The organism is Amycolatopsis speibonae, from assembly GCF_042647925.1.
GTDB classification, from domain to species: Bacteria; Actinomycetota; Actinomycetes; order Mycobacteriales; family Pseudonocardiaceae; genus Amycolatopsis; species Amycolatopsis speibonae.
Genome location: NZ_JBHRWK010000092.1, coordinates 1 through 103,304 on the forward strand (window position 1 = coordinate 1; position 103,304 = coordinate 103,304).

The 103,304-nt window shown below is 70.5% G+C and carries 40 protein-coding genes and 2 pseudogenes; 24 read left to right on the plus strand and 18 right to left on the minus strand.

Features of this window, described 5'->3' with window-relative positions:
• Positions 1 to 628: 628 nt before the first annotated feature.
• Entirely contained in the window at positions 629 to 784 is a 156-nt protein-coding gene (locus tag ACFOSH_RS38865) for a hypothetical protein (RefSeq protein ID WP_378245871.1), read from the minus strand.
• Positions 785 to 1,011: 227 nt separating this feature from the next.
• On the opposite strand from ACFOSH_RS38865, the gene ACFOSH_RS38870 reads away from it, so the two are divergent.
• From ACFOSH_RS38870 to ACFOSH_RS38880, 3 genes are all read left to right on the plus strand, one after another.
• Complete coding sequence (locus ACFOSH_RS38870) at positions 1,012 to 1,137, plus strand: hypothetical protein (protein ID WP_378245873.1); 126 nt, start codon at positions 1,012 to 1,014, stop codon at positions 1,135 to 1,137.
• Between the two features lie 243 nt (positions 1,138 to 1,380).
• Entirely contained in the window at positions 1,381 to 2,340 is a 960-nt protein-coding gene (locus ACFOSH_RS38875) for a JmjC domain-containing protein (protein ID WP_378245970.1), read from the plus strand.
• Positions 2,341 to 2,656: 316 nt separating this feature from the next.
• On the plus strand, positions 2,657 to 3,373 hold the full coding sequence (locus ACFOSH_RS38880) for an ANTAR domain-containing protein (protein WP_378245874.1): 717 nt from the start codon (positions 2,657 to 2,659) through the stop codon (positions 3,371 to 3,373).
• 115 nt (positions 3,374 to 3,488) lie between these two features.
• Here ACFOSH_RS38880 and ACFOSH_RS38885 read toward each other — a convergent pair whose 3' ends face one another.
• A complete protein-coding gene (locus ACFOSH_RS38885; protein ID WP_378245876.1) occupies positions 3,489 to 3,827 on the minus strand; it encodes a MerR family transcriptional regulator in 339 nt (112 codons plus the stop codon).
• Between the two features lie 810 nt (positions 3,828 to 4,637).
• Here ACFOSH_RS38885 and ACFOSH_RS38890 point away from each other — a divergent pair.
• The 3 genes from ACFOSH_RS38890 to ACFOSH_RS38900 all read left to right on the plus strand — a co-directional run bounded on the left by ACFOSH_RS38890 (position 4,638) and on the right by ACFOSH_RS38900 (position 7,479).
• The gene (locus tag ACFOSH_RS38890; RefSeq protein WP_378245878.1) at positions 4,638 to 4,889 is read left to right on the plus strand and encodes a hypothetical protein; all 252 of its coding nucleotides are present in this window, start codon (positions 4,638 to 4,640) and stop codon (positions 4,887 to 4,889) included.
• A gap of 78 nt (positions 4,890 to 4,967) precedes the next feature.
• Positions 4,968 to 5,870, plus strand: coding sequence for an NAD-dependent epimerase/dehydratase family protein (locus tag ACFOSH_RS38895; protein WP_378245880.1), 903 nt, complete (start codon positions 4,968 to 4,970; stop codon positions 5,868 to 5,870).
• Positions 5,871 to 5,886: 16 nt separating this feature from the next.
• The gene (locus tag ACFOSH_RS38900) at positions 5,887 to 7,479 is read left to right on the plus strand and encodes a phytoene desaturase family protein (protein ID WP_378245881.1); all 1,593 of its coding nucleotides are present in this window, start codon (positions 5,887 to 5,889) and stop codon (positions 7,477 to 7,479) included.
• On the opposite strand, the gene ACFOSH_RS38905 is transcribed toward ACFOSH_RS38900, so the two are convergent.
• Together ACFOSH_RS38905 and ACFOSH_RS38910 are read right to left on the minus strand one after the other, a co-directional pair.
• Positions 7,470 to 7,931, minus strand: a complete 462-nt coding sequence (locus ACFOSH_RS38905; RefSeq protein ID WP_378245883.1) for an SRPBCC family protein — start codon at positions 7,929 to 7,931, stop codon at positions 7,470 to 7,472. The genes ACFOSH_RS38900 and ACFOSH_RS38905 overlap by 10 nt on opposite strands.
• A gap of 130 nt (positions 7,932 to 8,061) precedes the next feature.
• Entirely contained in the window at positions 8,062 to 8,397 is a 336-nt protein-coding gene (locus tag ACFOSH_RS38910) for an ANTAR domain-containing protein (RefSeq protein ID WP_378245885.1), read from the minus strand.
• A gap of 819 nt (positions 8,398 to 9,216) precedes the next feature.
• Between ACFOSH_RS38910 and ACFOSH_RS38915 the strand changes: the two genes are divergently transcribed.
• Positions 9,217 to 9,369: a hypothetical protein gene (locus ACFOSH_RS38915; RefSeq protein ID WP_378245887.1), complete on the plus strand. Its 153-nt coding sequence runs from the start codon at positions 9,217 to 9,219 to the stop codon at positions 9,367 to 9,369.
• Here ACFOSH_RS38915 and ACFOSH_RS38920 read toward each other — a convergent pair.
• Positions 9,366 to 9,779 (minus strand): DUF6292 family protein, encoded by a 414-nt coding sequence (locus ACFOSH_RS38920; protein ID WP_378245889.1) that lies wholly within the window; start codon positions 9,777 to 9,779, stop codon positions 9,366 to 9,368. The genes ACFOSH_RS38915 and ACFOSH_RS38920 overlap by 4 nt on opposite strands.
• Positions 9,780 to 9,936: 157 nt before the next feature.
• Between ACFOSH_RS38920 and ACFOSH_RS38925 the strand changes: the two genes are divergently transcribed.
• A complete protein-coding gene (locus ACFOSH_RS38925; protein ID WP_378245891.1) occupies positions 9,937 to 10,158 on the plus strand; it encodes a DUF6480 family protein in 222 nt (73 codons plus the stop codon).
• A gap of 128 nt (positions 10,159 to 10,286) precedes the next feature.
• Positions 10,287 to 10,502 (plus strand): CDGSH iron-sulfur domain-containing protein, encoded by a 216-nt coding sequence (locus ACFOSH_RS38930; protein WP_378245894.1) that lies wholly within the window; start codon positions 10,287 to 10,289, stop codon positions 10,500 to 10,502.
• Here the strand turns inward: ACFOSH_RS38930 and ACFOSH_RS38935 are convergent.
• Genes ACFOSH_RS38935 through ACFOSH_RS38945 form a run of 3 tightly spaced genes read right to left on the minus strand, consistent with a single transcriptional unit; the run spans position 10,470 to position 14,053 of the window.
• Complete coding sequence (locus tag ACFOSH_RS38935) at positions 10,470 to 11,480, minus strand: iron-containing redox enzyme family protein (protein ID WP_378245896.1); 1,011 nt, start codon at positions 11,478 to 11,480, stop codon at positions 10,470 to 10,472. The genes ACFOSH_RS38930 and ACFOSH_RS38935 overlap by 33 nt on opposite strands.
• An 18-nt stretch (positions 11,481 to 11,498) precedes the next feature.
• Complete coding sequence (locus tag ACFOSH_RS38940) at positions 11,499 to 12,542, minus strand: carboxylate-amine ligase (RefSeq protein ID WP_378245898.1); 1,044 nt, start codon at positions 12,540 to 12,542, stop codon at positions 11,499 to 11,501.
• Positions 12,539 to 14,053: an FAD-dependent oxidoreductase gene (locus ACFOSH_RS38945; protein WP_378245900.1), complete on the minus strand. Its 1,515-nt coding sequence runs from the start codon at positions 14,051 to 14,053 to the stop codon at positions 12,539 to 12,541. Before ACFOSH_RS38945 ends, ACFOSH_RS38940 begins: the two co-directional genes overlap by 4 nt.
• A gap of 83 nt (positions 14,054 to 14,136) precedes the next feature.
• Between ACFOSH_RS38945 and ACFOSH_RS38950 the strand changes: the two genes are divergently transcribed.
• The 3 genes and pseudogenes from ACFOSH_RS38950 to ACFOSH_RS38960 all read left to right on the plus strand — a co-directional run.
• Positions 14,137 to 15,432: an ATP-grasp domain-containing protein gene (locus tag ACFOSH_RS38950; protein WP_378245902.1), complete on the plus strand. Its 1,296-nt coding sequence runs from the start codon at positions 14,137 to 14,139 to the stop codon at positions 15,430 to 15,432.
• Positions 15,433 to 15,435: 3 nt separating this feature from the next.
• Positions 15,436 to 17,460, plus strand: coding sequence for a CocE/NonD family hydrolase (locus tag ACFOSH_RS38955; protein ID WP_378245904.1), 2,025 nt, complete (start codon positions 15,436 to 15,438; stop codon positions 17,458 to 17,460).
• Between the two features lie 165 nt (positions 17,461 to 17,625).
• A pseudogene (locus ACFOSH_RS38960) lies at positions 17,626 to 17,736 on the plus strand (HVA1 family protein); the annotation flags it as partial.
• Between the two features lie 317 nt (positions 17,737 to 18,053).
• On the opposite strand, the gene ACFOSH_RS38965 reads toward ACFOSH_RS38960, so the two are convergent.
• The 3 genes from ACFOSH_RS38965 to ACFOSH_RS38975 form a co-directional block, all read right to left on the minus strand.
• Positions 18,054 to 18,521 (minus strand): SRPBCC family protein, encoded by a 468-nt coding sequence (locus ACFOSH_RS38965; RefSeq protein ID WP_378245906.1) that lies wholly within the window; start codon positions 18,519 to 18,521, stop codon positions 18,054 to 18,056.
• 102 nt (positions 18,522 to 18,623) lie between these two features.
• A complete protein-coding gene (locus ACFOSH_RS38970; RefSeq protein ID WP_378245908.1) occupies positions 18,624 to 19,070 on the minus strand; it encodes a DUF6292 family protein in 447 nt (148 codons plus the stop codon).
• A 72-nt stretch (positions 19,071 to 19,142) separates the two neighbouring features.
• On the minus strand, positions 19,143 to 19,583 hold the full coding sequence (locus ACFOSH_RS38975) for an Hsp20/alpha crystallin family protein (protein ID WP_378245910.1): 441 nt from the start codon (positions 19,581 to 19,583) through the stop codon (positions 19,143 to 19,145).
• A 100-nt stretch (positions 19,584 to 19,683) separates the two neighbouring features.
• Between ACFOSH_RS38975 and ACFOSH_RS38980 the strand changes: the two genes are divergently transcribed.
• Positions 19,684 to 20,295 carry an HSP18 transcriptional regulator gene (locus ACFOSH_RS38980; RefSeq protein ID WP_378245912.1) on the plus strand — a complete coding sequence of 204 codons (612 nt, stop codon included), beginning with the start codon at positions 19,684 to 19,686 and terminating at the stop codon, positions 20,293 to 20,295.
• A 708-nt stretch (positions 20,296 to 21,003) separates the two neighbouring features.
• On the opposite strand, the gene ACFOSH_RS38985 is transcribed toward ACFOSH_RS38980, so the two are convergent.
• Genes ACFOSH_RS38985 through ccrA form a run of 3 tightly spaced genes read right to left on the minus strand, consistent with a single transcriptional unit; the run spans position 21,004 to position 25,643 of the window.
• Positions 21,004 to 22,797, minus strand: a complete 1,794-nt coding sequence (locus ACFOSH_RS38985; protein ID WP_378245914.1) for a feruloyl-CoA synthase — start codon at positions 22,795 to 22,797, stop codon at positions 21,004 to 21,006.
• Complete coding sequence (locus ACFOSH_RS38990) at positions 22,794 to 24,386, minus strand: HAL/PAL/TAL family ammonia-lyase (protein ID WP_378245916.1); 1,593 nt, start codon at positions 24,384 to 24,386, stop codon at positions 22,794 to 22,796. The genes ACFOSH_RS38985 and ACFOSH_RS38990 overlap by 4 nt, the downstream gene beginning before the upstream one ends.
• 33 nt (positions 24,387 to 24,419) lie before the next feature.
• The gene (gene ccrA, locus ACFOSH_RS38995) at positions 24,420 to 25,643 is read right to left on the minus strand and encodes a crotonyl-CoA carboxylase/reductase (RefSeq protein ID WP_378245918.1); all 1,224 of its coding nucleotides are present in this window, start codon (positions 25,641 to 25,643) and stop codon (positions 24,420 to 24,422) included.
• 400 nt (positions 25,644 to 26,043) lie between these two features.
• Here ccrA and ACFOSH_RS39000 point away from each other — a divergent pair, with 400 nt between their 5' ends.
• Positions 26,044 to 28,410: a penicillin acylase family protein gene (locus ACFOSH_RS39000; protein ID WP_378245920.1), complete on the plus strand. Its 2,367-nt coding sequence runs from the start codon at positions 26,044 to 26,046 to the stop codon at positions 28,408 to 28,410.
• A 75-nt stretch (positions 28,411 to 28,485) separates the two neighbouring features.
• Here ACFOSH_RS39000 and ACFOSH_RS39005 read toward each other — a convergent pair whose 3' ends face one another.
• From ACFOSH_RS39005 to ACFOSH_RS39015, 3 genes are all read right to left on the minus strand, one after another.
• Positions 28,486 to 31,233: a helix-turn-helix transcriptional regulator gene (locus tag ACFOSH_RS39005; protein WP_378245922.1), complete on the minus strand. Its 2,748-nt coding sequence runs from the start codon at positions 31,231 to 31,233 to the stop codon at positions 28,486 to 28,488.
• A gap of 387 nt (positions 31,234 to 31,620) precedes the next feature.
• Positions 31,621 to 32,811 (minus strand): DUF418 domain-containing protein, encoded by a 1,191-nt coding sequence (locus tag ACFOSH_RS39010; RefSeq protein WP_378245924.1) that lies wholly within the window; start codon positions 32,809 to 32,811, stop codon positions 31,621 to 31,623.
• Positions 32,808 to 33,188, minus strand: a complete 381-nt coding sequence (locus tag ACFOSH_RS39015) for a hypothetical protein (RefSeq protein WP_378245926.1) — start codon at positions 33,186 to 33,188, stop codon at positions 32,808 to 32,810. Before ACFOSH_RS39015 ends, ACFOSH_RS39010 begins: the two co-directional genes overlap by 4 nt.
• 211 nt (positions 33,189 to 33,399) lie before the next feature.
• Between ACFOSH_RS39015 and ACFOSH_RS39020 the strand changes: the two genes are divergently transcribed.
• Both ACFOSH_RS39020 and ACFOSH_RS39025 read left to right on the plus strand, forming a co-directional pair.
• A complete protein-coding gene (locus ACFOSH_RS39020; RefSeq protein WP_378245928.1) occupies positions 33,400 to 34,173 on the plus strand; it encodes an ABC transporter ATP-binding protein in 774 nt (257 codons plus the stop codon).
• On the plus strand, positions 34,158 to 35,714 hold the full coding sequence (locus ACFOSH_RS39025; RefSeq protein WP_378245930.1) for a hypothetical protein: 1,557 nt from the start codon (positions 34,158 to 34,160) through the stop codon (positions 35,712 to 35,714). Before ACFOSH_RS39020 ends, ACFOSH_RS39025 begins: the two co-directional genes overlap by 16 nt.
• A 17-nt stretch (positions 35,715 to 35,731) precedes the next feature.
• Here the strand turns inward: ACFOSH_RS39025 and ACFOSH_RS39030 are convergent, their stop codons facing one another.
• Positions 35,732 to 36,997 carry a cytochrome P450 gene (locus ACFOSH_RS39030; protein WP_378245932.1) on the minus strand — a complete coding sequence of 422 codons (1,266 nt, stop codon included), beginning with the start codon at positions 36,995 to 36,997 and terminating at the stop codon, positions 35,732 to 35,734.
• A 240-nt stretch (positions 36,998 to 37,237) separates the two neighbouring features.
• Between ACFOSH_RS39030 and ACFOSH_RS39035 the strand changes: the two genes are divergently transcribed.
• The 8 genes and pseudogenes from ACFOSH_RS39035 to ACFOSH_RS39070 form a co-directional block, all read left to right on the plus strand.
• Positions 37,238 to 38,743, plus strand: a complete 1,506-nt coding sequence (locus ACFOSH_RS39035) for an ArnT family glycosyltransferase (RefSeq protein ID WP_378245934.1) — start codon at positions 37,238 to 37,240, stop codon at positions 38,741 to 38,743.
• A gap of 174 nt (positions 38,744 to 38,917) precedes the next feature.
• On the plus strand, positions 38,918 to 40,330 hold the full coding sequence (locus tag ACFOSH_RS39040) for a class I adenylate-forming enzyme family protein (protein WP_378245936.1): 1,413 nt from the start codon (positions 38,918 to 38,920) through the stop codon (positions 40,328 to 40,330).
• Complete coding sequence (locus ACFOSH_RS39045) at positions 40,327 to 41,253, plus strand: ACP S-malonyltransferase (protein WP_378245938.1); 927 nt, start codon at positions 40,327 to 40,329, stop codon at positions 41,251 to 41,253. The genes ACFOSH_RS39040 and ACFOSH_RS39045 overlap by 4 nt, the downstream gene beginning before the upstream one ends.
• 131 nt (positions 41,254 to 41,384) lie before the next feature.
• Positions 41,385 to 52,064 (plus strand): annotated as a pseudogene (locus ACFOSH_RS39050) (SDR family NAD(P)-dependent oxidoreductase); the annotation flags it as partial.
• 42 nt (positions 52,065 to 52,106) lie between these two features.
• A complete protein-coding gene (locus ACFOSH_RS39055; protein WP_378245942.1) occupies positions 52,107 to 54,446 on the plus strand; it encodes a PQQ-dependent sugar dehydrogenase in 2,340 nt (779 codons plus the stop codon).
• Positions 54,447 to 54,721: 275 nt separating this feature from the next.
• The gene (locus ACFOSH_RS39060) at positions 54,722 to 71,503 is read left to right on the plus strand and encodes a type I polyketide synthase (protein ID WP_449224208.1); all 16,782 of its coding nucleotides are present in this window, start codon (positions 54,722 to 54,724) and stop codon (positions 71,501 to 71,503) included.
• A 25-nt stretch (positions 71,504 to 71,528) separates the two neighbouring features.
• On the plus strand, positions 71,529 to 89,507 hold the full coding sequence (locus tag ACFOSH_RS39065) for a type I polyketide synthase (protein WP_378245944.1): 17,979 nt from the start codon (positions 71,529 to 71,531) through the stop codon (positions 89,505 to 89,507).
• 271 nt (positions 89,508 to 89,778) lie between these two features.
• Positions 89,779 to 103,304: type I polyketide synthase (locus ACFOSH_RS39070; protein WP_378245946.1), on the plus strand; the 13,526-nt coding region annotated here is incomplete at its 3' end.

Below are 103,304 nucleotides of genomic sequence, written 5' to 3' on the forward strand. Positions count from 1 at the left end.
GTACAGGCTGTTGCGGTGCACGCCGAGGTGGGTGACGAGGTCGTCGATGGACACCCCGTCGTACGCGCGGCCACCGAACAATCCCACGGCGGCGCGCACCACCTTGTCCTCGTCGAACGCCCTTGGCCTGCCCATGCCACGACGATAGACTTTTGAGGAACGATCAGTCAAGAACGATCGTTCCTCAAAAGTCGGGCGCGCAGGAAGTGGCGTGTGTCGCGGTCCACGTCGAGGAGGCATTGGATCCGACGCGTGGCCTCTCCACGCGTCGGCTTTGCTCGTGCCTTGGTTCGTCGTCCGTGGATGGGGCCGGGCGCCCGGCACGGCCCGGGTAGCCCTGCCCCATCTTCTCGCCGCCCCGATCGGCGACTGGAATCGATCTTGTCAGAGATCGCGATCGCCGCCAGTCGGTGACGCTCCGGTCAGCCGCAGTGCGTCATCGACGCGCGAAGTGGGCTGTCCCTTTCGGAGTGGAGCCGCTAGGCCATCTGGACTGTTTCGTCGCGGGAGCACTGGAATTGGTATCCGGCGTACGGATGGCGTGGGCCGTGGCGACCGCCACGCTCAGCCGACGCGAAAAGCGGTCTCGGTCCAAAGTGGACCGAGACCGCTTTTCGGAAGGTTTCGCTCAGAACCAATGGGCGCGGCCGCCGACCCTGCGTCCGGTTCCGCCGAGAACCGCGAGAACGACGCCCACGACCGCGACCACCGCGCCGATCGTGGTCAGCACGGGAATGCCGACGATCAGGCCTATGACGAGGATGATGACTCCGAGAATGATCACGATGACTCTTTCTTTTCCGGTGGCCGGATCGAACCGGCCTGGCGTTGGGGACCGTTGACTCCTCTTTGCCCCGCCCCGCGCCCGGCCAAACGTTCACGGTGGCAAGACATGAGGTTCGCCACCGAAACCCGTCCGTGCCCGGTGGATCAGGTGTATACCGGCCTTCCAGCGGGTAGCCATGGGGTGATGCTTCCGGCGACCGGCCGGACCATCCGAAAAGAACCGACGTGAGCCTGAACGACGACGACATTTCCACCACCACGGGCAACGAAGCAGAAGGCCCCGCGGACTTCGGTGCGGGCAAGGGCGCCGCCGATGGGCACGACGGCGGCGAGGACAGTGGTGCGAGCTGAGCGGAGCGAGCCGATCACCGGCACCGGGCCGAGCATCATGAGCGGCCCGGCGCCGGCCGGTAACGCGCTGGCTTGGCTGGTCGGTCGCGACGTCGACAAGCTCGCCGCGCGGTGCTGGGGCCGAGAGCCGTGGTCATGGCGGGACGAGAGTGGTTTTCAGGACTTGCTCGACCTCGATGGGATCGATGAGATCCTGTCGCGTCGTGGCTTGCGCACACCGTTCTTGCGGTCGGCCCGCGAGGGATCGGTGCTCGACTCGAGTTCGTTCACCGGTCACAGGGGTTCGCCGCCCATTACGACGTTCACGATGTCTTCGTTCTCCAGTTCGCGGGCCGCAAGCACTGGAAGGTATACGCCCCGGTGCACCCGGCGCCGCTACGCGACCAGTCCTGGAACGACCACGCCGACCCTGTCGCGGCACGGGCGCGCGAGGACGCTCCGGCCATCGAGAAGATCCTGGAGCCGGGTGACGTGATGTACCTGCCTCGTGGCTGGCCGCACTCCGCCGCCGCTCTCGGGGACGTCTCCGCGCACCTGACCATCGGGATCCATGTCGTCACCAAGTTCGCTGTGATCGAAGTGCTCACCTCGCTGGTCGGTGCTGACGAACGGCTGCGTGCCTCCTTCCCGCTGGGGATCGGAGTCGCCGACCCCGCCTGCTCGAACGACCACATCGGAGCTGTCCGAGAGGAACTGATCGACGCGCTGAAGGCCGTGCCCGACGAGGAAATCGCGCGCCACGTCCGGAACAAGGTATGGCAGGGCAACCATCCTGAGCCGCTGGCCCCGATCGCCGCCGTCACCTTCTTCCTGAACCTCGGTGTCGGCGACTCCGTGAGACGCCGTGACGGCCTCTCCTTTCCACGTGCGGGACCCGGGAGCGGGCAGCGTCTTGCTCGAACTCCCGGACCGCCGGATCTCCCTCCCCGCGCGACTTCGACGGCGTTGTCCGCTCTGCCAGACGGGAGCCGATCCGCGGATCTGGCCGACGCGGCGGGTGACCCGGGGGAGGGCACGGCTCCTCCCGCGGGGCACTGCCTGTTGATCGAGCACCCGGGGCCCCGGGTGCGGCTGGCTCTCCAGGAGTCAGGGTTCGACAGGACCAACCCCGCGATCAGCCGCCTCACACGTCGATTCGCCACCCCGCCCGCGGACGCCATCGACCTCCGCGGATACCCGTGCACCGGACGTACCCGACATTGACGGGCCGAGATGCCCGGCCGCGTTCACCCTTTCCGGCAGCGCTACAATGGGTTACGTATCGTGAGGTCGTTCAGACTGTGTGGAATCGGTCGGATTGTGGCCTTGGGCGGGCCACCCAGAACGAGGCGAGCCGAGCACCTGCCAGCGGGCATGACGTGCCCCTCCGCGGGGTAACCGTCCTTGACTCGCCGGTGGCTGGATGTTCGTCACCGCGGTCGAGGAATCCACTCGACAGGTGACTTCGATTGCACAACTTTGAACTCCACTTCGCCGCCGTCGAGGCGATGCTCGAGGTGGCGGATCCCGTGGCGACGGTATGACGCCGCCCGATGACCTCGAGACCGTTCTCGCTCGCCTGCAGCGAGCGGCTGCCGAGGAGCAGCACCTCGGCGCCGTCACTTCTCTGCGCATCGCTGTGCTTGTCGGTCTGGATGCCCTCACCGTCGACCTGCTCAGCGGTGCCGGAACCCTGGAACTGGTGTGGTGCGACCCTGCCGACGGGCCAGGGCCCGAGCTGGACAGTCTTCAGTACACCCTCGGTGACGGTCCCACCTTGGAAGCCGCCCAGGAGGGCTACACGGTTTCCGAACCCGATCTGGCAGCCACCGACCAGGCCCGCTGGCCGTTGTTCCTGCCTGCCGCGATGCGGTCTCCGGCCCGGGCCGTCATCGCCGCCCCGCTTCGGGACCACGACCGCACGTTCGGCGCCGTTACCGGTTACCGGGCCATGCCCGGCGCCTTGACCGCGTCGGAATCACGCGATTTCCATCGCGTTCGGGACGGGCTGTCGCCCCTGGCGCGGCGGAGCGCGGCGAGCTTGGTCATGAGTGAATCCGGTCGCGGCGACGGCCTCGGCCGCTACCGGGAAGAAGTTCGGCAAGCCGCGGGCCAGCTCGCCGTCACCCTTGCCATCCCGCCCGATCAGGCACTCGCCCGGCTGCGCGCCTATGCCTTCCGTGACGACCGTTCCGTGACCGACCTCGCCCGCGACGTCGTCACTCGTCGCCTGCAACTGGACGACCACAGCATGTAGCCCAGGAAGCAGCGTAGCGGTGATGGCTCCGCCACTCTCGCGGGAAGTGCCACCGGAAGTCGGGAACGGATCAGGGTGTGCCGCGAGGTGCGGCGGCAGACCCCGACCTGATGGCTTATTCGGTGGCGCGGAGTTCGTTGTTCTGGCGCTGGGATTCGTGGAGCTGGTCTTCGAGGGAGACGATGCGGCAGGCGGCGTCGACAGCGGTGCCCTGGTCGACCAGTTCCCGTACACGGGCGGCGATGCGCAGCTGGTGCCGGGAGTAGCGGCGGTGTCCGCCTGCCGAGCGCTGCGGTGTGATCAGGCCGGCTTCGTCGAGGCTGCGCAGGAAGTTCTGGGTGGCACCCAGCATGTCCGCGGCGCGGCCCATCGTGTACGCGGGGTAATGGTCGTCGTCGAATTTGTCGGCCCCGCCTGAAATCGCGGCGGGGGTCTCGCGTTGGTCAGGAATCATTCCACCTCCACATCACAAGGGACCCCGGCCGCCACTTGTGGCGACCGGGGTCCCAGGGGTTGGGTCTTCACCATTGTCTACCGGCAGTGAAGCCGGAGTCCTGCATCCGCGGTGTCCGTCCGAGAGGCGGACGATGCGGAGATCGCTTGTTCGTAACCGAGAACCACCTTCCAATCCGATGGGCCTGCGGCACCCGCGCGGCTCTACTGCATAGCCGCAGCGGGCGATCCAATGATGTTCCCGTTCCCTTCTATCCTGTGTTTTTCTCTTACCGGGTACTGCCTGTACTGCGATTCGCGAGGACATGACCGGCTGGAACCCTTTCCCTGATCGGTCCCAGCACGCGTCATGCCGCTGGTCACCGCCCGGAGCCCGTCAAAGATCGGCTCCGGGCGTCTGACCGGTACTGCACCTGCTGACTTGCCACTGCTCTTGTAACTACTTGCTGACCTGCAACTGCGTACTGCTTTTACCACTCATGCATTACTTCGCCGGGATCGGCATTGCTGCTTGCGTCTTCACTTCTTGATCCCGGTACTTCTCCGGTCACCAGTCGAAACCTGTTCACCGATTGGCTTCGTCCTGCCTGACCGCCTTGTCTCACTTCGCGGGTAGTTGCGTCATCTCCCGCGCCTGCTTGACGTTGTCTCTCTCGGTACGAGGAGAACACTACACACACCTGAGGTTGAATGTCTACCCCCGCCACCATAGATTTGCTCCTATGCCGGCGTGGAAGAACGCCGGCGCGGCAGATCCGCAGGTCACCGCGGGGGCGGCGACGGACGACATCACTCGAAAGGGAAGGCCGGAATGACCGACTCGACCGCACGGCAGGACCCGTTCGGCCTGACCGGGGTTCGCGACCAGCAGGAATACGCCGACACTCTCAGACGCCTGGCCGAGCAGGGCCGCCGCGACCGCTGCGTCGCGCTGATGTCGGAGACCGAGGCCCATGTCATGGCGGAACTGCTGGGCCAGTACGCCCTCCACGACCCCACCGGACCTCTCAACCAGCTCGCCGCCACCCTCGCGGCACGCCTCTACAGTCGCCTCGGCGCCTGAAAGGCACTGTCAGATGTCGGAGTGACCCTGTCCGGGTGGCGTGGTTTCCGCCGGAGACAGCAGGGGTAAGCGGTCGGGGTGCGGATCGTGGTCACCGGTGCCACCGGGAATGTGGGAACGGCCCTGCTCGACGTCCTCGAATCCGGCGGCGACGAGCTGGTCGGCGTGGCCAGGAGACTGCCTGACACCACCGTCGCGCGGTATCGCGCGGCGAGCTGGTGCGCGCCGGAACGCGGTGAGCCGCCGATGTGGCACACCAACGACCACGGGACCCGTCATGTGCTCGACGCGGTGGTGGCGGCAGGGGTCCCCCGGGTGGTGGCCCTCTCGTCGGTCGCCGCCTACGCACCCGCGCCGCGCTGGGAGAAGGTCGCCGCGGACATGCCGTGCGACGGCATCGAGACCAGCGCCTACAGTCGCGGCAAGGCCGCCCTCGAAAACTTGCTCGACCGGTTCGAGGAGAACTATCCGGAGGTCGGGGTGGCCCGGTTGCGGCCGTGCGCGATCCTGCGGCGGCGGGCGGCGGGGGAGTTCCAGCGTTGGCTGCCCGGTCCGGCCCTGCCCGCTCGGCTGGTGGGCGACCGGCGGCTGCCCATTCCACTGTGGACGGACCTGCGGGCCCAGGCGGTGCACAGCGCCGATGTCGCCGGAGCCATCCGCCTCGTGCTCGAAAGTGGTTTCACCGGCGCGATGAACCTGGCCGCGCCTGGGATCCTCGGCGCCGCCGCGCTGGCCGGACCGCTCGGCGGGATCCGTGTCCCGGCGCCCCGGCCGCTCGTCCGCGCCGCCGTGTACGCCGAGACCGCGCTGGGCTGGCGACCTCGGTACGACGCCGCGCAGGTGGTCGCGGACCTGGTCGCCGGGCTCCGGGCCGAAGCGGGTGAGGCGAGCCCGCCGCTCGCCTCGCCACGCCGTGACGGATTCCTGCCCCGGCTCCGCTCGCTCGCCCGCGCCCGGCCGAGCCACCGGTCCCAGTCCTGACGATCGGAGGAGACCAGTGAGCACGGAAACCTTCGACGCCGTCGTCATCGGCGCCGGGCACAACGGCCTGGTGGCGGCGAACCTCCTGGCGGACGCCGGATGGTCCGTCCTGGTGCTGGAACAGGCGGAGCAGCCCGGCGGCACGGTGAGGACGGACGAGGTCACCGGACCCGGCTTCCGCAACGACCTCTGCAGTGCCTTCTTCCCGCTCACCGCGGTGTCTCCGGTCATGCGGCGGCTGGGCCTCGAGGACCACGGCCTGCGCTGGCGGCACGCGCCCGAAGTGCTCGCCCACGTCCTGCCGGACGACCGCTGCGTGGTGCTGTCACGGGACATCGAACGGACGGCCGAATCCGTCCGTGACTTCGCACCGGGTGACGGTGCGGCCTGGCGAAGCCTGTTCGCCCAATGGCAGTACATCCGTGAGCCCTTGCTGGACGCGTTGTTCACCCCGTTCCCGCCGGTCCGGCCGGCGGTGCGGCTGCTGCGCCGCACGGGTACCGCGGACGCGCTTCGCCTGGCCCGGATGCTCACCCTGCCCGCGCGCCGCTTCGGTGAGGAGCATTTCGCCGGTGAAGGGGCGCGGCTGCTGCTGGCGGGGAACGCCGCGCACAGTGACCTTTCCGTGGACAACGCGGGTAGCGCGGTCTTCGGCTGGCTGCTCGCGATGATCGGCCAGGACGCGGGCTTTCCCGTCCCGGTCGGCGGGGCCGGGGAGTTGACCGCCGCGCTGGTACGACGGCTCGTCGCCCGCGGCGGACGGCTGCGATGCCGTTGTCCGGTAACGGAAGTACTCGTCGCCGACGGCCGCGCCATGGGCGTGCGCACCGGTGCGGACGACCTGGTCCGGGCCCGCGAGGCGGTACTCGCGGACGTGCCCGCCCCGACGCTGTACGGCGGGATGGTCGGTCCGGAATGGCTGCCGTCCCGGCTGCTCGGAGACCTCGACAGGTTCCAGTGGGACAGCGCCACGGTGAAGGTGGATTGGGCGCTTTCCGGCCCGGTTCCCTGGACGGCCGAAGGCGCCCGTGAAGCGGGCACGATCCACCTCGGCGCCGATCTGGACGGTCTCTCGGCGTTCGGTGGCGACCTGGTCCGGGGACGGAGCCCGCGGGACCCGTTCCTGCTGTTCGGCCAGATGACGACGAGCGACCCGGATCGGTCGCCACCGGGCACCGAATCGGCGTGGGCCTACACCCATGTCCCGCGTGGTGTGATGGAGGACCGGACGGCGCTGGACCGGCAGGTCGCGAGGATCGAGAGGACCGTCGAGAAGAACGCGCCGGGGTTCACCGATCTGATCCGGAGCCGGTACGTCCAGGGACCTCTCGAACTGGCGGGTCACGATCCTGGTCTGGTGGGCGGCGCGATCAACGGCGGTACCACGGCCATCCACCAGCAGTTGTTCTTCCGCCCGGTGCCCGGCCTCGGCAGGGCCGACACCCCGGTGGACCGCCTGTTCCTCGCGGGCGCCGCGGCTCATCCCGGCGGGGCCGTCCACGGCGGGCCCGGAGCCAACGCGGCGCGTGCCGCGCTGGCCAGGGCCGGCCTGCTCGGCGCGGGCTACGCGGCGGTGATCCGGGCCGCGAACCGGGCGGTCTACGACTGAGCGCTCTTCCGGTTCGCGTACTTCCCGGCCGCCAGGTCGGCGAGCCTGGCGAGAGCTTCTTTGTTGCGGGGTGTGGCGATGAGCGCCTGAACGGCCTCCGGGAGCACCTTGCCGGGACCGCGCACGACGTGTTCCGTCATCCGGATCCTTGTCCTCCCCTCACCATGAGGGGTCAGGGTGAGGCCCACCTGCGCCGTGCCGAGTGGCCAGCCCTTTGCTTCGAGCGAAAGGAAAGTGCCGGGCTCCACGGCCTTCACCACGGTGACGTCCTGGATGTGCATCGGCCACGGCCCGACGCTGTGATGAACGCGGGAGCCGACGGCGGGCCAGTGTTCGTCGACGTCGCGGATGTGCGAACTCCCCACCACCCATCCCGAGTAGAGCCAGCCGTCCGCGAGCACGGCGAACACGGCCTCCGGGGGTACTTCGACGACGCGGCTGACCTCGGTCACGACGTTCTCCTGTTCCGGGGTGAGTGGAGGCGGTGGCCGACCGCTGTCTGCTCAACAAGCCGGCCACCGTCCATCTGGTACCCGAAGCGGGTGGCATCACACGCGATGTCGTCGTCGGGTTCGCGCTCGCTCACACGTCGAGGTGATGATCGACGAGCCAGGCGGCGACCTCGTGCGGTTTCAGGTTGGCCGCCTGCGAGGCTTCGACGAGTAACCGGAACGCCTCGACGGGCCCGATTCCGTGACGGTTCATCAAAATTCCCTTGGCCGTGCCGATCGCGTCCCGGTGCTCGAGCGCGGCGTTGAGGTGGGCCTCGTTCTGGACTCCGATGAGGGCGATCGCGGAGTGGGAGGCGAACACGTCACCTTCCCGCTGGGTCTGATCGTCGAACGCGTCGATGCCGCGTGAGTAGAGGTTCAAGGCACCGAGCGTGGTTTCGCTGACGAACAGCCGGTAGGAGAGCATCGAGCGGACCCCGGTATCGGCGGCGGCCGGGGTGAACGCCGGCCAGCGGGCTTCGGTGGTGAGGTCGCCGGTGCAATGGACTTCGTGCTCCGCGATCGTCGTCGAGGCACGGGCCCTGTCCGGTCCGGTACCGCACCTCGTCGATGGTGGCCACCACTTGATCGGTGGGCGCGACCGTCCGGATCCGGCGACGGCGTTCGACCAGGGAGATCCCGCCGTATTCAGCTCCGGTCACATAGTCGACGGCGGCTTTCACTATCGCAGCGAGAGTCGTTTCGACGTCGGGTTCGGCCTGCGGTGTGTGCGCGATCGAACCGAGGATCGCGCACACGCTGTTGTCCACGAGACCCTCAGAGCTGGGCACGGCCGCCTCCTTCGTCGCCTTTCACAACGCAAGGTCGGTCCCGGGACGCGGTGGCGTCCCGGAGCGCTGGCGGTGAACACCTCGCGACATGCGGTTCGTAGACATCTCGGCCCACGTCTTCTGTGAAGATCCGCCGACCGGCGTACGGTGGGAGCCGCGTGGGGTCCAGTCCGCAGCTTCGCGTGCACGACGCCGATGTCCGCCGCAGCACCCGTCCTCGGGTCAACGTGCGGCCTGGCGACGCGTACCCGCGAGTTTCCTTTCCGTGCACAGAGCGCGGGCTGCTTGACGGCCGTGTCGTCCCGATCACCGGGAGACCACCGATGACTTCGTCCTGCTCGCCCCACCGTGTCAACGGTCATTCCGCCTACGCTCTCGCCGAAGAAGTCACCGGAGGGCTGGGTTTCCACGCCCGGCCTCTCGGAGCCTCGCCGGCGCGGGTCTGGGAGCACACCGTGACCACCGACCTGCTGATCCTCAACGTGTCCGGGGAGCTCGACACGCACACCGCGCCCGCGCTCCAGCGCGACCTGACCCAGCTGTTCGACCTGGACCTGCGCGTCCCGGTGTACCCGCTGCCGGCGGACGCGCTCCGGGAACTGTCCTAGGCAGGGAGGGTGGCGGAGGCGTACCCGGTCAGTCGCTCGGCGAGGTCTTCGCAAATCGGCGGCGGGGCATCGTCTTCGTCCCCCATGGGTTCCCCCGCGTAGGCATCCCGCGCGAAGGTGGCCACCACCCGGGGCGGCGGAAGGATCTCGTCACGCAGGCGGTCGACCACGAGCAGATGTTCCCGGCTGTCGGTTTCGAGAGCGAGGGCCCACCCTGTGCTTTCGTTCCACACCAAGGCGACGTCGCACTCGGATTGGCCGGGCAGTCGCCGGTCCAGGGCGATGTAGGCGCCGACGGTGGGGTCGAAATGGGTGTAGTAGGCGTTTCCGCTCAGCCTCAGTTCCTCGATCACGAGCCGTACGTATCGGTGCAATCCCCGGACCACTGCTTCGCCGAGTTCCGATTCCATGCTTTCGCCCCTTGCCGTCTCGTCGCGACGCGGCGCCGACTGCTTGACGCGGCAACGGGAATCGCCCCGTTCCGAGCGCAGGGTGACCCGGGGAAAGCCGGTTCAAACCCATGTTCGTCACGCTGCCGGGTCTCTGTGGGTCTGTCACGGTGAAGACATGACCACACCCGGGCCAGAGCCAGAGGACGCGCCAGGCTTGGAGCCTGGCGGCTCCGTACGCCCCGGCGACACCCCACCGGACGCCGGGCAGACCTCGGGTCTGTCACATCCGCAGCCGATCCCTTCGCGCAAGCCCGCCGTGATCACGCTCATCGTGATCGGGATTCTCGTCGTGGGCGTGGCGGGCTTCTTCGTCCTCCGGGCCCTGGATCTGCTCTGATCCACGTCCGGCAGGCCACTGTGGACGTTTGACACCGCATGCCCGGGGTAGCCATGAGCATCCACGGCGCATTGGAGGGGTCATGACCGCGATCATCGGGCAGTGCCGCGAAGAGCCGGTGGTGGTCCATGCCGACCGGGCGTAGGACCCGCGTGCGGATCGAACCGGGCGGGCCCCTGCTGGTGGAAGGGCCCGTCGAGGTCCTCACTCCGGACGGCGAAACGGTGACGTCCGATCGCTTCGTGGTCGCGCTCTGCGCCTGCCGTCGCAGCAAGCGCTACCCGTTCTGCGACACCAGTCACCGTCGCCGGTCACGGCAGGGGACGCACCGGTCTGAGGAGTGAGGTCTCACCGGCCGACCAGGCACCGAGGAGGTGCTCGGTCAGCCGGTTCTCCAGCAGGTCGGTGGCTTGGATGCCCAAGACGATGTCCGCGGCCAGTTCCGGCTCCCGCTCCAGCAGATCGCCGACTACGTCGTGCCTCAGTACCTGTTCGTGCACGGCGTCGGCCTCGATGTGTTCGGTGTAGAAGTGGCGGCATTCGGCAGCCCCGCCGAGCCTGCCCAGTGCCTCGTCCATCCGCCGGGCCGAGGGACCGGTGGTGATCTCGGTGACGGCGAAATGACCGACGAGCGCACCGCGAAGACCGCGGTGCAGGCCGAACAGCGACATCATGTTCACCGTGGCGAGCGTGCGGGCCGGAACGTGGTCGAGGTAGGCGAGGTAGCCCGGCGAAAGGCCGGCCCCGGTCAGCAGATCGGAGAACAGCCGTGAATGGGCCTGATCGGCCCGTCCGCCGCCGAATTCGTCGAATTCGACGGCCACCAGCGCGGCCTTGGCCCGGCCGCGCAGCCGCGGGATCACCCACACGTGCGGGTCGGCCTCCTTGAGGTGGTAGATCGACCGGTGGGCGAAGTATTCCTCGACGTGCCACCATTCGCCTTCGTCACGAAGGAAGTGTGAGACGCCTTCGCTGTCGACAGGTTCGATCAGCAGTTCGTCGAGCAGGGCTCCGACGTCGTCCCCACCGGGCACGGCGGCGCGGATGCCTTCGAGGAACGTCTTCTCCAACGCGGCGCGGAAGCCGAGGAGGCGCGGGTCCCATTCCCAGCCGTCGTCCACCTCGGCGAACCCTTGGTAGTGGAGTTCGTAGCAGACGTGCAATGCCAGCTGGAGGTCCTCTCCGAACGGATCGGCGCCGAGGACGGCATCCAGGTCGAAGTCGTCGCGGCGGCCGCCCGCCAGGGTGTCCACCACGGCGGCCGAGAGCGGGCCGCGGATCTCGGGCAGCGTCGCGCCCATCGTGCGGTCGATCGTCGTCATGATCGCGGAGTACCCGATCTACGGGTGCGGAACCGTCTCCTCGGTCAGCATTCGCAACACCGCGACGTCCCCGTCGGTGGCGGCCCGGCGTTGCCGTTCGGCGCCGGTGCCTTCGCGCTCCAGCCTGTCGAGCAGGGTGCGCACCAGATCGCTGTCACCGGTGTCCTCCAGCGCCGGCCGGACAAGCCCCATCAACGCGGCCATCCGGTCGGCGGCGGGGACGGGTTTCCCCGCGACCGGATCGACAGCGGGGCCGGCGAGCCCGTACCGGGCGGCCGACCAGACGGCGGCCGCGGCGACCTGCGGATCCAGCGGTGTGGCCGCCACGCCGTGGTCGAGGTCGTCGAGCGCGGTGATCACCAGCGCGCGGGTCAGGAGTCCTTGCAGGACGGCCTCGTCCACAGTGGACGCGGTGTCGGCGGCACGGACTTCGACCGCCGGCCGGTGCGAAGACGGCCTGGCGAGCCAGAACGTCTGGTTCCCGTCGGCCAGCACGCCGCAATCCATCAGGCGGTCGACCTGCCGGTCGTAGTCGGCGGCGTCGGTGAAACGGGGCGGGAGGCCCGAACAGGGGAAGCGGCTCTGCTCCATCGTCCGCCAGCTCTCGTACCCGGTGTCGAGACCGCGGTCGAACGGGGAGTTCGCCGACAACGCCAGCAGGATCGGCAGCCATTCGGCCAGCTGGTTCACGACGGCGATCGCGGTCTCCCGGTCGGGTACGCCGACGTGGACGTGACATCCGCAGGTTTCGCAGGCCTTGGCGACGCCGGCGTGCCGCAACGGAGTGCCGGAAGCGATGATGGCGCAGTCCTCGCCGGCCGCCGCCTCGGCGATCGCGCGCCGCCCCGCGGTCAGGTGCTCGTACAGCTCGTCGGCTGTGCCGCAGATGCCCGAGACAGACTCGATCCGCGACGGTCGCGGCTCGCGGTGCACGGCGGCGCCGTCCGGTAGCGGGCAGCAGATCCGTTGCCGCGCGATCACCGCCTCGGCACGCGGGCAGCTCACCCCCGTTCTCGGATCGACCAGGAGGAACTCCTCCTCGATCTCGATCCCGGCCGTCACCGTGCACCCTTCTTCGGCAGTGCACGCACAGCCGGGCCTTGGATCACCGAACCGTCGAGGCCGAACCTCGAGCCGTGACAGGGACAATCCCAGGTCTTTTCCGCGTTGTTGAACGCCACCAGGCAACCGAGATGGGTGCAATGAGCACCGACGGCGTGCAGCTCCCCGGCGGGATCGCGATAGGCGGCGACGAGTTCGCCGCCGTCGCGGGTCACCTTGGCCTCATCGGGAACGAGGTCGTCCAGGGAAGCGGGCTTCCGTAGCGCGCTGAGGTGATCGCCGACCAGGAACCTGGCCACGGTGGCGTTGTTCTCCACGGAGGAGAGCGCGGAGCGGAGGTCGAACCGGTTCGGGTCGTACAGACCCGCCGAGGGATTGTCGCGGCCGGTCAGGAGGTCCGCCAGCAGGAGACCCGCGGCGGTCCCGCCGGTCATGCCCCATTGCCCGAACCCGGTGGCGACCCAGAGGTGACGGCTCGCCGGATGGTAGCGCCCTACGTAAGGCACGGAGTCCAGTGTGGACAGATCGTGCGCGGACCAGCGATGCGTCACCCGTCGCACACCGGCGTGTTCGCCCGCCCATGAGGCCAAGCGTTCGTACCGGCTTTCGACGTCGACGGAATCGCCGACGCGGTAGTGCTCGCCGCCCGCGATCGCGTAGGGGACACCCTCGTCGAGGTAGCCACGGACGGAGTGGTGGGTGTCGGCGTCGAGGTACATTCCTTGCGGAGGGCGGTTTCCCTCGACCGGTCCGGCGACCACCAGGTCGCGCACCGGATCGAGCCGGGCGAAGTACAGGCCCCGGTCGAACACGGGGTAGTGCGTCGCCACCACGACTTCCCCCGCCCGCACCTCGCCGCTACCGGTCCGCACCCTCGTTCCGCCGAGTTCGTCGACGCCCTCGGCCCGGACACCTTCCACGATCGTGCCCCCGGTCTTCTCGATCTCGTCGGCGAGACCGAGCAGCCAGCGACGCGGATGAAAATGAGCCTGTGCGGCGAACTTGACCGCGCCGAGCGCCGGGACGTCGAGGTCGACGTCGGAGACGTAGGTGGCGGGCAGCCCGGCTTCGGCGGCCGCTTCCGCTTCACGCTCAAGGCTTTCCACGGTTTCGGGCTTGGTCGTGTAGACGAAGCTGTCGGCACGCGTGAAACCGCAGTCGATGCCGAGTTCGGCCGACGCGGCGGCGATCCAGTCCAGGGCGGCTGCCTGGGTGTACGCGTACGTCGCGGCGGCCTCGGTGCCCTTGGTCTTGGCCAAGGAGGCGTACTTCAGCCCGTGCTGGGTGCTGAGCTTGGCGGTGGTGTGCCCGGACACGCCCGCCGCCAGGCGGCCGGCTTCGAGGAGCAACACGGAACGGCCCGCCCTCGCCAGCCGGTAGGCCGTGGTGAGTCCCGCGATGCCACCGCCCAAGACGACGACGTCGGCTTCCAGGGGCAACGGCGTGCCGGTCCTGTCGGGGGCGGGAGCGGTGTCGAGCCACAGGGAACGTGTGCCGGGCAACTCGTTCATGACGCCCGGATTCCCGTGCGGACGTGCGGGCAAACCAGCGCCGGCCGGGTTTTCGCGTTCACTCGAACGGGTAGTCGTCGGCCATGAACCCAGCCCCCAGGTCCCCGGAGAAGAACATCTTCGTCATCGGCCTCGACGAGGGCAACGAAGAGGTACTGCGGCGCATGCCGGGCGCGGAGAGGTACCACTTCCACCCCTTGTCGACTGTCGAGGAACTCCAGCACGGGGAAATCCGCATCGTCGGACTCATGGAAAAGGCGCAAGCGGTCTTGGACGCTTTCGACGGCTCCATCGACGCGATAGTCAGCTATTGGGACTTCCCGTCCTCGACGATGGTGGCGATGCTGTGCGAGAAGTACGGCCTGCCCGGCGTACCGCTCGAAGCCGTGCTCAAATGCGAGCACAAGTACTGGAGCCGCCTCGAACAGGCGAAGGTGATCGACGAGGTGCCCGCGTTCGGGATCGTCGATCTGGACGAAGAGTCCCCCCGGCCACCCGACGGAGTCGACTACCCCATGTGGCTCAAGCCCGTGAAGTCGTTCTCGTCCGAATTGGCCTTCCACGTCGGCGACGAAGCCGAGTTCCACAAGGCCGTCGCCGAGATCCGGGAAGGCGTCGGCAGGGTCGGCGATCCCTTCGATCTCGTCCTCGGCAAGGTCAGGCTCCCCGCGGAGGTGGCCGACGCGGGTGGTGCCGCGTGCCTCGCGGAAGGTGAACTCAGCGGAGTCCAGGCCGCGACCGAAGGCTATGTCCACAATGGACGGGTAACCGTGTACGGTGCGCTCGACTCGATCAACTACGACGGCTCGCCCTGCTTCGAAAGACATCAGTACCCGTCGCAGTTGCCCGACGACGTCGTCCGCCGGATGACGGAGATCTCGGTCCGCGTGATGGAGCGGATCGGCTACGACAACGGCACGTTCAGCATCGAGTTCTTCTGTCATCCGGAGTCCGGTCAGGTGTGCCTGCTGGAGATCAACCCGCGGCATTCGCAGTCGCACGCCGAACTCTTCGAGTACGTCGACGGTTCGCCCAACCACCAGATCATGCTGCGGCTGGGCCTCGGTGAGGACCCCGGCGAACGACGGCGACGGGGCGACTATCAGATCGCGGGCAAGTGGTACTACCGCCGCTTCGAAGACGCGCTCGTCACCCGGGTGCCCACGCGCGCGGAGATCGCCACGCTGCGGTCGGAGATCCCGGGGGTGAAGATCGATGTGGTGGCGGAGGAAGGTGTCCGGCTCTCGGAGTTGCCCGAACAGGACAGCTACAGCTACGAACTCGCCCACCTCTTCGTCGCCGCGCAGACCGAACGGGAGATGAAGGCCAAATACCGCCGATGCGTGGAAACGCTGCGGTTCGAATTCGAGGAGGGATAGCCCATGCGGACGGTGGCGTCGCTGCCGTACGAGATCACCGGGGAAGACCACGTCCGGATCCCGATGTCCGACGGCGTCCGGCTCTCGGCGAGGATCTGGCGTCCGATCGCTTCGGACGCCGAGCCGGCTCCGGCGATCCTCGAATACATCCCGTACCGGCATCGTGACCTGACCTCGGTACGGGACTCGATCCACCACCCCTATCTCGCGGGGCACGGGTACGCCTGTGTCCGCGTGGACATCCGCGGTTCGGGGGAATCCGAGGGGGTGCTCGCCGACGAGTACCTGGAACGGGAACAGCAGGACGCGGAAGAGGTCCTCGAGTGGATCGCCGAGCAGCCGTGGTGCACCGGCCGGACCGGGATGATGGGGATCTCCTGGGGTGGGTTCGCCGCGCTGCAGGTGGCCGCGCGCAAGCCGCCCGGCCTGGCCGCGATCGCGATCTCGTCCTTCACCGACGACAGGTACGCCGACGACATGCACTACATGGGCGGCTGCCTGCTGTCGGACAACGTCGCCGAAGCGTCCACGATGTTCGCCTACGCCACGTTGCCGCCCGATCCGGCGCTGGCGGGGGACCGGTGGCGCGAGTTGTGGCACGAACGGCTGGAGAACTGCACCCTCTGGGCGGGCGAATGGCTGAGCCACCAGCGCCGTGACGACTACTGGCGGCACGCGTCGGTCTGCGAGAACTACAGCGACGTCCAGGTGCCTGTGCTCGCCTCCAGCGGCTGGGCGGACGGCTATTCGAACGCCGTTTCCCGTCTTCTGGCCAACTTGGACGTGCCGCGCCGCGGGCTCATCGGGCCGTGGTCGCACAAGTACCCGCATCTGGGGCAGCCGGGGCCCGCCATCGGCTACCTGCAGGAACTCGTCCGCTGGTGGGATCACTGGCTGAAGGACGTCGAGAACGGTGTCATGGACGGGCCGATGCTTCTGACCTGGATGCAGGACAGCGTGCCACCCTCGACGTCCTACGAGGACCGCCCCGGCCGCTGGGTGGGCGAGCCGTCCTGGCCCTCACCACATGTGCACCTGTCCGAGCATCGCCTGGCGCGGCACCGGATCGCCCGCCCCGGCGAGGAGGTCCCGGCGGAGAAGCTGGCGGTGGAATCGCCGCTGTCCGTCGGTCAGTTCGCGGGGAAGTGGGCGTCCTACAGTGCGCCGCCTGATCTGCCGTACGACCAGCGCGAAGAGGACGGCGGTTCGCTGGTGTTCGACACCGACGAACTGACCGAGCCGTGCGAGATCCTCGGTTCGCCGGTGGTGGATCTGGAGGTCTCGGCGGACAAGCCGGTGGCCCAGGTCGCCGTCCGGCTGTCCGACGTGGCGTCGGACGGCCGGGCCACTCGCGTGACCTACGGCCTGCTGAATCTGACCCACCGCGACGGACATGACGACCCGGAGCCCTTGGAACCGGGCAAACGCTATCGAGTGCGGGTCGAGCTCAACGCCGTCGCGCAGGCCTTCCCTGCCGGGCACCGGATCCGGCTGTCGATCTCGTCGTCGTACTGGCCACTGGCCTGGCCGCCGCCGGAAGCGGCGAGGGTGACCGTCCACACCGGACAGAGTGCGCTCACCCTGCCGGTCCGGCCGATCGCCGAAGCGGACGAGGTCCCGGCGCGTCCGTTCGGCGAGCCCGAGGGAGCGGAGCCCTTGCCCGCGACGCAGGTCGAGCCGGGGGAGCAGCGCTGGACCGTGTCGCGTGACCTGATCGACTACCGGTCGGCGCTCGAGATCGTGAAGAACGAGGGCAAGGTCCGGTTCGAGGACATCGATCTCGACGTCACGAGGAACGTGTTCGAGACGTACTCGTGGAAGGCCGACGACTTCTGCTCCCCGGTCGCGGAAACCGCGTGGTCGATGACCTTCGCCCGCGGTGACTGGGAAGCCAGGTCCGAAACCCGCACCCGGGTGTCCTGCACACCCACCGAGTTCGTGATCGACGCCCGGCTCGACGGCTACGAAGGAGAACGAAGGACGTTCTCCCGCAACTGGCATCGGACGGTACCCCGTGACCAGGTCTAGGACCAGCTTCACGGCCAAGTCGCTCCTCGCGTGGATGCTCGCCTCGATCCCCGAGGCCCGGGCTGGCGATCGAGGAGATCGCACACCTCGTCGACCGCGCCTGAGTGTGACCTCCCTCCGGGCGGGTACTCGACGGCGGAATCCGGCGGTGAGAAGGAGATGGTCATGGGACAGCGTTTCCACTCGGACACCGAAGCGGCCGGTCGCACTTTACGAACTTCGCCGGAGGCGCCGCAGTACCTGGTCCGCGGCGACAAGAGCGGTGGGGAAGCGGTGCACAAACCGGGGCCTTGGAGAAGTTCTGAGATTCGCTCACCCGCGAACCGGCTCTCCTCGCGGGAGACTGAAGATCCAGATGGTGGTTCTCTCCCGTCTGGTTGGCTTCCGGCAGGAAGACCAGCACCACCTCCGACCGGTGTTCTCGGCGCTGCCGGGCTGAGCACTTTTCCTGCCTCGTCCCAGGAAGCCCGGCACAGGGCTGGGGTCGGATCCCCTGATGCGGAGACCCGACCCCATGGTGTGCGCGGCTGGTCGGGAGAACCGGCCGCCCGCCTTGCCCTGCCGCCGGCCACGCCCCTGGCCGGTGGCGAGGTTCAGGGCTGTCCGGGACGGCCCACATCACCACGCCAAGCGCCGGTCTCGGCGCCGCCGCGGTCTTCGAGGAAGGTCTTGAACCGGTCGAGATCGCCTTGGACGCGGCGGTCGAGGATGCCGACCTTGTCGGCGACGTTCTCCACGAACCCTTCCGGATCGATGTCCATTTGGACGGTCACCCGGGTGTGCCGGTCATCGAGGCGGTGCACCGTGACGACACCTGCGTGGTTCGGGCCGTCGTCGGACTTCCAGGCGACCCGTTCGTCCGGATGCTGCTCGGTGATGGTGGCGTCGAATTCACGGGTGACCCCGGCGATGCTGATGGTCCAGCGGGTGTGCGTGTTGTCACGCTGCTCGATTCGCTCCACGCCTTCCATGAATCGCGGGAACTCGGCGAACTGGGTCCATTGGTTGTAGACGTCACTGACCGGCGCCTCGACATCGACGGATTTGGTGATCGTACTCATCAAACGCCTCCCTAGGAGCTGGTCTCTTTCATGTCCGAACCCCGGATACCCCCTTCCCCGGCGCCGAAACGAGCGGGACGCGGCAGGAACGGGAGTCCGTCTTCACACAGCGACGCGGATTGTCGCCCGAGTACGGCGATCGAGCAGGCGTTCGAGGTCGGCGCGGTCGGTCGCGATGCGGAGCGACGGTGGTGTCAGCTGTCCGACACAGCGATCGCTTTTCCGGAGGGCTTGGACGAATCGCGCGACTCGGGCCGCTGTCGGGGCGATGGTTTTTCCGCCGAGGTAGCAGACGACGATGAGGTCCTCGCCGGAGTGGGTCTCGACCGCGATCGCCCAGCCGTGGACCTCGTCCCAGAGCAGGGCGACGTCCCGATCGGGGTGGCCGGGGAGTCTGCCGTCGAGTGCGACGTAGGCCGAGACCGGGTTGTCGTGGTCGACAGTGCAGGATTCCAGGCCGATCCCGAGAGCGTCGGTGACTTCGGCGAGATAGTCCCAAAGCGCGGCGGGGACGGGGTAACGGGCCGGAGGGGCGAGCGTCGCGATCAACGGGGTGTCCTTTCGTCCGCGGCTGCCTGTGGTGGGGCCGGTGACCGGCCGGCCCCACCACGAGCGCGACTCTCAGGCGTTGATTTCCTTGCGATCGGTCTCGGAGCCGCCGATCCGGATGCGCCGCGGTTTGGCTTTCTCCGCGACCGGGATGCGCAGGGTCAGCACCCCGGCCTCGTACCCGGCGGCGATGCGGTCGGTGTCGAGGGCGTCGCCCAGGAACAGCTGACGGGAGAAGACGCCCAGCGGGCGTTCGGAAACCTGCATCTGGACGTCTTTGCCGGGGATCGGCCGTCGTTCCGCCTTGACCGTCAGGACGTTGCGTTCGACGTCCAGTTCGATCGCGTCGGCGTCGACGCCGGGAAGGTCGAAGCAGACGACGAACTCGTCGCCGTCGCGGTAGGCGTCCATCGGCATCGTGGCCGGTTTGGACCAGGTTCCCGGATTCGTGGCGCCGAACACCTGCTGGGTGAGACGGTCCAGCTCACGGAACGGGTCGGTGCGCATCAACATCGGGTTCCACCTCCTGGGTTCGTTGTCTGGTGTCAACACGCCCCACTGTTCTAACATGTCATCGAACCGATGACAACACCCGAGTCGTCGAAAGGATGACATGACTGAGGTTGACCTCGCGGACCGGGCGCGTGCCCTGTACGACGTGGTGCTGGCTGCCCGTTCCGGCACGGCCGGGCCGGAGTCGCTCTTGGCCGCTTTGGAGTCCTTGCGGGCGATTCGTGAGGAGTTCGCCTCCTGGGAACCGGAGCTGATCGCGGCGGCCCGTGCGGAAGGGGCAAGCTGGACTTCGCTGGCTCCGGCGTTGGGGGTCGCCAGCCGTCAGGCGGCGGAGCGCCGGTTCCTGCGGCTGCGGCCGTCGGACGGTGGCGAGCGGACAGGCGAAGCGCGTGTCGACGCCGAACGTGATCGGCGCGCCGGCGACCGGGCGGTCTCGGAGTGGGCGCGGCGCAATTCGACGACATTGCGGCAACTGGCCGGGCAGGCCGGTGCGCTGGAGGGATTGAGTGCGGAAGGCCGGAAAAGGGCTGACAAGCTCAATACGGCACTCGGCGAGAACGACGCGGCCGATCTCTTGACCCCCCTGTCCGACATGCGAGATCACCTGACGGCCGATCATCTCCAGCTGGCCGACCGCCTCGGCGCGATCAGCGAGCACACCGGGCAGGTACGGCGAGACGCGTTGGACAGTCGTCGGCGGCCCGCCACCTGACGCCTTCCCGGCGGACGACCGTCCACTGAGGACCGAGCCGCAAGCGGTGCCTCGGAGCTGAATCTCGTCGCCAGTGACGACTGGGCAAGCGACGACTGGCGGACCCTACACCGCGGGCTCGGTGAGGTCGCACGGCAGCGTGGTGACCTGGCCGAGGCACTGCGGCTCGCGACCACCGCGCTCGGCGAAGGCTCGGACGACCTGCTCGGCGCGTCGCAGGTCTTGCCCCGGATCTAGGTCGCGGTCTCCGAGGCGCGGGAGGGGCAGGCCACGCTCGATGACCAGGCTGCCTCGTCGTGATCCCAGCGCCGAACGCGGTCAAACCCGCGAACGCCACGAATCCTCGCGGAGATCACCTTGGACCGTCTCACCCGCTAGACGTTTCGCTGGTGGAGAGCATGTTCTTGTCCCAGCGTCCCAATTGTTCGTGAACCGCTCCGCCGCGGGAAGCCGAGCCGCAGAGTGGGTTTCGCCCGTTCGGGCAGGCAATGCGATCGAGGGGGAACACAATGACGATGACGCGAAAACTCGCGGCCGGCCTGGCGCCCGCGCTGTTCGCCGTGCCGACGTCCACCGACGCCGCGGTACCGAGTCGGCCGGGTGTGGGAGTCATGGGGGAGTGCAACCCGTATCCCTCGCTCTGCGGAGCGATCCGCACTCTGTCGAGCTCGAATCACGGCTCGCGGATCACCGCCGAGCGGACACCGGCTACACCTGCGGAATCGTCGCCGCGTATGCCGGGCGCACGACGGCAGGATCGATCGGCTCCTGGTACAGCAACGCAATCAGAGCCGCTCGCCGGGTGACAACGGCGCGCTGGTTGATGTACCCCTTGTCGGTGATTTCACCGTGATCGAGACTGGGCGGCTCGGTGACCAGCAGCAGACGTTCGATCCGGGCGGCCGATCCCCCGCCCTGATTCAGCTCGGCCAGTTTGCGCGCCAGGTGCAGCCGTACGTCCGGATCGTCGTCGTCCTGGCCGGCTCGAAGCCAGCACAACGCCGAGACGGACGACCGGTCCGCTCCGACCACCACCGCGTCGGCCAGGATCCCGGTCGTGGCGAGCAAGGTCTCCCGAAGACGTCCGGGCGCGACCCAGGTTCCGCTGGACAGCTTGAAATCCTCGGCGATCCGGCCGTCGAACACCAAGCCTTTGCGAGGGTCGCTGTCATCGAGGAGCCGGGCGGCGTCGCCAGTGCGGTAGTAGCCCTCGTCGTCGAAGACGTCGTCGCTCTTCTTGCCGACATAGCCCGGGGTCACCGAAGGACTGAGCACCCTGATTTCCTGACGGGCGCCGTGGGGCACGAGCTTGACCGAGACCCCGGGCAGCGGCACACCCATGCCGTCGCGGACTGAGCCGTAGGTCGAAGTCGCGGCCGGTCCCGTTTCGGTCGCTCCCCATGACGAGACCACCGGGATATCGCGTCCTGTCGCTTTTTTCGCAAGCTCGCGAAGCCTGCTCCGAAGGCCACTGTCGAGAGCGGCTCCGGCATAGAGGATCAGCTCGGCCGCACCGAAAACCTGCGAGGCGAGTGCGTGGTCCTGTTCGAGCCGATGGACCAGCATGGCGTAGCCGGCCGGGACGTTGACACAAATGGTGGGGGGAGCGGATCGCAGCGCTTCAAGGGTGCGCTCGAAGAGGTCCGGGGTCGGCTTCCCGTTGTCGATGTACAGACTTCCGCCGTTGCACAGCGCGAGATGCAGGTTGTGGTTGCCGCCGAAGGTATGGCTCCACGGCAACCAGTCGGTCAGCACCGGCGGGGTCCTTGTCACGAACGGCCAGATCTGCCGGAGCATCTGCTGATTGGCGCCCAGCATGGCGTGTGTGTTGAGTACGCCCTTGGGGACATCGGTGGACCCCGAGGTGAAGAGGATCTTGGCGACATCGTCACCGTTCACCGCATGGAACGCTCGATCGACATCGGCGGTCACGGTCGTCCGCAGCAGCCCGTCGAGCGACTCGTGGCGTGGTCCTCGCGCGTCGCGGGCCACCAGTTCGCGACAGGCCGGGCCGGCGACGGCTCTCACGGCGTCGAGCGCGGCGCCGAACAGCTCACCGTCATCGGCGAACACCATGCCGGGGCGCACGAGTTCGGTGATCGCCCGCAGCCGAAGGTGAGTGGCCGACCGGACCGAGTACGCCACACTCACCGGGACGATCGGCGCCCCGATGGTGTAGCAAGCCAACGTGAGCAGGAGGTGGTCGATCGTGTTCCCGGACAACACGAGCAAAGGGCTTTCCTGCCCGAGACCCCGATCGAGCAACGCCTGAGCCAGCGCGTCGACCTGAGTTCGCGCTTCACCATACGAAACGGGAAGCCAGCCGCCGGACGAAGTACGTTCGGCCGCGAGGACTCGATCGGGCGTCTCGCGGGCCCAGGTGCGGAGTGGCTCGGCGAGCGAACGCGGGCAGGCGCCCACAGGCTCGGTGGAACGAAGGATCCGTACGCCGTCCGATCTGTCCTCGCACGTGATCGCCGGCTCCGCGAAGACCTGTCTCATGGCATGGGGTCGATGGTCAGTTCGCCGGACTTGATGAGGGCGGTGACCCGTTCGATGTCCTCGTCGAGCGCGCGGTCGCGGTCGAGGAACGGGGATACCGCGCGAATCTGGTGGTAGACGGCCAGCGTCGGGCGGCTGAGGTAGTCGAGCCCGCGGAGGTCGGCGGCCTGGCACAGGGCGATCAGCTGGATCGCGGCGATCTGCTGCACGAGTTCGACGACGGATCGCGCGTCACGGGCCGCGATCGTGCTCATGCTGACCTTGTCCTGGTTGTGCGCCTCGGTCGACCGGGAGAACGACGTCGCCGGCATCGTCCACTTGAGAGCCTCCGCCGCCAGCGCGGACGCGGTGATCTGCATTCCTTTGAAACCGTGGAAAAGGCCGGCTTCGAAATTGTCGTGGGTGAGCCGCGGGATCAGGTTCGGGGTCAGCCCGTTGTTGAACTTTTCGTCGACGATCAGTTCGAGCTGGCGATCCAGGAGGTCGCCGACGCTGGCCACGGCGGTCTTCACCGAGTCCATCGACTGGCTGACGTGTCCACCGTAGAAGTTCCCGCCATTGTGGACAGTGCCGGTCGCCGCGTCGAACAGTGGATTGTCGTTGGAGGAGTTGACCTCCACGGTGAGCCAGTTGCGCACCCAGTTGACCGTGTCCCGCACCACCCCGATGACGTGCGGGGCGCAGCGAATCGAATACCGGTCCTGAATCGGGTGTTCGAGTTCACGGAAGTTCACATCGGGATGGATGGTGGTTTCGCCGATCGACGCGACGGGCGTGAGCATCCGCCTGATGGCGCGGGCGCTGGTCATCAGCCCGTCATGCGGCTTCTGCAGGAACAGGAACTCCGCGAAGTGGGCCGGGTTTCCGGCGAGTACCTGGCTCGCCATGGCGGTGCAGCACTCCGCGACTTCGGCGACCCGCTCGGCGTCGTGCACGGCGAGCGCGGCGTACGCCGAAGAGAAGGACGTTCCGTTCACCAGCGCGAGGCCTTCCTTGGCCTCCAGGGTGAGCGGCTGGATCCCGCACTCTCGCAGCGCGTCCGCCGCCTGCTTGAGGATCCCTCGATGGGACACGGTGCCCTGTCCGGTGATCATGCCCGCCAGATAGCTCAGGGGGACCAGGTCGCCGCTGGCGCCCACCGAGCCGCGCTCGGGGATGCGCGGCAGGATCTCCGCGTTGAGGCAGTCCACGATGGTCTGGATGAGTTCCGGGCGGACCCCGGACGCGCCGCGGGCGAGGCAGTTGGCCCGGACGACCATCGTCGCCCGAGCGACTTCCGGTGTGGCGTAAGGGCCCACGCCGGTGGACAGGAAGCGGATCAGGTTGTCCTGCAGCTGGGCGGTCTTGTGCTTCGAAACCTGACGGGTGTTGCTGTCGCCGAATCCGGCGGTCACGCCGTAGATCGGCAGTCCGGACGTGACAAGCTCGTGCTTGAGGTCGTTGGATGCTTCGATGCGCCGCCGCGAATCCGCGGAGAGCGTGAACACCTGCGTACCAGGAGATCGAGCGGCAAGCACGAGCTCGTTGATCGTCAGTTCGCGACCGTCGATGCAGATCTCATCGAGTTGGTGCGAGGTGGTCAAAGACATGACCGGACTCCTTCTAGTGCAATCCTGCGAGTATTACTCGGTCGCGTTGACGAGGGTGGCCGCGTTGCCGGGAGGCAGCTCGTTGGCGAGCATCCTTTGATGCACCTGCCCCAGCTCGTGGAATTCCACCGTCGTCGACAAACACGGGTCCAAGCGATTCGCCGCCACCAGTTCCGTCACCGCACGACACTGCTTGAAGTTGGCGAAATGCGATCCCTGCAGCCGTTTCTGGCGCATCCACAGGAACCGCAGATCGATGTCCGCGTGATAGCCGGTGGTGGCGCCGCAGATCACGATCATGCCGGCGTTGTCGCCGATGTAAACCGAGGTGGGCAGTGTGTCCTGGCCGGAATGTTCGAAGACGATACGGGGGTTACGGCTTTCGCCGACGATACCCCACAGTGTGGAGCGGAACCTCTTGACCTCGCTCATCCACGCTTTTGTCGCCGCGGTGTCCGACGCGTCCGGGAGCGGGCCCCAATGAGTGAAATCCTTGCGATTGATGACGCCGGCGGCGCCGAGTGCCTTGCAATGATCCGCCCTGGATTCCGAGGACACCACCGCGACGGGTATGCCCCCGAAAAGGCGGACGATTTGAATGGCCATCGAGCCGAGTCCGCCCGCGCCACCCCAGATGAGGACCACGTCGCCGGGCTGGACCGTGTGCGGCTGCCAGCCGCAGAGCTGCCGGTACGCCGTCGCTCCGGAGACCATGAAGCACGCTGCTTCCGGCCACGAAAGCTGAGCGGGTTTGGGGTGGCACTGGTACTCGTCGACCAGGGTGAACTGCGCGAACGAACCGTAGTTCACTTCGTAGCCCCAAGCCTTCTGGGTCACCGAGCTGATCGGATCGGCACCCATCCGGATGTCCGCCGCGCGCTCGTCCCATTGGCAGCCCGACAGGACGACCTCATCGCCGACCTTGACCTGGCGAACACCGTCGCCGACCGCCCACACGATGCCGGATGCGTCCGAACCGCCGATATGGAAGTCTTCCGGCTCGCCGTGCCGTTGCCGCATCCCGATGACGTCCAGCGGTTTGCCGAGAGCGGCCCACACGTTGTTGTAGTTGATCCCCGCGGCCATCACGAAGACGAGGACTTGACCGTATCCGGGCCGCGGGGTCGGCAGTACCTCGTGCTGAAAAGCCTGGTCCGGTTGACCGTAACGGTCTCGGCGCAGTACCTGTGCGTGCATCTGATCCGGGACATGACCCATGGGAGGCAGTTCCCCGAGGTCGTAGAGATTTTTTCCCATTGAGTCACTTTCCTGCGATCGTGAATGGAGAATTCAACCGTGATACCCGCTGACGGCGTCCTCTGTGCGAGCAGCCCCCAAATCCACTATTCGCGTGCTGAGCCTCGAGAAAGTCGCGGGTGTCGCGGGACGGAAGATTCCCGCGTCGGTGCGTCCGGGTTTCCCAGGATGTCGGCCGCGCGACGGGAGCGTCAACCCCTAGCGACGCCCCTACGGCACCCAGTACCGCCGCTGACGACCAGCGGGAACATTTGTCGTCAGCGGGAAAACGCGTGTTCCGCGACGGATAGGGGTCAGTTGGTGGCGGCTAGGGGCTGCTTTCCCGTCGAGGCGCTCAGTAGCGTGCGGAGAACAAAAAGGTGACGTGCTGCCGTGGGTGAAGAGGTCTCGGATGTTTGCTATGCGATGGCGGCTGTGTCTTCTCGGGATCGTTTTCCTCGTCGGCGTGGCGGGGATGCCCCCCGTCACGGCCGATGCGACGCCTGGCCGTCCGTCGCTCACGCAGCAGGTACGGGGCCTGACCGAACCGGTGGACCTGCTGGTCGACAAGTCGGGTGTGCCGCACATCTACGCGCGGAACACCCCGGATGTGTTCCTGGCGCAGGGTTTCGGTGCCGCACGCGATCGAATCTTCCAGATGGACCTGTGGCGGCGCAAGGGTTTGGGCCTGCTTTCCGAAGTGCTCGGTGATTCGTTCGCGGAGCAGGACAGGGCTTCTCGGTTGTTCCTCTACCGCGGGGGCATGACGCAGGAGTGGGCCGAGTACGGGCCGGAGGGCAAGCTCGCCGCGACGCGGTTCGCCGACGGCGTCAACGCCTATGTGGACTTCCTGGCCGCCAATCCCGCCGCGCTGCCCGAGGAATTCCGGAAACTCGGGTATACCCCGGCCCGCTGGAGCGCTGAGGACGTGGTGCGGATCCGCGCGCACGGGCTCAGTCAGAACCTCAAGAGCGAGGTGGCGCGCGCGAAGATCGCCTGTGCCGGCGGGATCGAGGCCGATCGGTACCGGGTCCGGCTCGAACCCGCGCACAGCCCGCGGGTTCCGGCCGGGCTCGACCCGTGCGCGCTGCCCGCCGACGTGACGCGGGTGTTCACCCTCGCCACCGGCGGCCTGGACTTCAGCGCGGGTGCGAGTCTGGCCGAACCGCTCGTCGAGGCACCGGAGGGCAGCAACGCCTGGGTGGTCGGCACGAACCGGAGCAGCACCGGACGGCCGGTACTCGCTTCGGATCCGCACCGCGCCCTGCCGTCGCCCGCGACCAGGTACGTGTCACACCTGAACGCGCCGGGGCTCGACGTGATCGGCGCCGGTGAACCGTTCGCGCCAGGGATCTCGCTGGGGCACAACGAGGTCTCCGGGTTCAGCCTGACGATCTCGGCGATGGACCAGGAGGATCTCTACGTCTACGAACTCGATCCCGCCGATCCGAGCCGGTACCGCTACGGCGGCGGCTGGGAGAAGTTCACCACCGTCACCGAGCGGATTCCGCTGCGTGACGGGGGCACCAAGGAGGTCGTGCTCCAGTTCACCCGGCACGGCCCGGTGATCAAGACGGACACCGCGGGCAACCGTGCCTACGCCGTGCGAGCCGCGTGGCTGGAGCCGGGCATGTCACCGTACTACGGCAGCCTGAAACACCTGCGGGCCAAGAACTTCGGCGAGTTCAAGCAGTCGGTGGACACCTGGGGCGCACCCGGGCTCAACCACGTGTACGCGAACTCGTCCGGGGAGATCGGCATGGCCGTCGGCGGACTCGCGCCGCGGCGGACCGGGTACGACGGACTCCTGCCGGTGCCGGGGGACGGACGATACGACTGGAACGGCTTCGTGCCCGCCGCGGAACTGCCACGGGTCCACAACCCCGCGAACGGGCTCGTCGTCACCGCCAACGAGTACAACGGGACGACGCCGGACGTGGGCTACGAATGGAGCAATCCTTCGCGCTACCAGCGGATCAACGAGGTGCTGGGATCGAAGCCGCGAAGCACGCCCTCCGACTCCGCGACGCTGCAGAACGACCAGCTCTCCCTGCAGGCACGGCGGCTCGTCACGCTGCTGCAGCCGTTGAGCGGCACCGATCCGGCGGTGGCCGAAGCGTTGTCGTTGCTGAAGAGCTGGAACGGGGTGCTGGACGCGGGAAGCGCGCCCGCGCTGCTGTTCGAGGTGTGGTTCATGTGGCACCTCGGGCCGAACTTCCTGTACTCGGTGCTGCCCCCGGCGGTGGCAGGCGCGATCTTCCTGCCGGACCAGGCGGTGCTGATGGACGCCATGGAGAACCCGGACCGGTATTTCGGTGCCGGTGGCGCCGCCGTCAGGGACCAGCTGCTGCTGAAGACTCTCGGTACCGCGATGGCGGATGCCCAGCGGCGCGGCGGCGAGGATTCGGCGAAGTGGAAATGGGGCGAGCTGCACCGGGTGGAGTTCGCGCATCCGCTGGCGCCCAAGGTCGACCAGCCGACGGCCGACCGCTGGAACGCGGGGCCGGTGCCGATCGGCGGGTCGTGGCACACGGTGAACTCCTCGATCTACAGCCCGGTCGACTACCAGGGCCTGGCCGGACCCTCGTTCCGGATGGTGCTCGACGTGGGGAACTGGGACGCCGCGCAGATGATCAACGCGCCAGGGCAGTCCGGTGACCCGAATTCGCCGGGCTACGAAGCGATGACCGAGAAGTGGCGCACCGGCAAATACGTCCCGCTGCTCTACAGCCGCGAGGCGGTCGAGCGGAACACCGTCCTGCACATCCGGCTGGTGCCGAAACCCTGACGATCCCGACCGCACAGACCGCGGCCCCGCACTTCCCGGAAAGTGCGGGGCCGCCGTCTGTGGTGAGAAGAGCCGTCAGGCGATGCCCGCCAGCTCGGTGGGCAGATCGGTGCGGCGGCTGACCTTGAGCTTGCGGTACGTCTTGGTCAGATGCTGCTCGACCGTGCTGACGGTGACGCACAGCTTCCGGCTGATCTCCTGGTTGCTGTGGCCGAGCGCGGCCAGCACCGCCACCCGCCGTTCCGCCGTGCTCAGCGGCTCCAGCGGGTTGAACTCGTCCGCGACCTCGGCCGAGCCCGCCAGCGGTTTGCTGTGCACGATCAGCCGGCTGTGGAGCACGTTGGCGTGCGCGACCTTCGAGAGCTGGATCGCCCGTCTGGCGAACATCCTGGCCCGGTTCGTCTCGCCGAGCACCTGACCGGCCTGGCTCAGGTCGGCCAGGGTGTAGGCCAGCTCGTACGGGTCACCACAGTGCTGCAGCAGATCCGCGGCCTCCTGCAGCAGCGGGACCCGCTTGCGGAGATTGTCGGTCGAGGCCAGCACCCGCAGCGCGACCGCCCTGATCCGCGGCCCCCGGCTGCCGGGCAGCTCCAGCTCCTCGGTGACGAGGCGCTGAGCCACATCGCCGCGGCCGAGGCGGACGTACACCCTGGCCGCGTCGCTGCGCCACTGGGTGAGCGCGGGGTAGTCCAGCCCCCATCGGCGGGACCGGTCGCCCGCCATCTGGAAGTCGTCCAGCGCGGCGTGCAGCCGGTCGGTCGCCAGGTGGTAGCGCCCGCGTGCCTGCAGGTACTGCAGCCAGAACCGGGTCTGGTGCGTCGTGCGCGGCATCATGTGAGTGAGCTGCTCGGCCGCTTCGTCGAACCTGCCCATCATGGTGTTGGCCAGCACCAGGTGCGCCCGTGGCGAGCCGATCGCCACCCCCCAGCCCTGCGGCGGCATGATCTCCAGCGCCTTGAGCGCGTGGGCACGCGCTTCGGACGGGTTGCCCAGCTGGAGCGCGATCGCCGCGCGCAGATCGGTGAGGATCGCCCGCCACGTGGTCGCGTTGCGGTTCTCCGCCTCGGCCAGCAGCTCCTTGCACCACTCCGTGGCACGGTTCGGGCACTGCGCGTACAACAGCGTCTGCAGTGCCGACAGCGCGCACTCGATGGGCATGTCGCTCATCCGCCAGCTCTGCAGCACCTGCTCGGCCTCGTGCACGCTGTCCGAGGTCGCGCCGTCCTTCAGTACGGTGAACAGGGTGCTGCCGGCGGCCTCGCCCCGATCCGCGAAAGCCGGGTCGACGGTGTCCTCCAGCAGTCGAGGATGGAAGAACCGCAGCCACTGCACGGTCATCCGGTAGTCGGCGGTCAGCGCGGGGCCGGCGTCGGCGATCGTGTCCCGGAGACCGGCCAGTACCTCCTTGGCTTCGTTGGCGAAACCGTGCCAGGCCAGCCATCGGGCCAACGCGGGCGCGTGCTCCTGCGCCAGCTTCCCTTGCTGCAGCTCGGCGGTGAGCAGGCTCAGGTGCTGACCGGACGCGGCCGGGTCCACCAGCCACTGCACGCCGGTCAGCCGGACGGTCAGTTCCGCCCGTTGCCGCTCGTCGGAGCAGGTGCGCCGCGCGAGGTCCAGATAGGACACCGCGGCACGGAGGTCCGCCTGGGCGACCGCCTGTTCCGCGGTGTCCCGCAGGAAGTTGACCGCCCACATCTCGCCGGATTCTCCCGAAGCGGCGATGTAGGCCGCGACCTCGGCCGCCTCGGCTCCCTCGTCGTGCAGCAGCTTGGCCGTGCGCAGGCACAGGGCCGTGTGCTCCTGGCGATCGAGGTCGGCCAGCACCGCGTTCCTGGCCGCCGGGTCACGGAACCGGCCGCCGACGGTCAGCCCGCCGCTGTCCACAAGGGAGAGTAGGTCGACGACGTGGGACGGGCACATCTCCGTCACCTTGGCCACGTTGGCGGCCGTGGCGAGTTCGTCGAGCACGGCCACCGCCCGCAGCACGCGGGCGGCGTCGGGATCGGCGCGGTGACAGTAGGACAGCACCGCCTGCCGATAGTTCTCCCCGGTGACCGGGACCGGCGGAAGGGTCCGGCCGCTTCCGGCCACCGCGGTGGCGGCCAGCCAGTCCTCCGCCAGCGCGCACACCAGCATCGGATTGCCACCGGTCAGTTCCGCGCAGCCGGTGACGAAGGACGCGGCGGGGATACTGTCCAGCCGTTCGCCCAGCAGTTCGCCGACGCCTGCTTCGGACAGGGGCTGGAGCCGGACGTGCCGGGAATGCGGCTGCCGCATGACCTCGGTCCGGAGCCGGGCCGAGCCTTCCCCTGTTCGTTCCGCGAGGACCAGCAGGACCCTGGCGGACCGGATCCGCCGCTGCAGATGAAGCAGGGTGTCGGTGGATGACTGATCCGCGAAGTGCGCGTCGTCCACTGTGATCACGACCGGCCTTTCCTTGGCCAGTTCGAGCACGAGCGCGCAGATCGCCTGTGCGAGCAGCAGGGCCGTCTGATCGAAGGCCAGCGGGTCGTGGCCGGGCCGCCTGCTGGTGACCAAGCCGGCGGAAAGCAGGTATTCCGCTTTCGCCAAGACGGTTTCGGGCAATGCCGCGTTCCGGAACAACTGTCCGATGACACCCATTCGGAGAGTCTGCTCTGCCAGCGAGGCCGTCGCGCTGAGGACCAGCGCGCCGGAGTCGATCGCCTGGTCGTTGAGCCGTTCCAGTAGTTCGGTCTTGCCGCTGGCGACGCCACCGGAGACGAGGCAAGCCCGACCCCTGCCGCCATTCTCATACACTTTGTTCAGCTGATCAAAAAAGATATCTCTTTCTGCGATCGACATGGTGTCCCCCCACAGGGCTTTTGTGACATCACCGTTGCATTGACTCAGCACTAATTCCCCAGAATTCGCGAGTGAGTGAGGTGACCGTACCACCTGATCGGGTGTAACGGTGACGGGTTCCACGGAGACGGATCGCGGGGTGCCGGTGAGCGGGGTGTCACTTTTCCAGGCGAGTTCACCTGAATGGAGCTGTGGGGGCGGCGTTTATCCGGAAGTACGGGTAGGGGTTCCTATGAGCATAGGGGTTGAGTGGGGTCGTTCTTTCTGCTTGTGGACATGCTTGATCGCCACTCGTCCCGACTGAGGCCGGTTGGTTAGTGGCCAACCGGCCCCGCGGGTCGCGCCGCGGCTGAGGATTAACGAGTCTTTTACCTCGTCGGGGTGAGATCAGGCGGCCGCCTTCGAGGTCCGCGCCGCGGCCGGCGTCGGGGACCAGGAGCCATAGGTGACCGCGCGTAGCACCCATTCGACCGGACCGTAACGGAACAGTCGCAGCCACAGCCTGCTCGCCAGGAGCTGGGCGACGAACAGGCCGAGGGTCAGCAGCAGCACGGTGCCCGGCCGCAGCTCGCCGATCAGCCCGGCGCCGAGGCCGGTGAAGATCAGGGCGCACACGAGCGACTGGGTGAGGTAGTTGGTCAGCGCCATCCGGCCGCCCGCGGCCAGGAATTCGGTCGGGATCCGGAGGCGTGGCGAAGAGAAGATCCGCAGGGCCGTGGCCACATAAGCGGCGGTCAGCAGGGGTGCGGTGGCATAACCGACCGCGGTGGCCAGCGTGTCGTGGGTGCCGCCGAAGCTGGCGAAGATCAGCGCTCCGGACAGTCCGACCGGCAGACCGACCCATTGGAGCAACCGCAGTAGCTGCCCGTGTGCGGCCGGGTCCGCCAGCGCCCGGTGCTTGCCCAGTGCCAGCCCGATCAGGAAGGAGGCGAAGGCGAGCGGGCCCTGTACGGCTAGCGTGCCGAGGCTCCACGGCAGCGTCTTGAGGTGCTCGGACAGCACCTGGCCCGCGCTCCCGCGCAGCGCTTCGGTTGATCGGGCGCCTTCGATGAGCGCCGACGCCGGGTCCGTGGCGATCGCCCCGGACAGGCCGACCAGCACCATCGCGACCGTCGTGACGACGGTCAGCAGGCAGGCGAGAATCATCGCTGTCCGTGGGCGGATGTTGCGGACAGCGAGCAGAATCAGGCCGAGGACGGCGTATGTCGCCAGAATGTCACCGGGGAACAGCAGCACGGCGTGCGCGATGCCGAGGACGAACAGGGCCGCGAGCCGCCGGAGGAAGGCCGGTTTGAAGGGGGTGCCCTTACGCTCGGCCGAATCCATCTGCAGCGTGAAGCTGTATCCGAAAAGGAAAGAGAAAAGCAGATAGAACTTCATCGTGAACAAAAAGAAAATGGTCCACTCGACCGCGTTGTCCACCCAGGAATCGAATGCCGGATCGGCGATTCCGGTGAACGCGAAACCGGAGGAGAACAGTGCCATGTTCACGGCGAGAATGCCCAGCAGGGCGAACCCTCGGAGCGCGTCCACGTGCATCAGGCGGGTGCCTGGGCCGGCCCCGCTGCCGGCGGTCATGAGATGCACGCCTCTTTGAGTTTGTCGATGTTCCGGACGGTGTCGCGGACCCAGTGGGCGAACGTCTCGACCGTCTCCCGCTTGTTCCGCTGGGACTTGGCGTACTGGTCGGCCAGGCCGCCGACGGCCCCGCCGACCTCCTTGTCGGAGACCGATCCGGCCAGCTCGCGCAGCTTGCCCGCCCGGTTCTGGAGCTCGTCGGCGTCCCGCTCGCGGTTCTTGTAGTCCGGCACCATGGCGGCCAGGTCGAGAGCCTGCACGCACGTCTTCGCCCTGCTGGTGGTGGCCTGGGCCTTGTCGGCTTCTTTGCATCCAGTTGCGAAGACAAGCACGGTGACCAGCAGTAACGAGCACTTCCGAGCCATTCGCGCGGTCATCTGAACCCTTCGCCGTAGCCGGGAAATCGGACATAAAGATCTGATTGCACCGATGTTATTGATCTCCCCATCTCCTGGCGATCGGCGTAGAGACGGATATTCGCCTCATCAAAAGGGAGGAGGCGCCCGCGGGTCTTGGTACCGATTGACGAGGGTGCGCGGAGGCGGGCTGTGCTCCAATCGAGCGGTGCGAGAAGCGACGACGGCCCCCGTGACGACCGACGACGCCTCGGCCCCGCTGGAGATCTCCGGGCTGCGGAAAGTGTTCGGTGACAAGGTCGCGGTCGACTCGGCCGACCTCACGGTCCGCCGCGGCTCGTTCTTCGGCCTGGTCGGGCCGAACGGCGCCGGGAAGACCACCACCCTGTCCATGGCCGTCGGCCTGCTGCGGCCGGACGCCGGCTCCGTGCGGATCTTCGGCGTGGACGTGTGGCGTGAACCGGCCAAGGCCAAGGCGTTGATCGGGGTACTGCCGGACGGACTGTCCGTGCCCGAACGACTCACCGGCCGTGAGCTGCTGGTCTACAGTGGCCTCCTGCGCGGCCTGGACCGGGAGACCGCCGGTTCGCGGGCAACCGAGCTGCTGCAGGTGATGGGGCTGGCCGAGGCCGAGCGGACGCTGATCGTGGACTACTCCGCGGGCATGCGGAAGAAGATCGGCCTGGCCAACGCGCTGCTGCACGCCCCGAAGCTGCTGGTGCTCGACGAGCCGTTCGAAGCGGTGGACCCCGTGTCGGCGGCCACCATCCGGATCATCCTCAACCGGTTCGTCGCCGCGGGCGGCGCGGTGGTGCTGTCCAGCCACGTGATGGCGCTGGTGGAGCTCATGTGCGACCACGTCGGCGTGATGTCGGACGGCAAGGTGGTCGCGGTCGGGCCGGTGGACGAGGTCCGGGGCGGCGAACAAGGCCTCGAGCAGGCGTTCGTCGCGCTGGTCGGCGGGCACACCGAAGGGGCGGAGGGGCTCGCGTGGCTCTCGTCCTGATCCGGATGCGCCTGCGGGTGCTGACCCATTCCTTCCGGCCTGAGCAGGCGATCACCAGTATCGGCAAGCTGCTGCTCGGCCTGCTCGGCGCCGCGCTCACCATCGGGCTGGCGGCGGTCGGCCTCGACACCGACAAGATCACCGCGGACCTGCTCGGCATGGTGTTCCTGGCCTGGTTCGCCGGCTGGATCCTCGTGCCGCTGCTCTCCGGCGGCGGGGACGAGACCCTGCGCCCGGAGCATTTCGTGCTGTTCCCGATGACCTCCCGGCAGCTGGCGACCGGACTGCTCGGGGTCGCCTTCGTCGGCGGCGGCTCGCTGGTCACCCTCCTCGCCGGGGTCGCGCTGGTGGTGTTCGGCGCCGGTCTCGGCACCGGTGCGACGCTGGTCGCCATTCCGGCACTGCTGCTGCAGACGGTGTTCTTCGTCCTCGTCTCGCGGGTGGTCCTCGCCGCCCTCGGCGCCGCGCTGAGGTCACGCCGCGGGCGGGATCTGGCGCTGCTGCTGGTCGCGGTGCTCTGCGTCTGCGGTTTCCTGCTGCGGTACCCGATCCAGTCGCTCGGGCCGGAGATCGTGCGCGGGAACGCGCCGGGGTTCTCCACCCTTCTGCACCTGCTGCCGTCGGGCTGGGGGATCGCGGCGGTCGAGGCGGCGGCACGGGCCGACTGGCTGATCGCGTTCGGCGCGCTGCTCGGGCTCGCGGTGCTGATCGGGCTGCTGCTGCTCGCGTGGGCGCCGCTGATCGAACGCCGGATCACGGCCAGGGCCGCGACCGGCCGCAGTCGCCGGGCCGGATCCGACGGACTGCTGGTCCGGCTGCTGCCGGCGACCCCGCTGGGCGGTGTCGTCCACAAGGAACTGCTCACCTGGGGCCGCGACGCGCGTCGCCGGGCGGTGCTGGTCACTTCGCTGGCCGCGCTGCCGGGTGCGGTGGTGCCGGCGTTGAGCGGCGCCGACCTGCTGCTGCCGTTCGCCGGGTTGTTCGTACTCGGCCTCGCCTGCGCGGAGACTTCGAACCTCTACGGACTCGATGGCGGCGGCATGTGGCACACGCTGGTGGCGCCCGATTCCGCGCGGGCCGACGTCCGCGGTCGTCAGCTGGCGTGGGCGCTCGTGGTGGCGCCGTTCTGTATCGCGCTCACCGTGGGCTTCACCGTCTTCAGTGGACTGGACTGGGCTTGGCCGTGGGTGCTCGCGCTCCTGCCCGCGGGTATCGGTGGCTGCGCCGGCTCGGTGGTGCTGCTCTCGGTGATCGCCGCGTACCCGGTGCCGCAGAACGCCGACAGCAATCCGTTCACCTCGGGCACCAACCCGCACTACCTCCAGCTGGGCCTGATCCCGCTGCTGCTCACCGCGATCGGCCCCTCGACCGCCCTGCTGATCCTGGGCCTGGTCGATGACAGCCCCGTGCTCGGCTGGCTGGCCGTGCCCGTCGGGGTGGGCGTCGGCGTGGTGATGTGGTGGCAGTGCGGTCGTCAGGCGTACCGACGGCTCGAGAGCCGCGGCCCAGAGCTGTTCAAGGTGGTGCGCCAGGGGGTGTGAGCCCTGGCGCACCCTGTTCACGACTTGCTCAGCGGGAGGGTCCGCAGGCCGCGGATCACCAGCGACCGGCGCACCTTCGGCTCGGCCACCACCTTCAGCTTCGGCATCCGGGCGGCGAGGGCCTGGAACGCCACTTCGCCCTCCAGCCGGGCCAGCGGCGCGCCGATGCAGTAGTGGATGCCGCTGGAGAAGGACAGGTGGTCCGGGCCGTCCGTGCGGTTGAGGTCGAACCGGTCCGGTTCGGTGTAAACCTCGGGATCGCGGTTCGCCGCGCCGATCAGCAGCACCACCTGGGTGTCCGCGGGAATGACCGTGCCGTGCAGCTCGACATCCTCGTGCGGCAACCGCTGTGACTGCTGCACCGGTGACTCGTAGCGCAGTGTCTCTTCGACGGCTTTCGCCGCCAGGCCCGGGTTCTCGCGCAGCTGGGCCCACTGGTCGGGATGACGCAGCAGGGCCAGCGTTCCGTTGCCGATCAGGTTCGCCGTGGTCTCGGACCCCGCGATGGCCAGCAGGCCGAAGATGTTGACCAGCTCCTCGGGGGTCAACTTCTCCTCGGCCCTCGCCTGAACGAGACTGGTGGTCAGATCGTCACGGGGCTCGGCCCGCCGCTGGTCGATCAGCTCACCGAAAAGGACCGTGAGCTCCTGGATCGAGATACGCAGCTGCTTGGCGAACTTCACCGAGCTGACGCCGTCGAGCGTCGCGCCGATCACCGCGCCGTGGCGCAGGAAGTCCGTCCAGCGGTCTTCGCCGATGCCGAGCAACTGGCCGATCACGACCAGCGGCAGCCGGGTGGCGAACCCGGTCATCAGATCGAAACCGTCTTCGCGCTCCAGCTCGTCGAGCAGCTCTTCGCAGGCGCGTTCGACGGCGGGCCGGAAGCGTTCGATCGTGCGCGGGCCGAACGAGGGCGCGACCAGACGGCGCAGCCTGCCGTGGTCCGGCGGGTCCAGTTCCAGAAAGGACACGTCCAGCTTCGGCACGTCCTTGAGCCCACCGTTCAACAGCTTTCCTTCGGTGGTACGGATTCCGAAGCGTTTGTCACGGAGGATCGAGTCGATCAGCGGATGGCTGGCGGTGAGCCACGGCCCGAGTTTGCTGCGGTGCAGCGGCCCGAGGTCCCGGACCCGCTGGTGCACCGGATACGGATTCTCCTGACCGCGCAACAGATCCGCGAACGGATCGCCGAGCACCCCGCTGAGCCGGACCAGCGCCTTGGCGGCGAGCAGGGTCGTGCCCAGCCGGAGATCACCGGCGCGGCTCTGGGTGGCGGTCACCATGGAAAGTCCTCTCCGGAAACGGGAACAACCAATGGCCGCATCGTTCCACGGAAGTCTTCCCCGTCGTGCCGGGACGAACCCCTAGCCATCCCCTACGCGGCCCCAGAACACTTTGTCGCGGTAGAGGAAGGAGCGCGACCGACAGTACGGTCGGGCGATCCGGACGCCGATGGCAGGGGTCATCGCGCGCGGTCCGAAGTCGCCCGGGGGAACCCGGGACCAGTGCGGTGGGGGAGCTCAGTGGAACAGAGCGTTTCGGCGACGGTGATCCCGTCGGCGACCGAAGTCCAGGACGTCGACCGTCGACCGGTGTTCGCCCGGGCACCGGTCGCGATCGTGGCCGCCGCCGTCGGGCTGGCGCTGCTGGTCACCAGCGGCTCCTACGGCTACCACCGCGACGAGCTCTACTTCCTCGCCGCGGGCGCGCATCCGGACTGGGGCTACGTCGACCAGCCGCCGCTGGTGCCGCTGCTCGCCTGGGCGCTCGACCACGTCTCGGGCGGTTCGCTGGTCGTGCTGCGGCTGCCGGCGATCCTGCTCGCGGTGCTGGGTGTGCTCGTCACCGCGATGATCGCCCGCGAGTTCGGCGGCGCGCGGCGGGCGCAGGTGATCGCCGCGGCGGCCTACGGCGCGGCGCCGATCACGCTGCTGGCCGGGCACTGGCTGGCGACCAACTCGGTGGACATGTTCTTCTGGGCGCTGGCCACCCTGCTGCTGGTGCGCTGGGTGCGCACCAGGGACGATCGGCTGCTGCTCCTGCTCGGGATCGCCGCCGGGGTGGCGTTGCAGGCCAAGTACCTGATCGTGTTCTTCCTGGTGTTCGCGGTGGCGGCGGCCGCGCTCGCCGGGCCACGGGAACTTCTGCGCCGTCCGATGCTCTGGGCGGGTGCCGCGATCGCGATCGTGTGCGCGCTGCCGACAGTGCTTTGGCAGGCCGCGAACGGCTGGCCGCAGATCGAGATGAGCGAAGCGATCGCACAGTCCGCCGAGGCCACCGGTGGCCGGGTCGGCTACCTGCCGACCCTGCTTTCGCTGGCCGGGCTGCCCGCGCTTCTGCTCCTGTTCGGCGCGGGACGGCTGCTGTGGTCGGACCGGTTGCGGCAGTGGCGTTTCCTCGGGTTCACCGTCGTCGCGCTGCTGGTGGTGTTCATCGCGATCAACGGCCGCGCCGACTACCTGGCCGGTGTCTTCCCGCTGTTGCTGGCCGCGGGCGCCGCCGGGCTCGGGCCGTCACCGCGTACCCGTTGGGTGCCGTGGGTGGCCTGGCCGGTGCTGCCGGTTTCGGCCGCGCTGGCCGCCGCGCTGATGCTCCCGATCTATCCGGTCGCCTCGGTGGCGACCTCGCCCCAAGCGCTGGCTGAGTCGGCGCAGACCGTGGGCTGGCCCGAGTTCGCGGGCGCCGTCGAGCGGGTACGGCGGACGATGCCGTCCGGCACGGTCGTGCTCACCGCGGACTACGCCCAGGCCGGTGCCCTGGACAAGTTCGCGCCGGGGCTCGCCGTCTACAGCGCGCATCGTGGCTACGCGTACTTCGGTGTCCCGCCGGAGAACACGACGTCGGTGTTGTTCGCCGGATCCGATCCCGGTGAGCTGGGGAAGTACTTCGGCTCGGTGCGACCGGCGGGCACGACAGGAAACGCTTACGGCGGGCTGAAGAACCTGGCGCTGGACGTTCCGCTTTGGATCTGCGACCAGCCGTTGGACAGCTGGCCGCGGCTCTGGGAACGCATGCGCCATATCGCCTGAGCCCGCCTGCCCCGCTCGCGGGGCCGGGGCTGGGGCGGGGCGCGGTGCGAAGGGGGCGATAGGGGTATCCGTTCCCGAACAACGGTTTTAGGCTCGCCTCGGCGGTACTTGCGTTGGTTCGCCCATGACGCCGGGGATTTCCGGCGATTTTCCGTCCCGGTGTGGAGGAATACCATGACTGCGAGAATTTTCGCCCCGGACTCGGTGCGTACCTTTTCCGAACTCGAACGCGAAGTGGTCGGCGTCGCCGAGGCACTGCGGCAGCGGGGTGCGGGCCCCGGTGTCCGCGTCATGCTCAAGGCAGGGAACTCCGCCGGGTACGTGAGCACGCTGTTCGCGCTGATGCACGTCGGCGCCTCGATCGTGCTGGTGGATCAGCAGGAGCGTCCGGAAGAGACTCGGCGGATCGCTCAGCGTGCCAGTGTGAAACTGGTCATCGCCGACGAGGACGCGCCGCTGGCCGACATCGACGAAACGTCGTTCATCTACGAGCTGATGGTCGACGCGCCGGGTTTCGCCCCCGCGTACCCCCGAGTGTCCTTTGAGGACTGGTGCGAGCTGCCCGACAGCCTGCTGATGTGGTCCTCGGGCTCCACCGGCGAACCCAAGGGCATCGTCAAGAACGGTGGGCGGTTCCTGCGCAACCTGCGGCGCAACGCCGACCAGGTGGGCCACACCGAGCAGGACGTCCTGCTGCCGCTGCTGCCGTTCTCCCACCAGTACGGCATTTCCATGGTGGGCATCGCCTGGCTGGCCCGGTGCTCGCTGGTGATCGCGCCCTACCGCCGCCCGGACCGGGCGATGCTCATGGCGGCGCAGTGCGGTGCCACCGTCGTCGACGCCGCCCCGGCCACCTACCGGAGCATGCTCAACATCCTCCGCAAACGCCCGCAGGTCAAAGACCAGCTGCGCACGGTGCGGATGTTCTGCAGCGGTGCCGCGCCATTGGACGGACCGCTGGTGGACGCCTACGTCGAGGAGTTCGGGCTGCCGCTGCTGGACAGCTACGGCAGCACGGAAGCGGGCAACGTCTCCTTCGCCACCTCGGAGAACGCGGTCGGCTGCGGGCGCGCCATGCCGGGACTGACGGTGGAGGCGGTGGACGACGAGAACCGGCCGGTGGCCGCCGGCGAGATCGGCGAGCTGATCATCCACACCCCGGACATCCTGACCGGCTACCTCGCCGAAGACGGCACTGTCGACCCCGCCGACCAGGAGACCTACCGCAGCGGCGACTTCGGCTACCTGGACCCGGACGGCAACGTGTTCGTCCTCGGCCGCAAGTTCGCCGTGCACCGCAACGGTTTCACCCTGTACCCGGAGATCATCGAGCGCAAGGTGAGCGCCGCGGGCTGCTCGGCGAAGCTGATCGCGCTGCCGGACGAGCAGCGTGGCGCGCGCCTGACACTCTTCGTCGAGGACGAACAGCTGCGGGAACCCGCGCACTGGCGCCCGCTGGTCGACGACGTGCTGGCGGAGTCCGAACGGCCGAACCGGATCCGCGTGATCGAGCGGTTCCCGTTGAACCGCAACGGAAAACCGGATCGCGGTCAGCTCACCGCACTCGCCGGCGGAGCCGTGGAATGACCGCGGCGGCGGAAACGGCGTACTTCTTTCCCGGCCTGGACGGGTTCCGGCTCGCCGAGATCGGCAAGTTCCTCGTACTCAGCCCATTCGCGCGCGAACGGCTCGCGGTCGCCGACGAGGTGCTCGGCTACTCGGTCACCCGCGCGCTGCGCGACTCCGGCGACTACGCGTCCCCCGCGGCTCGTGCCGCCACGCTGGTGAACGCGCTTTCCCTGGCGGACTGGGCGAAGGAGAACCTGGGCGAGCCCGGCTACTGCGTCGGCATGAGCTTCGGCGAGCTGATCGCCGCGGCGTACGCGGAATGCCTGCCGTTCGCCGACGCCGTCCGGATCGCCGCCGGGGTCGGCGAGTGCGAACTCGACTACTTCCGTACCGCGCACCAGGATCTCGTCACCCAGGTGGTGACCAGGGTGGCCGCCGAACGGATGGACGAACTGCTGGCGGACCTGTCCGATCGCGGGATCTGGTACGACCTGTCCGGGCACGTGGACGACGGCCACTACCTGATCACCATGGCGGAGAAGCATCTGGAGGAGTTCACCGCCGGGGTCGGCAAGGCGGGCGGGTACTCGTTGTACGCCATGCGCCCTGCCGCGCACTGCAGTGCCTTCGGGCCGCTTCGCGACCGGATCGAGACGGAGGTGTTGCGCGGCACCGCGTTCGCCGACCCCGCCGTGCCCGTGGTGTCCGATGTGGACGGTTCGGTCCTGCGGACCGGCCGTGCGGTGCGGGAACTGGTGCTCAGCGGCTTCCTGCGCCCGCTGGAGTGGCGGTCGACGGCCGTCGCGATGGCCGGGCTCGGCGTGCGCAGGCTGTGTGTGGTGGGGCTGGACCGGATGTGGTTCCGGCTCGCGGTCACCAAGAAGAACTTCATCGTGGAGCCGGTGAACCAGGCCACGGTGTTGCGACACCGCCGAGGCTGACCGCGGCGCGATGCCGGTTCGCTCGGAAAACAGGTTGAGATGGGGAGTCGTTGGCCATGGCCAGTGCGGATGATGTCACTGAGAACTCCGTCCGGACGGCCGCGCTGCGCGACCGCTTGACGGCCGCGTCCGCCGCGGAGCGCGCGCGGTCGCTGCTCCGGCTGGTCCGGGAACAGGTCGCGGACGCGCTGGAGCACGTCCGGCCGGAGACGGTCGGCCCGCGGACGGTCCTGCCGGACCTGGGCTTCGATTCCCTCGCGGCGGTGGCCCTGCATCGCGGGCTGGTCGCGGCGACCGGGCTCGACCTCCCGGTGACGATGGCCTTCGACCAGCCGACGGTGTCGGCGCTGGTCGGCTTCCTCGAAGGTGAACTGCTGGGCCGCACCACGTCCGTGGCGGTCGCGCCCGCGCGGGCGGCCGACGACGGTGAGCCGATCGCCATCGTCGCGATGGGCTGCCGCTTCCCCGGTGGCGCCGAGACCCCGGACCGGTTCTGGGAGCTGATCGCCGACGGCGGGGACGGCACCGCCGGGTTCCCCGAAGACCGCGGCTGGGATCTGGCCGCCCTGTTCGGCCAGGACGACGGCCACAGCGCCGTGAGCGCGACTCGCCGGGGCGGGTTCCTGGACGGGGCAGACCGGTTCGATCCGGCGTTCTTCGGTATCAGCCCGCGTGAGGCGCTGGCCATGGATCCGCAGCAGCGCCTGCTGCTGGAAACGTCCTGGGAGACCTTCGAACAAGCCGGCCTCACCCCGGGTTCGCTGCGCGGGAGCCGGACCGGTGTCTTCGTCGGCGCCGAGAACCACGAATACGGCCCGCGCACGGACCAGGCGCAGGATGGGCTGGAGGGCTACCTCGTCACCGGGACCGCGGCGAGCGTGGTCTCGGGCCGGCTCGCCTACACGTTCGGCTTCGAGGGCCCGGCGATCACCGTGGACACCGCGTGCTCGTCCTCGCTGGTCGCCCTGCACCTCGCGGTCGCCGCACTGCGCCGCGGCGAATGCGACCTGGCGCTCGCCGGCGGGGTCGCGGTCATGTCCGGCCCGGCCTCGTTCGTCGCCTTCAGCCGCCAGCAGGGGTTGGCCGCCGACGGCCGCTGCAAGCCGTTCGCGGCCGCCGCCGACGGGACCGGCTGGGGCGAGGGAGCCGGTCTGGTCCTGGTCGAGCGGCTGTCCGACGCGAAGCGCAACGGGCACCGCGTGCTGGCGCTCGTCCGCGGGTCCGCGGTGAACTCCGACGGCGCCAGCAACGGCCTCACCGCGCCGAACGGGCCCTCCCAGCAGCGGGTCATCCGCGAGGCGCTGGCGTCGGCCGGGCTCGAACCCGGCGAGGTGGACGTCGTCGAGGCACACGGCACCGGGACGAAGCTGGGCGATCCGATCGAGGCACAAGCCCTGCTCGCCACCTACGGCCAGGACCGGCCCGGCGACCGCCCGCTGCTGCTCGGCTCGGTCAAGTCGAACATCGGGCACACCCAGGCCGCCGCGGGCATCGCCGGGGTGATCAAGATGGTGCAGGCGATGAGCCGCGGCGTCGTGCCGCCGACCCTGCACGTCGACGAGCCGACCCCGTTCGTGAACTGGGCCGCGGGCGCCGTGCGGCTGGTCACCGAGACCACGCCGTGGCCGGAACTGGACCGGCCGCGCCGGGCGGCGGTGTCTTCGTTCGGGATGAGCGGGACCAACGCGCACACCATTCTCGAACTGCCCGAGCCCGAGCCGGTGCCCGAGTCCGAAAAGGACACTCACCATCGGGTTCCCTGGGTGCTTTCGGCGCGGTCGGACGCCGGGCTGCTCGCGCAGGCCGCCCGGCTGAAGGACTTCGTGGCGGAGCTGGAATCGCCCGGTGTGGCCGAGATCGGTACCGCGCTGGCGACCACCAGGACGGCGTTCGAGCACCGCGCGGTGGTGACCGGAACGGCGCTCGGCGATCTGCTCGCCGGGGTGTCCGGTCTGGCCGAGGGTTCGGTGCCCGCGGGCACCGTGCGCGCGACCGTGGCGGAGAACGCCGACAAGGTCGTGTTCGTCTTCCCCGGCCAGGGCTCCCAGTGGGCGGGCATGGCGACGGACCTGCTGGACAGCTCGCCGGTGTTCGCCAAACGGCTGCGCGAGTGCGCGGCCGCGCTGGAGCAGTTCGTCGACTGGTCGGTGCTCGACGCGCTGGGCGCGGACGCGGAGGACCCGTGCTGGACGCGGGTCGACGTGGTGCAGCCGATGCTGTGGGCGGTCATGGTGTCCCTGGCCGAACTGTGGCGGTCCGCCGGGGTGGAACCGGCCGCGGTCATCGGCCATTCGCAGGGCGAGATCGCCGCCGCCTGTGTCGCGGGCGCGCTGAGCCTCGACGACGCCGCCTGGGTGGTGGCCCTGCGCAGCAAGGCGATCGCGGCGAGCCTCGCCGGTCGTGGCGGCATGCTGTCACTGGCCGCGCCGGTGGCCGAGGCCGAACGGCGCCTCGTGGGCTGGGGCGACCGGCTGTCGGTGGCCGCGGTCAACGGGCCGAGCGCCACGGTGGTCTCCGGTGACCCCGAAGCACTGGCGGAACTGCAGGCAGCCTGCACGGCGGACGGTATCCGCGCCCGGCTGGTGCCGGTGGACTACGCCTCGCATTCCTCGCACGTGACCGAACTCGAGACGCATCTGCTCGACGTGCTCGCCCCGATCGACCCGCGTACCCCGCGCATCCCGTTCTATTCCACAGTGGACCGGTACTGGCTGGATTCCCCGGTGGTCGACGGCGGTTACTGGTACCGGAATCTGCGCCAGACCGTGCGGTTCGCCGAATCGGTGCGTGCGGTGCTGGAGGCGGGGCACGGCGCGTTCATCGAGATCAGCGCGCATCCGGTGCTCACCGCCGCGATCGGGGAAACGATCGAAGCCGCCGGTGCCGACGCGGCCGCGCTCGGCACGCTGCGCCGCGACGACGGCGGGCAGGACCGCGTGCTGGCCTCGCTCGCCGAGGCCCACGTCCGCGGCGTCACGGTGGACTGGAGCGGTTACTTCTCCGGCGCGAGCCCGTCACCGTTGCCCACCTACGCCTTCCAGCGTGAACGTTTCTGGCTCGACGCCGGAGAGAGCGGGCCCGCGGACCTCGCCGCCTACGGCCTCGGCCCGGCCGGGCACCCCATGCTCGGCGCGCTGGTCGGGGTGGCCGGTGACGACGCGCAGCTGTTCACCGCGAGCCTGTCGGTCTCCGCGCTGCCCTGGCTGGCCGACCACGTCGTGGCCGGGAACATCCTGGTGCCGAGCACCGCGTTCGTGGAGCTCGCGCTGCACGCGGGCGGGCGTCTCGGCGCGGAAACACTGGAGGAGCTCACCCTCGAGGCGCCGTTGATCGTGCCGGAGCGGGACGCGGTGGAACTCCAGCTGACGGTCGGGAGCCCCGACGGCGACGGCCGCCGGACGCTGCTGGTGCACGCTCGGCCCGCCGGGGGAGAGCTGCTGGACACGCCCTGGACGCGGCATGCCGCGGGCGTGCTGGGACAGGCTTCGAACAGCGAAGGGCAGCGGTTCGCCTGGCCGCCGCGCGGGGCGGAACCGCTTCCGCTCGACGACCTGTACGACCGGTTCGCCGCCCAGGACTGCGTCTACGGTCCGGCTTTCCAAGGTCTGTCCGGCGCTTGGCTCGCCGGGGACGAGGTCTTCGCCGAAGCCGTGCTGCCCGAAGCGGAGGAGTCCGCCGGGTTCGGGTTGCATCCGGTGCTGCTGGACGCGGTGCTTCAGGCGACCGAACTGGCTTGGCCGGTCACCGGCCCGGCCCGGCTGCCGTTCGCCTGGTCCGGGGTCACCCTGCACGCCGTGGGCGCGACGAGGGTGCGCGCCCGGATCACCCGTGCCGGCGCGGAGTCGGTGCGGGTCGAGGTCACCGACGGCACCGGCGCCCCGGTCGCTTCGGTGAACTCGCTGGTGACCCGGCCGGTGGTGCTGGAGCGCGAAGGGAACCTGCCGCCGGATTCGTTGTTCCGGCTGGACTGGGTCACCCGGCCGCTCGCCGCCGGGGAAACCCCGGAGCACGAGATCGCCGACCTGTCCGACGACTCGGCGCAGGCGCACGAAACCGCCGCCGCCGCGCTCGCCGCCGTACAGCGGTGGCTGGCGGACGAGAGCCGCGTCGCGGCGAAGCTCGTGGTGGTCACCCGAGGCGCGACCGAAGGCACGAATCCCGCGCAGGCCGCCGTCTGGGGCCTGGTCCGCTCGGCGGAGGTGGAACACCCCGGCCGGTTCGTGCTGGTCGACCTCGACGGTGAACCGGCCTCCGCCGCCGCACTGCCCGCGGTGCTCGCGTCCGGCGAGCCCGAGGCCGCCGTCCGGCGGGGAACGGTGCTGGTGCCCAAACTGACCAGGGCCCCCGCGCCGGTCGCGCGACGGCTCGACGACGGCGGGACGGTCCTCGTCGCCGGCGGCACCGCCGGGCTGGGCGCGCTGCTCGCCCGGCATCTGGTGGCCGCGCACGGGATCCGGAAGCTCGTGCTGACGAGCCGCCGCGGAATCGAGACGCCGGGCGCCGAGGAACTGCGGGCCGAGCTGACGACCGCCGGTGCGGAGGTCACCGTCACCGCTTGCGACGTCGCAGACCGGGAGGCGGCGGCCGCGCTGCTCGACGGCATCACGGATCTGACGGCGGTGGTGCACACCGCGGCCGTCCTCGACGACGGCCTCGTCGAGGACCTCACCCCGGACCGCCTGTCCGCGGTACTCCGGCCCAAAGTGGACGGTGCGCGCACCCTGCACGAGCTGACCGCGGACACCGGGTTGGCGGCGTTCGTGCTCTTTTCTTCCGTGGCCGGGACGTTCGGTGGAGCAGGGGTGGCCAGTTACGCCGCCGCGAACTCCTACCTCGACGCGCTCGCACAGGCCCGTGTAGCCGGGGGCTCGCCCGCGATGGCATTGGCCTGGGGTGTCTGGGGCGGTGGCGTCGGGATGACGTCACGACTGTCCGAACCGGACCTTCGACGGCTGGCCGCGGAGGGGCAGGCGCCGCTGACCCCGGCGCAGGGACTCGCGTTGTTCGACGTCGCCCTCGGCGGTGAAACCCCCGTCCTGCTGCCCATGTCGCTCGATCGCGCGACCCTGCGCGCCCAGCCGGACACCCTGCCCGCCTTGCTGCGGGGACTCGTGCGCGGGCCACGGCGCGTGGCCGCGGCCGCCGCCTCGGCGGACGGCTCGCTGGTGGGCAAGCTGGCCGGGTTGCCGTCCGCGGACCGTGACCGGGTGCTGCTGGAGCTGGTCCGGGCGCAGGCGTCGGCGGTGCTCGGGCACAGCGGCACGGACGCGGTGAGCGACCGGAAGGCCTTCCGCGAACTGGGTTTCGACTCGGTGAGCGCGGTGGAACTGCGGAACCGCCTGAACTCCGCGACCGGGCTGCGGCTGCCCGCGACCCTGGTCTTCGACTTCCCGTCGCCGCTGAGCCTGGCCGTCCACATCCGCCGGTTGCTGCTCGGCGAGGCCGAGACCTCGGCCACGGCGACGACCACGGTATCGACGGACGAACCGATCGCCATCGTCTCGATGAGCTGCCGGTTCCCCGGCGGCGTCAGCACGCCGGAACAGTTGTGGGACATGCTCGCCGCCGGCGGCGAGGGGATCGGCGACTTCCCGCAGGACCGCGGATGGGACCTGGCCGGGTTGTACTCGCCGGACCGGGACCGGTCCGGCACCAGCTACACCAGCCGTGGCGGATTCCTCTACGACGCGGCGGAGTTCGATCCTGGGTTCTTCGGGATTTCGCCGCGTGAGGCGCTGGCGATGGATCCGCAGCAGCGCTTGCTGCTGGAGACTTCGTGGGAGGCCTTCGAACGCGCCGGGATCGACCCGACTTCGCTGTCCGGCAGTGCTTCCGGCGTCTTCGTCGGAATGTCCTATCAGGACTATGCCTCCCGGCTGAACCGCATCCCCGAAGAGGTCGAGGCATATACGGGCAACGGAACTTCGCTGAGTGTGGCGTCGGGTCGGGTGGCGTATGCGTTGGGGTTGGAGGGTCCGGCGGTGACGATTGATACGGCGTGTTCTTCGTCGTTGGTGGCGTTGCATTTGGCGTTGCAGTCGTTGCGTCGGGGTGAGTGTGGTTTGGCGTTGGCTGGTGGTGTGGTGGTGATGGCGTCGCCGGATATGTTTGTGGAGTTTTCTCGTCAGCGTGGGTTGGCGGTGGATGGTCGTTGTAAGGCGTTTTCGGCGGGTGCTGATGGTTTTGGTTCTGCTGAGGGTGTTGGTGTTGTTGTTTTGGAGCGGTTGTCTGATGCTCGGCGTAATGGTCATCGGGTGTTGGCGGTGGTTCGTGGTTCTGCGGTGAATCAGGATGGTGCGTCGAATGGTTTGACGGCGCCGAATGGTCCGTCTCAGCAGCGGGTGATTCGTGCTGCGTTGGCGGATGCTGGTCTTTCTTCGTCTGATGTGGATGCTGTGGAGGCGCATGGCACCGGGACGACGTTGGGTGATCCTATTGAGGCGCAGGCGTTGCTGGCGACTTATGGTCAGGATCGTGAGGAGCCGTTGTGGCTGGGTTCGGTGAAGTCGAACCTGGGACACACGCAGGCGGCCGCGGGTGTCGCGGGCGTGATGAAGATGGTCATGGCCATGCAACACGGACTGATCCCGGCGACGCTGCACGTGACAGAGCCGTCTCCGCATGTGGACTGGTCTTCGGGCGCGGTGCGGCTGGCGACGGACTCCGTCGAGTGGCCGGACACCGGAAGGCCGCGTCGGGCGGGGGTTTCCGCGTTCGGTATCAGCGGTACCAACGCCCACGTCATCCTGGAACAGGCGCCACTCACCGAAGCCCCGGTTTCCCCTGCCCCGCCGGTGCTGCCGTGGGTCGTGACGGGCAAGACCCCGGAAGCTCTCGCCGCGCTGGCGGCCCGGGTGGCCGAATACGGCCTCGACCACAATCCGGCCGACGTCGCAGCCGGGCTCGCGGGCCGGTCGATGTTCGAGCATCGCGCGGTCGCCGTCGGCTCGACTCAATCGGAACTGCTGTCGGCGTTCGCGTCGGGTGAGCTTCCCGCTGGTGTGGTGCGGGGTTCTGGCTCCGGTGTGGATCGTGTGGTTTTTGTGTTCCCTGGTCAGGGTTCGCAGTGGCTGGGTATGGCTTCTGGCTTGTTGGGTGAGAGTCCGGTGTTCGCGTCGCGGATGGCGGAGTGTGCCAGTGCTTTGGGATCCTTTGTGGACTGGTCGTTGTTCGAGGTGCTGGACGACGAGGTCGCGTTGGGTCGGGTTGATGTTGTTCAGCCGGTGTTGTGGTCGGTGATGGTGTCGCTGGCCGCTGTGTGGCGGTCACTTGGTGTGGTTCCGTCGGCGGTGGTGGGTCATTCCCAGGGTGAGATCGCGGCTGCGGTGGTGTCGGGTGGCTTGAGTCTGGAGGACGGCGCTCGGGTGGTGGCGTTGCGGAGTCAGGCGATCGCCGCCGAATTGGCTGGTCTGGGCGGAATGTTGTCGGTGGCCGCTCCGGTGACGGAGGTCGGCGAGGGTGTGTCGATCGCCGCGGTGAACGGCCCGAACGCGGTCGTGTTGTCGGGCGATCCGGAGGCGCTGGCCACGGCGAAGGCCAAGTTCGAGGCTGAGGGTGTCAGGGCTCGGTTGGTGGCGGTGGACTATGCGTCGCATTCCGCGCACGTGGAGCGGATCGAGGCGGAGCTCGCGAAGTTGCTGGCTCCGGTGACCCCGCAGTCCGGTGATGTCCCGTTCTATTCCACTGTGGACTCCCGCTGGTTGGACACGGTCGAGCTGTCGGGTGGCTATTGGTATCGGAATCTGCGGCAGACGGTCCGGTTCGCGGACGCGGTCGAGCAGTTGGCCGTTGAGGGTTTGCAGATGTTCGTCGAGGTCAGTGCTCATCCGGTGTTGACGATGGCGATCGAGGACACGGTCGATGTCCCGGTGGTGGGCACGTTGCGCCGTGACGAGGGCGGGTTGGAGCGGTTCCTCCTCTCGGCGGGCGAGGCGTTCTGTCATGGCGCGGACGTGGACTGGCCGGGGTTGCTCGGCAACGCCGGGACGGCCCCCGAAGATCTGCCCACGTATCCGTTCCAGCACGAGCGCTACTGGCCGGATGGCGTGAACGGCAACGGGAACGTCGTGTCCGCCGGACTCGGCGCCACCGAACATCCGCTGCTCGGCGCGGCGATCGAACTCGCGGACGGGGAGGGGCTCCTCTTCGCCGGCAGGGTGTCCGTGCACAGCCACCCCTGGCTGGCCGAGCACGCCGTCGCCGGCACCATCCTGTTCCCCGGCACCGCGTACCTGGAGCTGGCCATCCACGCCGGTGACCGGATCGGCTGCGGCCACCTCGAAGAACTGGCCATGGAGACCCCGCTGGTGCTGCCCCGCAGCGGCGGCGTGCAACTGCAGCTGGTCGTGGCCGAGCCCGGCGAGGGCGGTCGCCGCGGCATCGAGCTCTACTCCAGGCTCGACGACGGCGAGTGGACCCGGCACGCCGCCGGGGTGCTCAGCCCGGCCGCACCGGCGGCCACCGCGGACCTGACGGCCTGGCCCCCGCCGGGAGCGGAAGCCGTCGACGTCGCCGGGTTCTACGACGGGCTGGCCGAGCAGGGTTACGAGTACGGACCGGCGTTCCAGGGCCTGCGGGCCGCTTGGCGCCGGGGCGACGAGGTGTTCGGCGAGGTCGCGCTGCCCGAGGCACACCGGTTCACCGCGGACCGGTACGGCCTGCACCCCGCCCTGCTCGACGCGGCGATGCAGGCCACCGAGCTCGGCGGCTTCGACGAGGACGGACAGACCCGCCTCCCGCTGCTGTGGACCGGCGTCACCCTGCACGCCACCGGCGCCGCCGCACTGCGCGTCCGCGTTTCGCCTGCCGGGCCGGACTCCGTGGCCGTCGACGTGGCCGACCTCACCGGTGCTCCGGTCGCGTCGGTCGCCTCGCTGGTGGCGCGCCCCGTTTCGGCGGAGCAGCTCGCCGCCGCCAGGTCCGCCGGCCGGGACGCGCTCTACCGGCTGGACTGGACGCCCCTGCAAGTGGAACCCCAGTCCGGTGAGCGTCCGGTGTTGGTGAGCGGGGACCACCTCGGCCTCGCCGCCGCCGGCCTCGAACCGGTCGAGTACGCGGATCTCCAGGTGCTCGCGAAAGAGCTCGTCGAGATCCCGGCCGTGGTACTCGCCACCTCCCCCACGGCAGTCGAGGACGAGCTGACCACCGCGATCGGGACGGCGACCGAACGGGTGCTCGGGCTGGCGCAGGACTGGCTGGCCGACGAGCGGTTCGCCGCCTCGAAACTGGTTCTGGTGGTCCGCGACGCGCCGGCGCAGTCCGCGATCACCGGCCTGATCCGGTCCGCGACCGCGGAGAACCCCGGCAGGCTGGTGCTGGCACATGTCGACGACGACCCGGCCTCCCTGCGGGCCGTCCCCGGCGCGCTTGCCACCGGTGAACCGGAGTTCGCCGTGCGGGCCGGACAGGTGCTCGTGCCGCGGCTGGCCCGAGCCGGGCAGCCCACCGGTGAGCCGGTGGCGCTCGACGCGGACGGCACGGTCCTGGTCACCGGCGGCACCGGCACCCTCGGCCGCCTCCTCGCCCGGCATCTCGTCTCCCGGCACGGCGTCCGCCACTTGCTGCTCGTCAGCAGGCAGGGCCCCGAGGCCGAAGGCGCGGGCGCACTGGTCGCGGATCTCGCCGAGCTCGGCGCCGAAGTGACCGTCGCCGCCTGCGACGTGTCCGAGCGGGAGGAGGTCCGGGCTTTGCTGGGAACGATCCCGGCCGACCGGCCGCTGACCGCGGTGGTGCACACCGCCGCGGTACTGGACGACGGCGTGTTCGGCTCGTTCACCCCGCAGCGGGTGGACAAGACCTTGCGCCCCAAGGCTTACGCCGCGATCCACCTGCACGAGCTCACGCTGGACCTGGACCTCGCCGCCTTCGTGCTCTTCTCTTCCGGCGCGGGCGTCTACGGCAGCCCCGGGCAGGCGAACTACGCGGCCGCGAACTCGGTGCTGGACGCCTTGGCGCAGCAGCGCCGGGCGGCCGGGCTCCCCGCGATCTCGCTGGACTGGGGACTTTGGGCGAGCACCAGCAAGCTCACCGGCACGCTGGGCGCGGCGGACTTGAGCCGCATCGCCAGGGAAGGCGGCCTCGCGATCTCCGACGAGGAAGGCCTGGCGCTGTTCGACGAAGCGCTGCGGCACAACTCGCCGGTGCTGATGCCGTCGCCGATGGACACCTCGGTGTTGCGGGCCCAGGCCAAGGCGGGCACCCTGCCGCCGTTGCTGAGCGGATTGGTGCGGGCGCCCGTCCGTCGTGGCACGGCGGGTGCCGCTTCCGCCACGGGTGGGGACGACCGTGAACAGGCCGCGTTGCTCGGCAGGCTGGCCGGGCTGGACCACGACGGCCGGGTCGCGCTGCTGCTGGACCTGGTGTGCGGGCACGCCGCCACCGTGCTCGGGCACCAGAGCGCGGCGGCGGTGGATCCGCAGCGGGGATTCCTCGAGATCGGCTTCGACTCGCTGACCGGGATCGAGCTGCGCAACCGGCTCAACGCGGCGGTCGGGCAGCGACTGCCCGCCACGCTGATCTTCGACTACCCGGCGCCGGAAGCGGTGGCCGGTCTGCTCGCGGAGAGCCTGACCGTGACCGGACAGTCCACTGTGGACGCTCCGCCGCTGCTGGGCAGGCTCGACAGCCTGGACGCGGAGCTGGCCGCGCTGACGCTGGACGAGCGGTCGCGAGCCCAGCTGGTCGAGCGGCTCACCGCCCTGGCCGCCCGGTACGGCGGCGGCACGACGGCGGGCGGCGGACTCACCGAGAAGATCGACGCCGCCTCCGACGACGAGATCTTCGACTTCATCGACAACGAGCTCAAGGCGTGAGTTCGGCAACCGAACAGATCGAGGCTGAATGTGATGCGAAAGATGACACGACGGCGATTGCGGCCGTCCGCGCTGCTGGTCGCGGCGCTGCTCGGGACCACGCTGGTCTCCGGCGTCGGCGGCCAGACCGCTCAGGCGGCGCCGCCGGTCCCGGCGCGCCAGCCCGACGAATCGGTGCTGCGCCCGGCCGAGGCCCAGCACGATCCTCCGAGCAAGCTGCCGCCGGGTTTCGCCCAGCAGACCGTTGTTTCGGGCCTCACCGAGCCGACCGCGGTGGCGTTCGCGCCGGACGGCAAGACCTTCATCGCGGAGAAATCGGGGATCATCCGGGTCCGGGATTCCGTCGATGCCACGACGGGCAAGGTCTTCGCCGATCTGCGGACCGAGGTGTTCGACGGCTGGGACCGCGGCCTGATCGGCTTGGCCGTGCACCCGAAGTTCCCGCAACAGCCCTACGTCTACGCGCTCTACACCTATGACGCGCCGCCGGGGGAGACCGCGCCGAAGTGGAACGACAAGTGCCCGTCGCCGCCGGGGTACACCGAGGACGGCTGCGTGGTGACCAACCGCATCGTCAAGCTGACGATGGGCGCCGACGGGATCTCCGGCGCGCCGGAGACGCTCGTCAGCGGCTGGTGCCAGCAGTACCCCAGCCACACCGCGGACACGATCGCCTTCGGTCCCGACGGCCTGCTGTACGCCAGCGCGGGTGAAGGCGCCAGCTTCAACTTCGTCGACTACGGCCAGCAGAAGAACCCGTGTGCCGACCCGCCGGGGGGCGCGGGCACCAACCTGACCATTCCCGACGCCCGTGGCGGTTCGCTGCGCTCGCAGTCACCGCGCCGCCCCGGGGGCGAGCCGATGGTGCTCAACGGCACCGTGATCCGCGTCGACCCGCTGACCGGCCAGGGCGTGCCCGGCAACCCGTACGCGTCGAGCACCGACGAGAACGCGCGCCGGATCGTGGCCTACGGCATGCGCAACCCGTTCCGGTTCACCCTGCGCCCGCAGACCGGTGAGGTCTGGCTCGGCGACGTCGGCGAGACACTGGCGGACGAGATCAACCGGTTCACCCCGGACCCGGCGAAGGCGCCCAACATGGGCTGGCCCTGCTTCGAGGGCAAGGACCCGCATCCCGGCTGGAAGGCCGCCGGGCTGAAGCTGTGCGAGTCCCTCTACGCGGAGGGCGGCGACCAGAAGCCGGTTCTGCAGTACGCCGGTGGTGCCAAGGTTTCGCCGGACGACACCTGCCCCAACACCAGCGGTGCCTCGCTGTCCGGGTTCGCTTTCGCCGACGGCCAGACCCTGCCGGAGCCCTACCGGAACTCGCTGTTCTTCAGCGACAGCACCCGCGGCTGCATCTGGGTGATGGGCAAGGACGCGCAGGGCGCACCGGATCCGGCCAAGGTGACCACCTTCGCCAGCGGCCTCGGGGTGCCGGTGCAGCTGGCGTTCGGACCCGGCGGCAGCCTGTACTACGTCTCGGTCGACACCGGTGAGCTGCGCCGGATCAGCTACGACAACGACCCGAACGTCGCGCCGCAGGCCGTGATCAAGGCCAAGCCGGCCGCCGGACGGTCGCCGCTGTTCGTGCGATTCGACGGCCGCGGCTCCACCGACCCCGAAGGCGCGCGTCTGCGGTACGAATGGGACCTGGACGGCGACGGCCAGTTCGACGACCGGACGGGGCCGACGGCGAGCTGGCTGTACCTGAAGAAGCAGTTCGTGCGCCCGGCGCTGAAGGTCACCGACCCCGGTGGCAAGAGTTCGACGGCCAAGGTCGACGTGGTGGTGGACAACGCCCCGCCGCCCGAGCCGGTCCCGGTGATCACCACGCCGGCTCCCACGCTCACCTGGCAGGTCGGCCAGCGGATCTCCTTCTCCGGTGGGGCTTCCGATGCCCAGGACGGCCCGTTGCCCGCCTCGGCGCTGGACTGGAAGCTGACCATGCGGCACTGCGCCGGGGACGGCCACTGCCACAGCCACGACATCGAGACGTTCGCGGGCACGGCCTCGGGTGAGTTCGCCGCGCCCGACCACCCCTACCCGTCGCACCTCGAGCTGACGCTCACCGCCACCGACTCCGACGGCAACGTCAGCACCAAGACCATCGAGCTGCAGCCGCAGACCGTGGACGTCACGTTCAAATCCGACCCGCCGGGCATCGGGGTCACCGTCGGCAACTACGGCGTGGTGACGGACTCGACGGTGAAGGTCATCGTCGGCACCGCGCTCTCGGTCAGCGCCGCCGGCAAGATCGAGATCCCGCCGTACGAGCTGGTGTTCGACAAGTGGGGCGACGGCGCCGGGGCGAGCCGCATCATCAAGGCACCCGAACAACCGGCGACCTACACCGTCTATTACCGGGTCTGTCCCTGTTAGCCGGATTCCGCGGTCAGTAGTTCCGTGAAGGCCTCCTTCCCTACCTTGAGAGTAGGGAAGGAGGCCTTCACTACACCGGCTCCACCGCGAGGTGCTAGGGGGCGCTTAGGGGTTGTCGGTCCTTCCTTGGCGCAAATATTCTCAGCGGGAATTCTGGGGAAACGTGCGTGTACGGGCAATTCTTTGTTTCGCGGATTCCCGCGGACGCGGTCAGGCTGCGGGGTATTCGCGCGGGCCGCGCGCGTGGGTGGTCCGTCGTGAAGAGGTGGTGTTGAGTGAGCAATGAGCAGAAGCTTCGGGACTACCTCAAACGTGTGACCGCGGAGCTGGCGCAAACGCGCCAGCGGCTGCAGTCGGCCGAAGAGGCGGAGAACGAGCCGATCGCGATCGTGGGCATCGGCTGCCGTTTCCCCGGCGAGGTGCGCTCCGCCGAGGACCTCTGGGAGCTGGTCCGCGCCGGTGGTGACGCGATCGGCCCCTTCCCCGCCGATCGAGGCTGGGATCTCGAGGCGCTCTACGACCCGGACCCCGACCGGCCGGGCACCGCCTACGTCCGCGAAGGCGGGTTCCTGCCCGGCGCCGCTGATTTCGACGCCGGGTTCTTCGGTATCTCGCCGCGTGAGGCGCTGGCGATGGACCCCCAGCAGCGGCTGCTGCTCGAGGTTTCCTGGGAGGTGCTCGAACACGCCGGGATCGTGCCCGCGTCACTGCGCGGCAGCCGGACCGGCGTCTTCTCCGGCGTCGCCTACTTCGACTACCTGAGCCGGTTCTCCGGCGCCGAACTCCCCGCCGACCTCGAGGGTTACGTCGGCAACGGCAACGTCGGCAGCATGGCCTCCGGCCGGATCGCCTACACCCTCGGCCTCGAAGGCCCCACCCTGACCGTGGACACCGCGTGCTCCTCGTCGCTGGTCACGCTGCACCTGGCGGTCCGTGCGCTGCGGGCGGGCGAATGCGATCTGGCACTGGCGGGCGGGGTCACCGTCATGCCCAGCCCGGCGACGTTCCAGGATTTCAGCCGCCAGCGCGGGCTCGCCACCGACGCGCGCTGCAAGGCGTTCGGTGAAGGCGCCGACGGCACCAGCATGAGTGAAGGCGTCGGCATGTTCCTGGTGGAACGGCTCTCCGACGCCAGGCGCAACGGGCACACCGTGCTCGCCGTGGTCCGCGGCACCGCGGTCAACTCCGACGGCGCCAGCAGCGGGCTCACCGCCCCCAACGGCCCTTCCCAGCAGCGGGTAATCCGCGCCGCGCTCGACAGCGCCGGTCTCGAACCGTCCGATGTGGACGCTGTCGAGGCACACGGCACGGGCACCTCCCTCGGCGACCCGATCGAGGCGCAGGCGCTGATCGCGGCGTACGGGCAGGAGCGGGCGGAACCGCTGTGGCTCGGCTCGGTGAAGTCCAACATCGGCCACACACAGGCGGCCGCCGGGGCCGCGGGCGTGATCAAGATGATCATGGCCATGCGGCACGGTGTGCTGCCGAAGACACTGCACGTCAGCGCGCCGACGTCCCGAGTGGACTGGACCGAGGGCGCGGTCTCGGTGCTGACCGAAGCCAGGCCTTGGCCGGAGACCGGGCAGCCCCGCCGCGCCGGTGTCTCGTCGTTCGGCATGAGCGGGACCAACGCCCACGTCGTGCTCGAACAGGCGCCGGAGGCCGAGCCCGCGGAGCTCTCGCCGAGCACCCCGGCGGTGGTTCCATGGGTGCTTTCGGCCAAAACGCCGGAGGCGCTGCGGGACCAGGCCGGACTGCTGAGGCAGGCCGTCGGCCCGTCGGCGGACGTCGCCGACGTGGCGTTCTCGCTGGCGACCACCCGGTCGTTCCTGGAACACCGAGCGGTCGTACTGGGCGAAGGCCACGACGACCTCCTCGCCGCGATCACGGCCCTGGCCGACGGGACGACGTCACCGGATGTGGTGACCGGTGTCGCGACGCGCGGCAAGACCGCGTTCCTGTTCGCTGGTCAGGGTTCTCAGCGTGCCGGTATGGGTGCGGAGCTGTATGCGGAGTTCCCTGTTTTCGCTGAGGCTTTTGATGCGGCGGCTGAGTTCCTGCCGCCGTTGGGTGATCTTGGCCGGACTGAGTTCGCGCAGCCTGCGTTGTTCGCGCTTGAGGTTGCGCTTTATCGGCTTGTCGAGTCGTGGGGTGTGCGTCCTGACTTCCTGTTGGGTCATTCGATCGGTGAGATCGCGGCTGCGCATGTGGCTGGGGTGTTCTCTCTGGAGGATGCGGGCAAGCTGGTGTCGGCTCGTGGTCGTTTGATGCAGGCGTTGCCCGAGGGTGGCGTGATGGTCGCGATCGAGGCGACGGAGGACGAGTTCGAGCCTGACGGTGATTTTGGGATCGCGGCGGTGAACGGTCCGAACTCGGTGGTGATCTCCGGGGTCGAGTCCGTGGTTGTCGGTCTTGCGGGGGAGTTCGCGGCCAGGGGTCGTAAGACGAAGCGGCTTGAGGTGAGTCATGCGTTCCATTCGCCGTTGATGGAGCCGATGCTCGCCGAGTTCGCTGAAGTCCTCACCGGGATCACGTTCAACGCACCGGTGATTCCCCTCGTGTCCACTGTGTCCGGTGGGCTGGCCGCAGACTTGGCGTCACCGCGGTATTGGCTGGATCACGTTCGTCAGGCGGTGCGTTTCGCCGACGGCGTACGAACGTTGGCCGCACAGGGCGTGACCCGGTTCGCCGAGATCGGACCCGACGGGGTGCTGAGCGGGCTGGCGCATGGTTGCCTTCCCGATACCGAGGCCCTGTTCGCGCCGTTCCTGCGGGCCGACCGGCCCGAGGTCCGCAGCGCGGCGGGCGCGCTGGCCGCATTGCACACCCGTGGCGTGCCGGTGAACTGGACCGCGCTGGTCAGCGGGCGCCGGATCGGGCTGCCCACCTATGCCTTCCAGCACGACCGGTACTGGTTCGACGCCCCGCCCGCGGCCGGGCGGTCCGCCGCGACCGGGCTCGGGCTCGCCGCGACCGAGCATCCGCTGCTCGGTGCCGTGATCGAACTCGCCGCAGGGGAGGAGACCGTCCTCACCGGACGCCTGTCGCTCGCCACCCATCCCTGGCTCGCCGGGCACGCGGTGCACGGGCGGGTACTGGTGCCCGGCACCGCGTTCGTGGAACTCGCCGTCCAGGCAGGCGACCGGGCGGGCTGCGACCAGGTCGACGAGCTGATCATCGAGGCACCGCTCTACCTGCCGGAGACCGGCGGCACCCGGCTGCAGGTGTCGATCGGCGGCCGGGACGAGCGCGGACGCCGCGAACTCGGCCTGTACTCCCAGCCCGAGGACGATCCGGACGCCGCATGGACCCGTCACGCGGCGGGCTTCCTCAGCTCCGGCCCCCGTCGGACTGCCGACACCCTCGCCGCCTGGCCTCCGCCGGACGCCGAGCCTGTCGAGCTCGGCGACTTCTACGCGGACGCCGCGCGCCAGGGATTCGCCTATGAGCCTCCGTTCCAGGGGCTGCGGGCCGTCTGGCGGCTTGGCGACGAGGTGTTCGCCGAGGTCGAACTGCCGTCCGAAGCCAAGGTTGACGCGGACCGGTTCGCGGTCCATCCGGCCCTGCTGGACGCCGCGCTGCACGCGCTCGCGTTCGGCGACCTGATCCCCGGTGGCACCGCGGGCAAACTCCCCTTCGCCTGGACCGATGTCGTGGTCCACGCGGTGGCCGCCGCCTCGCTGCGGGTCCGGCTGAGCCCGGCCGGGACCGACGCCGTCGCCGTGCTGGTCGCGGACGGAGCCGGCGAACCGGTCGCCGAGATCGGCTCTCTCACCCTGCGCCCGCTCGCCGTCGACGCGCCGTCCGACCGGTATCGCGACAGCCTGTTCCGGCTGGACTGGCACCCGATTCCCGCAGGGGACGCGCGGTCGTCCGTCGCCGTGTTCGGCGACGACTTCACCGGTTTCGCGGAACTGGCGGCCCGGGACGAGCTGCCCGGCTACGCGGTGGTCCCGTTCACCGCGACGACGGCGGACCTCGCCGGACAGGTCGGCCGGATGCTGCGGCTGGTCCAGGATTGGCTCGCCGAGGAAGCGCTGGGGGACACCCGGTTCGTTCTGCTCACCGGCAAGGCGGTGACCACCGGCGAGGACGCCGCGCCGGAGCCCGCCGCCGCGGCCGTCTGGGGACTGCTGCGGTCGGTCCGGGAGGAGAACCCCGGCCGGGTCGTGCAGATCGACGCGGACGACGGGCACGCGTCCGTCGTGGCCGCGTTGTCCTCCGGCGAACCCGAGGTGGCTGTCCGCGACGGGAAGTTGCTCGGCGCGAGGCTGGTCAGGGCCGAGCCGGTGGCCGTGCCGCCGCCCGGTCCGTGGCGGCTGGAGAGCCGCCGGAAGACCACCCTGGCCGAGCTCGCGCTGCTGCCCTGCCCCGAGGCCGCCGCGCCGCTGGCGCCGGGGGAGGTCCGGGTTTCGGTCCGCGCGGCGGGCCTGAACTTCCGTGACGTGCTCAACGCGCTCGGCATGTACCCCGGTGACGCCGGGCTCATCGGCGTCGAAGGCGCCGGGGTCGTCACCGAACTCGGCTCGGCGGTCACCGGGCTCGCGGTCGGCGACCGGGTGCTCGGGCTGCTGCCCGGCGGTTTCGGCCCGCTCGCGGTCACCGACGCCCGCACGGTCGTGCGCATGCCCGAGCACTGGAGCTTCACCGAAGCGGCTTCGGTCCCTGTCGTGTTCCTCACCGCCTTCTACGCGCTGCGGGACCTCGCCGGTCTGCGCGCGGGGGAGTCGCTGCTGGTGCACGCGGCGGCGGGCGGCGTCGGCATGGCCGCCGTGCAGCTGGCGCGGCACTGGGGCATCGAGGTCTTCGGCACCGCGAGCGCCGCCAAGCAGCCGGTTCTGCGGGGTCTCGGCCTCGACGACGACCACCTCGCCTCTTCCCGGGACCTCGAGTTCGCGGACAAGTTCCTCGCGACCACCGGCGGCCGCGGGGTGGACGTCGTCCTGAACGCGCTCGCGAACGAGTTCGTCGACGCGTCGCTGCGCCTGCAGCCGCGCGGTGGCCGGTTCCTGGAGATGGGCAAGACCGACGTCCGCGAACCCGAAGCGGTCGCCGCCGCGCACGAAGGCGTGCGGTACCAGGCATTCGACCTCGGCGACGCCGGTCCGCGGCGGATCGGCGAGATGCTGGAAGAGGTGCTGGCCCTGTTCGACGGGGGCGCGCTCGACTTCCTGCCGATCCGCACCTGGGACGTCCGCCGGGGCGCGGAGGCGTTCCGGTTCGTTTCCCAGGCCAAGCACATCGGCAAGGTCGTGCTCACGGTGCCGCGCCCGCTCGACGAGCAGGGCACCGTCCTGATCACCGGTGGCACCGGCACCCTCGGCGGGCTGGTCGCCCGGCATCTGGTCACCGAGCACGGCGTGCGGCGTCTGCTGCTGGTGAGCCGCACCGGCCGCGCCCCCGCGTTGGAAGCGGAGCTGACCGAGCTCGGCGCAAAAGTCCGGATCGCGGCGTGCGACGTCGCGGACGCCGACCAGCTGGGCGCGCTCCTGGCGGAGATCCCGGCCGGGCACCCGCTCACCGCCGTGGTCCACGCGGCGGGAGTCCTCGACGACGGGATCATCCCGTCGCTCGACGACGACAGGCTCACCGCGGTGCTGCGGCCCAAGGCGGACGCGGCCCTCGTGCTGCACCGGCTGACCCAGCACCTCGACCTCGCCGAATTCGTGCTCTTTTCCTCCGGTGCCGGGGTTTTCGGCAGCCCGGGGCAGGGCGCCTACGCGGCGGCCAACGCCTGCCTCGACGCGCTGGCCGAGCAGCGCCGCGCCACCGGCCTGCCCGCCGCTTCGCTGGCGTGGGGGCTGTGGGCGGAAGCCAGCGGGATGACCGCGGGACTCGGTGAGACCGACCGCGCCCGGCTGGAACGCGGCGGCAGCACGGCCCTGTCGAGCGAGCAGGGGCTCGCGTTGTTCGACGTCGGCCGCGGTGGTCCCCACGCGACGCTCGTGCCCGCGCCACTCGACATGGCCGCACTCCGTGCCGAGGCCCGCGCGGGCACGCTCCCGGTGCTGCTGCGCGGCCTGGTGTCCGCCGGTTTCCGGCGGACCGCCTCGGCCGCGGCGACGGCACAGGGCGGTGAACTCGTCCGGCGGCTGGCCGGACTGTCCGAAGTGGACCGTGAACAGGCGCTGGTGGACCTGGTCCGCGCCGAGGCCGCGGTGGTGCTCGCCCACCGTTCGGCCGACAGCGTCGACCCCGGGCGCGCGTTCAAGGAACTCGGTTTCGACTCGCTGACCGCGATCGAACTGCGCAACCGGCTCGGTGCCGCGACCGGGCTGAAGCTGCCGGCGACCCTGGTCTTCGACTATCCGGCGCCGATCGTGCTCGGCCGGTTCCTCGACGAGGAGTTGCGTGGCGGCGCCGCGGGAACCGCCGCACCGGCCCGCGCCACCGCCGGGGTGACCGACGAACCGATCGCCATCGTCGGCATGGCCTGCCGCCTGCCGGGCGGCATCGACGGGCCGGACGGGCTGTGGCGGCTGCTGGAGGACGGCGCCGACGCGATCGGTCCCATGCCCGCCGACCGCGGCTGGGACATCGACCGGCTCTACGACGCCGACCCGGACAAAGCAGGGACGATGTACACCGTCGACGGCGGCTTCGTGGCCGGCGCCGCCGACTTCGACCCCGCGTTTTTCGGGATTTCCCCGCGTGAAGCGCTCGCGATGGACCCGCAGCAGCGACTGTTGCTGGAGACTTCTTGGGAGGCGCTGGAAAGGGCGGGTGTCGACCCCCTGTCCTTGCGCGGTTCCGCCACCGGCGTGTTCGCCGGTGCGGGCGGGTCCGACTACGCGAACGTGCTGAAGAACGCGCCGGCGGAAACGGAGATGCACGTCCTCACCGGGACGGCGGGCGCGGTGGTCTCGGGCCGGATCGCCTACGTCCTGGGTCTGGAAGGCCCCGCGGTCACCGTCGACACCGCTTGCTCGTCCTCGCTGGTCGCGTTGCACTTGGCGGCCCAGTCGCTCCGGCAGGGCGAATGCGATCTCGCACTGGCCGGTGGCGTCACGGTGATGGCCACCCCGGCGACGTTCGTCGAATTCAGCCGTCAGCGCGGTCTCGCCGCCGACGGCCGGTGCAAGCCCTTCGCCGAGGGCGCGGACGGCACGGGCTGGGGCGAGGGCGCCGGAATGCTGCTGGTGGAACGGTTGTCGGACGCCCGGCGGCTCGGTCACCCCGTGCTCGCGGTGGTGCGGGGCAGCGCGGTGAATTCCGACGGCGCGTCGAACGGCTTGACCGCGCCGAACGGTCCTTCTCAGCAGCGTGTCATCCGGGCGGCGCTGGCGAGCGCCGGCCTTTCACCGTCCGATGTGGACGTTGTCGAGGCGCACGGCACGGGCACCGCGCTGGGCGACCCGATCGAGGCACAGGCGCTGCTGGCGACCTACGGCCAGGACCGGGAAGAGCCGTTGTGGCTGGGATCGGTGAAGTCGAACCTGGGGCACACCCAGGCCGCGGCCGGAGTCGCGGGCGTGATCAAGATGGTGCTGGCGATGCGGCACGGTGTCCTGCCGAAGTCGTTGCACGTGGACTCGCCCTCGTCGCAGGTCGACTGGTCGGCCGGGGCGGTGGAGCTGCTCACCGAGGCCAGGACCTGGCCGTCGGCCGGGCGTCCGCGACGGGCGGGGATCTCCTCGTTCGGGATCAGCGGGACCAACGCGCACACCATCATCGAACAGGCACCCGACGAGGCTCCGACCCGTCAGGCCGCCGCACCGTCGGTGCTGCCCTGGGTTCTCTCGGCGAAGACCGGTGACGCGCTGCGAGCGCAGGCAGGGCGTCTGCGCTCCTTTGTGGACTCTCCGGCGGACGTGGCCGATGTCGCGTTCTCACTGGCGACGACCCGGGCCTCGCTGGAGCACCGAGCGGTCTTGCTGGGCGAGGACAAGGGCGAATTGCTGCGGTCGCTGACCGCGCTGGCCGACGGCGAGTCTTCGGCCACCGTCGTGACCGGGACGCCCGTGCGGGGCAAGCTCGCGTTCCTGTTCAGCGGACAGGGCGCCCAGCGGGTGGCCATGGGACGGGAGCTGTACGCGGAGTTCCCGGTGTTCGCCGAGGCGTACGACGCCGCCTGCGCCCACTTGCCTTCGGGGCTGCGTGAGGTCGTGGCAGGCGACGCCGAAGCGTTGAACCGGACGGAGTTCTCCCAGCCCGCCCTGTTCGCGATCGAGGTCGCGCTGTACCGGCTGGCCGAGTCCTGGGGGCTCCGGGCCGACTTCCTGCTGGGGCATTCGATCGGCGAGGTCGCGGCGGCCCATGTGGCGGGCGTGTTTTCCTTGGCGGACGCGGGCAAACTGATCACCGCCCGCGGACGGCTGATGCAGGCGCTGCCCGACGGCGGGGCGATGGTGGCGATCGAAGCGACCGAGGACGAGTTCGAACCGGACGGCGAGTTCGGGGTCGCCGCGGTGAACGGTCCCGATTCTGTGGTCCTCTCGGGCGCCGAGGACGTGGTGAGCCGGATCGCTGCGGAGTTCGCGGCCAAGGGCCGCAAGACGAAGCGGCTCGCGGTCAGCCACGCGTTCCACTCGCCGTTGATGGAGCCCATGCTCGCCGGGTTCGCCGAAGTACTCGCCACCCTGACCTACCACGAACCGGCGATCCCGCTGGTGTCCACCGTGACGGGGGCCGTCGCCACCGGACTCGCCTCACCCGGGTACTGGCTGGAGCACGTCCGCGCCGCGGTGCGGTTCGCCGACGGCGTGGGGGAACTGGCCGCCCAGGGCGTGACCACCTTCGTCGAACTGGGCCCCGACGGCGTGTTGAGCGGACTCGCCCAGCGGGCCCTGCCCGACACGGAAAGCCTGTTCGTGCCGGTGCTGCGCGCGGACCGGCCCGAAGTGCGTTCGGCGCTGGGCATGGTGGGCGCGGTGCACACCCGCGGGATCGCGGTGGACTGGACCGCGCTGCTCACCGGCAACCGGGTCGAGCTGCCCACCTACGCCTTCCAGCACGAGCACTTCTGGCCGAAGGGCATGGGCGGGCACGGCGATCTCACGGCGGCCGGGCTCGGCAGCGCCGACCATCCGCTGCTCGGGGCGGCGGTGGAGGTCGCGGACGGCGAACTGGTTCTCACCGGACGCCTCGCGCTGGCCACCCACGGCTGGCTGGCCGACCACGTCGTCCAAGACAGGGTGCTCCTGCCGGGGACCGCGTTCGTCGAACTGGCGCTGCAGGCCGGGAAACGGACCGGATACGACCGCCTCGCCGAACTCACGTTGTCGGCGCCGCTCGTCCTGCCGGAGACCGGCGGAATACGGCTCCAGGTGGTCCTGCGCCCGGCCGACGAAGGGGCGGGCCGGGAAATCGCGATCTACTCCCGTCGCGACTCCGACGGGGAGGAGTGGACTCAGCACGCCATCGGCACGCTGGTCGCCGAGCCGCCGACAGGGCAGCCGGGCGCGCTGACCGAATGGCCGCCGCCCGGCGCGGTACCGGCCGGACTCGGTGAGTTCTACGAAAGTTTCGGCGAGGGCTTCCGCTACGGCCCGGCCTTCCGTGGCCTGCGTGCCGTGTGGACGCTCGGGGACGACGTCTACACCGAGGTCGAGCTGCCGTCGGAAGAGCATTCCGAGGCGGCCCGGTGCGGTCTGCACCCCGCGCTGCTCGACGCCGCGTTGCACGGCATCGGGTTCGGCGGGTTCGTCTCCGACGCGAGTGCGGGTTTCCTGCCGTTCGTGTGGAGTGACGTGGCGCTGCACGCCACCTCGGCCACGGCCGTGCGGGTCAAGCTCAGCCCGGCCGGGCCGGACGCGGTGTCGGTGCTGGTCGCCGATGCCGAAGGGGTACCGGTCGCCGAGATCGGCTCGCTGGCCCTGCGCGCGGTGACCGCGGATTCGATACGGGACTCGGCGATCCCGGCGGACACCCTGTGGACGGTCGACTGGGTCGCGCTCCCGGCCGGACCTGCCGTGGACACCGAGGCGACGGTGCTCGCGAACCTCTCCGAGCTGAACGGCGAAGTGCCCCCGATCGTGGTGGTCGACTGTGCGGCCGACGGCGCGGCCGCGGGTGAACTGACTTCGTCGACGCTCGCACTCGTCCAAGAGTGGTTGCGCGACAAGGCTTTCGATGACTCGCTGCTGGTGATCCGCACGCGCGGCGCGGTCGCGACGAGTGCGGGCGAGGACGCCTCTGACCTCCCCGCCGCCGCGGTCCACGGCCTGCTGCGCAGTGTCCAGTCCGAGCATCCCGGCCGCGTGCTGGTGGTGGACGTCGACGAAGACCCGCGGTCCCTCGGGCTGGCACTGTCGCTCACCGGTGAGCCGGAGATCGCGGTGCGGGGCGGTGAGCTTTTCGTGCCACGCCTTGCCCGCGTCTCCCGGACCGCCGAGCTGGCGGCGCCCGCGGACGGGCCCTGGCGCCTCGACAGCGTCGGCAAGGGCACGCTGGGGAACCTCAGCCTGCTGCCTTGGCCTGCCGCGCGGGAACCGTTGGGCGAGCTCGAAGTGCGCGTCGCCATGCGGGCCGCGGGGGTGAACTTCCGTGACGTGCTGAACGCGCTGGGCATGTATCCCGGCGACGCCGGTCTGATGGGCATGGAAGGCGCCGGGGTGGTGCTGGAGGTCGGTGCGAAGGTCACCGGACTGGCGCCGGGCGACAGGGTGCTCGGCCTGATCTCGGCGTCCTTCGGCCCGGTGGCGGTGGCCGACTCCCGGATGTTGGCGCGGATCCCACGCGAGTGGTCCTTTGTGGACGCAGCTTCGGTGCCGCTGGTCTTCCTCACGGCGTTCTACGCTCTGCGTGATCTGGCCGAGGTCGAGTCGGGGGACGCGGTGCTGGTGCACGCGGCTGCCGGCGGCGTGGGCATGGCCGCGGTGCAACTGGCCCGGCATTGGGGTGCCGAGGTTTTCGCGACGGCGAGTGCTGCCAAGTGGGACGCGGTTCGCGCGCTGGGCGTGGCCGATGACCATCTGGCATCGTCGCGGGACACTGGCTTCGAGGCGAGTTTCCTGGCTGCGTCTGATGGTCGTGGTGTGGATGTGGTGCTCGACGCGTTGGCTGGCGAGTTCGTCGACGCGTCGCTGCGGTTGTTGCCGCGCGGCGGCCGCTTCGTGGAGATGGGCAAGACGGATGTCCGTGAGCCGGGCGAGGTCGCTGTCGAGTTCCCCGGTGTTGTCTATCGGGCGTTTGATCTGATCGAGGCCGGTCCGGTGCGGATCGGTGAGATGTTGACCGAGCTGGTCGGGTTGTTCGAGGCTGGCGCGTTGTCGCCGTTGCCTTCTCGGGTGTGGGATGTGCGGCAGGCGCCGGAGGCGTTCCGGTTCATGTCGCAGGCGAAGCATGTGGGCAAGGTCGTGCTCAGTGTGCCGCAGCCGCTTGATCCGGCGGGGACGGTGTTGATCACCGGTGGTACCGGGAATCTGGGTGCGCTCGTGGCTCGGCACTTGGTTGGTCAGGGTGCGCGGAAGTTGTTGCTGGTGAGTCGTCGTGGTGTGGCGGCTCCTGGTGCGGACGAGTTGGTCGATGAGCTGACCGGTTTGGGTGCCGAGGTGTCGGTGGTCGCGTGTGACGTGGCGGATCGTGACGCGTTGGCCGAGGTCCTGTCCACTGTGGACTTGACGGCGGTGGTGCACACCGCCGGTGTGCTGGACGACGGTGTGGTGGAGTCGTTGACTGCCGACCGTGTCGCCGGGGTGTTGCGTCCGAAGGCGGACGCGGCATGGAATCTTCACGAGTTGACGAAAGACAGCGATCTGGCCGAGTTCGTGGTGTTCTCGTCGGCATCGGGGGTGTTCGGCAACTCGGGTCAGGCGAACTACTCGGCGGCGAATGTCTTCCTGGATGCTCTGGCCGCTCACCGCCGGGCACACGGTTTGCCGGGGTTGTCGTTGGCGTGGGGCCTGTGGGAGCAGGAAAACGGCGGCATGGGGGCGACCCTCGGTGTCGCCGACCGCGCCCGCACCGCCCGGTCCGGCAGCGCCGCGATCCGTCCGGAACAGGGGCTGGCACTGTTCGACGCCGCCCGTGCGCGAGCCGCGTCACTGCTGGTCCCCGCACCGCTCGACCCGGCCTCCCTGCGGGACACGGCCGTACCGGCACTGCTCCGGGGACTCGCCCGGCCGTCCGCCCGGCGCGCGGCCTCGGGCAAGGTGGGCGACGGTGGTTCCCTGACGCACGAGCTTTCCGGGCTCTCCCCGGCGGAGCAGGACAAGCGGCTCACCGACCTCGTGCGGGCCAACGCGGCGATCGTGCTCGGGTATGCCTCGGCGGACCGCATCGAACCGTTGCAGGCGTTCAAGGACCTCGGTTTCGACTCACTGACCTCGGTCGAACTGCGCAACCGGCTGGCTTCCGCGATCGGCGCGAAACTGCCGGCCACGCTGATCTTCGACTACCCCAGCCCGGCGGTGCTCGGGACGTACCTGCGCACCGAACTGCTCGGCGCGCAGCCCGCCCCCGCTGCCGCCGCACCGGTGCGGCGGCAGGCGGTCACGGACGACCCGATCGTCATCGTCGGCATGGCCTGCCGTTTCCCCGGCGGGGCGAACTCGCCGGAGGAGTTCTGGGACCTGCTGCTCCAGGGCCGCGACGCGATTTCGGAGTTCCCGGCCGACCGCGGCTGGGACGCCAAGGCGCTGTACCACCCGGACCCCGCCCACGAGGGCACGACCTACACCGTCGAAGGCGGGTTCCTGCACGACGCCACGGAGTTCGATTCCGGCTTCTTCGGCATCTCGCCCCGCGAGGCGCTGGCGATGGACCCCCAGCAGCGGCTGCTGCTGGAGATCGCGTGGGAGGCCTTCGAACGCGCCGGACTGGACGCCACCGCCCTGCGCGGCACCGCCACCGGCGTCTTCGCCGGGACGATGGGCCAGGACTACGCCAGCGTCCTGCAGAACGCGTCGGCGGAGACCGAGGCACACGCGCTGACCGGCAACGCGGCGTCCATCGTGTCCGGTCGCATCGCCTACACCCTCGGGCTGGAAGGCCCCGCCGTCACCGTGGACACCGCGTGCTCGTCTTCGCTGGTGGCCTTGCATCTGGCCATGCAGTCCCTCCGCACCGGCGAATGCGATTTGGCGTTGGCCGGTGGCGTGACCGTGATGGCCACCCCCGCGGCCTTCATCGACTTCAGCCGCCAGCGCGGGCTGGCCGCGAACGGGCGCTGCAAGCCGTTCTCGGCCGACGCCGACGGCACGAGCTGGGGCGAAGGTGCCGGAATGCTGGTCGTCGAGCGGCTTTCCGACGCCCGGCGGCACGGACACTCCGTACTCGCGATCGTGCGCGGCAGCGCGGTCAACTCCGACGGCGCGTCCAACGGGCTGACCGCGCCCAACGGTCCCTCGCAGCAGCGGGTGATCAAGGCGGCGCTGGCCGGGGCCGGCCTCGCACCGTCCGATGTGGACGTCGTGGAGGCACACGGCACCGGGACCTCGCTGGGCGACCCGATCGAGGCGCAGGCCCTGCTGGCCGCCTACGGGCAGGACCGCGAACGGCCGCTGTGGCTGGGTTCGGTCAAGTCGAACCTCGGGCACACCCAGGCCGCGGCGGGCGTCGCGGGCATCATCAAGATGGTCATGGCGATGCGGCACGGGGTGCTGCCGAAGACACTGCACGCGGACCAGGCGTCACCGCATGTGGACTGGTCGGCGGGCGCGGTGGAACTGCTCACCGAAGCCCAGCCGTGGACCCGGAACGGGACCCCGCGCCGGGCGGCGGTCTCCTCGTTCGGGATCAGCGGGACCAACGCGCACACCGTCCTCGAAGAAGCACCGGAAGCGCCGCCCGCCGCGGTGACGGCGGACCGGCCGCTGGTGCCGTGGGTGCTCTCGGCCAAGTCGGTGCCCGCGCTGCGGGCCCAGGCGGGCAGGCTCCGGGCCCGTGTCCTCACCGGCACGGCCCCGAACGCGGTCGACCTAGGCTGGTCGCTCGCCGCTTCCCGCGCCGCTCACGAACACCGCGCGGTGGTGCTCGCCGAGGACCCCGCGAGCGCGGCCGCCGGACTCGGCGCGGTGGCGGCGGGGGAAGCACTGGCAGGCGTGGTGGAAGGGACCGCGAGCACCGGCAAGCTGGCCTTCCTCTTCACCGGCCAGGGTGCTCAGCGTCAGGGAATGGGCTCGCAGCTGTACCGCGAGTTCCCGGTGTTCACCGAAGCCTTCGACGCCGTCTGTGCGGAACTCGACCCGAAGCTCGGCCGGTCGCTGCGGTCGGTGCTCGAAGCCGAACCGGATCTGCTCGACCAGACCTGCTTCACCCAGGCGGCGCTGTTCGCGGTCGAGGTCGCGTTGTTCCGGCTGGTCGAGTCCTGGGGCGTCCGCCCGGACTTCCTGCTGGGGCACTCCATCGGGGAGATCGCCGCCGCGCACGTCGCCGGCGTGTTTTCGCTCGCGGACGCCGCCACGCTCGTCGCGGCTCGCGGGTCGCTGATGCAGGCACTGCCGTCCGGTGGCGCGATGATGGCCGTCGAGGCCACCGAGGACGAAGTGCTGGTGCAGCTGAAAGCCGTAGCGGACGCGGTGGACGTCGCCGCGGTCAACGGGCCGCGTTCGGTGGTGATCTCCGGTGCCGAAGCCGCGGTGCTCGCGGTGGCGGACGGCTTCACCGCGCAAGGCCGCCGGACCAAGCGGCTGGCCGTCAGCCACGCGTTCCACTCGGCTTTGATGGAGCCGATGCTCGCGGAGTTCGCCGAGGTCCTCGGCGGGCTGACCTTCGCGGAACCGCGGATCCCGATCGTTTCGAACGTGACCGGTGAGCTCGCCACGGGCCTGTCAGAGCCCGCGTACTGGACCGCGCACGTCCGCCAGGCCGTCCGGTTCGTCGACGGCGTCAGCCTTCTCGCCGGTGCCGGGGTGACGACCTGGCTGGAGCTCGGGCCGGACGGGGTGCTTTCCGCGATGGCCCGTGAGTGCCTGCCGGAGCAGGGGACCGAGGCCGCTTTCGCCTCGGTGCTGCGCGGCGAGCGTGACGAGTCGCGCGCGGCGCTCGGTGCGCTGGGAAAGGTGTGGGCGAGCGGCGGGGAGGTCGACTGGGCCGCGTACTTCGGCCCGGCCAACCGGGTCGACTTGCCGACCTACGCCTTCCAGCGGCAGCGTTACTGGCTCGACGCCCCGGCCACCACTCCGCAGGAACAATCGTCCGAAGTGGACAGCCGGTTCTGGGCGGCGGTGGAACGCCAAGACCTCGGCTCCTTGGCGGAAGGCCTCGACGTGGACCAGCCGCTCAGCGCGGTGCTCCCGGCGATGGCGGCGTGGCGGCGACAGCAGCGCGACGAGTCCGTTGTGGACGGACTGCGGTATCGCGTGAGCTGGCAACGGCTGCCCGAACGGCGGGCAGGGGGAGTCGCCGGTTCCTGGCTGCTGCTGGTGCCCGCCGACGGCCACCCGGCCGCCGAAGCGGTGAGCCGGGCACTCGGCGCCGAGGTCCGGACCCTTCCGCTGCCGTCGGACCCCGGCCACTGGGGAAGCGAGTACACCGGTGTCGCCGCCTTGCTGCCCGCGGGCGCGCACGCGGCGACGGAAGCCCTCGCCCTGATCCAAGCGCTCGGCACGGCCGGGCTCGACGCGCCGCTGTGGCTGCTCACCCAGGGAGCGGTGACCACCGGCGGCGGCGACAGGCTCGCCGACCCCGCGCAGGCACAGGCCTGGGGCCTTGGCCGCGTGGCCGGGCTGGAGCTGCCCGACAGGTGGGGTGGTCTCGTCGACCTTCCTGCCGACTGTGACGACCGTGCCGCCGAGCGGGTACTCGACGTGCTCGCCGGGGACGAAGACCAGGTGGCCGTGCGGTCCACCGGGACGTTCGCCCGGCGGCTCGTCCGGTCCGTGAAACCGGCGGGAGCCACGGCTTGGCGGCCGTCGGGCACGGTCCTGATCACCGGTGGCACCGGCGCGCTGGGCGCGCGGGTGGCTCGATGGGCGGCGCGCAACGGCGTCGGCCACCTGGTGCTGACCAGCAGGCGGGGCGCCGACGCGCCCGGTGCCGGGGACCTCGCCGAGGAACTGCGCGGACTCGGCGCCGAGGTCACGGTCGCCGCCTGCGACGTGGCCGACCGCGACGCCGTCGCCGCCCTGCTCCAGAGCCTGCCCGCCGGGCCGGATTCGGTGGTGCACGCGGCCGGGGTGTCCCGTTCGGCGCCGCTGGGCGAGACCTCGGCGGCCGAATTCGCCGAGGTACTCGAAGGCAAGGTCGCCGGTGCGGTCCACCTGCACGAACTCACCCGCGACCGGGACCTCGACGCGTTCGTCGTGTTCTCCTCCATCGCCGGGATCTGGGGCAGCGCCGGGCAAAGCGGCTACTCGGCCGCCAACGCCGCGCTCGACGCGGTGATCGAGCAGCGACGCGCCGACGGGCTTCCGGGGACCGCGATCGCGTGGGGCCCCTGGGCCGAAGGGGGCATGGCCGACGGCGAGGGCGGTGAACAGCTGCGGCGGCTCGGGCTGGCGGGGCTGGCGCCCGAACGGGCGCTCCTCGCGCTGGCCGGGGCGGTCGGCGCCGGGGACGCCGCGGTGACCATCGCCGACGTCGACTGGTCACGATTCCTGCCGGTGTTCACCTCGGCCCGGCCTGCCCGGCTGTTCGACACGCTGCCGGAGGCCGCCACCGGACCGGCCGCGGTCGCGGAGCCGGGGCGGCGGGACGAGCTGGCCGGGATGAGCCCGGCCGAACTCCGGCGCACCCTGCTCGACCTGGTCTGCGCCGAGACCGCGGCGGTGCTCCAGCTGCCGGGCGGCGGCGACATCGGTCCCGCGCGTCCGTTCCGCGACCTCGGGCTGGACTCGGTCACCGCGGTGGAGCTGCGGGACAGGCTCGCCGCCGCGGCCGGGGTCCCGTTGCCGGCCAGCACCGTGTTCGACCACCCGAGCCCGGACGCGCTCGTCGCGCACCTGGCCGCGGAGATAGCCGGGGACGAGGACGAGTCCGACGAGGACGGGCGGCTTCGCCGTGCGCTGGCCCTGATCTCGCCGGCCGCGCTGCGGGAAGCCGGGCTCAGTGGCACGTTGCTGCGGCTGGCCGGGCTGGCGGACCCGGATTCGCCGGACCAGTCGGGGGACGGGGATCTCCTCGACTCGATGGATCTCGACAACCTGGTGAAGATCGCGCTCGACGGCAATTCCTGATTGACACAGCCAGATGGGGATGATGATGGGTACGCCTTCCGAAAAAGTCGTCGATGCGCTGAGGGCGTCGCTCAAGGAGACCGGCAGGCTGCGCGAACAGAACCAACGCCTGCTGGACGCCGCGCGGGAGCCGATCGCCATCGTGGGCATGGCCTGCCGGTACCCCGGCGGGGTCGCTTCGCCGGAGGACCTCTGGCGGCTGCTCGCCGACGGGGCCGACGCGGTCGGCGGCTTCCCCACCGACCGAGGCTGGAAGCTGGACGAGCTGTACCACCCGGACCCCGACCACGCGGGCACCAGCTACGCCCGCGAAGGCGCGTTCGTCCACGACGCCGGACAGTTCGACCCCGGACTGTTCGGCATTTCCCCGCGTGAGGCGCTCGCGATGGACCCGCAGCAGCGGCTGCTGCTGGAGACCTCGTGGGAGGCCTTCGAACGGGCCGGCATCGCCCTGCCCGCGGTGAAGGGCACCCGGACCGGCGTGTTCGCCGGCACCAACAACCAGGACTACGTCTCGTTGCTGGAGAACGGCCCGGACGAGCTGGAAGGCTTCCTCGGCACCGGGAACGCGGCCGCGGTGCTGTCCGGCCGGGTGGCCTACACCTTCGGGCTGGAAGGTCCGGCGGTCACCGTCGACACCGCCTGCTCCTCCTCGCTGGTGGCCCTGCACCTCGCGGTGCAGGCGCTGCGCAACGGCGAATGCGACCTGGCGCTGGCCGCCGGAGTCACCATCATGTCCACCCCGGCGGCGTTCCTGGACTTCAGCCGCCAGCGTGGCCTCGCGGTGGACGGCCGGTGCAAACCCTTCGCCGACGCCGCCGATGGCACCGGCTGGGGCGAGGGTGCCGGCGTGCTCCTGGTGGAGCGCTTGTCGGACGCCCGCCGCGCGGGACACCGGGTCCTGGCCGTGGTGCGGGGATCCGCGGTGAACCAGGACGGCGCTTCCAACGGGCTGACCGCGCCGAACGGGCCTTCGCAGCGTCGCGTGATCCGGGCCGCGCTGGCCAACGCCGCGCTCACACCGTCCGAAGTGGACGTCGTGGAGGCGCACGGCACGGGCACCGCGCTGGGTGACCCGATCGAGGCGCAGGCCTTGTTGGCGACGTACGGCCAGGATCGCGAGCGGCCGTTGTGGCTGGGGGCGGTGAAGTCGAACCTCGGGCACACCCAGGCCGCCGCCGGGGTGGCCGGAGTGATCAAGATGGTCATGGCGATGCGGCACGGCGTGCTGCCGAAGTCGCTGCACACCGACACGCCGTCGTCGCGGGTGGACTGGACGGCGGGTTCGGTGGAACTGCTCACCGAAGCCAAGTCCTGGCCGGAAACCGGGCGCCCGCGGCGGGCGGGGGTCTCGTCCTTCGGCTTCAGCGGGACCAACGCGCACGCGGTACTGGAACAGGCCCCTGCCGACGATGTCGAGCGGGTCGAGCCCGCCGCGCCGTCGGTGGTGCCGTTCGTGTTGTCCGGCAAGACCCCGGCCGCCCTGCGGGCGCAGGCCGACCGGCTGCTGTCTGTTGTGGACAGTGGGGTGGACCCTGTCGACGTGGCCTTCTCGCTGGTGACGACCCGCACGGCGCTGGAGCACCGCGCCGTGGTGCTCGGGGACGACCTGACGGCCGGGTTGACCGCGCTGGCCGCAGGGACCTCCTCGGCCGACGTCGTCACCGGTGCTGTTTCCCGTGGCCGGTCGGCGTTCCTGTTCGCGGGTCAGGGTTCGCAGCGCGTCGGTATGGGTGCGGAGCTGTATGCCGAGTTTCCTGTTTTCGCGGCCGCTTTTGATGCGGCGTGCGAGTTTCTGCCGTCGTTGGGTGATCTTGGCCGGACTGAGTTCGCGCAGCCTGCGTTGTTCGCGCTTGAGGTTGCGCTGTATCGACTTGTTGAGTCGTGGGGTGTGCGCCCTGATTTCTTGATGGGCCACTCGATCGGTGAGATCGCTGCCGCGCATGTCGCTGGGGTGTTCTCTCTGGAGGACGCGGGCAGACTGGTGTCGGCTCGTGGTCGGTTGATGCAGGCGTTGCCTGCTGGTGGTGTGATGGTCGCGATCGAGGCGACCGAGGACGAGTTCGTGCCGACGGCTGAGTTCGGGATCGCTGCGGTGAACGGTCCGAACTCGGTGGTGATTTCGGGTGTCGAGTCTGCGGTTGTCGCTCTTGCTGAAGAGTTCGCTGCCAAGGGGCGTAAGACGAAGCAGCTTGAGGTGAGCCATGCGTTCCACTCGCCGTTGATGGAGCCGATGCTCGCCGAGTTCGCTGAAGTCCTCACCGGGATCACGTTCAACGCACCGGTGATTCCCCTCGTGTCCACTGTGTCCGGTGAACTCGCCGCAGACTTGGCGTCACCGCAGTACTGGCTGGATCATGTGCGTCAGGCCGTGCGTTTCGCCGACGGCGTGAGAACGTTGGCCGCACAAGGCGTCACCTCCTTCCTCGAACTGGGTCCCGATGGGGTGCTGAGCGGTCTGGCGCAAGGCTGCCTGCCCGACACGGACGCCCTGTTCGCGCCGATCCTGCGAGCCGACCGGCCCGAGGTCCGCACCGCGATCACCGCTTTGGGCGCGCTCCACACCCGGGGCACCGAGGTGGACTGGACCGCGCTGGTCAGCGGGAACTGCGTCGAGCTGCCCACCTATGCCTTCCAGCACGAGCGGTACTGGTTCGACCCGGCGATCACCGAGGCCGTCGCCGACCCGCTCGACGCGGAGTTCTGGGCGGCCGTCGAACGCGACGACGTCGAATCGATCGCCACCACCTTCTCCGTAGACGCCGATCAGCCATTGCGAGCCGCGCTGCCCGCGCTGGCGGCGTGGCGGCACCGCCGTCGGCAGGAAGCGGAGGCGGACTCCTGGGCGTATCAGGTCGATTGGCGGCCGCTGACCCCCACGGGCACCGCCGATCCCGACGGCCGCTGGCTGGTGGTGCTGCCCGAGTCGCACCAGGACACGCGGCTGCTGGAGGCGTTCGGCGACCGCGCCCAGGTACTGGTCCTCACCGGCACCCCGGACCGCGCGGAACTGGCCACCCGCCTCGCGGATCTGACCGGGTTCACCGGCGTACTGTCCAGAATGGACGGTGCGGGCACCTTGGTGCTCCTGCAGGCACTCGGGGACGCCGGACTCGAAGCGCCGCTCTGGGCGGCCACCCGGCAGGCGGTGTCCGTCGAACCGGCCGACAGGGTGGCCCGGCCGGAAGAGGCTCAGCTCTGGGGCCTCGGCCGCGTGGCCGCGCTGGAACATCCTGACCGCTGGGGCGGGCTGCTCGACCTGCCCGCCGAGGACGACGAACAGACGCTGCGGCACACACTGGCCGTACTGGGCGGCACCGAAGACCAGCTCGCGATCCGGCCGTCGGGTGTGTTCGCCCGCAGGCTGACCAGAGCCGCCGCGACCACAGGCACCGACCGGTCGTGGCAGCCCCGTGGCACGGTCCTGATCACCGGCGGCACGGGCGCGCTCGGCTCGCGGGTGGCCCGCTGGGCCGCGGCCGCCGGAGCCGACAGGCTCGTGCTCGCCGGGCGACGGGGGCCGGACGCTCCGGGCGCCGCCGAGCTGGCGGCGGACCTTCGCGCGCTGGGCGCCGAGGTCACGATCCTTGCCTGCGACGTCGCCGACCGGGCAGCGGTGGCGGAACTCGTCGCCGCAGCAGGGCCGCTGACCGCGGTCGTCCACACCGCCGGGATCCTCGACGACGGCGTGCTCGACGGCCTGACCGCCGACCGCCTCGCCGCCGTGCTGCCCGGCAAGGCCGGCGCCGCTGTCCACCTGCACGAACTCACCCGCGATCTCGACCTCGACGCGTTCGTCCTGTTCTCCGCCTTCGCGGGCACGATCGGCAGCGCGGGCCAGGGCAACTACGCGGGCGCGAACGCCGTGCTCGACGCCCTCGCCGAGCAGCGGCGTGCCGACGGCCTGCCCGCCACCGCGATCGCTTGGGGCCCGTGGGCCGGGGACGGCATGGCCGCCCGCGCGGCAGGCGGCCTCGACGCGCTGGGCCTGCCCGCGATGGGTCCGGACGTCGCGCTCGAAGCGCTCGGCCGGGCCGTGGGCAGCGCCAGGGCGATCACCGTCGTGGCCGACGTGGACTGGGACAGGTTCGCGCCCGCGTTCCGCTCCGGCAGGCCCAGTCCCTTGCTGGCCGAACTCGCGCCGGTGCCCGCGGGGACCGGACCCCGGCTCACCGGGCTGGCCGCCCGCGTCGCCGGTCTCGACCCGGCCGAGCGGGAGCGTGTCCTGCTCGCCACCGTCCGCACCGAAGCCGCCGCGGTACTCGGGTATCCCGACCCGGCGCTGGTGGACTCGGGCAGTGCCTTCCGGGAGCTCGGTTTCGACTCGCTGACCGCGATCGAGCTGCGCAACCGGATCGCCGCCGCGACCGGGTTGAAACTGCCCAGCAGCCTGGTTTTCGACTATCCGACCCCGGCCGCGCTCGCCGCGCATCTGCTGGCGGGACTTCTCGGCGCCGAGGCGGAAACACCGGCGGCGGTCACCGCCCCCGCCGTCACCGACGAGCCCATCGCGATCGTCGCGATGGCCTGCCGCTTCCCCGGCGGGGTCGCGACGCCGGAGGACTTCTGGCAGCTGCTCGTCGACGGCCGCGACGCGATGACCGGCTTCCCCACGGACCGCGGCTGGCTCGCGACAGGGACCGGTGCGTTCCTCGATGACGTCGCCGGGTTCGAGCCCCGCTTCTTCGGGATCTCGCCGCGTGAGGCGCTGGCGATGGACCCCCAGCAGCGATTGCTGCTGGAGACCTCGTGGGAGGCCTTCGAGCGCGCCCGCATCGCACCGGATTCGGTCCGTGGCAAGCGGATCGGCGTGTTCGCGGGCACCAACGGCCAGGACTACGTCGCGCTGGTGGACCAGGGCGGCGCGGAGACCGAGGGATACCTGGGCACCGGCAACTCGGCCAGCGTGCTGTCCGGCCGGGTGGCTTACACCTTCGGGCTGGAGGGCCCGGCGGTCACCGTCGACACCGCCTGCTCGTCGTCGCTCGTGGCGCTGCACCTCGCGACGCAGGCACTGCGTGGCGGCGAGTGCGAGATGGCGCTGGTCGGCGGCGTGACGGTGATGTCGACACCGAGCGCCTTCGCCGAGTTCACCGCCCAGGGCGGACTCGCCGCGGACGGCCGCTGCAAGCCCTTCGCGGCCGGCGCCGACGGCACCGGCTGGGGCGAAGGCGCAGGCATGCTCTTGGTGGAGCGGCTGTCCGACGCGCGCCGCCACGGCCGCCGGATCCTGGCCGTCGTCCGCGGCAGCGCGATCAACTCCGACGGCGCCTCGAACGGGTTCACCGCGCCCAACGGGCCCTCGCAGCAGCGCGTGATCCGCGCCGCGCTGGCGAACTCCGGGCTGCGACCGTCCGAAGTGGACGTTGTCGAGACCCACGGCACCGGCACCGAACTCGGCGACCCGATCGAAGCGCAGGCGCTGCTCGCCACCTACGGGCAGGACCGCGAGGAGCCGTTGTGGCTCGGCGCGGTGAAGTCCAACATCGGCCACACCCAGGCGGCGGCCGGGGTGGCGGGCGTGATCAAGACGGTGCTCGCCCTGCGGCACGGCACCTTGCCGGGCACGCTGCATTTCGACGGGCCCAGTCCGCACGTCGACTGGTCGGCGGGCCGGGTTTCCGTGGTGGACCGGACGCGGGACTGGCCCGAAACCGGCCGTCCGCGCCGGGCCGGGGTCTCCTCGTTCGGGCTGAGCGGCACCAACGCGCACACCGTGCTCGAACAGGCGCCCGCCGAGACCCCGGCCGAGGCCGCGCCGGAGCAGCCGGGCCTCGTCGCCCTGCCGCTGTCCGGCAAGACACCGGACGGCCTGCGGGCGCAGGCGAGCAGGCTCCGCGAGACCGTGGCCGGCGCGGAAAACCTCGTGGATACCGCGTATTCACTGGCCGTGACCCGGTCGGCGCTGGACGAGCGGGCCGTGGTCCTCGGCGCCGACCGTGACGAACTGCTGGCCGGTCTGACCGCGCTCGCGGAGGCCACGTCGTCGGCGCAGGTGATCCGAGGCTCGGCCGTACCGGGCGGGGTGGCCTTCCTCTTCACCGGCCAGGGCGCGCAGCGGCCAGGCATGGGTCGTGAGCTGTACCAGCGTTTCCCTGTCTTCGCGAAGGCCTTCGACGAGGTGTGCGAGAACGTCGACGGTCTGCTCGACAGCCCGCTGCGTGAAGTGGTCTTCGCCGCCGCCGGGACGCCGGAAGCGGATCTGCTCGACCGGACCGCCTACACCCAGGTCGCCCTGTTCGCCGTCGAGGTCGCGCTGTTCCGCCTCACCGAGTCCTTCGGCATCCGGCCGGACGTCCTGCTCGGCCACTCGGTCGGTGAGATCGCCGCCGCGCACGTGTCCGGGGTGTTGTCGCTCGCGGACGCCTGCGAGCTGGTGGCCGCGCGCGGCAGGCTGATGCAGGCACTTCCCGCCGGGGGCGCGATGGCGGCACTCGAGGCCACCGAAGCCGAGGTGCTCGCCCTGCTCACCGATGAGGTGGGCATCGCCGCGCTCAACGGCCCGCGGTCCACTGTGGTCTCCGGCACCGAAGCCGCCGTCGACGCCGTGGCCGCGCGGCTCGCGGCGACCGGGCGCAAGACCCGGCGCCTGCGGGTGAGCCATGCCTTCCACTCGCCGTTGATGGAACCGATGCTCGACGGGTTCGCCGAAGTGCTTCGAGGGCTGCGCTTCGGTGAGCCCGTCATTCCCTTGGTATCCAACGTGACGGGCGAACCGGTGACCGCGCCGGACGCCGAATACTGGCTCGCCCACGTCCGCCGGGCCGTGCGGTTCGCCGACGGGGTCGCCGTGCTGCGGGCCCGGGGCATCTCGACCGTGGTCGAACTGGGACCGGACGGCGTGCTGTCCGCGATGGCCCAGGAAACCCTGCCGGACGTCGCTTACCTGCCGGTGCTGCGCAAGGACCGGCCCGAGGAGAACTCGCTGTTCGCCGCGCTCGCCGGGCTGCACGTTCGCGGGCGGGCACCGGACTGGGCCGCGCTCTACCCCGGCGCGAGCCTCGCGGATCTCCCGACCTACGCCTTCCAGCGGGAGCGGTTCTGGCTCGACACCCCGGCCCAGGAGGGCCACGCGGGTGAGCCCGTCGACGCCCGGTTCTGGGCGGCGGTGGAGCGGGCCGACCTCGATTCGCTGGCCGCGACCCTCCAGGTCCACGGCGAGGACCGTGAGCCGCTGCGTTCGCTGCTGCCTTCGCTTTCGGCTTGGCACCGCCGCCGGTCCGAGCTCGCCGAGACCGCCGACTGGCGCTACCGGATCTCCTGGGAACCTTTGTCCAGCAAGGAAAGCATCCCGTCCGGCTCCTGGCTGGTGGTGCTGCCCAGCGGGTACGAGACAGCGGAGACAGCGCTGGCCGTCGTGGCCGCTTTGCCCGGTGCCCGGACGCTTTGCCTGACCCCGGCCGACCTCGACCGCGAAACCCTCGCGGGCGTGCTGGGCGAACACGCCCCGGACGGCGTGGTGTCCCTGCTCGGCCTCGCCGACTGGGGTGTCGCCGGATCTCTGGTGCTTTTCCAGGCACTGTCGGGGCTCGACACCCGGATCTGGGCGGTCACCCGGGGCGCGGTCTCGGTGTCCGCGGCCGACGGGCCGCCCGACCCGGTCGCCGCGCAGCTGTGGGGCATCGCCAGGGTCGCCGCGCTCGAACTCCCCGCGACCTGGGGCGGGATCATCGACCTCCCCGCCGACGGGGGCCCGCTGGCCGCCGAGGCGATGTCGTTGCTCGGCGGGACCGAAGACCAGGTCGCGGTCCGGCCGTCGGGAATCTTCACCCGCAGGCTCGTCCGCGCGGCGCCGTCCGGCGAGGAGACGACGGCCTGGCGGCCGACGGGCACCGTGCTGCTCACGGGCGGCACCGGCGCGCTCGGCGCTCAAGTCGCCCGGTGGCTCGCCGGCCGCGGCGCCGAGCACCTGGTGCTCTGCGGACGTCGCGGCGCGCAAGCCGGAGGCGCGACTGAGCTCGCCGACGAACTTCGCGCGCTCGGCAGTGCGGTCACCTTGGTCGCCTGCGACGTCACGGACCGCGCGGCGGTGGAAGGGCTCCTGCGGCGGCTCGCCGACGACGGCGCCCCGGTGCGGGCGGTCGTGCACGCGGCGGGAGTGCCGCAGCTGACCGCACTGGCCGACACCGATCCCGCCGAGTTCGCCGAGGTGGTGGCGGCCAAGGTAGAAGGCGCCCGCCACCTGCACGAGCTCACCGAGGACCTGGACGCCTTCGTGGTCTTCTCCTCGATCGCCGCCACCTGGGGCAGCGCGGGGCAGAGCGGTTACGCCGCGGCCAACGCCTACCTCGACGCGCTGGTGGAATTGCGTCGAGGTCAGGGGCTCAGCGGCACTTCGGTGGCGTGGGGCCCGTGGGCTGGCGACGGCATGGCCGCGGGCGAGGCCGGTGCGCAGCTGCACCGGCTCGGCCTGACCGGGCTGGCCCCGGAACTGGCCACCGCGGCGCTCGGGCACGCGCTCGACCACGACGAGGTCACCGTCACCGTCGCGGACGTCGACTGGCCGCGGTTCGTCCCGGTGTTCACCGCACACCGGCCCAGTCCGCTGCTGGCCGCCGTGACCGAGGTCGACGCCGTCGCCGAACCGGCCGACTCGGCGCTGTCCCTCCGGTTGCGGGCACTGCCCGAAGCCGCTCGCCAGGAGTTCCTGCTGGACCTGGTCCGCACCGAGGCCGCCGCCGTGCTCGGGTACGCCGGGCCTGACGCCGTTTCGAGCGGTTCGTCGTTCCGCGAACTGGGTTTCGACTCGCTCACCGCCGTCGAACTGCGCAACCGCCTGACCGAGGTGACCGGTCTCAAGCTCACCGCGACCCTCGTGTTCGACTACCCGACACCCGAGGCGCTGGCCGGGTACCTGCGCACGGAACTGTCCGGCGACACCACGGCCGCCGCCGTGGTGAGCAGGACGGCCACGGTGACCGACGAGCCGATCGCCATCGTGGGCATCGGCTGCCGGTTCCCCGGCGGCGTCACCTCGCCGTCGGACCTGTGGGCGCTGCTGGCCGAAGGCGGCGACGCGATCTCCGCCTTCCCCGCCGATCGCGGCTGGCAGCCGGACGCCGGTTACGCCCACGAGGGCGGGTTCATCCACGACGCGGCCGAGTTCGACGCCGAGTTCTTCGGGATCTCCCCGCGTGAGGCGCTGGCGATGGACCCGCAGCAGCGGATCCTGCTGGAGACCTCCTGGGAGGCGTTCGAGCACGCCGGTATCGACGTCTCGACGCTGAGGGGCAGCCGGACCGGCGTGTTCGTCGGCGCGGGACCGCAGGGTTACGGCGCCGGGGCGGGCGATCTACCGGAAGCCGTCGAGGGACACCTGATGATCGGCACCACGCCGAGCGTGGTGTCGGGCCGGGTCGCCTACTCCTTCGGGCTGGAGGGTCCGGCGGTCACGGTGGACACCGCCTGCTCGTCTTCGCTGGTCGCGCTGCACTGGGCCGCGCAAGCGCTCAGGCAGGGGGAGTGCGAGCTGGCGCTGGCCGGCGGGGTGACCATCATGTCGACGTCCACCGCGTTCGAAGGGTTCAGCGCGCAGGGCGGGCTGGCCGCCGACGGCCGGTGCAAGGCGTTCGCCGAGGGCGCGGACGGCACGGGCTGGGGTGAAGGCGCCGGGATGCTGCTCGTGGAACGGCTGTCGGACGCGCGGCGGCTCGGTCACCGGGTGCTGGCCGTGGTGCGCGGGAGCGCGATCAACTCCGATGGCGCGTCGAATGGTTTGACAGCGCCGAATGGTCCTTCGCAGCAGCGGGTGATCCGCGAGGCGTTGGCGAGTGCGGGCCTGGAACCGTCCGATGTGGACGCTGTGGAGGCGCACGGTACGGGTACCGCGCTGGGTGATCCGATCGAGGCTCAGGCATTGCTGGCGACGTACGGTCAGGACCGGGATCAGCCGTTGTGGCTCGGTTCGGTGAAGTCGAACCTCGGCCACACGCAGGCCGCGGCGGGCGTGGCGGGTGTCATCAAGATGGTGATGGCGATGCGGCACGGTTCGCTCCCGAGGACCCTGCACGCCGCGGAGCCGACCTCCCGGGTCGACTGGTCGGCGGGCGCGGTCTCGCTGCTCACCGAAGCCCGCGACTGGCCGGACGACGCCGCGCCGCGCCGCGCCGGGGTTTCTTCGTTCGGCATCAGCGGCACGAACGCGCACGTCATCCTGGAGCAGGCGCCGCCGGAGCCGTCACCGGAGCCCGCGCGCTCGCCCTCGGTGGTGCCGTGGGTTCTCTCCGCCAAGAGTGAGCTTGCCCTGCGGGCGCAAGCGGCCCGACTCCGTTCCATTGTGGACGAATCGGCGGAGCCGGCGGACGTCGCCAACGTCCTGGCCACCGGACGGTCGGCACTGCCGTACCGGTCGGTGGTGCTCGGCGCCGACCGCGCCGAGCTCGCGCGAGCCCTCGACGTCCTGGCCGCGGGCGAGTCCGCCGCCGGGGTGGTGCGCGGGGAGCAGGGCAAGGGCAAGGTCGCCTTCCTCTTCACCGGGCAGGGTTCGCAGCGCCTGGGCATGGGCCGCGAACTGGCCGCGGAGTTCCCGGTGTTCGCCGAGCACTTCGGGCTGGTCTGCGCCCGGCTGGACGAGCTGCTGGGCGGGTCGGTGGCCGAGGTGACGTACGCCGGTGACGACCTGCTGGACCAGACCGTGCACGCCCAGGCGGCGCTGTTCGCCGTCGAGGTCGCGCTGTTCCGGCTCGCCGAGTCCTGGGGAGTGCGGCCGGACTACCTGATGGGGCACTCCGTCGGCGAGATCGCCGCCGCGCACGTGTCCGGGGTGCTGTCGCTGGAGGACGCCTGCAAACTGGTGGCCGCCCGCGGGAAGCTCATGCAGGCACTGCCGTCCGGCGGGGCGATGGTGGCGGTGGAGGCCGCCGAGGAAGAGATCCTGCCGCTGCTGAGCGGAGCCGAGGAGCACGCCGGCATCGCCGCGTTGAACGGCCCCCGTGCCGCGGTGCTGTCCGGCACGGAAGAAGTGGTGCTGCGCGTGGCGGGCGAGCTCGCCGGGCGGGGCCACCGGACCAGGCGCCTCCGGGTCAGTCACGCGTTCCACTCCCCGCTGATGGAGCCGATGCTGCCGGAGTTCCGCGCGGTACTGGAGACCCTGACGTTCGGTGCCGCGGGGATTCCCGTGGTGTCGAACCTGACCGGCGCGGTCACCGACGATCTCGCCTCGCCCGCTTACTGGCTGGCGCACGTGCGCCGGGCCGTCCGGTTCGCCGACGGCGTCCGGATGCTGCACGGCCTCGGGGTCACGACCTTCCTGGAGCTCGGCCCGGACAGCACGCTCTGCGCGGCCGCGCGGGACTGCCTGCCCGATGCCGCAGGGGTGGACTTCGTCCCGCTGCTGCACCGGGACCGGCCCGAGGTGCGCACCGCGGTGACCGCGCTCGCCCGCCTCCACGTGCGGGGCGCGGGCGTGCGCTGGAGCAGCGTCGTCGGCGGCGCCCGGCCGGAGCTGCCGACCTACGCGTTCCAGCGGGAGCGCTATTGGCTGACCGTCGCCGCGCCCGCCCCGGCGGGCCAGGGCGACGGCGACCCGGGATTCTGGGAAGCGGTGGACCGCGAGGACGCCGAAGCGGTGGCCGCGTCGTTGCAGGTCGGCGAAGAGGAACTCGCCACGGTGCTGCCCGCGTTGTCCGCGTGGCGACGGCGTGGCAACGAGAAGTCCACTGTGGACTCCTGGCGGTATCGGGCGGACTGGCGGCCGGTGTCGCAACCCGGCGGACCGCCGTCCGGCCGGTGGCTGGTGGCGTTCCCCGAAGGACTTCAGGACGACGAGGCCGTCAGCGGTCTGCTGTCGGCGCTCGGTGCGCATGCCGTGCCCTTCGGCCTGGCCGACGCCGATCGCGAAACCCTCGCCGACAGCCTCCGCGCGGCCGGCGACGGGGTGACCGGCGTGGTCTCGCTGCTGGGCCTGGCGGGCGGAGGCATGCTCACGTCCTTGGTGTTCCTCCAGGCGCTGAACGACGCGGGGATCACCGCGCCCTGCTGGGCGATCACCCGCGGCGCGGTGTCGACGGGGCCGTCCGACCGTGTCGCGGATCCCGCGCAGGCGCAGATCTGGGGTCTCGGCCGGGTGGCCGGGCTCGAACAACCGGCGCGGTGGGGTGGTCTCCTCGACCTGCCCGCCAAGGCCGACGACCGGACCTACGCCCTGGTGCTCGGCGCGCTGGCCGGGGCCGAGGACCAGCTCGCCGTCCGGCAGTCCGGGATCTTCGCCCGGCGGCTGGTGCGGGCCGCCGATCCGGTGGAGACCACCTGGCGGCCGAGCGGGACCGTGCTGGTCACCGGCGGGACCGGCGCGCTGGGCGCGCGGGTCGCCCGCTGGGCCGCCGAGGGCGGTGCCCGGCACCTCGTGCTGACCAGCCGCCGTGGCCCCGGCGCCCCGGGGAGCGAGGCGCTGGAAGCCGACCTCCGCGCGCTCGGTGCCGAGGTGACCATCGCCGCCTGCGACGTCACCGACCGCGAGGCCGTGGCCGGTCTGCTGCGCGGACATCCGGTGTCCACCGTGGTGCACACCGCCGGTGTCCTCGACGACGGCATGCTGGACGGCTTGACGGCAGAACGGGTCGACGCGGTCCTGAAGTCCAAAGTGGAGGGTGCGCGGATCCTGCACGACCTGACCGGTGACCTGGACGCCTTCGTGGTCTTCTCGGCCTTCGCCGGTGCGGTGGGCAGTGCCGGTCAGGCGGCGTATGCCGCCGCGAACGCACACCTCGACGCGCTGATGGAGCAGCGTCACGCCGACGGCCTGCCGGGCACCGCCATCGCGTGGGGCCCGTGGGCGGGTGACGGCATGGCCGCCGGGGTCGCCGCCGGGCTCGGTGCGCTCGGCCTGCCGGGGATGGAACCCGAGCTGGCCGTGCGGGCACTCGGGGTCAGCGTGGCCGCGGGGCGGCCCGCCGTGATCGTGGCCGACGTGGACTGGACCCGGTTCGCGCCGTTGTTCAGCGGCACTCGCGCCGCCCGGCTGCTGGTCGAGCTTCCGGAGGCCGCGGTCGCCGAGAACAAAGAACCGGCCGAAGCGGCGTCGGGGATGCTCGGCGGCAAGCTCGCCGGACTTCCCCGGCCGCGGCAGGAAGCCGTGCTGCTGGACCTCGTGCGGGCCGAGGCCGCCGCGGTGCTCGGGTATCCCGGGCGTGACGCGGTGGCCGCCGACAGGGCCTTCCGCGACCTCGGGTTCGACTCCCTGACCGCGGTGGAGCTGCGGAACTCCCTGGAGGCCACCACCGGGCTGCCGCTGCCCAGCAGCCTCGTCTTCGACTACCCGACCCCGTCGGTGCTGTCGGCCTGGCTGTGCGCCGAACTCGTCGGCCACACCCCGGACGTGGCCGAACCCGCCGTGCTCACCGGCCGGGCCGACGAGCCGATCGCGATCGTCGGCATCGGCTGCCGCTTCCCCGGCGGGGTCCGCTCGCCGGAGGAGTTCTGGAGCTTGATCGCCGACGGCCGCGACGCCGTCGGCGGCTTCCCCGCCGACCGCGGCTGGGACCTGGACCGGCTCCACCACCCGGGCGACGGGGAATCCGGAGGCTCTGACGCCAAGGAGGGCGCGTTCCTGCACGGTGCCAGTGAGTTCGATCCGGCGTTCTTCGGGATTTCCCCGCGTGAGGCGCTGGCGATGGACCCGCAGCAGCGGCTCGTGCTGGAGACCTCGTGGGAAGCCTTCGAGCGGGCCGGGGTCGACCCGGAGTCCGTGCGGGGCAGCCGGACCGGCGTGTTCGTCGGCTCCAACGGCCAGGACTACCTGACGCTGGTGCTCGAAGCCCAGGAGAACCTCGAGGGCTACCGCGGCACCGGGAACTCGGCCAGCGTGATGTCCGGCCGCGTCGCCTACGCGCTCGGGCTGGAAGGACCGGCCGTCACCGTCGACACGGCGTGCTCGTCGTCGCTGGTGGCGCTGCACTGGGCCGTGCAGGCCCTGCGCGCCGGCGAGTGCGAGCTGGCGCTGGCCGGCGGGGTCACGGTGATGTCGACGCCGGGCGCGTTCGTGGAGTTCTCCGCGCAGGGCGGGCTCGCGGGCGACGGCCGGTGCAAGGCGTTCGCCGAGGGCGCGGACGGTACGGGCTGGGGCGAAGGTGCCGGGATGCTGCTCGTGGAGCGGCTGTCGGACGCCGAACGCCACGGTCACCCGGTTTTGGCGGTGGTGCGGGGGAGCGCGATCAACTCCGATGGCGCGTCGAACGGGTTGACCGCGCCGAATGGTCCGTCGCAGCAGCGGGTGATTCGCGCGGCGTTGGCCAGTGCCGGGTTGCGATCGTCCGATGTGGACGCTGTGGAGGCGCACGGTACGGGGACCGCGCTGGGTGACCCGATCGAGGCTCAGGCGTTGCTGGCGACCTATGGCCAGGACCGTGAGGAGCCGCTGTGGCTCGGTTCGGTGAAGTCCAACCTCGGCCACACCCAGGCCGCGGCGGGCGTCGCCGGGATCATCAAGATCGTCATGGCCCTGCGGCACGGTCTGCTGCCGAAGACGCTGCACGTGGACGAGCCCACCTCGCAGGTGGACTGGTCGGCCGGTGCGGTCTCGCTGCTGACCGAGCCCCGGCCGTGGACGGACAACGGGCGTCCCCGGCGCGCGGCGGTTTCGTCGTTCGGCATCAGCGGGACCAACGCGCACACCATTATCGAACAGGCGCCGCCTGTCCCGGCTTCGGTGGCGTCCGTGCCGACGAGCACCGTGCCGTGGGTGCTCTCCGCCCGTGACGAGCAGGCACTGCGGACAAGGGCCGCCGAGCTCAAGTCCTTTGTGGAGTCCGGTGCGCCCGGGATCCCGGACGTCGCTTACTCGCTGGCCGTCAGCCGGTCCGCGATGGACCATCGCGCCGTGGTGACCGGCCGGGACCGTGCCGAACTGCTGCGGGCGCTCGACGTCGTGGCCGAAGGCGGCTCGGCGCCGGGGATCGTCCGCGGGGTGGTCTCCACCGGGCGGACAGCCTTCCTGTGCACCGGGCAGGGCGCGCAGCGGCCGGGGATGGGCCGCGAGCTGAGCGCGGAGTTCCCGGTGTTCGCCGAGGCACTCGCCGAGATCTGCGCCGAATTCGACCGGTATCTGGACCTGCCGCTGCTCGAAGTGATGCTGAGTGATCCCGAGTCGCTGAACAGGACGGAGTACACCCAGGCCGCCCTGTTCGCCCTCGAAACCGCGCTCTTCCGCCTGCTGGAGTCCTGGGGGCTGCGGCCCGACTACCTGCTGGGGCATTCCGTCGGGGAGCTCGTCGCGGCCCATGTGGCGGGCGTGTTCTCGCTGGCGGACGCCTGCAAGCTGGTGGCCGCGCGCGGCAGGCTGATGCAGGCGCTCCCCTCGGGGACCGACGGCGGGGGAGCGATGGTCGCCGTCGAGGCGACCGAGGACGAGGTGCGAGACCTGCTGGAGAAGGACAGCGCTGCGGTCGACATCGCCGCGGTCAACGGCCCGCGTTCCGTGGTGCTCTCCGGCGCCGACGCCGCTGTCTCCGCGGTGGCCGGTGAGTTCGCCGGGCAGGGCCGCAAGACCAAGCGTCTGGTGGTGAGTCACGCCTTCCACTCCTCGCTGATGGAACCGATGCTCGAAGAGTTCGGCCGCGTGCTCGGCACGATCACTTTCCACGAGCCCGAGATCCCGGTGGTGTCCAACGTGACCGGCTCGCTCGATGGCGCGCTGACCACACCCGCGTACTGGGTCTCGCACGTCCGCGAGGCCGTGCGTTTCGCCGACGGGGTGGCGACGCTGGCCGCCGCCGGGGTGACGAAGTTCGTGGAGCTCGGGCCGGACGGCGTGCTGACCGCGATGGCACAGGGATGCCTGCCGGAGGAGGACGCGCTGTTCGTGCCGGTGCTGCGTGGCGACCGCCCGGAAGCGCGGACCGCGGTGACGGCCGTCGCGGCGGTCTACGCCCACGGCGCGGCGGTGAGCTGGCCGGCGTTGCTCGACGGCGACCGGGTCGACCTGCCCACCTACCCGTTCCGGCGGGACCGGTACTGGGTTTCCCCGGCCGAGCCCGGTCAGGCCGCGGCGGACGCGGTGGACGAGAAGTTCTGGGCGGCGGTGGACACCGGTGACCTCGGCTCGCTGACCGGCCTGACGGCCGCGGGCGGCGACCAGTCGCTGAGCAGCGTGCTGCCGGCGCTCTCCGCCTGGCGGCGCGGGCAGCGGGATTCCTCGGTGGCGCAGCGCTGGCGTTACCGCGTCGGCTGGGCGCCGGTATCCGTTCCCTCCGGCAGGCCGGTGGGCCGATGGGTGGTGGCCTGCGCGGCCGCCGACCCTGCGGCCGCCGCGCTCGCCGCCGAACTGGACGCCGAGCTGGTCTCCGGGGTGACCGGTCGTGACGGCTGGGCCGCGTGGCTCACCGAGTCCCACCCGGACGGGGTTCTGTCCTTTTTGGACGCCATCGCCACCCTGACCCTGGTACAGGCGATGGCCGACACCGAGAGCGCCGGGAAGGTGTGGGCCGTCACCCGGGGCGCGGTGTCCACCGGACCGGCGGACCGGCCGGACGCGCCGGAACAGGCCCAGGTGTGGGGTCTCGGCCGGGTCGTGGCGCTGGAGCTGCCCGAGGTGTGGGGCGGCGTCGTCGACCTGCCTGCCGACTTGCCTGCCGACCTGGGCGACGACGCGCTGACCGCGTTGCCCGGGCTGCTGGCCGACGGTACCGAGGACCAGGTGGCGGTGCGGCCCGACGGTGTGTTCGCCCGACGGCTGACGCCTGCCGCTCCGGCGGTTCCCGGTCCTTGGCCGGTTTCCGGTACGGCGTTGGTGACCGGTGGCACGGGTGCGCTGGGCGGGCACGTCGCCCGCTTGCTGGCCCGGCGCGGCGCCGGGCACCTGGTCCTGGTGAGCCGCCGTGGCGCGGAGTCCCCAGGCGCCGAGGACCTGGCCGCCGAGCTGCGGGACCTCGGAGCCGAAGTCACCCTGGCCGCCTGCGACGTCGCGGACCGGGCGGCGACGGCCGCCCTGCTCGACGGTCTGCCGGACCTTTCGGTCGTCGTGCACGCCGCGGGGCTGGCGCAGTCGACGGCGTTGCCGGACTGTACCGAGGCGGAGTTCGCGGCGGTGATCTCCGCGAAGGTCGACGGCGCGGTGAACCTGCACGAGCTCACGAAGGAACGGTCGCTGTCCGATTTCGTCGTGTTCTCGTCGATCGCGGCCACCTGGGGCAGCGGCGGGCAGAGCGGTTACGCCGCCGCGAACGCGTTCCTCGACGCCCTGATCGAGCAGCGGCGCGCCGACGGGCTCCCGGGGCTCGCGGTCGCCTGGGGTCCCTGGGCGGGCGGGGGCATGGCCGAGGGCGAGGCAGGCGAGGGCCTGGCGAAGCGGGGCTTGCAGGCGCTGGCTCCGGAGCGCGCGCTGACCGCGTTGGAGCAGGCGCGGGAGGACGTCACGGTCACCGTCGCCGACGTGGACTGGCGCCGGTTCGCCCCGGTGTTCACCACGCGGCGGCCGAGCCCGCTGCTCACCGGGTTGCCCGAGGTCCGCGAGCTCGTCGAGGACGATCCCGTGGCGGACGAAGACAGTTCGGCCGGCCTCCGCGACAAGCTGGCCGCGCTGGAACCGGCCGAGCAGGTCAGGACGGTGCTGGAGCTGGTGCGTGCCGAAGCGGCGTCGGTGCTCGGGTACGGCGGCCTCGAAGCCATCGAACCGGGCCGGGCGTTCCGCGAGCTGGGATTCGACTCGCTGACCGCGGTGGACCTGCGCAACCAGCTGCGGGCCGCCACCGGGCTCACGTTGCCCGCCACGCTGGTCTTCGACTACCCGAAGCCCGCCGTGCTGGCCGACTACCTCCTGGCGCAGCTGCGTTCAGGGGACGGCACGGGCGTGGACAGCCTGTTCGGGCAGCTGGACCAGCTCGACGCCACCCTGGCGCGGCTGACCGGCGACCCGGACGTGCTCGGCTCGGTCACCGCCCGGCTGAACGCCGCGCTGGCGAGGTTGACGGGAGCCGGGGAGACCGAGGAGGAGGCGGCGGTCGCCGACCTGCTGGACGAGGCCTCGGACGACGAGATCTTCGCTTTCATCAACAACGAGCTCGGCAGATAATCGCTTTTCCCGCGGGCGAATTCCTTTCGGGGAATTCGCCCGCGGGAAAAGAGTGAAAACAAAGTGTTTGCGCTATGCTTTCCCGGAAATGGCAATCGGGAACAATACGCAAGTCAGGGGCCCGGACCGCTGATGTGCGGTGCCTAGGGGTCACCTAGGGGTTGTCGCCCCCGTCGCCCGTCGAATACTTTTTTCTTTGGTTCCCGGCACCGAGATCGATCGTGCCGGTCAAGGGTGTATTCGTGGTCTGCGGTGATCGAGGTGGCTCAGATTGGCCAGTGAAGACAAACTTCGCGAGTATCTCAAGTTGACCACCACTGACCTGCATCAAACGCGCAGGCGCCTGCGTGAACGGGAAGTGGCCGAGCAGGAGCCGATCGCCATCGTCGGCATGGGCTGCCGGTACCCCGGCGGCGTCCGCACGCCCGAGGAACTGTGGGACCTGGTGCTGGCGGGCACCGACGCGGTCGGCGACTTCCCCGGCGACCGCGCCTGGGAGCTCGACCAGCCGGGGTTCGCCCGGCTCGGCGGGTTCGTCGACGACGCCTCCGGGTTCGATCCCGCGTTCTTCGGTATTTCGCCCCGTGAGGCGCTCGCGATGGACCCGCAGCAGCGGCTGCTGCTGGAGACCTCGTGGGAGGCCTTCGAGCGCGCGGGCATCGCCCCCGCCGCGATGTCGGGCGCGCGGGTCGGCGTGTTCATGGGTACGAGCAGCCAGGACTACGCCGCTGTCCTGCGCGCCTCCGCCGAGGACACCGAGGGGCACCTGCTCACCGGCAACGCCGCCGCCGTGGTGTCCGGGCGGCTCTCGTACACCTTCGGCCTGGAGGGCCCCGCGGTCACGGTCGACACCGCCTGCTCGTCCTCACTGGTCGCGATCCACCTCGCCGTGCAGGCCCTGCGCCGCCGCGAGTGCACGATGGCGCTGGCCGGCGGCGTGATGATCATGTCCACGCCCGGCGCGTTCCTGGAATTCTCCGCGCAGGGCGGGCTGGCCGCCGACGGCCGGTGCAAGGCGTTCGCCGAGGGCGCGGACGGCACGGGTTGGGGCGAAGGCGTCGGCGTGCTGTTGGTGGAGCGGCTGTCGGACGCGCAGCGGCTCGGTCACCCGGTGTTGGCCGTGGTGCGTGGTTCCGCGGTGAATCAGGATGGCGCGTCGAATGGTTTGACGGCACCGAATGGTCCCTCGCAGCAGCGGGTGATCCGTGCGGCGTTGGCGAGTGCGGGCCTTTCGCCGTCCGATGTGGACGCCGTGGAAGCGCACGGCACGGGGACCGCGCTGGGTGACCCGATCGAGGCTCAGGCGTTGCTGGCGACCTATGGCCAGGACCGCGATCGCCCGCTGTGGCTCGGTTCGGTGAAGTCGAACCTGGGACACACGCAGGCGGCCGCGGGAGTCGCGGGCGTGATCAAGATGGTCATGGCCCTGCGGCACGGAAAGCTGCCGAAGACACTGCACGCCGACCGGCCCTCGTCCCATGTGGACTGGACGGCGGGTGCGGTGGAGCTGCTGACCGAGGCCCAGGACTGGCCGGTGGGCGCCAACCCCCGCCGGGCCGGGGTGTCCGCGTTCGGCATGAGCGGCACCAACGCGCATGTGGTGGTCGAAGAGGCCCCGGCGGCCGAACCCGTCGTCACGGTGCCCGCGCCGGTGGCGCCCTGGGTGTTGTCGGCGAAGTCGGCGGGCGCGCTGACCGAGACCGCCACCCGGCTCGCCGACTTCGCCATCGACCGTGACGCCGCGGGTGTGGCGGCGGGGCTGGCCGGTCGTTCGGTGTTCGAGCACCGTGCGGTGCTGGTGGGTGAGGACCAGGCCGGTCTGGCTGCCGCGTTGGCGGCAGGTGACCAGCCGGCTGGTGTGGCGCGTGGTTCTGGCTCCGGTGTGGAGCGCGTCGTGTTTGTGTTCCCTGGTCAGGGTTCGCAGTGGCTCGGCATGGCCTCGGCTCTGTTGCAGGAGAGCCCGGTGTTCGCTTCGCGGATGGCGGAGTGCGACAGCGCTTTGAAGTCCTTTGTGGACTGGTCGTTGTTTGATGTTTTGGACGATGAGGCCGCGTTGGGTCGGGTTGATGTTGTTCAGCCGGTGTTGTGGTCGGTGATGGTGTCGCTGGCCGCTGTGTGGCGTTCGCTCGGTGTGGTTCCGTCGGCGGTGGTCGGTCACTCTCAGGGTGAGATCGCGGCCGCGGTGGTGTCGGGTGGTTTGAGCCTGGAAGACGGGGCTCGGGTAGTGGCGCTGCGGAGCCAAGCGATCGCCGCCGAACTCGCCGGTCTCGGCGGGATGTTGTCGGTGGCCGCCCCGGTGACGGAGGTCGATGAGGGTGTGTCGATCGCGGCGGTGAACGGTCCGAACGCGGTCGTGTTGTCCGGTGACCCCGATGCGCTGGCTGCGGCGAAGGCCCGGTATGAGGCTGAGGGTGTTCGGGCTCGGTTGGTGGCGGTGGACTATGCCTCGCATTCGGCTCACGTGGAGCGGATCGAGACGCAGCTGGCCGAGCTGCTTGCCCCGGTGACCCCGCGCATGGGCGAAATCCCGTTCTATTCCACTGTGGACTCCCAGTGGCTGGACACGGCTGAGTTGTCGGGTGGCTACTGGTACCGAAACCTGCGTCAGACAGTCCGGTTCGCGGACGCGGTGGAGCGGCTGGCCGCTGAGGGCTTGCAGATGTTCGTCGAGGTCAGCGCGCATCCGGTGCTCACGATGGCGATCGAGGACACCGTCGATGTCCCCGTGGTGGGCACGTTGCGCCGCGACGAGGGCGGGCTGGAGCGGTTCCTCCTCTCTGCTGGTGAGGCGTTCTGTCATGGTGTGGACGTGGACTGGCCGGGGTTGCTCGGCAACATCGGAACCATTCCGCAGGATCTGCCCACGTATCCGTTCCAGCGCGAGCGCTACTGGCCGACCAGCTCGCCCGCGCTGCACGGTGACGTCGCCGGCGCCGGGCTCGGCGCCATGGGACAGCACCCGTTGCTCCGCGCCGTGGTCGAAGTGGCCGGAGGCGACGAGGTCCTGCTCGCCGGACGGCTTTCGCTGAGCACCCACCCGTGGCTGGGCGAACACCGGGTACTGGGACGGGTTTTCCTGCCGGGCACCGCTTTCGTGGAACTGGCCGGGCAGGCGGGCGACCGGGTCGGCTGCGCCAGGGTGGAGGAGCTGACGGTCGAGGTGCCGTTGGTGCTGCCCGCGACCGGCGGGGTCCAGGTGCAGCTCGTGGTCGGCGCGGCCGACGAGACGGGGCTGCGTGGCCTGGTCTTCTACTCCCGGGAAGAGGAGGGGATGCCGTGGACGCGGCACGCCTCCGGCGCCCTCTCGCCGGACCCGGGCACGGCCGAGGGACTGCACACCTGGCCGCCCGCGAAGGCCGAACCGGTCGACATCGACGGCCTGTACGCCGGACTCGCCGGTGTCGGCCTCGAGTACGGCCCGGTCTTCCGTGGCCTGCGCGCGGTGTGGGAGCGCGGGGACGAGGTGTTCGCCGAGGTCGAGCTGCCGCGTGAGCAGCACACCGGTGCGGGCGACTTCGGACTGCATCCCGCGCTGCTCGACGCCGGTCTCCACGCACTGGGCGCGGTGTCGTTCGGCGGTGGCGGGGCATACCTGCCGTTCTCCTGGACCGGCGTGTCCCTCCACGCGACCGGCGCGTCGGCGTTGCGGATCCGGCTGACCCGGCACGCGGGCGACAGCGTGTCCCTCCTGGCCGCCGACGGCGCGGGAAATCCCGTCGCGTCGGTGGCGTCACTGGCGCTGCGGCCCGCGTCGGCGACGGGAGCCGGGCGGTCGAAGAACCTGTTCCGGGTCGGCTGGGAAACCCTCCCGCTGCCCGACGCCGAGTTCGCCGCGCTGCCGGAGTACCCGGTACCGGCCGACGTCGAGCCCGTGCCGGACACCGTCCTGCTGCACTGGAAGGACGTCGAGGGCGATCCACATCGGACTGTCCACAAGGCACTGTCTGTAGTGCAGGACTGGCTGAAGCAGGAACGGTTCTCAGGCTCGCGGCTGGTCTTCGTGACCCAGGGCGCGATCGCCGCGGACCCCGGCGAGGACGTGCCGGACGCCGCTTCGGCGGCGGTTTGGGGCTTGGTGCGCTCCGCGCGTTCGGAGAACCCCGGCCGCTTCGCGCTGGCCGACGTCACCGATTCCGCCGATCTCGGCCTGCTCACCGCGGCACTGGCCACCGGTGAGCCCGAGCTGGCCGTGCGGGACGGCGTGGTGCTCGTGCCGCGGCTGGCGCGCGTCGTCCAGGGCGAAGCGCCGGAGGGACTCGGCGGGGACGGGACCGTGCTGATCACCGGCGGCACCGGCAACCTCGGCGGGCTGCTGGCCAGGCACCTCGTCGCCGAACACGGCGTGCGTCACCTGCTCCTGCTCAGCCGTCGCGGGCCCGCCGCCGACGGAGCGAGCGAGCTGGCCGCCGAACTGACCGGACTGGGCGCCGAGGTCGAGGTGGCCGCTTGCGACGTCGCCGACCGTGAGCAGCTCGCCGCGGTCCTGCGCGGGCTGGACCGGCCGCTGACCGGTGTCGTGCATACCGCGGGCGCGCTGGACGACGGCCTCGTCGACACGCTGACCCCGGAGCGCGTCAGTGCCACCCTGCGGTCCAAAGTGGACTCGGCGGTACACCTCGACGAGCTGACCCGTGACCTCGACCTGGACCTGTTCGTGGTGTTTTCGGGAGCCGCCGGGGTCTTCGGCGCCGCCGGGCAAGCGGGCTACGCCGCCGCCAACGTCTTCCTGGACGCGCTGGCCCATCGGCGGCGCGGCGCCGGGCTCCCGGGTACTTCACTGGCGTGGGGTCTCTGGTCGCGGCTCGGTGGCATCACCGGGCATCTCGGAGAAGCCGACGTCGCGCGGCTCAGCCGTGACGGAGTCGAGGGACTGGGCGAAGCCGAAGGGCTCGAACTGTTCGACGCCGCACTGGCCGCGGACGAACCGCTGCTGGTCCCGATCCGGCTCCAGACCGATGGCCTGCGCGGCGCGAAGACCGAGGTCCCGCGCCTGCTGCACGGTCTGGCCGGCATCCGGCCAGGACGCGGCAAGGCGGCGGCCGTCACCGGACTCGGCGACGCGACCCTGCGGCAACGGCTCGCCGCGCTGTCCGCGGCCGACGCCGAACGCGTGCTGCTCGACCTCGTCCGCACCGAAGCCGCCGCGGTCCTCGGCTACCGCTCGGCCGAGGCGATCGAACCCGATCGCGCGTTCCGCGAACTGGGCTTCGATTCGCTCACCGGCGTCGACCTCCGCAACCGGCTCAACGCCGTCACCGGAGTGCGGCTTCCGGCGACGACGGTCTTCGACCACCCCGCGCCCGCCGTGCTGGCGAGGTTCCTGCTCGGCGAGCTGGCCGGTTCGACCCCGGCCGAACGGTCGACGGCCACCAGGGCGAAGGCGGACGACGAACCGATCGCCATCATCGGCATCGGCTGCCGCTTCCCCGGCGGGGTGGCTTCGCCGGAGGACCTCTGGGAGCTGCTGACCGCCGAGACCGACGCGGTCGGCGGGTTTCCCGCCGATCGTGGCTGGACCACCGCCGCGGACGAGTCCTACGCGCCCCAAGGCGGTTTCCTCTACCACGCCGCCGAGTTCGACCCCGGCTTGTTCGGCATCTCTCCACGGGAAGCGCTGGCGATGGACCCGCAGCAGCGAGTGTTGCTGGAGACCGCGTGGGAGGCGTTCGAGCGCGCCGGGATCACCCCGGCCCAGGTCCGGGGCAGCCAGGCCGGTGTGTTCGTGGGCGCCGCGGCGCAGGGCTACGCGGTGGGCGCCGAGGCGCCCGACGGGGTGCAGGGCCACGTGCTGACCGGCACCACGCCCAGCGTCGCGTCCGGGCGGATCGCCTACAGCTTCGGGCTGGGCGGCCCGGCGATCACCGTCGACACCGCTTGTTCCTCTTCGCTGGTGGCACTGCATCTTGCCGCACAGGCACTCCGCAGGGGCGAGTGCGAACTCGCGCTGGCGGGCGGGGTCACCATCATGTCCACCCCGAACGCGTTCGAGGAGTTCGGCGCACAGGGCGGGCTGGCGGCGGACGGCCGCTGCAAACCGTTCGCCGACGCCGCCGACGGCACCGGGTGGGGCGAGGGCGCGGGCATGCTGCTCGTCGAGCGGCTGTCGGACGCTCAGCGCCACGGCCACCGGGTGCTGGCCGTGATCCGCGGCAGCGCGATCAACTCCGACGGCGCCTCGAACGGGCTGACCGCGCCCAACGGCCCGTCACAGCAGAGGGTGATCCGCGCGGCGCTCGCGAGTGCCGGGCTGGAACCGTCCGAAGTGGACGCCGTCGAAGCACACGGCACCGGGACCGCGCTGGGCGACCCGATCGAGGCACAGGCGCTGCTGGCGACCTACGGGCAGGACCGCGAGGAGTCGTTGTGGCTCGGTTCGGTCAAGTCCAACGTCGGGCACACCCAGGCCGCGGCGGGAATGGCCGGCGTGATCAAGATGGTCATGGCCCTGCAGCATGGTGTCCTGCCCAAGACGCTGCACGTGGACGCACCGTCCACACAGGTGGACTGGTCCGCCGGCGCGGTGGAACTGCTCACCGGTGCCCGCACGTGGCCGGACACCGGCCGCCCCCGGCGGGCAGGCGTCTCCTCCTTCGGGATCAGCGGGACGAACGCGCACACGATCCTCGAACAGGCCCCGGCCATCGAGCCTGCCGCCGAGCCCCGGCTGCCCTCGGTGGTGCCGTTCGTGCTGTCCGGCAAGACCGCCGCGGCCTTGCGGGCGCAGGCCTCGCGGTTGTCGTCCTTTGAGGACGGAGAACTCGCGGACGTGGCCTTCTCGCTGGCCACGACGCGGTCGGCGTTGGAACACCGCGCCGTGGCCCTCGGCACGAACCGGGACGAACTGCTGGCCGCGCTCACCGCGCTGGCCGCAGGCACCTCCTCGGCCGACGTCGTCACCGGGACGGTTTCCCGTGGCCGGTCGGCGTTCCTGTTCGCTGGCCAGGGTTCGCAGCGGGTCGGTATGGGGGCGGAGCTGTATGCGGAGTTCCCTGTCTTTGCGGCGGCTTTTGATGCGGCGTGCGAGTTCCTGCCGTCGTTGGGTGATCTTGGTCGTACGGAGTTCGCGCAGCCTGCGTTGTTCGCGCTTGAGGTTGCGTTGTATCGACTTGTCGAGTCGTGGGGTGTGCGCCCCGATTTCCTGTTGGGTCATTCGATCGGTGAGATCGCTGCTGCGCATGTTGCTGGGGTGTTCTCCTTGGAGGATGCGGGCAAGTTGGTGTCCGCCCGCGGCCGCCTGATGCAGGCGTTGCCTGATGGTGGCGTGATGGTCGCGATCGAGGCGACCGAGGACGAGTTCGAGCCTGACGCTGAGTTCGGGATCGCAGCAGTGAACGGCCCGAACTCGGTGGTGATTTCGGGTGCCGAGGCAGTGGTTTCCCGGATCGCGGGAGAGTTTGCGGCCAAGGGGCGTAAGACGAAGCGTCTTGAGGTGAGTCATGCGTTCCATTCGCCGTTGATGGAGCCGATGCTCGCGGAGTTCGCTGAGGTACTTGAGAGCATCACGTTCACCGCACCGGTGATTCCGGTGGTGTCCGGTGGTCTCGTCGCAGACTTGGCGTCACCGCGGTACTGGCTGGATCACGTGCGTCAGGCCGTGCGTTTCGCCGACGGTGTGAAGGCTCTGGCCGCCGAGGGTGTGACGTCGTTTGTCGAGTTGGGCCCGGACGGTGTGTTGAGCGGGCTGGCCCAGAGCTGTCTCCCGGATGCTGAAGCTCTGTTCGTCCCGCTGCTCCGCGGTGACCGGCCTGAGGTCCGCACCGCCATGGCCGCGCTGGGCGCGCTCCACACCCGGGGTATCGCGGTGGACTGGACCGCCCTGGTCAACGGAAACCCGGTGGACCTGCCCACCTACGCCTTCCAGCGCGACCGCTTCTGGCTGGAGCTGGGCAGCGCTACCGCGTCTCCGATGGACGACGTCGACGCGGAGTTCTGGGACGCGGTCGAGCGTGAAGACCTGGAGTCGCTGTCGAAGTCCCTGGCACTCGAAGCCGGTCAGCCCTTGGACAGCTTCGTGTCGTCGCTTTCATCATGGCGGCGGAAGCGCCGCGAGTCCTCTGTGGTCGATGGCTGGCGCTATCGGGCGGAGTGGGTGCCCGTGCGAGCGTCCGAAGCCCTGCCGGAGGGCGAGTGGCTGGTGCTCTCGCCGGAGCCTCTGGCTGAAGGTGATGCTCTCGCTGGTTTTGGTGAGGTTGTGGTCGCCGAGCAGCCGGACCTCTCGGAGTTGTTGGTGCCTGGCCGTTTCGCCGGTGTTGTGTCCTGTTTGGATGCTGCGTCGACGTTGCCGGTGATCCAGGCGGCGGTGGGTACTGGTTCGAAGGTGTGGGCGGTGACCCGGGGTGCCGTTTCCGTCGGCCGGTCGGATCGGTTGTCGGCGCCGGAGTCCGCGCAGGTGTGGGGCTTGGGCCGGGTCGCGGCGCTGGAGCATTCCGAGGTGTGGGGCGGGTTGATCGACCTGCCCGCTTCGGGTGACGACCGGGTGCTGGGTGTGCTCGCGGGTGTCGAGGACCAGGTCGCGGTTCGGGCGTCCGGAGTGTTCGCGCGTCGTCTGGTGCGGGCCGGTGCGGCCGACCAGGAACCGTGGGCTTTCGGTGGCACGGCGCTGATCACCGGTGGCACCGGGGCCTTGGGCGGTCAGGTCGCGCGGTGGCTGGCTCAGCGAGGTGCCGAGCATCTGGTGCTGGTCAGCCGTCGCGGGGCGGCTTCACCGGGTGCGGAAGATCTTGCCGCGGACTTGCGGGAGTCGGGCACCAGAGTGACGGTGGCGGCCTGTGACGTGGCCGATCGCGAGGCGGTGGCCGAGCTGATCGACGAGCTCGAAGGCTTGTCGGTGGTGGTGCATGCGGCTGGTGTCGCGCAGTCGACACCGTTGGCGGACTGCTCGGTGGACGAGTTCCGTGGGGTGGTCGAAAGCAAGGTCGCGGGTGCGATCAACCTGCACGAGCTGACCGAGGGTCTTGACGCGTTCATCGTGTTTTCGTCGATCGCGGCGACGTGGGGCAGCGGTGGTCAGTCTGGCTATGCGGCAGGCAATGCGTTCTTGGATGCGTTGGTGGAGCAGCGTCGTGCTGATGGTCTTCCGGGGTTGTCGGTGGCGTGGGGTCCGTGGGCCGAAGCGGGGATGGCTGTCGGAGAAGCGGGCGAGCAGCTCGCGAAGCGTGGCCTGGCGGCGTTGGCGCCGGAGCGGGCATTGGCGGCGCTGGAAGGCGCACAGCACGACACGACGGTGACCGTGGCTGACGTGGACTGGGCCCGGTTCGCGCCGGTGTTCACCTCCCGGCGACCCAGCCCCCTGCTCACCGAACTGCCGGAAGCGGCGAGCACCCAGGTCGAACCCCACACCACTGGACTGCGGGAAGAGCTCTCCCGTTCGGACCGCGCCGGGCAGCTGGCGACCCTGCTGGACCTGGTGCGCACCGAGGCCGCCGTCGTGCTCGGGTACGCCGGTCCGGACGCCGTCGAGCCGAACCGTGCCTTCCGCGAACTGGGTTTCGACTCCCTGACCGCGGTGGAACTGCGCAACCGGATGGTCCCGGCGGTCGGTCTCGACCTGCCGACCACCCTGGTCTTCGACTACCCGAACCCCCTCGTCCTGGCCGGGCACCTGCTCGACGAGCTGGTCGGCGGAGTGGCAGAGGTCGCCGCCGAGCGGTCCGTCATGGCGGACGGCGAGCCGATCGCGATCGTCGGTATGGCGTGCCGGTTCCCCGGCGCGGTGGAGAACCCGGAGCAGCTGTGGCGGCTGGTCGCGGACGAGGTGGACGCCGTCGGCGACTTCCCGGCGGACCGGGGCTGGGATCTGGAGACGCTCTACGACCCCGACCCCGAGAACCCTGGCACCACCTACACCCGTGACGGCGCCTTCCTCGACATGGCAGCGCATTTCGATCCGACGTTCTTCGACATCTCGCCGCGGGAAGCGCTGGCGATGGACCCGCAGCAGCGGCTGCTGCTGGAGACTTCGTGGGAGGCCTTCGAACGCGCGGGGATCGACCCGGCGTCCGTGCGGGGGAGCCGGACCGGCGTGTTCGTCGGCTCCAACGGGCAGGACTACCTGGTGGTGCTGGCCGGTGCCGAGGACAGCCACGACGGTCACCTCGGCACGGGCAACTCGGCCAGTGTGATGTCCGGCCGCGTCGCTTACACCTTCGGGCTGGAAGGTCCGGCAGTCACGGTCGACACCGCCTGTTCGTCTTCGCTGGTGGCCCTGCACTGGGCCGTGCAGTCCCTGCGCAACGGCGAATGCGAGATGGCGCTCGCCGGCGGGGTCACGGTGATGTCCACCCCGGGCGCGTTCGTCGAGTTCAGCGCCCAGCGCGGGCTGGCGGCCGACGGCCGGTGCAAGGCGTTCGCCGACGGCGCCGACGGGACGGGCTGGGGCGAAGGTATCGGCATGCTCCTGGTCGAGCGGCTGTCGGACGCCCGGCGCAAGGGGCATCCCGTGCTGGCCGTGGTGCGGGGCAGCGCGGTGAACCAGGACGGCGCGTCGAACGGGTTGACCGCGCCGAACGGTCCTTCGCAGCAGCGGGTGATCCGCGCGGCGCTGGCCGACGCCGGGCTTCGAGCGTCCGAAGTGGACGCTGTGGAGGCACACGGTACGGGGACCTCGCTGGGAGATCCCATCGAGGCGCAGGCGTTGCTGGCGACTTACGGGCAGGACCGCGAGGAGCCGTTGTGGCTCGGGTCGGTCAAGTCCAACGTCGGGCATACCCAGGCCGCCGCCGGGGTGGCGGGCATCATCAAGATGGTCATGGCCATGCGCCACGGCGTGCTGCCCAGGACCTTGCACGTGGACGCGCCGTCGGCACAGGTGGACTGGTCCGCGGGCTCCGTCGAACTGCTCACCGAAGCCCGCGAGTGGGCGGAAAACGGGCATCCACGCCGGGTCGCGGTGTCCTCGTTCGGGTTCAGCGGGACGAACGCGCACACCATCCTGGAGCAGGCACCCGCCGAGGCGGCCGTCTCGGCGCCGGGCACGAGGATTCCGTCCGTCCTTCCGCTGGTGGTGACGGGCAGGTCGGCCGTGGCCGTGCGGGCACAGGCGGGCAGGCTGGCCGCGGCCATGGAACAGGGCACGGATTCGCTGCTCGACCTCGCGTACTCGCTCGTCTCTTCGCGGGCGTCCTGGGAACACCGGGCCGTCGTCGTCGCGGAGGACCGGTCCGCCGCCTTGCGTGCGCTGCACGGCTTGGCCGAGCGCGGCACCGACCCTTCGGTGGTGGAGGGCACCTCGGTCGGCGGAAAGCTGGCCTACCTGTTCACCGGTCAAGGCGCGCAACGGCTCGGCATGGGACGCGAGCTGCACACCGAGTTCCCCGTGTTCGCCGAGGCGTTCGACGAGGCTTGTGCGCATTTCGACCGGTACCTGGACAAGCCGTTGCGGGACGTGGTGTTCGGCGAGCCCGAGCTGCTGGCCCAGACCGTTTACACGCAGGCGGCCTTGTTCGCCGTCGAGACCGCGCTGTTCCGGCTGCTGGAGTCCTGGGGAATCCGGCCGGACTTCCTGCTGGGCCACTCGCTCGGCGAGCTCGTCGCCGCACACGTGGCCGGCGTGTTCTCCCTTGCCGACGCGTGCGCGCTGGTCGCGGCTCGCGGCAGCCTGATGCAGGCGCTGCCGGTGGGCATCGGTGCCATGGTCGCCGTGGAGGCCACCGAGGACGAGGTGCTGGTGCAGGTGAAGAACGCCGCGGGCGCGGTGGACATCGCCGCCGTCAACGGGCCGCGGGCCGTGGTGGTCTCGGGTGAAGTGGCCGCGGTGCTGCGGATCGCGGACGAGTTCTCCGCGCAGGGCCGCAAGACCAAGCGACTGACGGTCAGCCACGCCTTCCACTCGCCGCTGATGGAACCGATGCTCGCCGAGTGGGAGAAGGTCCTTGGCGGACTGACCTTCCACGAGCCGCGTATCCCGATCGTGTCCAATGTGTCCGGTGCCGTCACCGGCGAACAGGGCACACCCGCGTACTGGGTCAGCCACGTGCGGGAAGCCGTCCGCTTCCTCAACGGCGTCGAGACGCTCGCCGCGCACGGCGTGACGAAGTTCGTCGAGCTGGGGCCGGACGGTGTGCTGACCGCCATGGCACAGGATTGCCTTGCCGATGCGGACACGGTGTTCCGGTCTGTGCTGCGGGGCGACCGGCCGGAGGCGCGGAGCGCGATCACGGCGCTGGCCGGGTTGTCCGTGGACGGCTCCACTGTGGACTGGGAGACGGTGTTCGACGGCACCGGCGCCAGACGCGTCGACCTGCCGACCTACGCCTTCCAGCGCGCGCCGTACTGGCTGGAGACGACTTCCTTCAGCGGCACGGCGGAACCCGCGTTGCTCGGGCTCACCGCGGAGGAACACCCGTTGCTGGGGGCAGCCGTCGAGCTGGCCGACGGCGACGGGGTGGTGCTGACCGGCCGCCTGTCCATGCGGACGCACGGCTGGATCGCCGACCACGCCATCCTGGGCCGGGCGCTGGTACCGGGTACCGCGCTGGTGGACCTCGCCGTCGCCGCCGGTGACCGGACGGGCTGTGGCCGCGTCGAGGAGCTGACCCTGCAGGCGCCGCTGGTGTTGCCGGAGTCGGACGGGGTGCGACTGCAGGTCGTGGTCGGGGAACCGGACGACGAAGGCAGGCGCGCGGTTTCGATCCATTCGCGGTTCGACGGCGCGGCCACCGACGGGGTGTGGACCAGGCACGCCACGGGATCGCTGTCGCCGCGGGCCGGAGAACCCGGTGCCGGGCTGACTGAGTGGCCGCCCGCCGGAGCGCGGCGGGTGGACGTCACCGGTCTCTACGAAGGACTTGCGGAGGCAGGTTTCGCCTACGGACCGAGCTTCCAGGGCCTGCGCGACGTATGGGTGCGGGGCGACGAGGTGTTCGCGAACGTGGCGTTGCCCTCCGAAGCGGTCGGTGAAGCGGGCCGCTTCGGGCTGCACCCGGCGTTGTTCGACGCCGGTCTCCACGCGTGGGTCCTGCGTACGGACGCGACCGAGGGCGGGCGCGTCCCGTTCGCCTGGTCGGGCGTTTCCCTGTTCGCTGTCGGCGCGGCCGCGGCGAGGGTGAAGCTGACCAGGACCGGTGAGGACTCGCTGTCGATCGAGGTGGCGGACAGCACGGGACAGCCGATCGCCTCGGTGGACTCCCTGGTGCTGCGTGAAGTGTCCGAGGAGTCGTTGCCCAGCGCCGGCGACTACGCCGACAACAGCCTGTTCCGCCTTGCGTGGGAGCCGGTCATCGCGGCGGACGCGGCGCCCGAGTGGCGCACGTTGTCAGGCTTCGACCTGAAGCCGGTGAGCGCGGACGTGCCGCCGATCGTGGTCGTGGACTGCGCGGCCGACGGCCGGGACGCGACCGATCTGACGTCTTCCGTACTGGAACTCGTCCAGGAATGGCTGTCGGACAGCGCTTTTGACGATTCGCAGCTGGTCGTGGTGACCCACCGGGCTGTCGCGGCGAGTACCGGCGAGGACGTGTTGGACCTCGCGGCCTCCGGGGTATGGGGCCTGCTGTCGAGCGTGCAGAGCGAGCATCCGGACCGGGTGACCGTGGTCGACGTGGACGACGACCCGAGGTCCCTGGAACGCGCGTTGGCTGTCACCGGCGAACCCCGGCTGGTCGCGCGTGGTGGCGATGTCTTCGCCGCGCGGTTGGGCCGGGTTTCGCGGTCGGCCGACCTGGTGCCGCCGACCGACGAGCCGCTGTGGCGGTTGGACAGTGTCGGCAAGGGCACGTTGTCGAACTTGTCGTTGGTGTCGTGGCCGCAGGCCGGGGATCCGTTGGGTGAGTTGGACGTTCGGGTCGAGGTGCGGGCGGC

Bases quoted from the DNA above. Each gene is read 5' to 3' on its own strand.
- ACFOSH_RS38880 (WP_378245874.1), top strand. From the start codon at position 2,657: ATGACGCCGCCCGATGACCTCGAGACCGTTCTCGCTCGCCTGCAGCGA.
- ACFOSH_RS38885 (WP_378245876.1), bottom strand. From the start codon at position 3,827: ATGATTCCTGACCAACGCGAGACCCCCGCCGCGATTTCAGGCGGGGCC.
- ACFOSH_RS38890 (WP_378245878.1), top strand. From the start codon at position 4,638: ATGACCGACTCGACCGCACGGCAGGACCCGTTCGGCCTGACCGGGGTT.
- ACFOSH_RS38910 (WP_378245885.1), bottom strand. From the start codon at position 8,397: ATGCTCTCCTACCGGCTGTTCGTCAGCGAAACCACGCTCGGTGCCTTG.
- ACFOSH_RS38920 (WP_378245889.1), bottom strand. From the start codon at position 9,779: ATGGAATCGGAACTCGGCGAAGCAGTGGTCCGGGGATTGCACCGATAC.
- ACFOSH_RS38925 (WP_378245891.1), top strand. From the start codon at position 9,937: ATGACCACACCCGGGCCAGAGCCAGAGGACGCGCCAGGCTTGGAGCCT.
- ACFOSH_RS38930 (WP_378245894.1), top strand. From the start codon at position 10,287: ATGCCGACCGGGCGTAGGACCCGCGTGCGGATCGAACCGGGCGGGCCC.
- ACFOSH_RS38935 (WP_378245896.1), bottom strand. From the start codon at position 11,480: ATGACGACGATCGACCGCACGATGGGCGCGACGCTGCCCGAGATCCGC.
- ACFOSH_RS38945 (WP_378245900.1), bottom strand. From the start codon at position 14,053: ATGAACGAGTTGCCCGGCACACGTTCCCTGTGGCTCGACACCGCTCCC.
- ACFOSH_RS38950 (WP_378245902.1), top strand. From the start codon at position 14,137: ATGAACCCAGCCCCCAGGTCCCCGGAGAAGAACATCTTCGTCATCGGC.
- ACFOSH_RS38955 (WP_378245904.1), top strand. From the start codon at position 15,436: ATGCGGACGGTGGCGTCGCTGCCGTACGAGATCACCGGGGAAGACCAC.
- ACFOSH_RS38965 (WP_378245906.1), bottom strand. From the start codon at position 18,521: ATGAGTACGATCACCAAATCCGTCGATGTCGAGGCGCCGGTCAGTGAC.
- ACFOSH_RS38975 (WP_378245910.1), bottom strand. From the start codon at position 19,583: ATGTTGATGCGCACCGACCCGTTCCGTGAGCTGGACCGTCTCACCCAG.
- ACFOSH_RS38980 (WP_378245912.1), top strand. From the start codon at position 19,684: ATGACTGAGGTTGACCTCGCGGACCGGGCGCGTGCCCTGTACGACGTG.
- ACFOSH_RS38985 (WP_378245914.1), bottom strand. From the start codon at position 22,797: ATGAGACAGGTCTTCGCGGAGCCGGCGATCACGTGCGAGGACAGATCG.
- ACFOSH_RS38990 (WP_378245916.1), bottom strand. From the start codon at position 24,386: ATGTCTTTGACCACCTCGCACCAACTCGATGAGATCTGCATCGACGGT.
- ccrA (WP_378245918.1), bottom strand. From the start codon at position 25,643: ATGGGAAAAAATCTCTACGACCTCGGGGAACTGCCTCCCATGGGTCAT.
- ACFOSH_RS39000 (WP_378245920.1), top strand. From the start codon at position 26,044: ATGCGATGGCGGCTGTGTCTTCTCGGGATCGTTTTCCTCGTCGGCGTG.
- ACFOSH_RS39005 (WP_378245922.1), bottom strand. From the start codon at position 31,233: ATGTCGATCGCAGAAAGAGATATCTTTTTTGATCAGCTGAACAAAGTG.
- ACFOSH_RS39010 (WP_378245924.1), bottom strand. From the start codon at position 32,811: ATGACCGCCGGCAGCGGGGCCGGCCCAGGCACCCGCCTGATGCACGTG.
- ACFOSH_RS39015 (WP_378245926.1), bottom strand. From the start codon at position 33,188: ATGACCGCGCGAATGGCTCGGAAGTGCTCGTTACTGCTGGTCACCGTG.
- ACFOSH_RS39030 (WP_378245932.1), bottom strand. From the start codon at position 36,997: ATGGTGACCGCCACCCAGAGCCGCGCCGGTGATCTCCGGCTGGGCACG.
- ACFOSH_RS39040 (WP_378245936.1), top strand. From the start codon at position 38,918: ATGACTGCGAGAATTTTCGCCCCGGACTCGGTGCGTACCTTTTCCGAA.
- ACFOSH_RS39045 (WP_378245938.1), top strand. From the start codon at position 40,327: ATGACCGCGGCGGCGGAAACGGCGTACTTCTTTCCCGGCCTGGACGGG.
- ACFOSH_RS39055 (WP_378245942.1), top strand. From the start codon at position 52,107: ATGACACGACGGCGATTGCGGCCGTCCGCGCTGCTGGTCGCGGCGCTG.
- ACFOSH_RS39065 (WP_378245944.1), top strand. From the start codon at position 71,529: ATGGGTACGCCTTCCGAAAAAGTCGTCGATGCGCTGAGGGCGTCGCTC.